Origin of the sequence: Echinicola rosea (assembly GCF_005281475.1) — a bacterium.
Classification (GTDB): Bacteria; Bacteroidota; Bacteroidia; order Cytophagales; family Cyclobacteriaceae; genus Echinicola; species Echinicola rosea.
Genome location: NZ_CP040106.1, coordinates 1,278,603 through 1,393,945 on the forward strand (window position 1 = coordinate 1,278,603; position 115,343 = coordinate 1,393,945).

Below are 115,343 nucleotides of genomic sequence, written 5' to 3' on the forward strand. Positions count from 1 at the left end.
GAAACTTCCAATGCACCAAAATCCAAGGAACTGTGGTACCGTATCCGTCATCAAAACGAAAAATACATCCAGGTAAAGGATATTTGCAGGAAGTTTTCAGATAGTGATAGCGGTGAAGAGGGCTACTTTGGCTGGATAAAATGGGGTGTTACATGGGAGTATCAGGTAGGAGATAAAATAAAGACAAATCGTACCCTCAGGGAGTTAGCGGATTTTATGCCGGCCTTTTTCTATCTGTACCAAAAACAGGATAACCTGATCAGGCCACTTTTTACATCAGATAATGTACAGGATGTGTTGGGAGTGGATGAAGAGTATTTTATGGGGAATTTTAACAATATTCTTCAACAAATCCATTCCAAACCCGAAAGGGAAAGTACGGAACAGCAAAAATTGGGCAGCGATATTTTCCAAATATTACTGCCAAACCATAACTTACAATGGATATTTAAGAGAGATTTTCCTTTGAGCTTAGGTGTTCAGGATATGTACATCGGGCACATGGTGAACTTGACCTGGCTTAGGGAAATAAAATCAGCGGGACAACATCAGGATGAGGAAAGAAAGACCTATTTTGACTATAATCCCTTGGTTATTTTTCAATTCAATACCGAAGGCACGATCATAAATGCAAACAAGACGCTTTTTCTGAAGACCAATATCCGGGATAAAAGCAGTTTTGTAGGGAAAAGCATTCATGATATCTATAAAGATTCACCTATTTATAACACCTTAATTCAAGGAATCGAACAAGGTTTTGCCCAATATGAAGGGCCATTTATTTCCTACCTGAGCAATAGAAAGTATTATGTAGGCCTGACCGTACGCAAACTGGAAATAGGAGAGGTTTACCAAGCGGCCTTTGAGGACATTAGTGAAAAGGACTTTATACAGCGGGTACTAAATAGTGTCGCGGCCATATCAGCTCACTACAATGACATAGAATTCTTTCAGCAACTTGTCCAGCTATTATCCAAAAAGTTGAATTTTTCCTCATGCATGGTGGGAGAATATATCCAGCATTCAGACACTATCCAGAGCATAGCCGTCGCCAAAGACGGAGAGCTGATTCCGAACATAAGCTATTCACTCGAAAACACCCCATGCGAGCATGCGATAAAAGATCTCAATAAAAATGTAATCATTGTCCCGGACCATGTCAGTGAATTGTTTCCCAAAGATGATTTTCTAAAGGAAGAAAAGCTGGTCAGCTATTGCTCGATAGGGATCAAGGATAAGGCTGGCAGAAAAGTTGGGATTCTGGTGTTGGCGGATACCCGGCCGATCCACAACAAAAATGTGCTTGTCAACATCGTATCGATTCTCAGCGACAGAGCAGGGGCTGAACTCCAGCGCATGCGCTACGAAAAGGAACTGATCGCTTCCCAGCAGCTTTATAGAAGTATCGCCGAAAACTTCCCCAAAGGCACCATTGATGTGTTGGATCAAAAACTTAAATACATCTATACCGAGGGAAGCGAATACCAATATTTGGGCATAAACGCCAAAGATCTCATCGGTGTGTCCCATCTGGAGAAATATGATGAACTTACGGCAAAATTCATTGAGGAGAAGCTTCAGCAGGTGTTTGAAGGAAATACGGTCACTTATGAGATCAACTACAATGGTGAAGATTATAAAAAAATCGGTGTGCCGTTAAGAAATGAACACCATGAAGTGACCAGGGTGCTGCTCGTAACCCAGAATATCTCTGCTTATAAAATAGCGGAAGTAGAACGCGAAAAACTCATCCGTGACCTTTCCAGCCACAATGAGGAGTTGCAGCACTTTGCTTATATCGTGTCGCATAATTTACGAGCACCTATTGTCAATATCACCTCTCTTTTGGACCTGATCAATGGAGAGGACCTTTCAGCGGAAGAGAACAAAGAGCTATTTGATAGCCTAAAGGTCTCTACAGCTATTCTGAATACCACCCTGATGGACCTGATCGAAGTAGTCTCCATTAAAAAGAAGAAGATCATCAGGGTAAATCATATCAACTTCGATAACATTCTGAACAACATCGAGAAGAGCCTACACCGTCAGCTGAAGGATGCCAAAGCGAAAATCCACAGGGATTTTCAGGAGCCTGCTATTAATTACGTTTACAGTCACTTGGAAAATTTCCTGCTCAATTTTATGACCAATGCCATCAAGTACAGGCATCCAGAGCGAGTTCCGGAAATCTGGATAAGCACCAGTAAGGAAGGGGACAGGCATAAAATCACCTTCTCTGACAATGGGATCGGGATCGACCTGAACAAGTACGGCGACCGGATTTTTGGACTATACCAACGGTTTCATACGCATGTCGAAGGAAAAGGGCTCGGCCTTTACCTTATCAAAGAGCAAATACGGTCCTTGGATGGGGAGATTAACGTGGAAAGCACAGAAAATGAAGGTACCACATTCACGGTGATGCTCAATAACCTCCCATTGCCACAGGAACCAAATCTGGAATCCAATTAAAAATGGAGCCGATAGAAGGATGTGTAGTGCATTTTTTTAAACTCTTTCACCTCTTTTGCGTGATTATACCTAAATTCGAATATCTCATTCATAAAACGAAAGCGAATGGATCTGATGGAACCTAAAGAAGGGGGTTATCATTAGGCCTGATGCATTCCATTTAAATTCAAACAGTGACGATCAACATTCAATAATAAACACATGAAAAAAGCAATTATTCCAATTTTGATTTTGGTGGTGGTAGGTGTTTTTGTCTATACCAAAGCGGTAGGTACCTATAACCAATTTGTTCAGACCGAAGAAGACATCAATGGTAAATGGGCAGAAGTGGAAACCCAATACCAGCGGAGGGCTGATCTTATCCCGAATTTGGTCAATACAGTGAAGGGCTATGCGGATTTCGAAAAGGAAACCCTCGAAGGCGTGATCAATGCCCGCGCCAAGGCAACCTCCATCAACCTTAACGCAGATGAACTTACACCCGAGAAAGTGGCCCAGTTCCAACAGGCCCAAGACCAACTTAGCGGGAGTCTTAGCAGGTTGCTGGTAGCTGTGGAAAGGTATCCTGATCTGAAGGCCAATCAAAACTTCTTGGACTTGCAAGCCCAGCTGGAAGGGACCGAGAACCGTATTGCGGTAGCGAGAAGGAACTTTAACCAGTCTGTGCAAGCGTATAATTCTAACCTGAGGACATTCCCGAATAATATCTTTGCGGGTTGGTATGGCTTTGAGAAAAAAGGCTACTTCGAAGCTGCCGAGGGAGCTGAAAATGCCCCAACCGTAGAATTTTAAATGGACTTATTTTGCCCGGGAAAAACCGGGCATTCTTATTAAAAAATATTAGGCCATGGCCGAAAAACTATTTTCCAAGGAAGAAAAGCAACAGATTGTTGCTGCTATCAAAGCAGCTGAACTACAGACATCCGGAGAGATCCAAGTGCATCTGGAAAGTCACTGTAAAGGGGACGTACTGGACAGGGCTGCAGATGTCTTTGCGATGCTAAAAATGCACAAGACCAAACTCCGAAACGGAGTGCTCTTTTATTTGGCTGTGGAAGATCACAAATTTGCCGTCTTAGGTGATGGCGGGATCAATGCTGTCGTGCCCAAGGGATTTTGGGACGGCATAAAGGAAGAGATGGTGAAGCACTTTAAGGAGGGTAAGTTTGCCCAAGGGCTGGTCACCGGCATCCAGATGTCAGGGAAGGCCCTGAAGGAGCATTTTCCCTATGATGCTGACACCGACGAAAACGAACTCTCAGATGAAATTTCCTTTGGATAATATGTTGATTAAAAGATACGCACTCTTCCTATTTTTATTTTTGTTGACCGCACAGGTGATCATCGCCCAGGACGATTTTCCTGAGCGTCCCAATCCGCCCAAGTTGGTCAATGATTTTAGCCAGACCCTTTCTTCTTCTGAGCAAGCTGCTCTAGAGCAAAAGCTGGTGGCATTTAATGACAGCACCTCGTCCCAGATTACAGTGGTCCTGATGGGCTCTGTTGGTCAATATGATATCAGCGATTATGCTTTTCAGCTGGGTGAAAAGTGGGGAATTGGTCAAGATGGCAAGGACAATGGACTGTTGATCTTGGCAGCCATGAAAGACCGGAAGGTGTTTATTGCTACTGGCTATGGGCTCGAAGGAGCCGTTCCGGATGCGCTGGCTAGGAGAATTGTGGACAATGTAATCGTACCGGCTTTTAAGCGGGAAGCGTATTACGAAGGCTTGGATCAGGCCACTACCATGATCATCAAATTGGCCAGTGGGGAATTTGATGCTGAAGACATCGAAAAGAAAGGCAATAGCGGTGGTGCGATATTTTTTATTTTGATCTTCATCGTCATCTTTATCATCATACCTTTCATCAAAAATCGAAATGACAATGACAACCACATGGGTGGCCGAGGCGGTGGAGTAGATCTTTTTACCTCTTTGATGCTGATGAACCTGCTGGGCGGAGGCAATCGCGGTGGCGGTGGCTTCGGTAACTTCTCTGGTGGAGGAGGAAGCTTCGGTGGAGGAGGCGGCTTTGGCGGCTTCGGCGGTGGTAGCTTTGGTGGCGGCGGTGCCGGTGGAAGTTGGTAATAAGTGATGAGGACAGGTTAACATGTTTCAAAGTTTAAATATGGTGGTTGTTGAAGTGCTAACCTGATCAAATAACATGTCAGGAGAATAGTTCTTTTGGTTACTTATTCTTCTGCTACAAAGTCTCCACCTCACAAAATAGATTTTGGTGGGGATGGTGCGTTCTCTGGCACCATTATTTAGAAACCACTTAGCGACATGGTGCCTTTACGGCGTTAAAAAGAAACAAAACAAATCGGCTAGATCCATGTTTCATAAAATAGCCCTTTCGCATTATCAGGAACTGATCAAAGTGACGTGCTGTTAGAGTGGGCAAGATTTTAGAAGTAGTAACCCAAACCAATCGTATATGCTGAATTTTGAATTCAAGAATCCAACGAAGATCATTTTTGGCCAAGGCCAAATGGAGAAAATAGCTGCAGAGATTCCTTCAGGAGCAAAAGTGCTCATGACTTATGGTGGAGGGAGTATCAAAAATAACGGTATTTATGAAGCCGTAACTACGGCATTGAAAGATTTTGAGGTCGTGGAGTTTGGCGGCATACCTGCTAATCCCGAATACCATCAGTTGCTGGATGCGCTGAAGGTCATCAAAGAAGAGGAGGTCTCCTTTATGTTGGCCGTAGGAGGAGGGTCTGTCATAGATGCCACAAAGTTTTTGTCTTCAGCCGCGCTGTACGATGGTGAAGAGCCTTGGGATATTTTGGCCAAAAAGATCCGTACGGAAAAAGGCTTGCCCTTCGGTACGGTATTGACCATTCCGGCCACCGGCTCGGAGTCCAATTCCGGAGCGGTGATCTCCAATCATCAAACAGGAGAAAAGTTTTCCATGGGCGGACCGGGCTTGTTCCCGCAGTTTTCGCTTCTGGATCCCACCGTGATCCGCTCGCTTCCAGAGAGACAGCTGGCCAATGGCATCATGGATGCCTTTTCCCATGCCTTGGAGCAGTACATGACCTATCCCGTAAAAGCTGGCTTGCAGGACCGTTTTGCTGAAAGCATCATGCAGACCTTGATAGAAGTGGGACCGCAAGTGATGAAGGATCCTACCGACTACGATGCAGCGGGGGACTTTATGTGGTGCTGCACCATGGCCCTCAATGGTCTTATCCAAAAAGGCGTGCCTACTGACTGGGCCATCCATGCCATGGGCCATGAGCTGACGGCACTCTACGGAATCGACCATGCGCGTACCCTGGCGATAGTTGCTGGCAGCCACTATCGCTACAATTTGGAGAGGAAAAAGGCCAAACTGGCCCAATATGCTGAACGAGTATGGGGAATTATGGAAGGCACAGCAGAGGAAAAAGCACTGGCCGCGATTAAGAAAACAGAAGCCTTTATCCAATCCTTGGGAATTGACACCCATCTATCCGCCTACACCGATAGCTACAAAGATACGGCAAAGGAAATTGCGGATAGATTTACCAGCAGAGGCTGGACAGCCTTAGGTGAGCACAAAGATCTAAGCCCAGCAGACGTGGAAAAAATCGTGGAAATGGCGTATTGATTTTTAATCAAGTTTATAAAATTTAGGGTTTAAGCCGCAGTTTCACGAAGGTATTGATTCGTGAAACCGCGGCTTATTTTTTATTCTCCCATGACATTCATTTTGGCCACATAAAAGTTACGGTCCACCATGAGTGTTGGTGATGCTGGCGCCAGTTTTTTGGTTTGCCATTGGGTGGTTGGTTTGAGCCAAACCGGTTCTCCTTCGATCCAAACCTTCAGGGGCATCTTAAAGCTCTCAATGGTATTTTCCCACCTGTAGGACAGTGTGCCCTCTTTGATGGTATAGCTGAAGATCGGTATTCGGACATCCCGCAGGTATTGATCAAACACTGGCTCCAGGTCGATTCCTGCATGGTCGCTGATGAAGTTTTCGACCTGCTTGGTCGTGACGGTCTGGTGATAAAATTCCCGGTTGAGTCCGCGTAGGATTTTACGCCATTTTTCATCATCATTGATCAGCTGGCGAATGGTGTGGAGCAAATTGGCTCCTTTGTAGTACATGTCTCCGGACCCCTCGTGGTTTACGCCATAAGTGCCGATGACTGGGCGGTTGTTTTCGATGGCCATGCGCGTGCCCAATACATAATCACTGGCCGCTTCTTTGCCATAGAAATAATCTAAAAACAGATTTTCGGAATAGGCCGTAAATCCCTCATGGATCCACATGTCAGCCACATCTTTGTTGGTGATGTTATTGGCAAACCATTCATGGCCGGATTCATGGATGATGATAAAGTCAAACTTCAGTCCCCAGCCTGTGCCGCTGAGGTCCCTTCCCAAGTAGCCATTGCCGAATCCATTGCCATAAGTGACGGAGCTCTGGTGCTCCATGCCTAGGTAAGGGACTTCTACCAACTTGTAGCCATCCTCATAAAATGGATACGGCCCAAACCAATGCTCAAATGCTTCCATCATCCTTCTGGCATCCTTAAATTGTTCTTTGGCTTTATCTAAATTCTCGCGGAGCACATAGTAATCCATATCCAGCTCACCTTTTTCACCTTTGTATGTTTCGGAGAAATGCACATAGTCTCCTATGTTGATGTTGATGCCGTAGTTGTTGATGGGGTTTTTTACTTCCCAGGTGTACGTTTTGGTGTTTTCCTTGGGGTTGTGTTTGGTGTCCATCAGGCGGCCGTTGGAGACGTCCATAAGGTTTTCGGGTACTTCCACTTTCAGGGTTACGCCATTGTCAGGTTCATCGCTGGGATGGTCCTTGTTTGGCCACCAGACACTGGAACCGATACCTTGGTTGGCATTGGCGATAAATGGAAGGCCGTTGCTGTCTTTTTGCCAAGTGAGGCCTCCGTCCCATGGAGGGCGCTGTGCCACTACTGGCTTGCCGGAAAAGTGAAAGGTGATTTCGTAGCTTTTCCCTTGCTCTTGCATGGCTTTCAGGGTGATAAAATGGGCATTCCCCTCGTGCTCGACGGAAAGTTCTTCGCCATTTTGAACGACTTTGGTAAGTTCCATGGGCGTTTGGAGGTCGATCTGCATCCGCTTTGCTTGCCCCGTGACTTTATAGGTCATGGTGTTGGTGCCGGAGAGGAACTGCCTTTCGGGCATTACCTTTACCTCCAAGGTGTAATGTTCTACATCCCACCACGCCCTTTCCGGGCCAATGGTGCCGCGTAAGGTGTCTTGGCGCGTAAATCCCTCCCCATGGGGGAAGAGCTGGGCCTTAGCACTAAAACTCAAACAACATGTGGCCACTATCAAAAGTGTTTTCATCCAATTCATATCAAGAAAGGTTGGGTTTCTATTCTATTTTGATACCCTAATGTAAGTGTTATTCATAAAAAGTGGGAATGGAATGGGATAAATGGATGTCGCAAAACCGCAAAAAGATGAATCAAGTCATATTTCTGTGGGGATTGCTTCACTCAAAAGAGGCATTTTAAATGCCTTTCCCAGCAGTACACATTTTACGGACCTAGAGGAGATGCCCACCGTAGGAGGTTAGGCATCTCTCCAACCCGTCAGGAGCCTCTATTTTTTTTAATGTAAAAAATAAGCCACTAAGACACCAAGCCGCAAAGTATTTTGGAATGTAATAAACCAGGAACACGCCAAGCCCATGTTCATCCTCTTGGTGACTTCGAGCCTTTGTGGCAAAAAAAATAAGCCACTAAGACACCAAGCCGCAAAGTATTTTGGAATGTAATGAACCAAGAACACGCCAAGCCCATGTTCATCCTCTTGGTGACTTCGAGCCTTCGTGGCAGAAAAAAATAAGCCGCTAAGACACCAAGCCGCAAAGTATTTTGGAATGTAATGAACCAAGAACACGCCAAGCCTATGTTCATCCTCTTGGTGACTTCGAGCCTTCGTGGCAGAAAAAAGAAGCCACTAAGACACCAAGTCGGTAAGTATTTTGGAATATAAAGAACCCATAACACCAAGTCTATATTCATTCCCTCTTAGCGACTTCGAGCCTTCGTGGCAAAAAAAATAAGCCACTAAGACACCAAGCCGCAAAGTATTTTGGAATGTAATAAACCAGGAACACGCCAAGCCCATGTTCATCCTCTTGGTGACTTCGAGTCTTCGTGGCAGAAAAAATAAGCCACTAAGACACCAAGTCGCAAAGTATTCGGGAATGTAATGAACCAAAAACATGCCAAGCCCATGTTCATCCTCTTAGTGACTTCGAGCCTTTGTGGCAAAAAAAATAAGCCACTAAGACACCAAGCCGCAAAGTATTTTGGAATGTAATGAACCAAGAACACGCCAAGCCTATGTTCATCCTCTTGGTGACTTCGAGCCTTCGTGGCAGAAAAAAATAAGCCGCTAAGACACCAAGCCGCAAAGTATTTTGGAATGTAATGAACCAAGAACATGCCAAGCCCATGTTCATCCTCTTAGCGACTTCGAGTCTTCGTGGCAGAAAAAATAAGCCACTAAGACACCAAGCCGCAAAGTATTTGGGAATGTAATGAACCAAGAACATGCCAAGCCCATGTTCATCCTCTTAGCGACTTCGAGTCTTCGTGGCAGAAAAAAATAAGCCACTAAGGCATCAATCCGCAAAGTATTTTGGAATGTAATGAACCAGGAACACGCCAAGCCCATGTTCATCCTCTTGGTGACTTCGAGCCTTCGTGGCAAAAAAAAGAAGCCACAAAAGCACCCAGTACGAGGTAAGAGGGATAATAAAAAAAAGGAGAAATCCTCCACAGCCATTTAAAAAACTAAGCAGCAGGGATTTCTCCTTTCATCAGAATAAGAAGGTATTACCTCACTTCAGGTCATATCGGTCGAGGTTCATCACCTTGTTCCAAGTGGCAACAAAGTCCTTGACAAACTTGTCCAGCGAATCTGCGCTGCCATAGACTTCCGCCTGTGCCCTCAGTTCGGCGTTGGAGCCGAAGATGAGGTCTGCACGGGTAGCGGTCCACTTTTTGGTACCGGATTTTCGGTCTTTACCTTCAAAGATCTCTTGGTTCTCAGAGGTGGGATTCCAAGCTGTTCTCATGTCCAATAAGTTGACAAAGAAATCATTGGTCAGCGTTCCGGGCTTGTCAGTGAAGACACCGTGTTTTGACCCGTCCCAATTGGTGTCCAGAACGCGCATGCCCCCTATCAGTACTGTTAATTCAGGTGGCGTAAGATCGAGCAAGTTGGCTTTATCCACCAACAGGTCCTCGGTAGATACATTGAATTTTGTCCGTCTGTAATTCCGGAATCCATCCGCATAAGGTTCCAGGTAGCTAAACGCTTCTTCATCAGTCTGCTCAGGTGAAGCATCCATTCTGCCCGGAGAAAATGGCACCGTAACAGTATGTCCAGCATCCTTGGCGGCTTTTTCTACACCGGCACATCCTGCCAGGACAATCATATCAGCCAAAGAGATTTTCTTGTTGCCAGATTGGGCACCATTAAATTCCTTTTGTAATCCTGCCAAAGTATCCAGTACTTTGGTGAGTTGCTTGGGATTATTGACTTCCCAGTCTTTTTGTGGAGCAAGACGGATTCTAGAACCATTGGCACCGCCACGTTTGTCAGAAATCCTAAATGTCGAGGCCGATGCCCAAGCGGTGGATACCAGCTGCGATACCGATAGTCCTGATGCCAGGATCTTGTCTTTTAGGCCAGCAATGTCTTTTTCATCGACAAGTTCATGATCCACCGCAGGAATGGGATCTTGCCAAAGCAGTTCTTCCTCAGGTACCTCTGGTCCCAAATAACGATCTTTAGGTCCCATGTCCCGGTGCGTAAGCTTGTACCAAGCCCTTGCAAAGGCATCGGCAAAATCATCGGGGTTTTCATAAAACCTTCTGGATATCTTTTCATATTCGGGATCAAAACGTAAGGCCAGGTCAGTCGTGAGCATCGTAGGCCTATGTTTTTTGGATGTATCAAAGGCATCCGGAATATCTTCTGCTGCATCCCTCGCAATCCATTGTTTTGCACCTGCGGGACTTCGGTGTGGATCCCATTCATATTTAAACAGGTTGTCAAAGAAATGGTTGCTCCATTGGGTAGGGGTTTGGGTCCAAGTGACTTCCGGCCCACCCGTAATGGCGTCTGGGCCGGCACCGGTACCATAGGAGTTTTTCCAGCCAAAGCCCTGCTCTTCAATAGGAGCAGCTTCTGGCTCTGGTCCTACATGCTTACCGGGATCCGCAGCACCGTGGGTTTTCCCAAAGGAATGGCCTCCGGCAATGAGTGCGACGGTCTCCTCGTCATTCATGGCCATGCGCTTGAAGGTTTCCCTGATGTCAACAGCAGCAGAAACAGGATCCCAATTACCCTCGGGGCCCTCTGGATCCACATAGATCAATCCCATGACCACGGCGGCTAAAGGATCCTCAAGGTCGCGCTTTCCTGAATATCGTTTGTCCGCCAGCCATTCATCCTCAGAGCCCCAATATACATCCTCCTCCGGCTCCCAAGTATCCTCCCGTCCTCCTGCAAAGCCGAAGGTCTTAAATCCCATGGACTCCAAAGCCACATTGCCGGCAAGTACCATCAAGTCTGCCCAAGAGATTTTGTTTCCATATTTTTGCTTTAAAGGCCACAGTAGCCTCCGTGCCTTGTCCAAACTGGCATTGTCAGGCCAGCTGTTTAGCGGGGCAAAGCGCTGCTGTCCTCCTCCTGCTCCTCCACGACCATCGCCAATACGGTAGGTGCCTGCACTGTGCCAAGCCATTCGGATAAACAAGCCCCCATAATGGCCAAAATCTGCTGGCCACCAGTCCTGGGAATCGGTCATCAGGGCATGAAGATCCTTTTTCAATCCTTCAAAATCCAAGGTCTTGAATGCTTCTGCATAATTAAAATTTTCTCCAAGGGGATTGGACTTGGGAGAATGCTGGCGAAGGATATTTACCTTTAGCCGGTTTGGCCACCAGTCCAGGTTACTGGTTCCTCCACCGGCACTCTTTTTGGGGGGAGCACCTGAAAAAGGACATTTTCCACCCGCATTACTTTCATTTACATCAAAACTTCGAGATCCATTATTATTTTCCATCTTCGTTATTTATATGGTTTGTAATATTTTTTCTGACTTTATTTATTGAAATAGTGATTCTACAAAAAAAATAGATGACTATTAATTTAAAAATTTATTCGTATTTCAGCAAGCTAACGTGTGGTAGATTCCATAATATTATACGGGCAAATACTTGTTTTCTTGGTACTATCAAGCTACCAATTCTTTCTTCGAATTGCCCTGATATAAATCAGCCATGAGCATGATCTCCATTCTCATGTAAAATGTTTGGGCCAATACTCCCGCTTCATTTTTGGGATCAAGCTGTATTTCTATGTAGCTGGCTTTACTGTCAGTGTGGCATTACAGTTGCCTTTCTCAGCAGGTTGCATTTCTAATGCGGAACTAAAGAACATAGGGCACAGCCGGAGGTTAGTTATCTGTCAAGAACCTCCACTTTTTTTCTGAAAGAAAGAAGCCACTAAGACACCAAGCCGCAAAGTATTTGGGAATATAATGAACCAAGAATACGCCAAGCCCATATCTATCCCCTCTTAGAGACTTCGAGCCTAAGTGGCAGAAAAAAAGGAGCCACTAAGTCACCAAGCCACAAAGTATTTGGGAATATAATGAACCAAGAACACGCCAAGCCCATATTCATCCCCTCTTAGAGACTTCGAGCCTAAGTGGCAGAAAAAAAGGAGCCACTAAGACACCAAGCCGCAAAGTATTTGGGAATTTAATGAACCAATAACACGCCAAGGCCATATCCATCCCCTCTTAGAGACTTCGAGCCTAAGTGGCAGAAAAAAAGGAGCCACTAAGACACCAAGCCGCAAAGTATTTGGGAATTTAATGAACCAATAACACGCCAAGGCCATATCCATCCCCTCTTAGAGACTTCGAGCCTAAGTGGCAGAAAAAAAGGAGCCACTAAGTCACCAAGCCGCAAAGTATTTGGGAAGGTAATGAACCAATAACACGCCAAGCCCATATCCATCCCCTCTTAGAGACTTCGAGCCTTAGTGGCAGAAAAAAAGGAGCCACTAAGACACCAAGCCGCAAAGTATTTGGGAAGGTAATGAACCAATAACACGCCAAGCCCATATCTATCCCCTCTTAGAGACTTCGAGCCTTAGTGGCAGAAAAAAAGAAGCCACTAAGGCACCAGGCCACAAAGTATTTGGGAAGGTAATGAACCAATAAAACGCCAAGCCCATATCCATCCCCTCTTAGAGACTTCGAGCCTAAGTGGCAGAAAAAAAGGAGCCACTAAGACACCAAGCCGCAAAGTATTTGGGAATTTAATGAACCAATAACACGCCAAGCCCATATTCATCCCCTCTTAGAGACTTCGAGCCTAAGTGGCAGAAAAAAAGAAGCCACTAAGTCAGCAGGCCGCAAAGTATTTGGGAATATAATGAACCAATAATACGCCAAGCCCATATCTATCCCCTCTTAGAGACTTCGAGTCTTAGTGGCATAAAAAAGGAGCCACTAAGTCACCAAGCCGCAAAGTATTTGGGAAGGCAATGAACCAATAACACGCCAAGGCCATATCCATCCCTCTTTGCTTTCTTAATCTTGGATAACAAAAAAAGCTGCTTCAGTGAGAGGCAGCCTTATACAATTAGGGGTTATTAATAAATGTTAGGTAATAGATTTTCGATCAGGTTGGGATATGCCTGATGCCCGTTTTTTCTGTTAAAAAGCCCAAAGCCATGATTCCCTGTGTGGCCATTGTCCCAATAGAAAGGGACTAGCGACTGATCCAGCATAGTTTGGGTGATCTTTTCCAAATAGTACGCCCTATAGATCGAGTGATCTTCCAAGTTGGTTTTAGAGATGGCGCCGTATTCACCCACGATGACCGGAATGCCTTTATCCACAAAATGGGTTTTCATTTTTTGAAATTGGCCGACAGCGTGCGCTTCACCTCCCCATCCGGCTGTTTTGGTGGGGTCATCGGCGATGTTTCCCCATTGGCTTACCGGGCTATCAGCATCCAATGCAAACTCGAAGGGGTCGTAGTAGTGGACTTCCATCATTAATCGATCAGCTATCATGTCCTCCGGCATTTCCATAAATTCCACTGCGTGGTCGATATTGGTGTTGAAGCTTTGGACGATCAAGTGGCGATGGGCATTTCGGCCTCCAGTACTTCGAATAGCATCCACAAACGTTTGGTTATAGCCATTTTGTACTTCAGTATATTCCGGCTTTGGAGTACCGTAATCTCCTTCCACCATTACTTCATTCGTGCCGGCGAAGAGCAAATGGTCATCGTAATCCCTGAAATGCAAGGCTATTTGTATCCACATCGCCTCCAATCGGGCATTTACCGCAGCTTCTGCTGCATAAGTGGGCTGCATCCAACCTCCATCCCAATGGATATTGATAATGGCATACATGTCACTGTCCAGCACATAATTGACCACTTCCTCGACACGTTCTTTCCATAATGGGTCAATGGTGAAGTTGCTTTCATCTGTAAATTTGCTCCAGGCCACGGGAATCCTTACCGCTGTAAAACCCGCGGTTTTGACTGCATCGATAAGTTGCTTGGTGACCACAGGGTTTCCCCAGGCCGTCTCGCCACCTATGGCCTCCAGTGAATTTCCAAGATTCCAGCCAACGCCCATTTCGCCTGCCAGCTCCAAGCTGCTGATCTGCCGCATATCCGTTTGATCTGCGGGGATATAATAGGCCGGAAATGATTCCCCGGCCAACTGTTTGGCCTTAATTGTTCGGTGTAAACTACCTGCTCGAAGCGTAATCGCGGCCTCGCGACCTTCGCTGGAAGTATTGGCTAAGACCGTAATGGAAAGGCATTGACTGCCTTGGCCTGATAGGGGGGTAACACTGAGCCAATCATCCGACACCGCAATTGTCCAGGGACCGTTTGAAGTGATGGAAACTTCCCGTTCTCCCCCTTCCTCATCCCAAACGATCTCCATAGAGGAGATGTGCAATTTGGCAGGTTCTTCCTCCGCTGATTTACATGCCCAGCCCATTGTCCACAAGACAATTAGGGATAGCAACATGGAAAATCGGTTAGTTTTGTGCACGGGTTTAACCTATTGGAAACAGTTCAAAGCTATGGAAAAACGCTCCATCTTGGGGTGGTCAAATGTTAAGGGAAGGGGTGATGTTTGTTTAATCAGGCATAAAATGCCAATGAATGTCAAGTATATAACCTTCAGACCTCCCCAATCTCATCTAACTGATCCGGCTCCAGTTGACAGCATGTTTCTTTTGGTTTTGGATTTGGCGGAGGATCATGGCATGCTGTGGAAGAGTGATTTCGGGGTCTTCAGCGATCAGTTGCTGGGCAGCATCACGTGCCATCGTCAGGATTGGGGCATCTTTGCTGAGATCAGCGATGATCAGGTCAGCGACGCCGCTTTGTTGGGTGCCCATCAGGTCACCGGGGCCGCGGAGTTTGAGGTCCACATCGGCGATCTCAAAGCCGTTATTGGTGCGTACCATGGTATCCAATCGTACACGGCTGTCTTTGGAAAGCTCGTATTTGCTCATCAGGATGCAGTAGGATTGCTCTGCACCTCTACCTACTCGTCCACGCAGCTGATGGAGCTGGGAGAGTCCAAATCGCTCGGCATTTTCGATCACCATCACAGAGGCGTTGGGGACATTTACGCCCACTTCGATTACCGTGGTGGCTACCATGATTTTGGTTTCGCCTTTGACAAAGCGCTGCATTTCGAAATCTTTATCGGCAGGTTTCATATTGCCATGGACGATGCTGGTGGGATACTGTGGAAAGGCACGCTGGATGCTTTCATAGCCGTCTATAAGGCTCTTAAGGTCCATTTTTTCGGATTCTTCGATCAGCGGATAGACCACGTAGATCTGCCTGCCCAGTTCGATTTCCTTTTTCATAAAGCCAAAGACTTTCAGCCGGTCCCTGTCATAGCGGTGTACCGTCTGGATGGGTTTTCTCCCGGCAGGGAGCTCGTCAATGACCGAGATGTCCAGGTCACCGTACAGTGTCATGGCCAATGTCCTGGGAATTGGGGTGGCCGTCATGACCAGTACATGGGGATAATAATCTGGGTTTTTTGCCCATAATTTTGCCCGCTGGGCGACGCCAAATCGGTGCTGCTCATCCACGATGGCCAAGCCGAGGTTTTGGAACTGAACCACATCTTCCAACAAAGCATGCGTACCGATGAGGATATGTAGTTGGCCATTGAGCAATTCTCCGTGGATACGGGTTCGGGCCGATTTTTTGGTGGAGCCAGTGAGCAGGTCGATGCGCAGCCCCATCATATCGGCAAACTCCAATAATCCTTCATAATGCTGTGTCGCCAAGATCTCGGTGGGAGCCATCAGGCAAGCTTGCGTGCCGGAACTTATGGCGATCAGGGCACAAATAAAGGCCACAATGGTCTTACCACTGCCCACATCCCCTTGGATGAGTCGGTTCATTTGCTTACCGGACCGCATGTCCGCAAAGGCCTCTTTGATTACGCGCTTTTGGGCATTGGTCAGGTCGAAGGGCAAGTGATCGGTGTAGAATTTGCCGACAAGTTCCGTTTGGCCAAGTAATTGACCCCGGTATTTCTCTGTCCGGGTGAGCTTTAGTTTTAGCAGCCGCAGCTGGACGAAGAAAAATTCTTCAAACTTGAGCCTGAACCTTGCCCGCTTGAGCTTTTCAGGATCATCGGGAAAGTGTATCTGTCGGATCGCATCCTTTTTGGCCATGAGGTTAAACTGCCCAATGACAGCCTCTGGGAGGGTTTCCTGAATGTGGGGATACGCATTCTGAACCAGCAGGTCCATGATGCGGGAAATCCCTTTACTGTCCAGGTATTTTGCCCGCAGTTTTTCAGTGGTGGGATAGACAGGTTGAAAAAAGCTCTTTTCCTCCTGTGCGGCTGTCAGCGGCTCCATCTCCGGATGGGCGATACTGAATTTCCTGCCATAGCGGTTGGGTTTACCAAAAAAAACATACGTGGCACCTGGTACCAATTTTTTGGCTACCCACTGGATGCCCTTAAACCAAGTGAGCTCCATTTCACCCGTTTCATCTTCGATATAGGCCACCAACCGCTTTTTGCGAGCCATTCCGATGGTTTCCAGCCGACGGATTTTGCCGATGACCTGTACATGCTCCAAATGGTCGGCGAGCTGGTTGATCTTGTAAAACTTGGTGCGGTCTTCGTAGCGGAAAGGGTAATGCTGTAGCAGCTCACCAAAAGTGAAAATGTCCAACTCCTTATTAAGCAAAGCTGCTTTTTGGGGGCCGACGCCTTTAAGAAACTCAATTTTTGTATCAAAGAATCCTGGCAATTTCCTATTTTATTGGTGATCAGATGTCCTACTTCATCCTTTAATGATGAACTGCTACATTGGGTTAATTTAACGGATTTATTTACGTTCCAATCGGGCAATGTAAAACCCATCAAACCCACTCTCATGGGCGAGTACCTTCTGATCCTCAAGAAGTTTGAAATGCTGTCCTTTTTCAGACTGCAGGAATTTCTCTACTTGTTGCTGGTTTTCAGTGGGTAAGATACTGCAGGTAGCGTAAACCATGATGCCCCCCGGCTTGACCATGGAGCAGTAATTTTGGAGGATATCCTGCTGAATGGCTTGTACATTGGAGATGGATTCAGGGCTAAGCTTCCATTTGGTGTCCGGGTTTCTTCTGAGCACGCCCAGACCCGAGCAAGGCACATCCAGCAATAGCCGGTCGGCAGATTCCTTAAGGCGCTTGATGGTTTTATTATCTTCGATCGTGCGGGTTTCGATGATGCTAATGCCATTTCTTCTGGCCCGTAACTTGGTATTTTTAAGCTTCCAGCTTTCGATATCCATGGAGAGGACACGGCCTTTGTCCCCCATCAAGGTGGCGAGGTGAAGGGATTTGCCACCGGCTCCTGCACAGGCGTCGATTACACGCATACCTGGCTCCACCCCGAGCGCATTGGCGACCAATTGGGAAGAGGCGTCTTGGATTTCGTACAAGCCCTCCTTGAATGCAGGGTTGCGGAAGATGTTCTGGCGTTTGGCCAATATCAGCGCATCCGGATAGCCTTTTGGCGCGTAGGTCTCCACGCCATCTTCTTGGAGTTGGTTCATTAGGGCTTCACGGGTAGTTTTGAGGGTGTTTACTCGGAGGACTACTTGCGCTTGTTCGTTGAGGGCATTGATCTCATCGTCCCATTTTTCACCGAGGAGTTCAGCTCCCATTTCATCGAGCCAATCTGGAATGGATTGGAGGGCAGCACGCGAAGTAAGGGCTTCGTATTTCCTTTTGACCGCATTGACGCTCACACCTTCAAATTCCTCCCATGGCGGTAAGTGATGCCCTTGCAGCAACCAGTAAGTGCCAAATAGGTGATAAAGGTCCTCCGAAGGGCTTACTTCATTGATCAACCGCCACCATCGAACCATTTCATAAACTGACTCGGCAATAAACCCGCGGTCTCTGGCACCCCATTTTTTGTTGGATTTCAAGGTCTTTTCGATCACCTTGTCCGCATATTGCTGGTCATAAAAGATTTGTTCAATGGCACTGACCACGCCTCTGACCGTATTGGAATAAAGCCTCATGAGTTTTTGATTGTGTTAAACCACAAAGATAGGGAATTTAGAGGACGAAGTAGCAACATAAAAGTAGGTAGATGAAAGTAGCTAGTAGTAAGACGTGAGTCAATCTGTCTTGGGGTTTACTAGTGCTGGGTTGTGCCGGGCTCCGGGTTGTGCAGGGGCTCTTCCCCAGCACTGGCAAGTTTTGAGTCTTTGACTCAATTAAGCAATTCCGGATTTGTAACCCTCACAGTTATTACAATATTTAATAATCAAAACTAATATTAATCTGGACAATACTAATAGGGGAAGTAAAACACGTTTGTCACCCTGAGCGGAGTCGAAGGGTAGTGTAGGATCCGCTCTACCTGTGGAGGAAAGACAGGTCCGCCCGGCCTTACCTCATTTAATTTCATTGTAGGCGAGCTTAGGAGTAGCCTGGTGGCAAGAGTAAAAAACAAATCGAGTTATTCGCTGCCTATGTGGGGAGCTAGGTTGCCTTTACATTAAGCTCCATCGACGTAACCCAATACGGAGAGGTTTTCTGATACCATTTTAGCATGTTTTTGCCTGAAATTTTCATTGTCTGGTAAAATTTGTGATCCATCCTGTACAATTGGTTATATTAAAGATTGAACCTTTATAAAACCCACGATGAAGAAGTATTTAGTATTATTGCTGGTAGCCTTTTCCTGCCAGCAAAAGGAAGTGGCGCCTCCTGCACCTGTGGAGCCCGTGCCATCCGAAAGGCAGCTGGCTTGGCAAGACTTGGAATTTTACGCTTTTGTACATTTCAACATGAACACCTTTTCCAATATGGAATGGGGGATGGGCGATGAAGATCCGGACACTTTTAACCCCACCGCCTTGGACTGTCGCCAATGGGCCAAAGTGGCCAAAGATGCCGGGATGAAAGGCATCATCATCACGGCCAAGCACCATGATGGATTTTGCCTTTGGCCCACCGAAACGACCGAGCACTCCGTAAAAAACTCCTCATGGAAAGACGGAAAGGGCGATGTGATCAAAGAACTATCAGCAGCCTGCAAGGAATATGGGCTTAAATTTGGGGTTTACCTGTCGCCTTGGGACAGAAACAACACCAATTACGGCACACCCGAATATATTGACATCTTCCGTACGCAGCTACGGGAGCTACTGACCAATTATGGGGAAGTATTCGAAGTGTGGTTTGACGGAGCCAATGGTGGAACCGGCTACTACGGCGGTGCCAATGAAGAGCGCCGCGTGGACAAAAAGAATTATTATGATTGGGAAAATACCTATAGCATCATCCGTGAGCTCCAGCCCAATGCGGTGATCTTTTCGGACGGAGGACCTGACATTCGCTGGGTAGGAAACGAAGAGGGACATGCCTATAAAACCACTTGGTCCAACCTCAAGCGGGACGAAGTGTACGGTGGCATGCCGGAATACGCTTCTGAATACGCGGCAGGCCAGGAAGATGGTACACACTGGGTGCCTGCGGAAGTAGATGTGTCCATTCGTCCAGGCTGGTATTATCATCCTTATGAAGACCATAAGGTAAAGTCACTCCCCAAGCTCTTGGACATTTATTATGAAAGTTTAGGTCGAAACGGATCACTTTTGCTCAACTTTCCAGTGGATCGCAGAGGCTTGATCCACGAGAGGGATGCAGAACAAGTCCAGAAATTGGCCAATAAGATCAAAGAGGATTTTGCGCATAATTTGGCCAGAGAGGAAGGTGAAATAGCAGCCTCAGAGACACGAGGAAACGGATACGAAGCAGCTATGGCCTTGGATGGTGATGAAGCCACCTATTGGGCCACTTCAGATGGTACTGTCTCTGGATCGCTGACAGTGACCTTCGGTGAAGCTATCACCTTTAATCGGTTTTTGGCACAGGAGTATATTGCCCTGGGGCAACGTGTGAAGGCCTTCACCGTGGAGGTGGAGACAGCAGCTGGATGGGAAGAAATCGCCAGTGAGACCACGATTGGCTATAAGCGAATATTGAGGTTTCCGGATGTGACGGCTACTGCATTGCGGTTTACGGTGACCGATGCCAAGGCCTGCCCGACGATCAGCGAAATAGGAGTTTTTAATGCGCCAAAGGTAGTTTTGGCTCCTAACATTTCGAGGTCTGTTTCGGGAATGGTAAGCCTGGAAGTGCCGGATCAGGGAGTGGACATTTATTATACCACGGATGGCAGTGCACCAAGTAAAGAAAGCCAGGAATATACCGCGCCTTTTGAGGTGAAGACGCCCAAGACCGTTCAGGCTATCGTCATTGACCAAAACTCCGGCAAAACCAGTGAAGTGAGTCGTGTGGATTTTGATATGGTCAAGGCAAGCTGGAAAGTGCTAAATGGAGGTGATAAGGCGGATCACGTAATGGATGAAAATGTCCATACCAACTACACCAGTAAAAGTGATGAAGTTGTGATAGACTTGGGAGGTGCCATAGAGCTGAAAGGCTTTACTTACATGCCCATGCAAAACAGGTACATGTCCGGTGTGATCCAGCAATATGAGTTTGCTGTAAGTACCAATGGGCGTAATTGGAAAACGGTCAGCAAAGGGGAATTTGGCAATATTGCCGCTAGCCCGATAGAACAAAAGATTACTTTCGAAGCTGAAAATGCAAGATTTATCCGGCTTAAGGCTATCAAAACGTTGGATGGCAAGGATGCTTCCTTTGCAGAGATTGGAGTGATTTCCAAATAACTTCATTTTATAAGCCCATCTTCAGTATAGGAGGTGGGCTTTTCCTTTTTGGGCCAAGGACAGGTTAATTGAGAAAGTTATGGAGGATGTTGTTTTGGTCCGCATAGGCGACCAGGTCAGAAAGGGATACCTTTTGGTTATCTCCTCATTACTGATTTACCCATTTTTTAAACTTACTTACCTTTTCGCGGCTCACGATGATATCATCGTTGTAAGCGACTTTTGGAAGAATTTTAAGCCGGCTATTCACGTATTTTTTTATCGCCCCGATAGCTTTTACATTTAAGATGATGCTACGATTGATCCTGAAAAACTGGTTGGGATCAAGCTGCTCTTCCAGTTCCATCAGTTTATTGCTCATTAGGTATTGTGCTCCGCTGACCATCTCCACTAGATAGGTTTGTCCCCCTTCTGCAAGGAAAAATGCAACATCCTCCTGGTTTTTTTGGAAGAGTTGTTCACCTGATTTTACCAAGAAACGCGTTTTTTGGGGGGAGCCGGTTTCCGTTGGTTTGGCTTTATTTTTTGCATCGTCAACATTCCTCTTGGGATAGAGTAATTTGAATTTATCGAATGTTTTGGTCAAGCGCTCATCCGAGCAATTTTCGTTGATAAAATCAAGGCAATTGAGGGCAAAGGCTTTTTCTGTTACAAATGGTTTGGGAGACGTAAATACCACAGGAATAAACTTGTCCATTTTATCAAAGACAGAAGGATGAAGGTCAGTAAGTTCATAGCTTCCCAAAATCACATCTGCTTTGTTTCCATTCCTGAGGTACTGGATAGCATCGTCCCATGAAGGCAATACCGCGACGGTCTTGGCTTCTTCACATGCTTGGTGGATTTGATGGCTAAGCCGGTAACCTTCATCAGGCTTATGTATGACTAGACACTGAATAAATTGCTTTTCCACTTTCATGGTGTTTTAGTAGTTTCCAGAAAAATATCAATCTGCTTTTAGGCTGATATCCATGCTTTTTACATGGTGGGTCAGGGCACCTACAGAAATATAGTCCACGCCACATTCTGCGACATTCTTGAGCGTTTCTTCCGTGATCCCGCCGGAAGCTTCTGTTAGCATTTGGCCATCGATAAGAGCGACGGCCTCCCGCATCATGTCATAACCCATATTGTCCAGCATGATGACATCTACACCTCCTACTCTCAAAACCTCTTTTACTTCCTCAAGGTTTCTTGTTTCCACTTCGATCTTAAGGTCCAGCAGGTTTTCTTTGAGATAGGCATTGGTCGCTTCGATGGCGGCTTCGATGCCACCAGCAAAATCAATGTGATTGTCCTTGAGCATGACCATATCATAGAGGGCAAAACGGTGGTTTTCTCCGCCTCCAATGGCTACTGCCCATTTTTCTAGCATTCGGAAGTTTGGTGTCGTCTTCCGAGTGTCCAAGAGCTTGGCGCTGGTATGGGAAATGAGCTGGGTCAGTCGGTGTGTTTTGGTGGCGATACCGCTCATCCGCTGCATGCAGTTCAGCACCAGTCGTTCTGTGGTGAGAATAGAAGCCGCCTTGCCCGTTACTTTGAGGCCGATGTCCCCTTTTTTTACCGCTTGCCCATCTTCCAGCAGCAGCTGCACTTCCAATTCCTTATCGTAAGAATGAAAAATCATTTCTGCCAGTTTAAGGCCGGCAATGATTCCGTTTTCCTTGATTAATAGTTGAGCACTGCCTTCCTTGTCTTTGGGAATAGCGGCTAGGGTGGAATGATCCCCCTCCCCAACATCTTCCTTAAAAGCAGACTGGATAAATGCTTCCAGATTTTCCTGTGTTAAGTAGTTTTCTTTCACTCCGTAAAAATAAGAAAAATCGAGAAAGGGAGACCCTTTAAGGGAACAACTTCCCTGCTATTTTGTAGAAATGTGGTGTTGTGGTGAGTTTATTCTTTGGTAATGTCCAGAGAGTAGATCGAGCAGCCTTTGTCATCCTTTTTGCATTTGATCAGGATACGGAATATAGTGCCTGAACTATCATAAGTACCGATAAAATATTCTATTTGATTTCCGGAAGTTCCCCGATGCACTATATCAAAGTCGCTTGGTGAGAACTTTTTGAAGAAATCCCGCATGACCATTTCCGCTTGATTCTTGGAGTAATCTCCCTCGTTTCCATTGATACTTAATTCCACATTTCTATCAAAAAAAGCCGCCAAGTCTTTACTCGAGCCTGCTTTTATGGACATGGCAATCTCTTCGGGATCGTCCTGCTGTGCCCATACGGATGAACCCATAAAGATCATCCCAACTACAAGTAGAAAGAAGGTTTTTGATATTAGTTGTTTCATTACTTGAGTGAAAGGCTCAAATTCTAAGCCAAAGTGTGTGATTGTAGGTGAACATGTTTATAAGTAAACAAAAAAAGGTAATTTTTGCTTAAAATAGAAAGAATAAGCCATTAATTGAGGTACTCAAAACCCGTTTGCGTCACGGGATTTTTCCTTCACGGGCATATGCTGTTACTTTATTTTGGATCGTAAATACTTGTAATTCAATAGGATTTAGTCATCCAGAAACCATTGTAATGGTCAAAAGCCTTGGGTACTTTTATACAAATAGATTTGCCGTAATAAAATTCTTACCAGCTTAGCCTTCACACTCCTGAAAAGAAATACTTTCAATAAGCACGCTTCTCCTTACATTTGTACTGTTAAGCAAAATTTAAAAGTCTCCTATGCACTTAAAAAGCCTCCAGTTGATCCAATTCAAAAATTACGAAAAGGCCCTGGTCGGTTTTAGCGCTGAGATAAATTGTTTTTTGGGCATCAATGGAAGTGGAAAGACCAATATGTTGGACGCCATTCATTATCTATCTCTGACCAAAAGTGCTTTTAACCCTGTGGATCTCCAAAATGTGCGGCACGGCCAAGGGTTCTTTTCGATGAAAGGGAACTTTGACAAGGCGGGAAAGTCTGTGGAAATCCAGTGTATTTTAGAAGCCAAAAAGAAAAAGCAGCTGATCAACAACGGGAAGGCTTACGATAAATTAAGTGAGCACATTGGGCTGTTGCCGGTGGTGCTGATTGCTCCGGATGATACCTCACTCATCAAGGAAGGCAGCGAGGAGCGGCGGAAATTCTTTGACAGCCTATTGTCACAACTTGACAAAAATTACCTTGGCAAGTTGGTTCGCTATCAGCATTTTCTTAAACAGCGAAATGCCCTTATCAAGCAGTTTGTGGAGCAGGACAAGCTGGACAAAAGTCTTCTGGAGCCTTATGACTTGGAGCTGATCCAGCTTTCCAAATGGCTCTACCGGGAGCGAGAAGCTTTTATTGATCGCTTTAAGCCCTACCTTCTCCAGCATTATGCGGAGATTTCAGGAAGTCGGGAGGTCGTAGAAATCCGCTACGAAAGCCAATGCCAGAAACCGGATTTTGAGGCTTACTATCATAGCTGTCTCCAGCGGGACCTTATCCTGAAGCGCACCAACGCAGGAATTCACAAAGATGACTTTGTCTTTGAGATCAATGGTTATCCCCTAAAAAAATTTGGATCCCAAGGTCAACAGAAATCCTTTCTGATCGCGTTAAAGCTTGCCCAGTTTCAGGTCTTTAAGGAAGATACCGGCACAAAGCCCCTGCTGCTGTTGGACGACATCTTTGATAAGCTGGATGATTTTCGAATAGGGAAAATGATGGAATTGGTGGCCCATCATGAATTTGGGCAGTTATTTATCACAGACGCCCGACCAGAGCGCACCAAAAAAATCATGCAGGATATCGACGCCGATATCGCCTACTTCCATATTGAGGATGGGGATATCAGGAAAGAGGGAGATTCTCTTACCTGAATCAATCAAAAGTTACTACCAACTTCTTGCTCCCCCTCTTGGTGGACGGAATCCCCTTGGACGATCACCTTCTTCTGGCTTTTTAAATTTGCCGATTATATAGGTAAATGTGATCAACCCGTACCGGGTGAGAACATTGGTGTGGACGTCGGATACTGTCACATCAGAAACGGTCCGGCTTATGCTGTTGTTTTGACCCAGAAGATCGAAGATGCTGAGTTTAAGTTCGCCTTTATTTTCTTTAAGAAAACGATAGCCAGCTTCGACATTCCAGAGCCAAAAGGACTGGTCAAAGCCTTCCGAAAGTCCCGTGTACCAGGTATTGGTCAAGTTTGAATTGACGAATAGTTTTCCATCATTGGGAGAGTAATAAAACTGGAACGAGGAATTCTGGGTGTAGTAGTTGTTTTCGTTGGCTGTTTGCAGACTGCTGTTGACGATATTGTAGGTGCCGGATGCGGACAGTGTAAAATCAACGTTTTTGCTGATATTACTCGTCAGGGAAAGCCTCTGGGTCAGGCCAATATTATCGTTATGGTTTAGTTGGTTATTGATCATCCCAGGCGTTCGGCTAAAGCTGACACTGGTGTTGGTGTTGAAGTTGGACTTTAGTTTTTCCCAAGGGCTTCCATAATTCAGAAAGACCCGGGCATTCCATCTGCCGTGGAGGTTGACGGGCTGAGTGATCTGGCCCCCTTTGCGGAGAAGTACTTCCCCATTGATCAAGGTGTCTTGACTGGTCACATAAGTGTGTGTTCCAATGTAATTATTGGTAAGTGACCCAGTGGCAAAGACAAAAAGGGTCTTGGAGTTTTCCATATCGAATTTGCCAAAGTTGGCAAAGAGGTTATGATTATAGCTCTGGCCCAAAGAAGGATTACCGATGCTGAGCTGTAGGGGGTTACTATTGTCGATGACATTCTGAAGCTGGTTTACACTGGGTTCATCCGTGCTGGTGCGGTAGCGGAAGCGCAAGTTTTTGCCCGTTTCTCGGGAGCGAAAACTGATGCTGGCATTGGGAAGCAGGTTGTTGAAGCTACGGGAATAATTTGCCATAACCGGAAAGACAGCCTCATTGTTCAGTTTGGCATGCTGATAGTCCAGGTTCATGTTGACACTCCATCCGTTGTCACTAAAGCGGTACCCAAGGCCCACTTTCTGGGTAGTGAACTTGTTGTCAAACTCATTGCTGAGCGCAGTGTCCAGCACCATGATATTTTGCTCTCGTGCCAATACATAGGTTTTTTGGTCCGCACTGCTTTTATTATTGCCAATGGAATAATCCAATGACACAATTGATTTTTCGCTCAGGGGCTCGGTATAGGTGATGTTTGCCCGGTAATTAAACCCGTCGGAAAGTGCCGTGGTCTCCTGTAATGTCGTATCGATAGCGCTGTTTACAAAATCTGTATTGGCCGTCAACAGCTCTGTGAGCTGGTCCCTGTCATTTATGCTGGTGAAGATATTGGTGGACAAGGTTCGCCCTTGTTTGTCAAATTTGAAGCGGTAAGTGAAGTTGTTGGAGAAATTGAATCCATTGACATCCCGGTCATTCAACGTTCTGGCGGCACTAAGGGAATCCAAGTTATTGTCCAAGTTGAGCCCGTCCTGGTTGCTTATGCTCAAATTGTCTTGAAAGCTAAAGCTGGGCGCAAGGACAATACTGTTTTTGTCATCTATATCGTATTCCATTCGGGCCCTAAACCGATGATTTTGGTTTTTGGTGTTTTGGAGCAGCTGCTCTTGGTAATATTGGTCAGTATCTTCCGAAACGACAGTTTGGGTATTGGTAAGTTGGTTGAGGTTTGTATTGGCGTTATTGAAAAAATAGCTCCCTGTAAAATTGATCTTTTTCCCCCAGCGGTCACTGTAGTTCAGCCCAATGGAGTTGGTTTTGGCGATGCCGTTATTATTGCCTGTCATGAAGTTTGAATCTTCGCCGCCTCCAGGCCCCCTTCTGCGTCCACGGCCCACTCCTCCGGACACCCCTAAGAGGTCTTCCGAGGAGAAGTTTTGTTGATTGATATTATTGGACAGCCCGATGATCGAGATCCGTTTGTCTCCTTTAAAAAGGTTGATATTGCCGCCACCTGTATATCGGTCGTCGGTACCATAGCCTCCATATACCCTACCAAAATATCCATTGCGCATATCCCCTTTGGTGATGATATTGATGGTTTTGGCATAATTGCCATCGTCTAATCCCGTCAGCCTTGCCTGGTCGGACTTTTGATCGAGGATTTCTACTTGATCGATCATGTTTGCCGGGAGGTTTTTTAGGGCAATATTGGGATCACTGCCAAAAAACTCCCTGCCATCCACCAGCACTTTCTGCACCTCTTCCCCTTGTGCTTGGATGGTGCCATTTTCGATGACGACACCAGGGATTTTCTTTACCAAATCTTCCGCATAGCCATTTTCTTTGGTCTTGAATGCTCCAGCATTGAATACGGCGGTATCTCCTTTCATCTCGCCCACAGGGATCTGCCCCTTTACCAGGACCTCATTGAGTTCATTTTGGTCCTCCATCAGGCGAAGTGTCCCCAGCGAGATGGGGCCGCGCTGGTCAAGGGTTTGGGTAAGTTTGGTATAGCCGATGTACGTAATCTCCAAGACCAATGGAAATACCCTTGGCCTGTTGAGTGAAAAAGCACCCTTTTGGTCCGTCACCGCTGACGACAGTAGGGAGTCTGCTTGGCTCTTTAGGAGAATATTCGCACCGATAAGTGGCTCTTCTGTACCGGCGTCGATGACTGTCCCTGTGATGGTAAGCGACCTTCTACCTGCGGGACCTTGTCCTGCTGGTCTTTCCGTAGGTCGTTGTGCAAATGATGGATAAATCCACGTGGCCAATAAGAGGCTAAAAATGATTTTGGTAACGGTGTCCTTCATGCGTTTAGTTTTTAACGCTTGTTAGACCGCAGAAATGGGAAGATGTTTAAGGGGCTTAAAAAATAAATGGCCATTTATTGCATAAGGCAAATAATGGCCATAAATGGTATATATCGAGGTTGGATCCCAAGCTCTTGGGGTTTTACCTAGAATCAATGCCGTTTAGTTAGTGTGTATCTGGAAAATACGGATCCTATATTTTTTCCTTGGGCTGCATTTCGTCAAACCTGTCTAGCAACGAGATAGACAAGCCTGCCTTTTTGCCCACCCGCTTTTTAACCCGATTTATGCATTAGGAACCGTAGTGAGGACTGAAAGTGCAAGAAAAGCAGTTGGTTTGGCGGTGTGAGCGTAGCACCGCTACGGTTACACCGAAAACTAAAGCAAAGCGGTTGATTTTAAAGCAATTTCAGGTCGCAATAGATTGGCTAATGCATATTTCGGGTTTAATTTCTTAATGCCCAATACCTGCAAGGCGGATCCAATTAATAAGTTTCTTTGGATAAATTAATACCATTATTCCATGCAGTGGCATAAAAGGTTGAGCCAGAATTATGGGCTCTGTTGAGTCCACAAAAGGTGTCGCTTCCTTTTGACGGCCCTTGGTATGCCTGTTTTTCAGTAGGTGGTGGAGGCCGTTAGGAAAGGGAGTTGGCTCGCGTCGTGGAACAGCGAGACCCACTCTCTTTTAGGCCGTAGCCACCGTATGAAAATTAAAATGGGCGACGGATCCCCGTCACAGGGTAAATCCATGTCCTATTTTAAAAGGCATACCACAGGCCTAGATTTTTTTCTTTCTTTTTTCATCAATAGCCTGCCCCGAAGGCTTTCGGGGGAAAAAAGGAAAAGGATAAAATCCACCAAGATGATCAGGTTTCCCCAGCCAAAATCAATCAAAAAAAGGACTTTTAGGTATATGAAAAGGAGGATATATCCTTAACTAAACGGCATTGATTCCGGGTTTAATTACACCTTGTCAATAATGTCCTGATAATTGATGCCCATGTGGCTGGTATCATAAAAAGCCATGCCGTCTTTGAGAAGGATCACTTGGGGGGACTCATGGTCCACAGCAAACTCCTGGGCGATGGCATTGGAAATCTCACGATAGCTCAGCAGGTCCAGTACGTATGGACTGACTTTTTCGAAGTCTCCTTCCTGCCAGTTACGCTGTAGCCGATTCCAAGCCATGCCGCTGATGCTGCAACTGGTGGAGTGCTTGAAGATCAGTACCGGTTGGATTTTGCTTTCTGCTTTGATTTTTTGGATTTGCTCTAGGTGATCAATTGCTTTCCAAGCCATAGTTTCTTTTCGTTTGGTGTGTAACAACCCAAAAGCTGGTTTTGGTTCGAAGATAAGTAAAAAATGGTTATGATGGGGAAGTCTTGAGTAGTGAGTCTTGAGATTTGAGATTGGACAAAATGTACATTGTATTGAGACAATCTTCCCCGCTGCGGCGGGGAGGTTAGGTGGGGTTATTTTGGAGCAAAGAGAAACACAATAGGATTTTAGTAAATGACTAGCGATTACAATAATTGATAATGAAAACTAATATTAATCCGGTCAACACCAATCAGGGAAGTACATTGAGTCTTGGACCTAGGACTGGTAAGCATGGAGTTGCTCACTCCAATAAGCAGTTCCTAATTCCTGTGCTGAGCGTGCTCCCATTTTACCGCCCCAATTTCATGCTCCCAATATCCCTTTCCAAGTAGATAATATCCCTATTCAGGTGCAATGTAAGCTTTTCAGCAGGATAGTTCAGGAAGGTTTGGTTACCTTATTAAGTAACTTTACATCAGCAAATTGGGGAAAACCGAGGCTTTGAATAGGTTTTTTCCTTCTTGTTAGATTAACCGTGGTGGAGTGCTTATGGCAAATACCAAAAACCTAAAATTAACTGAAAATGATATCGATAAAAAAGAAGTCTTTTTGGCAGAAGAGCATATTTATGATGGGCGCTGCTGCCCTAATGAGTGCAGAGGCCTTTGCCCAATATCCGGAAATCCCTCCGGCCTTGCAGGCCAAAACAGATTCTATCATGGCTTTGGAAGAGGCGAGATTGGACAAGGTATGGGATGAAATTTATCCGACCATCCAGCAGGAAGCCACAGAAGGTAGGCCTTATATGCGCTGGGCTTCTTATCCCAAAGATTTTGTCAAGGCCGATATTCCTGCGTTTCCAGGGGCAGAAGGTGGTGGAGCTTTCACGCCGGGAGGACGAGGAGGAAAAGTCTTTGTCGTGACGAGTTTGGCCGATAGCGGCCCCGGCACCCTACGGGAAGCTTGCGAAGCAGGCGGTGCCAGGACCATCGTCTTCAATGTGGCCGGCATTATCCAATTGGAAAAGCCCATCAGCCTACGGGCACCTTATGTCACCATTGCAGGTCAGACTGCCCCGGGAGATGGGATTTGTGTGGCAGGTGAAACCTTTGCTGTGGATACGCACGACGTGATCATCCGGCACATGCGATTCCGAAGAGGCGCTACGGATGTCACGCGCAGGGACGACGCCCTGAGCGGTGATCCTATGGGTAATGTCATCATCGACCATTGCTCGGTGAGCTGGGGATTGGACGAAAATATCTCCCTGTACCGTAACATGTTCAAGGCAAATGAAAATTCCGATCGTGAAAAGTTGCCAGCTGCCAATATTACCATTCAGAATACCATTTCGTCCGAAGGATTGGATACCTATAACCACGCTTTTGGCAGCACCATTGGCGGGCTGAACAGCACTTTTATCAGAAACCTCTGGGCCAATAACATCTCCCGAAACCCTTCCGTGGGCATGTACGGAGACTTTACCTTCGTCAATAATGTACTGTTCAACTGGTGGAACCGGTCCGTGGATGGCGGCGATTACCGTTCCCTGTTCAATATCATCAACAATTATTACAAACCGGGGCCGATGACACCTGAAGGCAAACCCATCAGCTACCGGATCATCAAACCGGAATCCGGTTACTTGGATCCCAAGACTTTTGGTAGAGCATATGTGGAGGGAAATTTCGTAGAAGGCAATCCACAGGTGACCGCAGACAACTGGGACGGTGGTGTGCAGCCCGGTGATCTCAGCCCTTCAGAGAGGGAAGAGCACTTTGCCTATATGCGCCAATCCAAGCCATTCGAAATGGCACCGCTCCACATCATGGCCGCCAAGGAAGCCTATGGCTTTGTGTTGGAAAATGCAGGAGCCATTTTGCCCAAAAGGGATGCGGTGGACCAGCGGATCGTCAAAACCGTGAAAACGGGTAAAATCAATGCGCCGGAAGGAATGGAAATGGAAATCGGTGCTGAATTTATCAATAGGAGACTACCCATAGATTCCTATAAAAAAGGCATCATTGTTCATCCCGACCAAGTTGGAGGTTATCCAGAATACAAGGGGACTCCTTATCAGGAATCCGATGGTGATGGTATCCCAGATGCTTGGGAGGAGAAATACGGCCTCGATCCCAATGATCCTTCTGACGCCAATGCCGACCTCAATGGTGATGGCTATACCAACCTCGAAAAATACCTGAACGGCATCGATCCTACCAAAACGGTAGATTGGACCATCTGGGAGAACAATCATGACACATTATTGGAAAAGGCCAAGAACGGTGGACTTTTACAATAGTAGTTTAGATGAAAGAGGAAAGAACCAAGAAGAAAGAGTTGGGTTGTGCTGGGTCTCTGCCCCAGCACGGGCAAGTTTTGAGTCTCTGACTCAATTAAGCTGTTCCAGATTTGTAACCTTACCAGTTATTACCATATTTAATAATGAAAACTAATTCATCCGGTCAACACTAATCAGAGAAGTACAGAAAGAGATTCCTCTCCTTTTAGGGGAGGTTAGGAGGGGTTTTATCTTACACTGTTCGGGATTTGTAATCCCGAACAAACACTACTGAGGATTTAAAATCCCCTTCAAACAAAAAATCAAATTAACATGAAAACGAACATAACATCATTTCTTTTTGCCGCCATGATGATCATGGCAATGTCATCGGCAGTACAGGCCCAGGACTTTGATCCTGAATACGTAAAAGTAACCAATGAAAGGGCCCGTAAGATCGTGGACAATATGGATATTACCGATGCCGGAAAAGCCGATAGGGTGACCGATTATATTGCGAAGCAGTACCGAAATCTCAGCCTGATCCATGATGAGCGCGACACGCAGATCGATGCGGCCAAGGAAATGTATGAAGGCAAGAAGCAGGAAAAGAAAATCAAAAAAGCCGAAAAGAAGGCCAATAAGGCCATGGGCAAATTGCACAAAAAATACTTGGGGCAGCTTTCCTCTGAACTGACCGATAAGCAGGTGGAACAGGTAAAGGATGGCATGACCTATAATGTGGCTCCCAACACGTTCAAGGTCTATCAGGAGATGATCCCCGACCTTAACGAAGCACAGCAGGACAAAATCTGGGATTGGCTGGTGGAGGCCCGGGAGCATGCCATGGACGCAGGATCTTCCCACGCCAAGCATGCTTGGTTTGGAAAGTACAAAGGTAAAATCAACAATTACCTGTCTGACTTAGGCTATGATTTGAAACAAGCCGAAAAGGAGATGTTTGAGCGCAAAAAAGCAGCCAGCAATCAATAGGTGAAAATTACAGTGAAGCAGTTTAATAGTAAAAATAAAAGGTTGATAGGAATTCAAAATTCTGGAAGAAGGTTCTTCCAGAATTTTGTGGTACTTGGCCTGTTGGTCCTTTGGCCGTGTTTGGTCATGGCACGGCAGGATCAGAACCCCATTAGCCGCCAAGATGACCGTCTTCATTATAAAAAAGATGAAAGAGGAAACAGGATAGTTGATTTTTCTTACTGTGGCTTTCGGGCCAGTGAGGAAGGTATTCCCAGTATTCCTGCAAAGGTGGTGTTAAGCCCATCAGAGGGGGACATGACGCAACGTATCCAATCCGCACTGGACTATACTGGGCAGTTGCCTGCTGATAAGAATGGCTTTCGGGGAGCCGTGTTGCTGGAGCCGGGGACATATCAGGTGGGCGGGCAGTTGGTGTTTCGCCATTCAGGCGTGATCCTAAGGGGAAGCGGACAGGGAAAGACCACAGTGGTCGGCGCGGGCAAGACCCGAGAAACACTCATCAGGGTACTGGGAAAGGATGATCGCAGATTTGGTGATACCCTAAACATCACCAATGACTATGTTCCTGTCAATGCACAGGAAGTTAGGTTAGATGGTGAGATCGCCACTGGCCAAACGGTCTTGGTGGTGCGCCCATCGACCCAAGCGTGGATCGATACGCTTCAAATGGTGGATTTTGGCGGTGAAACCGGCTGGATCGGCTGGAAACCCGGCGGACATAACCAATATTGGGACAGGACAATAGCGAAAACCTCAGAAGGAATATTGTCCTTCGAAGTTCCTTTGACAACTGCCATTGACCAAAAATATGGTGGAGGATATGTGGTGACCTATCAGTGGCCAGGGAGAATAGAAAATGTGGGGATAGAAAACCTGACCATGCGATCTACCTATGATCAGGCAAACCCAAAGGATGAGGATCACCGGTGGTCGGCAATCTCGATGGAGAATGTTCAGGATGCTTGGGTGCGTCAAGTAGATTTCCGCCATTTTGCGGGATCTGCCGTGGCCATAAACCAAACCGGAAGGAGGATCACCGTGGAGGATTGCCGCTCGTTGGCTCCTGTGTCAGAAATAGGCGGTGAGCGCCGCAACACCTTTTTTACCGAAGGACAGCAGACCCTTTTCCAACGCTGCTATTCCGAATTTGGCTACCATGATTTCAGCACCGGTCTGGCTACTGCAGGCCCCAATGCATTTGTGCAATGCAAAGCGTACTTGCCCCACAGTTTCAGCGGTGCCCAGCAGGGATGGGCCTCTGGAGTGCTGTTTGACATCGTGCGAATCGATGGTCATGCATTGGTTTTTGCGAACCGTATGCAAGAAGGCCGTGGTGCTGGATGGACTGCGGCCAACAGTGTCTTCTGGCAATGTGATGCGGCGGAAATCAGAAACTACAGTCCTCCTACCGCCCAAAACTGGGCCTTTGGTGCTTGGGCGCAATTTGAGGGTAATGGGCAGTGGGTCGAGACCAATAATCATGTCAATCCCCGCAGCCTTTACTATGCCCAGTTGGAAGACCGCTTGGGGGATTTGCCCATGGATCCTTTTCTTATGCCAGTGGGCTCCGAACCAAGCAGCAGTCCAACGGTGGAACAAGCTGAAGAAATGACCATTTTGGCTAGGGAACCTTTATTGACCATGGAGGAGTGGATTCGACAAGCAGCGGAGAGAAACCCCATAGATACCAAGGCTTCGCAGGCTAAGGCCTTTTCCGATTTAAAAATTGATATAGAAAAAGCCGAAAAAACTACCGCTCCCCCTGTGGTGATCGAGAGTGGGAGGCTCACCTGGAATGGTCAGCTCCTCACCGGCCAGACCCAAACTGTCCAATGGTGGAGGGGAAGCCTGCGTCCACGGGATGTAGAGCGGGCACGCCCGCATGTAACACGGTTTGTACCGGGAAGGTACGGAACGGGTTATACAGACTTGATCCCTGAAGTAGTGGCCACCATGAAAGCGGAAGGCAGTGTAGCCCTGGATCACAATTATGGGCTGTGGTATGAGCGAAGAAGAGATGACCATGAGCGGGTCAGGAGACTTGATCCCGATGTATGGCCGCCGTTTTATGAGCAACCTTTTGCCCGTAGTGGACAAGGAGAAGCTTGGGACAGGCTAAGCAAATACGATCTGACCAAATTCAACCATTTCTACTGGAGCAGGCTGGATCAATTTGCCGATCTGGCGGAACAGGAAGGTATCCTGCTGATGCACCAAAATTACTTCCAGCACAACATCCTAGAAGCAGGGGCCCATTGGGCGGATTCTCCTTGGCGAGCTGCCAACAACATCAATGATACTGGCTTCCCGGAGCCACCACCTTATGCAGGTGACAAACGGATCTTTATGGATGAATATTTCTATGATGTCGATCATCCGCAACGAAGGAATCTGCATCGGAAATTTATCCGGCAGTGTTTAGGGAATTTTGCAGATAATAGCAATGTGTTGCAGTTTACCAGTGCCGAATACACGGGGCCACTGCACTTTACGCAATTCTGGTTTGATGTGATCGGGGAATGGGAAGCGGAGACCGCAAACGATGCCCTGATCGCACTGAGTGCCACGAAAGATGTGCAGGATTCCATTTTGGCCGATCCGGTAAGGAGCAAGTTGGTGGATGTAATCGACATTCGCTATTGGCATCCTGCCGAGGAGGGCGATTATACACCGCAGGGAGGAAAACACATGGCACCTCGCCAGCACGCAAGAAAAATGAAGCAAGGCAAAGAGTCTCCAGAGGCCATTTACGAAGGTATCAGAAGGTACCGTAAAAAATTCCCCGAGAAAGCCGTCATTTATTCTACGCCAGCCGGTAGCCGGATGGGCTGGGCAGTGCTATTTGCGGGAGGTTCCTTGCCCAATTTACCCGAAGTGGATGAGCCGGCTTGGAAAGAAAGTTTGGCCACCATGAAACCAGTGGAAGAGGGCAGTGGGAATTGGTCGATGAAGAATGAAAAAGGAGATGTGTTGATCTATTGGTCATTAATGGATAAGGCCGGAAATACGGATTTTTCTGATCAAATTCCGGAAGATGGAGAATTGCTGGTCATCCACTCCGGAAGTGGGGAAATAATCAAAAGAGGGGTAAGCCCTAAAGAAATGAATACTGGTCTGTCGTTAGAAGTCGAAGGTCCCGTTGTCCTGTGGATTAAGGGGAAATAAAGGAGGCATTTGTTGTCCCGTCGGCTGTGCGAGGGGACTAGCTAAAGTGGAGTCTAAAATTCAATTTTCATGGTGTAGGGGCAAAGACCCTGCACAACTGACATCATAACCTTAACGCATTGAAATATAAAAAACCTTTCAACAATTATACAATGAAACGCAACATCACACTAGGCATAGCAGCCCTTGTGCTAGGCACGCTACTAAGCTGTCAAAGCAACAAAACCGAAACCCAGACGGCCGCAAAGCCGGCTGAAGGGCCGAAGGGCTTACCTTTTTTAAAAGTGTCAGAAAACGACCGCTATTTTGTAACGACGAGCGGAGAACCGTTTTTTTGGCTGGGCGATACCGGATGGCTGTTGTTTAACAAACTAAAGCGGGAAGAAGCTGTACAATATTTTGAGGACCGCAAAGAAAAAGGCTACAATGTCATTCAAGTGATGGTACTACATACCCTCGGTGCGGTCAATGCGTATGGAGACAGTGCCTTGGTCAACCAAAATGTGGCTACGCCACTGACCCATCCGGGAAGTGATTTCTCGGATTCCGTGGCCTATGATTTTTGGGATCACATAGATTATTTGGTGCGAGAGGCGGAGAAAAAAGGCATCTATATGGCCATGGTACCCGTTTGGGGCTCCAATGTCAAAGATGGCGCTGTGACCGTGGAGGAGGCAAGCAAATATGCCAAATTCCTGACCCTACGCTATAAAGATCGTCCCAATGTGATCTGGCTTAATGGTGGTGATACCTTTGGCAACGAACATACAGATGTTTGGAATGCCATTGGTGAGACCTTGGACAAGAATGACAAAAACCACTTGATTACTTTTCACCCGAGAGGGAGAATGCAGTCTTCAGACTGGTTTGCCGATGCGCCTTGGATGGACTTTCACATGTTCCAGTCAGGCCACCGCCGGTATGATCAAGATGATACTGAAAGGGCCTATGGCGAGGACAATTGGAAATATGTCCAAGCGGATTACAAACTGGAACGTAAGATGCCGACGGTGGATGGAGAGCCTTCCTACGAAGGGATTCCAGAGGGGCTCCATGATCCTGAAGAAGGGTTTTGGGATGCGGATGCGGTAAGAAGATATGCCTACTGGGCGGTTTTCTCGGGAGCAGCAGGCCACACTTACGGCCATAGTGCAGTGATGCAAATGCACCGTCCCCAAGATGGCGAAGTGGGTGCCTATGGCAATACCAAGCTCTGGACCGATGCCCTCAATGACCCAGGAGCCAAGCAGATGCACTACCTGAAAGACCTTATCCTCCAATTTCCCTACCTGGAACGCGTTCCAGATCAATCTTTGATCGCCAACCAAGGTGAACGCCACGATCACCTGGCCGCCACACGGGGAGAAAATTATGCCCTTATCTACACCTATACCGGCAGACCTATCCAAGTAAACATGGAAGTAGTCAAAGGTGAAAAAGCCACGGCAAGCTGGTTTAACCCAAGAAATGGTGAAATGACCAAAATTGGAGAAGTGGATGCCAAGGGCGTTCAGGAGTTTAAGCCGGACGGGAAAGTGCAGGATGGCAACGACTGGGTCTTGGTGTTAAATTACAAGTGAGAGTAGTGAGTCATGAGTACTGAGATGTGAGTCTTGAGATTTGAGACTCTTAAGCTGTACGGGATTTGGATATCCGAGCCAATTCATGAGGCTCACCTGTTCTGGATTTGTAATCCCGATGTTTGGGATTTGTAATCCCGAACCAACAATAATGGGGATTTGAAATCCCCAACTACCTATCAAAATAACCTATGAAAAGAATAACAAAATTACTGTTTGTAATAGGCCTTTTTGCCTTCAGTCAATCGTTGACTGCGGCGAATTCGGGCTGGACGAATATTTTGGATGTTGGTGGCAACAACGAAGGACAGCTTTGTACGGAAGCCATCCAAAGTGCCATTGACAAAGCCGCTGAGAAAGGAGGGGGTACACTTTATTTTCCTGCTGGCGATTACCTTAGCGGTGCCATTCACATGAAAAGCAATACCACCCTTCACTTGGATGCAGGAGCGGTGTTGCGGTTCTCTACCAATTTTGATCACTATTTGCCGTTTGTGCAGATGCGTTGGGAAGGAACGGTGATGAACAATTTCTCCCCATTGATCTATGCCTATGAGGCAGAAAACATCACCATTACTGGGCGCGGAAAAATAGACGGCCAAGGCAAGGACTGGTGGATGGAAATGTACCGTATCCATGAAGCAGATCCCGAAACCCTCCAAGAGAGTAAGTACCAAAAAATGTGGACAGCAGCCAATGAAGGGCTGGAGACTTCTCCCAATTACCAAAAAACCATGCGGCTGAAGTTTTTCAGGCCACCATTGATCCAACCTTTCCGCTGCAAAAATGTACGCATCGAGGGTGTGACCATTGTCAATTCCCCTTTTTGGACGGTAAATCCGGCTTTTTGTGACAATGTCACCATAACCGGGGTGACCATCGAAAACCCACCTTCACCCAATACAGACGGCATTAACCCCACTTCATGCCGAAATGTGCACATCTCTGACAGCCATATTAGTGTGGGTGATGACTGTATCACCATCAAATCCGGTCGGGACATTGATGGCCGCAAGTGGGATACTCCGACCGAAAATGTCACCATCACCAACTGCACCATGCTGAGTGGACATGGTGGTGTGGTCATCGGAAGTGAGGTTTCGGGAAGCATCCGTAAAGTAACGATCTCCAATTGTGTCTTTGATGGCACCGACAGGGGAATCCGGTTGAAAGCTGCCCGAGGCCGCGGTGGGGTGGTCGAAGAAATCCGGGTGGACAATGTGGTCATGAAAGACATCCAATTGGAAGCGATCGTGATGAACCTCTTTTATGATAAAAACACCAAAGAAGGCCCCGTAACGGAAGAGACACCCACTTTCCGCAATATCCATATTTCCAATGTCACGGGAAGTGAAATCAATGTGGCCGGAAAAATCCTTGGTATTCCTGAAATGCCCATCGACCAGATCAGCTTCTCCAATGTCAACATGGAAGCCAAAGAGGGAATTTCGATCCATACCGCTACCAATGTGGAACTGCATGATGTGCAAATCACCACAGGGATGGGACCATCTATAAGTGTGGAGGACACCGAAGGGGTCATCTTGGACAATATCAAAAGCCGCCGACCCCATGCCGATCGACCAGTAATCGAAATGACCAATGTCAGCAATGCATTGGTCACCAATAATTTTCCAATGGTCAGCACCCCGAATTTCCTGAAAATTACGGGTGAAAAGAGCATGGATATTTTCATTCAAAACAATGAGTGGCACAATGTGACAGAGCCGGTGGTAAAGGGCGATGAGGTAGGAGAGATAAATTAGTGTACAGGAGGCGAGACTGCTTCGCTCCACTATTGTACCGCTACCGATGACGTCCTTTATTTCATCTCGGTAGGAAGTATGACGAAGCAATCCCTTCTTCGGAACACAAGATTGCTTCTTCCCTTCGGTCATCGCAATGAAATATGGATTTCTTGAACAACTTATAGTGATGAATAGAACAGTAAAAAATAGCCTGACCAATTTAGCCATTTTACTTTTTGGTATCTTGGCACTCGGATGCCAATCAGAAAAGGAATATTACATTTTTACTTCTTTTCGAGAGCCAGCTGACGAGGGACTTTACTTGGCGTACAGCGAGGATGGCTATCACTGGGAAAGCCTAGGCGGCCCCTTCCTTCCTCCAGAAGCGGGCAAAAGCAAGATCATGCGCGATCCCTCTGTGGTAAAAGGGCCAGACGGGACTTATCACATGGTCTGGACCACCGACTGGAAGGGCGGCAATGGTTTCGGATATGCCAGCACCAAGGATTTTATAGAGTGGTCCGACCAGCAGTTTATCCCGGCCATGTCCCATGAACCCGAGGTGGTGAATGTTTGGGCACCGGAGATTTTTTACGATGATGAAGAAGAACGCTACATCATCATTTGGGCTTCCACCATTCCTTTCCGGTATGAAAAAGGAGAGGAAGAAGAGCGTAATAATCACCGGATGTATTATACCACCACTAAGGATTTTGAGAAATTTACACCGACCAAGCTATTTTTGGAACCCGGATTTAGTGTGATTGATGCGGTGATCGTAAAGCGCAAAAAAGACGATTACGTGCTGGTATTGAAAGACAATACCCGGCCAAACAGACATATCCAAGTGGCTTTTGGCGAATCTCCATTAGGTCCCTGGAAAAATTATTCGGAGCCGTTTTCGGATTTCCTTACCGAGGGGCCCACCGTCCTGAAAGATGGAGACAAATGGTTGATTTATTTTGATAGCTATGGTGCCAAAACCTACCAAGCGGTCAGCACTACAGATTTCAAAACCTTTACCAATATCGATGACCAAATCAGCTTACCCGAGGGCCATAAACACGGTACTATCAGCACGGTTTCAAGGGCTGTGCTGGACAAGCTAAAAGCCAACGCGAAAACAAAATGAAAATGCTTTATAGAGATAAGAATAAAGAGGAAAGAGTAATGTGCGGGACAGTGGACAGCGGTTCCAAGTTTGAGCTGTTCCGGATTTTTGAGCTGTTCCGGTTTTGCAATCCGGAATTTGCCATAAGGGGGATTTGTAATCCCCAATACAGGAGTTGTTTTTTGATGCTGTGTATGATGGTCATTACCTCATCCCCGCTATTGGCCCAGGACACCTTGCACTATAGCGGCAGTACCTTGTCCAGAGTAGATTATCACCATGGGCAGCTGAAACCGGCCATTGGGGTGCATGCTGTACAGACCATGCGGGCGAATAGGGAACAACCGGAAAAGGGAGATGGCTTTGGCTGGACCTATAATCATGCGCCGATGATCGCTTATTGGAATGATAAATTTTATGTGGAATATCTCAGCGATCCCGTTGGAGAGCACATTGCTCCTAGCCAGACGCTTCTTCAAGTATCGGATGATGGCTATGGCTGGACCAAGCCCGAAGTCCTCTTTCCTCCATATCGCATTCCTGATGGCACGAGCAAGGAAAACCACGATGGGGCAGCCAAAGACCTGGACGCTGTCATGCACCAACGAATGGGCTTTTATGTAGCGGAAAACGGTAAGTTTTTGGCGCTGGCCTATTATGGGATTGCCTTGGATGCGCACGATGGCCCAAATGATGGCAACGGCATCGGCCGAGTGGTAAGGGAAATCAAAGCTGACGGCAGTTTTGGCCCTATCCATTTTATCCGGTATAACCACGGTTGGAATGAAGAGAATACCGATTATCCATTTTATAAATCCAGCAAGGACAAGGGTTTTGTGGAGGCTTGTGACGAATTGCTCGGTAAACCATTGATGATGCAGCAGTGGGTCGAAGAGGCCGATCGCGATGACCCTTTGATTCCCTTGAAGAAACAATATAAAGCATTTAGTTATTACCACCTTCCTGATGGCCGCGTGGTCGGCTTGTGGAAACATGCCCTTACCAGTGTCAGCCATGATGGGGGCAAGTCTTGGGAATATAATCCCCTGCGTGCTCCTGGCATCGTCAATGGCAATGCCAAAATCTGGGGACAGCGCACTGCTGACGGAGCCTATGCCACCGTGTATAATCCTTCGGAATACCGCTGGCCACTTGCAGTTTCTACCAGCCAGGATGGAATTGACTATACTGATTTGCTTTTGGTACATGGCGAAATTACCTCCATGCGCTATGGTGGAAACTACAAATCATACGGGCCACAGTATGTTCGAGGAATTTTGGAGGGTAATGGGACTCCGCCGGATGGAAAGATGTGGTTGACCTATAGTGTCAATAAAGAGGATATTTGGGTGGCTTCAGTGCCTACGCCCATTACGGCCGAAGCTGCCGGCCACGCCCATGAGATCTTTGACCAATTGCCCGAAGGACGGGAGCTGGAATTATGGAACACCTATAGTCCTCAATGGGCCAAAACCCAAATCACTGAAAAAGATGGTAAAAAGTACCTGACATTCCATGACAAAGATCCTTTTGACTATGGAAAGGCCCAACGTATCGTACCCAGCAGCAAGCAGCTGCATGTGGAGTTTACGGTCACGCCAGGGCAAAGCGACCATGGAAAATTCCAGATCGAAATCCAAGATGGCAAAGGCCGTCCTGGCGTACAACTGATATTTGACGAGGATGGCTTGTTCAAGACCCGGGCAGGTTACCGCATGAATACCCTTACCGAATTTGAAGAAGGAGAAAGCTATCATGTGGAATTGGATTTAAATGCTGAAACTCGCTTTTACCAGATCAAGGTAAATGGCAAAGAGAAAGGGCCAAAGCTCTTCTTTGCGCCTTTGGATGCGATGGAGCGTGTGGTCTTCAGGACGGGTACCCAGCGGTATTTTCCAAATGCGGAAACACCGACCGACCAAGACTATGACTTGGACAATGCCGGCGAGGAAGACCCGGAAGCCGTGTTTTATTTGGAGTCGCTGGTGACGTATTAACCTGAGCTCAACTTAATTTTAGTATTAAAAGCGTCATTGCGAACCCTTTCAAGGAGGATGTGGGTTGGAAAAGGGTGTGGCAACTCGCCGCGGCGAGCTGCCACGGCTTCCACCCCTCATATCTCCCTCTAAGCCTCGCAGTGACGATTTTATAATCGAACTGAGGTTATTAGTGGGTTGGATAGAACGTAGAGGACGCTGATATAATGGATTGGCGCAGATTGAATAAGATAATAGGTTGTGGTGGTGCCAAGTCCGTGACTTGGTACTTCTTAGCAATGAGTTCCTGACTCAAAAGCACGATGTCGGTGGTAAAGAAAAGCTGAGTCGGGAGACTCAACTTTCACCGTCCCGCATCAGAGACAGCGCGACAGCCGATCATAGACACGATTATTGTTTAAACAATTGAAAATTTGAAAAAAAACATACAACATAAAAAAGAAATGTGGGGCCTAAGAAAGGGACTGCTGCTTTTTCAAATTGCAGCAGTATTGCTTTTTGCATGTGACCCTGGGCCTAAGGGCACGGTTCTCCAGGTGGTCAAAACCACCACAGAATTGGCCAATAATCCCTTGAACATCGAAAAGACATCGCCGCGATTTGGTTGGCAGCTTTTGGGAAGTGAAAATGGTGCACAACAATCCGCCTATCAAGTGGTGGTGTCCCATTCTTCCAGTAATGAAGAAGCGGCGATCGTCTGGGACAGCGGCAAAGTAAGCAGCAGCCAAAGCCAACTTATCCCCTATCAAGGTGGCTCCTTGATCAATGGGGAGCGGTACTATTGGAAGGTTAAGGTTTGGAACGAAGAGGGAATTTCCTCGGATTGGAGCGACTTGGCCTTCTTTGAGATGGCACCTTATGAGCTGGAAAAGGAAGCCCAGTGGATCGGGGCCATCACCCGTGCGGAAAGTGGCTTGCCGACTGGGAGAAATTACCATCAGCCGGATATGCGCCGTAAGGAAAATAAAGCAAAATGGGCAAAGGTAAAGCCATTGGCCAAGCAAAGTATCCAACTACGCAAGGCGTTCGAAACGGGAAAAGAAATTACCAAAGCCACCGTATTTATCAGTGGACTTGGCCATTATGAACTGACACTTAATGGTGAAAAAGTAGGTAACAGTGAATTTGCGCCGTTATGGTCAGATTATGACAAAACGGTTTATTATAATACTTATGATGTCACTGAGCGGGTTGAAAATGGTGAAAATGCCATTGGCGTATTGTTGGGCAATGGCATGTACAATGTGTCAGGGGACCGTTACGCCAAATTTTTGATCAGCTTTGGGCCGCCGACACTATTTTTCCACATGAAAGTAACTTATGCTGATGGTCAGGAGCAAGTGATTTCATCTGACGATTCCTGGAAGTGGTCAGCAAGTCCCATTACGTTTAATTGTGTTTTTGGCGGGGAGGATTATGATGCCAATTTAGAACAGACAGGCTGGGACAAGGCAGGCTTTGACGACCAACACTGGAAGTCCGTCGTGTTGCAACAAGCGCCTCAAGGCAAACTCCGACCCCAGCAGGCAGCTCCCGTGCTCATCCAACAGCAATACGACATCAAGGAAATCACTGAACCTGAAGCAAACACCTATGTTCTGGACATGGGTCAAAATTTGGCCGGATTTCCTTCCATCAAAGTGGAGGGTGAAAGAGGCCAAAAAGTTAAATTGATCGTCGGTGAGCATATCAAAGACAACGGCCTTGTGGGCCAAGGAAGAACTGGGGGGCCACATTACTATGAATATACGCTCAAAGGCGATGGTGAAGAATCTTGGCAGCCAAGGTTCAGCTTTTACGGCTACCAGTACATCCAGGTGAGCGATGCCAACGTGCCGGGCAAAGAACAGCAAGAAGGCCGGCCCACCATTACGGAGATCAAATCCAATTTTATCTATAACGATGCCCAGGAAAAAGGCACCTTTGAGAGCTCCAATGAGATTTTTAACCAGACCCATTGGCTGATCAATAACGCCGTCAAAAGTAATATGCAGAGTGTGTTTACCGATTGTCCACATCGGGAAAAGCTCGGCTGGCTGGAAGAGACACACTTGAACGGCCCCGGACTGTTCTTTAACTATGACCTCACACAATTGGTGCCTAAGATCATGCAGGACATGGCCGATGCCCAGCGTGAAAATGGGCTGGTGCCGAATATCGCGCCGGAATATGTGGTCTTTGGCGGTGACTTTACGGATTCTCCCGAATGGGGCGTGGCGGCGGTGGTGCTGCCTTGGATGTATTACGATTATTATGGCGACAGTACCCTGATACGGGAGTACTATCCCATGATGAAAAAATACATCGATTACCTGGGCACCACGGCCGAAAACCACATTGTATCCCATGGATTGGGAGACTGGTACGACTACGGAGAGCATGCGGCAGGATACTCCAAAAACAGTCCGATTGCCCTTTCGGCCACTAGCCATTACTATTTTGGCGTGAAATTATTGAAAAAGGCAGCGCTGATGCTTCAGCGAGGGGAAGATTACCGTGAATATGGTAGGTTGGAAGAGGAAGTGAAAAGGGCTTTCAATGATAAATTCTTTGATCCGGTTACGAGCCAATATGGTACGGGCAGCCAGTTTTCCAATGCCGTACCGCTGTTTTTGGACATGGTGGACTCGACCGATCGTGAGGCGGTATTGGATAATCTGGTGCAGGATATTCAAAATCACGGCTATCGGCTGACCACTGGCGATGTGGGCAATCGGTACCTGTACCAGACCTTGGCCAGAAACGGACTGAATGAGGTGATGTACAAAATGCACAATCACTACGACACACCAGGTTATGGTTTTCAGATCAAATTTGGCCTGACGACCCTGACCGAGCAGTGGGATCCCCGCAAGGGCAATAGCTGGAATCACTTTATGATGGGACAAATCGAAGAGTGGTTTTACCGTGATTTGGCAGGCATTCAGCCTGATCCAGCCCAGCCAGGCTTTAAGCATTTCTTTCTGAAGCCACAGCTGGTGGGCGAAATGACCTTTGTGAAGGCTACTTATGAAAGTATTTACGGAACCATTGGTTCGGAATGGAAAAAGAAAGAGGGCAGCGTTCAATTCCTTTTTGACATTCCCGCCAATACAAGTGCTACCGTGGTACTTCCCATGGCCAAAACGGCGCAGGTTTTTATTAATGGAAGCAAGGCTGAACATACCAATACAGTTACCAAATCGGAACATCCCTCTCACCCTGCATATACCTTGGGTTCGGGAAGATATAGTATCGAGGTGAAATAATGGTATTGAGACATGAGAGGTGAGTTCATTATTCTTCCTTGTAATGACGGATGAAAAGTTGGTCTTTGGTCTGAAATCTAAATACAGCAATCTAAAGAAAATGAAAAAACAATATCAAGGCGTGGTGGTACCGATGGTGACACCGCTGACGACAAAAGGAGCCATAGACCGAGAGGGGGTGGCCAGGATCATGGGCCAATTTGCCCAAAACAACATCTCCCCTTTGGTCTTGGGAACCACAGGTGAATCAGCGTCATTTTCCGACCAAGAAAGTTTTGAAATGATCGAGGCCACCGTGGCCGCCAAGGAGGCTAATCAGCAGGTGTACGCAGGAGTTGTCAGTAATCTGGTAGAAGAGCAGTACCGTCGTGGCAGCCAATATTTGGATCACGGCGTAGATGCTATTGTGGCGACCTTACCCGCATATTATATCCTTTCGGATGATCAAATGAAACGTCATTTTGAAGGCCTTGCCGATCACTTGAAGGGGCCGCTTCTGATGTACAATATCAAAGCCACGACCCAAATGTCCATTCCTCTTTCGGTAGTAGAGGAAATGAGCCATCATCCGCATATTTGGGGCTTGAAGGATTCGGAAAGGGACATTTCCAGGATGCATGCTGCCATTGACCAATACCGGGGAAGACCTGATTTTTCCTTTTTCTGCGGTTGGGGAGCCCAGTCTGCCAACAGTCTCAGGACAGGGGCGGATGGTATTGTGCCAAGTACGGGCAATATTGTACCGGAGCTTTACAAAGCCCTCTATGCTGCGGCTCTGGAAGGGGACGAAGAAAAAGCGGTGCATTATCAGGAATTGACCGATGAAGTGGCCAAAGTTTACCAAGGAGGAAGAAGCCTTGGTGCTTCCTTAGCAGCTTTGAAGACCCTGATGCATCAAAAAGGATGGTGTCAGCCTTATATGAAGCCGCCTTTGACCGAACTGAGCAAAGGTGAGATGAAAAAGGTGGTAAGTGAGTGGAATCAGCTGATGGAGTGAGGGGATTGCAAGTCCCCATTATCCGTAGTTCCAGATTTCAAATCTGGAACAGCAAAGTTGTTCGGATGAAGTGAGGAATGTGAAATTAATAATGAGGAATGAACGGACCGTAATACCAAAAGTTATCTTGTAGTTCTGTCAGCTGTTCTGCGGATGATGGTAAATGAGTCAGGAGACTCAAATTTTCACAGTCCCGCGTCAGAGAAGGCGGGACAACAGGGGAACGAAAGAACAACAGCTAAATTTACCTTGGCGACCTAGTGCCTTAGTGGTAACCGTTCAACTTTATAACATCAAAACGTAACAACCTTGACAACCAAGAAACAATTTAACCCAATAACCACATGAATGCATCATTACACTGGATAGATTACTTGTTGATTGTTGCCTCGATTTTTGGGACGATATATATGGGAATCTATTTTTCCAAGCGTCAAAAAAGCAGTGAGGATTACTTTGCCGGAGGTGGTGGGATTCCCTCTTGGGCCATCGGGATGTCCATTTTTGCCACGCTGATCAGCAGCGTAACGTTTTTGGCCTATCCCAGTGCGGCCTATAAGTCCAATTGGATCCTGCTGGTGCAAGGGCTAATGGTGCCCATTGTCCTGGTGTGTATGATCTGGGTGATCGTACCGCTTTTCAGAAGGGTGATTGGGCTGAGTACCTATGAATATTTCGAAAAGCGCTTTGGTTTCTTTGCCAGGCTATACAGTTCGCTGGCCTTTGTGCTGACCCATTTTTCCAAAATGGGAACGGTGCTATACCTGGTGAGCTTGGCCTTAAGCAGCATGATGGACGTCAATATCTTTATGGTCATCGGTGTGCTGACCTTTGTCATTATTGTATTGACCTTGCTGGGGGGCATTGAAGCGGTGATCTGGATGGATGTGATCCAAGGGTTTTTGCTCATTGGCGGGGGCTTGTTCTGTTTGGGATTGCTGCTTTTTGTGCCCGAAGGAGGCCCCGAGCGGGTGATGGAAGAAGCCATCAATATGGATAAGATAGGCTTTGGCCCATATGACATCGACTTTACCCAGCTCACCTTTATCGTCATGGTGGTCAATGGAATTTTCTATGCCGTTCAAAAATACGGTACCGACCAGACAATCGTCCAGCGGTATTTGACGGCCAGAAACGACCGCGAGGCCAAAAAGGCAGCTTATATGGGAGTGTTCCTAAGTGTGCCAGTGTGGGCCCTGTTTATGCTGATCGGTTCCCTGCTGTTTGTGTTTTACCAGATTTCCGGTTCCGTGCTGCCGGAAGGTACCAGTGTGGATGCCGTATTTCCATACTTTATCATGACCGAACTTCCACCGGGCGTAACGGGCTTGGTCTTGGCAGCTTTGGCTGCTGCGGCGATTTCCAGCTTGGATTCTGACATGAATTGCCTGGCGGCCGTGGGCGTGGAGGACTACTATAAGCGCTTTAATCCCAACTGCAATACCCACCAAAAACTTAAGGTTGGTCGTATCCTGGTGTTGATATCGGGCCTGGCAGCAGCAGGGGTGGCAGTCCTATATGTGCTTTGGCAGGGAGAAGGGGTCTTGGGAGCGGTATTTGGCCTGTATGCGATTTTCTCTGCCGGTATTGTGGGGATATTCTTACTTGGGCTTTTTAGCCGTAGGGCTAATAAGGAAGGGCTTTATGTCGGAATTGTAGCCTGTATCCTCTTTACCGCTTATGCCCTGTTGACCTCCACGCCGATGAGCTTTGGCGGCGGAGAAAAAACCTTGCTACTGGACTTAGGCAAATTCAACTTTAACCAACACAAATATATGTTAGGGGTGTACAGCCATTTGATCGTGCTTATTGTGGGCTATATAGCCAGTTTGTTCTTCAAACGCCCACCAGCCGATGAAAACCTGACCATTTACGGCTATTTCAAGCAAAAGCAGAAGATGGAAAGGGCAAAGGAGGTAGTCTGATATTCTTGGTTGAATAGGCGCAGCTGTGAGGTAAATCATCGGGTATTGCTCCATCCGCGCTACTCCCTGGCCACAGTGGTTTTGCTCCGCTGGCTGAGCGGAGTCGAAGCAATAGCCTTGTTTGTCACCGAACATGCCGAAAATGACAGTAAAGACTACTTCCTACGAGTGATCCTAAACGAAAACCAATTAACGAATAACAAATAACGAAATAAGATGAGGGCGATAACATTATTACAACCCCAAAAACTGGTATTTGGGGCGGGGGCCTTTTCCCGCTTTGTGGAGGACACCATAGCCGCCAGCCACAAGCGGATTTGGATATTGGTGGCGCAGCCGCTAGTGGATACATTGGACGGTGGCTTGCAAGAAATGAGAGGAGCCGGAATAGTCGTAGAAGTGGCCGTTTATGATGTCGGAGAGCCTACTTTTAGTCATTATGAGGACTTTTTAAAGCAAGTGAAGGATTTTGGAGCCGATACGATCGTGGGTATCGGTGGGGGCAGTGTATTGGACTTGGCCAAACTTTTGGCGGCCATGCAGGACAGTACTGGGCAGTTATCCGATTTTGTTGGTATAAATTTGTTAAGAAGCAGGAACACACAGATGGTGTGTATACCGACGACCGCCGGTACGGGCAGTGAGGTTTCTCCAAATGCCATCTTGCTGGATGAAGCGACATTGGAGAAAAAAGGTATCATCAGTCCATTTCTGGTGCCTGATGCCACCTATATCGACCCGGCACTGACCATTGGGCTACCGCCAAAGATCACAGCGGAGACGGGAATTGACGCCTTGTCGCATTGCATTGAGGCTTATACGAACAAGTTTAGCCATCCGCTCGTGGATGATTATGCGTTGAGGGGGATAGCCCTCATCGGGCAAAATTTACTCCGCGCATATGAAGCTCCCGATGACATGGATGCCCGATCTGCAGTGGCACTGGGAAGCATGTACGGAGGATTATGCCTCGGGCCGGTGAATACCGCAGCGGTACATGCCCTTTCTTATCCGTTAGGAGGAAAGTACCATGTGCCTCACGGATTGGCCAATGCCGTGCTACTTCCAGAAGTGATGGCCTATAACCTTTCTTCCAATGTGCAGAAGCATGAGCAAATCGCGTTGGCCTTGGGAGCAGAAAGAGGTAGCACACCAGAGGAAACGGCCAAGAATGGCGTGGAGAAAGTAAAGGAGTTGGTGAAGCTTTGTGAAATTCCCCAGACCCTCACCACGCTGGGTGTTCAGCGCGAGGATGTGGCCGAATTGACAGGCTTGGCCATGAAAGTTACCCGGCTGCTTAAAAATAACCCGAGAGAGGTGACTTTCTCAGATGCCGAGGAGATTTATGGCCGCTTGTTTTAAAGGGTAGTGAGACGTGAGTATTGAGATATGAGAAATAGGAATGCTGGGGCTGAGCCCTCCGCATAGCCGATAAAAAGAGGAAAGTACTTAGGAAAAAGAAAGTTAGGTCAAGATGGAGATTGAGACCAAAAATCTCATGTCTCCTATCTCACATCTTATGTCTAGATAATTAGAAAAATATGGAAAGACCAATTATAGCCATCACCATGGGCGATCCTGCAGGGATCGGTCCCGAGATCATCGTAAAGAGCTTTCGGAATGGAGGATTACATGCCAAATGTCAGCCATTGGTGGTGGGCGATGCGGCGACCATTGCGCGTATGGCCAAACAGTTAAATGCTCCATTGACCGTGAGGGCGATCCAGGAGGTTCGGGAGGCCAGCTTTGACCCGCAAGTAATCGAGGTGGTGGACTTGGACAATGTGGATGTCGATCAGCTGGAGATGGGCAAGGTCAGTGCCATGTCTGGAGCAGCGGCTTTTCAATCGGTAAAAAAAACCATTGAACTGGCGTTAAGTGAAGAAGTTGATGCGACTGTCACCAGCCCCATTAACAAAGAATCGATTAATTTGGCTGGTCATCACTATGCCGGCCATACAGAGATATACGCAGAATTTACCGGTACGGAGAAATTTGCGATGTTGCTCGTGGAGCAAAACCTTCGGGTAATCCATGTGACTACGCATGTGCCCTTGCGAGCGGCCTGTGATCTGGTAAAAAAAGACCGGGTGCTGGACGTCATCCGTTTGCTGCACCAAGCCTGTGTGCAGTTTGGCATCGAAAAACCACGCATTGGCGTGGCGGGGCTAAACCCCCATGCCGGTGATGGCGGGCTCTTTGGCACCGAGGATGATAAGGAGATTTTGCCTGCTGTACAGACTGCCCAAGCAGAAGGATATGAAGCCGAAGGTCCTGTTCCACCGGACACCCTTTTTGCCAAAGCCGTGCAGGGATATTACGATGGCTGTGTGGCCATGTACCACGACCAAGGGCATATTCCTTTTAAAATGGTCGGGTTCAAATGGAACAATGAATCCAAGACCATGGAGAGTGTAAAGGGCGTTAACATTACCCTTGGTTTACCGATCATTCGTACTTCTGTGGACCATGGTACTGCCTTCGAGATTGCAGGGCAGGGAATCGCCTCAGAAGATGCGTTGAACTTAGCGATTGATTATGCCATTCCAATGGCAAAAAACAGAAAGAAACATGATAGCAGTTATAGCCGATGATATTACCGGGGCTGCCGAAATAGCCGGTGTATGCCTGAGATGGGGAATTCCCGTATCCTTTTCCTTGGATGCCAGTCCCGCAAGTGGTGCTGACGTGATGGTGATCGCCACGGACACCCGATCCATGACCGAGGCGGCCGCCCTAAAAGAAACGGACAGGATCGCCTCCGAGCTGATGAACATGGGCATCACCTGGATCTTCAAAAAATCCGATTCCGTGATGCGTGGCCATGTGGCCAAAGAGCTAAAGGTACTGGCCAAAAATCTCCACAAGGAAAAAATGCTCTTGGTACCGGCCAATCCCTACACCGGCCGAAGCATCAGTGAGGGAATTTATTATGTGAAAGGAAGACCGTTGAACGAAACTAGTTTTAAGGACGATCCTACATTTCCGGCTTTTTCTGCCAATGTAAAGGACCTTTTGCGAGAGGATGAACTGCCTGTAGCTTATGGAAAGTTTTCTGAAGAAGAGGACCTTCAAGCCGGGTTTAACATCCCTGACTCCCAGACTATGCAGGACTTGTACACCTGGGCCAGCTTAATGGATGATTCAGTGCTGCCTGCAGGAAGTGCCGCATTTTTTGAGATGTGCCTGAAGCGTAATTTCCCGGAATGGATGCTTGGGCAAGAACCGGATCCGCTTTCCTTTTTGGGCAATAGCCTGATGATCGCCGGCAGTAGCCATCAAAACAGCAAGGACTTTGTCGAAAAAGCAGTGGAAAAAGGCGTTCACCTTAGCGAAATGCCAGATTTGCTAACCGAAGAAACGTATAATCCCGCCGGTACCGAAGCTTGGGTGCAGGATGTAAGCCAAGGACTAAAAGATAGTGACCGGGTCATCATGGGGTACGGTAAAAAGAAAGTGAGCTTTGACAATTACCCGGCAATCCTTAAAAAGCGCACTGCCCAGGCGGTCTCAAGGGTGATCGAAGAAGTGCCCGTGCGGGAATTATTACTGGAAGGTGGAGCGACCACCTGTGCGGTGATCGAAGAACTTTCCCTCGGTGCGTTGATTCCCATGCAGGAGCTTAGCCCTGGTGTCGTACGGTTAAAAGCTGTGGACCTTGATATGGTGTTGACCATCAAGCCAGGAAGCTACGCTTGGCCCGAGGCTGTGTACAAGTACTTTGAACTCGAAAAGCCAATGGTGTGATGGGTAGAAGGAGATGGGGTTCAGTTGATTTGGCTATGAAAGGCCGTCCACTGTCCACTGTCCACTGTCGACAGTGGGTTGGTGTGCTGGCCTCCCCTATAGGGAACCGAGGGGTCCGCTATGGGAAGCATCAATGGACTGCTTTCCTTTTGATCATGACTACCCTGTTTTTGCTGTCCAAAGTTACAGATCTATCTGCTCAAGATGCTGACAATCATTATAACGCTACATTAAAAGAGACCCTTGAAAGGATTGAAACGACTTTTCACGTTACACTCCACTATGATGGGAAATTAGTGGACGGCAAGGAACTGGATTATGCCTTTTGGCGAATCCGGCAAGGTGACCTGGATAATTCCCTTACGGCCGTGCTGGCTCCTTTTGACCTTACCTATTATCAGGAAGATGAAGATACTTATTCCATTAAGCCATTTCAGTACCACAAAAAATCCATCTCAATTGCCAAGGAAGAACTGGCCTTTTTTGAAACGCTATATGCTACCAAAATGGCTTGGGAAGACAGAAAATCCCAGTTGCGTCAGTGCATGATCGAGGCCTTGGGGTTGTTGGCACTTCCCGAAAAGCCTTCTTCTGCTCCCATCATTACCAAAAAAAGAAAATACAAAGGCTATACAGTAGAAAATGTGGCCTTGGAAGTGTTGTCGGGGGTTTACACCACCGGTTCAGTATATAAGCCTCGTCCGCTGAAGGACAACCATCCCATTATCATCATGCCAAACGGGCACTTTGGCCAGGGACGTTATCGCGAAAGCGAACAAATCAGAGCAGCCACCTTGGCCAAAATGGGAGCGGTGGTCGTCACCTATGATTTGTTTGCTTGGGGAGAATCCCAATTGCAGTTTGCCTCTGAAGACCATCGGCTTAGCGCTGCCCACACCATCCAAACCTGGAATGGGCTGCAATGGATCGATTACCTTTCAGCGCTCAAGGAAACGGATCCTCAGCGTGTGGGCATTACGGGTGGGTCAGGCGGTGGGTCACAAACCATGCTGCTGACAGCCATTGATGATCGCATCAAAGTAGCCGTGCCCACCGTGATGGTTTCTTCCCATTTTTCGGGAGGTTGTCCATGCGAAAGTGGGAAGCCGATCCATCTTTGTGCTGGAGGCACTAATAATGCGGAGATTGCTGCGATGGCAGCACCTCGGCCCATGCTGGTCATCTCTGATGGCGGCGACTGGACGCACACTGTTCCTGAATTAGAGTTTCCATTTATCCAACGGACCTATGGGTTCTATGGAGAAAAAGATAAAGTAACTAATGCTCATTTTCCCTCCGAAGGGCATGATTATAAGTATTCAAAACGGCAAGCGATGTATCCGTTTATGGCCAAGTATTTGGATTTGGATATCGACAAGTTAAAAGATGATGAGGGTTATATAGATGAAAGTGGCGTGACCATCGAAGATGAGAATGCCCTGAAAGTGTTCGGGGAGAATGGGGATGGACTTCCGGAAAATGCTATTAAAGGGAAGGATGCCTTATTTAATGTCATGGAGTAGTTGGCATTGCAAATGCCGAGCTCGTTGGGCCACTCGTTACAAACGAGGGCCAGCGTCGGAAATGCGATTAAGGGTAGAGCAGCCTTATTCAATGTTTTGAAATAGGCAGTATTTCAAATTATAGCTGTTTGGGATTTTAAATCCCAAACCCAAATAATCCGGGCAGGGGATTTTAAATCCCCAATTATTCGGAGTCCAGATTGCAAATCTGGATTAGTGCGGTTAGCACATTATTACTCAATAACCTAATAACCATAAAATCAAATGCGTAGGACAACAAGCTTAATTTTCGTTTTTTTAGTAACGATACTTACCCTTCACGCGCAGGATACTTCCTGGAAATTGTGGTATGATAAACCCGCCTCAAACTGGAACGAAGCGTTGCCACTGGGCAATGGCCGCTTGGGCGCGATGGTCTTCGGGGCACCGGCAATGGAGCGATTGCAATTGAATGAAGAGACCATCTGGGCAGGATCACCCAACAGCAATGCTCATACCAAGGCCAAAGAGGCCATTCCTTATGTGCAGCAATTGATTTTTGAAGGAGACTATCAGGCCGCACAGGAATTGGCCGATGAAAGGATCATGTCACAAACCAATGACGGGATGCCTTATGAAACGTTTGGGAATGTTTACATTTCTTTTCCGGGACATCAAGGTTATGAAGATTATTACCGTGACCTGAACTTGGAGGAGGCCACCAGTACCGTAAGTTATTCTGTGGACGGTGTCCAGTACAAAAGAGAAGTCCTCAGCGCTTTTGAGGATGATGTCATTATGGTGAGGTTGACAGCAGACCGACCCGGCAGCATTACGTGTAATGTCCAAATGACCAGTCCACATGACAATGCCGATGTACGGATCAGGGAAGACCAACTTACCCTTTCGGGAGTTTCCCAAACACACGACCACCAACGTGGAGGAGTGAAGTTCCAAGGAAGAATCAAAGCTAAAAACAAAGGTGGCGAAATGGTGACCAAAGATGGACTCATCAGTGTCGCAGGTGCCGATGAGGTGACCTTGTATATTTCCATTGCCACCAACTTTAAGAATTATAAAGACCTATCAGTTGAATATGAAAAGAAGGCGGCCGAGATTCTAAATGCTTCCTTCCAAAAGGATTTTGATGCCATTAAAAGTGCACATATTGCCTATTATCAGCAGTTTTATGACCGTGTGGCCATTGACCTTGGCAGCACCGAGGCTGCAGAAAAACCAACCGACCAGCGGATCCAGCAGTTTGCTGAAGTCAATGATCCCCAACTGGCAGCGCTTTATTTTCAGTTTGCACGCTACCTGCTGATATCCTGCTCCCAGCCGGGCGGCCAGCCGTCTAACCTGCAGGGTATTTGGAATGATATGCTATTTCCACCTTGGGAAAGTAAATATACCGTGAACATCAATGCGGAGATGAACTATTGGCCAGCAGAGCTCACCAATCTGAGTGAGATGCACGAGCCGTTTTTGCAGATGGTACGGGAAGTGAGCGAAACAGGCCGAGAAACGGCCAAAATGATGTACGGTGCCCGCGGCTGGGTGCTTCATCATAATACGGACATTTGGCGTATCACTGGCCCGATCGATTATGCCGCATCAGGCATGTGGCCAAGTGGAGGAGCTTGGCTGACCCAGCACCTTTGGGAGCGGTACCTTTACAGCGGTGACGAGGATTTTCTGAAAGAAGCATATCCGATCATGAAGGGAGCCGCTCAGTTTTTTCTGGATGTGCTGATCGAGGAGCCAGAGCATGGCTGGTTGGTCGTGTCTCCTTCGAGTTCTCCAGAAAATAGCCATGTGCATGGCGCGACCATTGCGGCAGGGGTAACGATGGATAATCAGTTGATGTTTGATTTATTTTCCAACCTGATCCGTTCCAGTGAAATTCTGGGACAAGATGAGGCGTTTGCAGATACGTTAAAAGCCACCCGTAAGCGATTGGCACCGATGCAGGTGGGACAATACGGACAGCTGCAAGAGTGGATGCACGACTGGGACGATCCAGCAGACAAGCACCGCCATGTGTCACACCTTTATGGTGTATTCCCAAGCAACCAAATTTCCCCATTTCGGACACCGGAGTTATTTGATGCTGCCAGAACTTCCCTGATGTTTAGGGGCGATCCATCCACTGGCTGGTCTATGGGGTGGAAAGTGAATCTCTGGGCACGTTTTTTGGATGGCGACCATGCCTACAAACTCCTTCAAAATCAACTGAGCCTTGTTACTCCTTCCACACGCGGTGGTGGGACTTATGCCAATATGTTTGACGCTCACCCACCGTTTCAGATAGATGGGAATTTTGGCTGTGCAGCAGGGATTGCAGAGATGCTCATGCAAAGCCAGGAAGGCGCCATTCATCTCCTGCCAGCACTTCCCAACGTCTGGGATAAGGGTAGCATCGAAGGATTGCGGGCCAGGGGAGGGTTCGAAATTGTGGGGCTGACCTGGAAAGACAATAAAGTGGATAAAGTCGTGATCAAATCCACCCTCGGCGGGAATTTACGATTGCGCGCTGGCAATAAACTTAAAGCAAAAGGGCTGGAAGAAGCTTCTGGAAATAATCCTAATCATTTCTTTGATCTGCCGGAAGTGAAGCAGCCGTTGGTTTCCGAACAAGCGACATTGAATCCGGTAACATTGCAGGAGTACTATGAATATGACTTGGATACAGAGGCGGGCGAAGTATATGAGATTTCAGGTAGGTAAGGCTTAAGTTTTGAATGTTGGAAGGTTTGAAAATTTCATATTGCAAAAGGCATTTCAAATGCCGGTGTTCGTGAGGCGGCTCGTTGCAAACGAGCGCCATTTAGGGCCATTTTGGGTTTGAATCCGGACTGCTTAGGATGGCTTAGGCTTCAAAAAATGCTAAAGAGCATTTCAAATGCTCAGGCTCGTTGGCCACTCGTTACAAACGAGAGCCATTAGCGGCCGGGTCTCTTCCCCAGCACCTTGAAACTTGAGTCTCGGACTCAATAAAATAAAAATGAGATGAAAAAGAACATTATCAATTATACGTTGATCTGGGGAGCAGTCATCATGCTGATTTCCTGTGGTGGCAAAAAAGAAACCAACCAGGCGCAAGAAGAAACCGCGCCACCTTCAGAGGAAAAATGGTCTGTGCGGTTGGCAGATTCTGATATTTCTCGTTTGGAGGACTGGATCGTGGGCGATCCCTATTGGGGTTACCATGAAGGCTTGGTATGCAAGGCCATGTTGGACATGTGGCAGTACACGGGCGATGACAAGTATTTTGAATTTGTGAAAGGTTTTGGTGATAACATCATCGAGGAAGATGGCACCATCAAAACCTACAAGATGGAAATCTATAATATCGATAACATCAATTCCGGAAAAGTACTGATTCCGCTCTATCAGGAAACTGGGGAAGAAAAATTTCGCAAGGCTTTGGATACCTTGATGCAACAATTGGAGAAGCATCCACGGGTTTCGGATGGTGGATTCTGGCATAAGAAAAAATATCCCCATCAGGTGTGGCTGGATGGCCTGTATATGGCAGGGCCTTTTTTGGCAGCTTATGGAGCTACTTTTGATCAGTCCGCACAGGTGGATGACGCCGCGGCGCAATTGATTGCTGCCTATGAGGTGCTTTTTGATCCTGAGAAGCACTTGCTCTATCACGGTTGGGATGAAAGCAGGGAGCAAGACTGGGCAGATAAGGAGACCGGACTATCGTCCAATTTCTGGAGCCGTGGCATGGGCTGGTTTGTGATGGCGATCGTGGATGTCCTGGATTATATGCCTCAGGATCATCCAGACAGGGCCAAGCTGATAGAGATGGCCAATAGCATTGCCGTCGGCATAAAGGACCATCAGGACCCAAAGACCGGTGCTTGGTACCAAGTGACCGATCAGGGAGATCGTGAGGGAAATTACCTCGAAGCTTCCGGAACAGGGATGTTTGTGTATTTTCTGTATAAGGGCGTTCGTAAAGGATATTTGCCCGAAACCTATTTAGCTACGGCCAACAAAGGCTATGAAGGCCTGGTCAATCAGTTTTTTAAAGTGGAAGCAGATGGTACCGTTACCGTGACCGATGTCTGCTCTGTAGCGGGACTGGGCGGTGATGGTAATCGTGATGGGAGTTTTGAATATTACATTTCCGAACCGATCAAAGAGAATGACCCCAAAGGCACCGCTCCAGCTGTGATGGCCAGCATAGAACATGAAAGATCTTTGGCCGAAAATCAATAATATAGGACATGCATTACTCAAAAAAACTTAGCGCTTTTGCGCCTTTGCGAATACTTTTTCTCGGTCTTCTGATTGCGGTTTTGTTGGGCAGCTGTGCCACGACGGCCGATGCTCAGGGGCCAGCTATTCTAAATAAGCAAGACTTTAAACACTATGCGGAATACTTTAACCGCATGGAAGACGAAAATATTGCCCAAGCCATTCCAAATTCAGAATCTTGGGAATGGATGGAGGAAAATATCCCACTATTTGAAGCTCCTCAGGAGAATTTCGAAGAGATGTTTTACTACCGATGGTGGTCACTGCGAAAGCATATCAAGGAAACTCCCGTGGGCTATGCCATGACCGAATTTTTGGTGGAACGGTCTTATTCTGATAAGTACAATTTGATCAGCTGTGCGCTGGGGCATCACATTTATGAGTCCCGATGGCTGCACGATCCCAAATACCTGGACCAGATCGTCCACACGTGGTACCGCGGCAATGAGGGTGAGCCCATGGAAAAGCTGCATAGTTTTAGCAGCTGGACAGCGGATGCCTTGTACCAACGCTATTTGGTGACCGGGGACAAACAATACCTGCTGGATATGCTTCCAGACCTTCTGAAAGAATACCAATGGTGGGTGGACAATCGGCAGCGGGAGGATGGTCTGTTTTGGCAAATCGACGTAAAAGATGGCATGGAAGAATCCATCAGTGGCGGACGACATGTCAAAAATGTGCGTCCTACCATCAACAGCTACATGTACGGCAATGCGAAGGCCATAGCCAAAATCGCAGCACTCAAAGGGGATGATGCCATGGCAAAAGAGTACGAGGAAAGGGCCGCCCGTATCAAGGAATTGGTGCAGGAGCACCTGTGGAACCAAGAGGATTTGTTCTTTGAGACAGTGAAAGAAGAGGGCGGCTTTGCGCAAGTTCGGGAGGCCATCGGTTTTATCCCTTGGTATTTTAACCTTCCGGAGGACAAAAATCCCTACCATGCCGCTTGGGACCAAGTGACAGACGAAGGTGGCTTTATGGCTCCTTTTGGCTTGACCACTGCCGAGTGTCGCCATCCTGATTTTAGGACCCATGGGTGCTGTAATTGCGAATGGGACGGAGCCATTTGGCCATTTGCTACTAGTCAGACCATGACGGGCATGGCGAATTTATTGAACAACTACCATCAGGACATGGTGGATAAATCCGATTATTTTACCCAAATGGAAAAATATGTGGAGTCTCAATATTACCGCGGGCGCCCGTATATCGGAGAATACCTGGATGAAAAAACCGGCTTTTGGCTGAAAGGCGACCAAGAGCGAAGCCGCTACTATAACCATTCTACTTTTAATGACATGATCATCACTGGACTCGTGGGATTCCGGCCAGGTCCGGGAGGTCGGTTTGAGGTAAACCCATTGGTGCCAGCAGCAAAATGGGATTGGTTCTGTCTGGATAATGTTGCCTATCAGGGAAATATCGTAACCATATTCTGGGATAAAACTGGTGAAAAATACAATAAGGGAAAAGGGTTGCATGTGCTGGTAAATGGAGTGGAAGTGGGGCACGCAGAAGGATTGGAGCGAATGGCATTGCAAATGCATCACTAAACTAAGGCTCGTTACAAACGAGCCTTAGTTTAGTGATGCTTAGTCTAGTGAATGGGCTAGTGCTGGGTCATTCGCATTATAATTGCCATGTTCGTTTGTCGCTTGTTACAAACTTGTTCCTCGTTCCTGTTCCTCGTTTCAAACGAGGAACAGGAAGTTTAAATAATATTACATGATGAAACGATTAACTGCTTCGGGACTTTTAATTTTTATGTTGATATCCATGGTCATGGGCCATCCTGAAGGTGATGTGGCTGTGGAAGGGCTTAAGGTGGAGATGCTCACCAATCCGTCAGGCATTGATGTGCGATTTCCGAAATTAAGCTGGCAAATTTCGACAGATCAAAAGGCCACCTACCAAGAGGCATATCAAGTGTTAGTAGCATCATCACCGGAGCTGTTGAATACTGAGGAGGCGGATTTGTGGAATTCCGGGAAGGTCGCTTCGGATGAGTGCTTAAACGTGCGATATGCAGGTGAGGAGCTGGAAAAGGATACCAAAGTCTATTGGAGGGTAAAAGTCTGGACGAATCATGGGTCGAGTGCTTGGAGTGCTACGGCACATTGGAGTTTTGGATTGCCGTACTACAAGGATTGGCGGGGGCGCTGGATAGGTTTCGACAGGGCTTTTCCTTGGGAAGATATTTCGACTTTTCCGACTTTGGGAGCGCGGTATTTCCGGAATGAATTTGAAGTAAAAAAGCAGATCAAGCGAGCCACTGTTTACCTCATGGGTTTGGGGCTTTATGAGCTGCACCTAAATGGCCAAAAAGTGGGTGATGCGGTGCTGGCACCCTCTCCGACAGACTATACCCAAAATGTAAAATACAATACCTATGATGTCACTGAAATGCTCCGTGGAGAGGCCGAAAATGCCGTGGGGATTATGTTAGGGAATGGCCGGTATTTTACCATGCGCCAAAATTATAAACCCTATAAAATCAAGAATTTCGGTTTTCCAAAGGTGCTTTTTAACCTTATCATCCACTATGCAGATGGCAGTAAAGAGGTGGTTTCGACCAGTGACGAATGGAAGGGTACCGCCGATGGCCCGATCAGGAATAACAATGAATACGATGGAGAATACTACGATGCCAACAAGGAATTTCCCGGATGGGACAGCGTAGGTTTTGATGATTCATCCTGGCTTCAAGCCGAATATGTGCAGGAACCACGAGGGGATTACGAGGCGCAGATGAACGAAAATATGAAAGTGATGAGGGAAGTTGTGCCTATATCGCTGGAAGCGATTGGCGGAGACCGATACATCCTGGACATGGGCCAAAATATGGTGGGATGGCTGCAGATGACGGCGCAAGGAGAAAAAGGAGATACCGTAAAGTTAAAATTCGCCGAGTCCCTGCAAGAAGATGGTGAGCTTTTTATGACCAACCTCCGTGACGCTAAAGTCACCGATACCTACATTCTTAAGGATGACCAAGAAGTCACTTGGGAGCCGCGTTTTACCTATCATGGATTTCGATTTGTGGAGATTTCAGGTTACCCAAGAGAGCCGAAGATAGAAGACTTTTTAGGCAAAATGGTGTACGATGATATCAGGACTTTGGGGCAATTCGAAACTTCAGATCCTGTGCTAAACCAAATCTATCAAAACGCCTGGTGGGGCATTGCCGGTAATTACAAAGGTATGCCGGTGGACTGTCCGCAGCGGAATGAACGGCAGCCTTGGCTGGGAGACCGCGCGGTAGGAGCGCATGGTGAGTTTTACATGTTTGATAATGTACGGTTGTATAAGAAGTGGCTGGAGGATATACGACTGGCTCAGAAAGCAGATGGAGCCTTGCCTGATGTAGCCCCTGCTTACTGGCGCTATTACAGTGACAATATGACTTGGCCGGGTACTTACCTAATGATCGCTGATATGCTGTATCAGCAGACAGGAGATACCAGCGTGATCCGTGAAAATTATGCTGCCATGAAAAAGTGGCTTGTCTATATGGCTGACCGTTATATGAACGATGAATTTATCGTCACCAAGGACAGCTATGGCGACTGGGTGGTGCCACCTCCCAGTATCGAAGCGGGAACAGGCCAAAATGCAGATGTAAAGCGGCCAAGTGCACTGATCTCCACCGCTTACTATTACCATTTTATGGAAATGATGAGCGATTTTGCGCGTGTTCTCGGTAAGCAAAGAGATATCCCGGAATATCAAGCCCTAAAGGAAAGAGTGCATGAAGGTTTTCAGCAGGCGTTTTATCAGGACGGTTTTTATGGCGAAAATAAAATGACCGATAATTTGCTGCCATTGGCATTTGGAATGGTACCCGAAGATGATCGACAGCAGGTTTTTGATCAAGTGGTAGAGACCATCCAAGTCAAAAACAACGGTCACCTGAGCACTGGCCTTATCGGCACACAGTGGTTGATGCGGACGCTTTCTGATTTTGGCAGGGCTGATCTGGCATTGAAAATAGCCACCAATACGACTTTTCCCAGTTGGGGCTATATGATCGAAAACGGTGCTACTACCATCTGGGAGCTTTGGCACGGCAATGTGGCCAAGCCCACTATGAACTCCCAAAACCACACCATGCTCTTAGGGGATTTGACAGTTTGGTTTTACGAGTATTTGGCGGGGATCAAAGCGGGTGCAGACAGCCCTGGCTTTAAAGTTTTTGAATTGCAGCCCGTGTTTGTAGAAGGCTTGGACAGCGTAAAAGCAAGTTTCGATTCCCCATATGGGACAATTGGAAGTCATTGGGAACGGATGGGCGAACAGATCACTTGGAAAATTAAAGTGCCTGTAAATACTACGGCGATTGTAAAAATGCCCATTGCTGCAACGGGAGAGATTTTACTGAACGGGGAAGTACTCCGTTCAGGAGAAATGGAGGTAAGGTTGAGTTCCGGAGAATATGAATTGGTGTTTTGATAGGTAGGAGCCAAGTACTTTTCCCTAAAATTGTAAGAGGCTTTGCCTTTTAGGAGGGAAATTAATTAAATTTATAGCACATTTGTTCGCTACTCCATCTACTGTTATAACATTAAGAAAACAATATGTTGTTATGGGTAGGATGAATGTAGTGTGTGTTATCATGATTCTTTTAGGGGCCTGTCAGCCGGCGAGCCCTGATTATCCCGAATCCAACTGTGCTGAAGCCACTGAGTTTGTCCAAGAAGTGGAAAATAGAAAGGGACTTTTGTCCCGCATGGAAGATTCGGATAAATATGCGATCAGCTATCATTTTCCCGGGACATATGATGTGATAGAGGTTGGTGTGGTATGCTCTATACTGGCTGATTTTTCCCTACCAGAAGGTGGGGAGGAGCCTATGGAGGTGATTTTTAGCGGATATTACTGGAAATATACCAATGTTCCACCAAGTCTGCCAGCTGGAAGCGCTGCTTATTATTTGGAGGTGACTGCCATAAGTCAGGAATGATACCGAATAATTATTCCCCAAAAATCCCGCTGTGCATCTATTGGCCTAAAATTAAAACCTTCCCTAAAGCAGGCAAACTCCTTCTTTTCTAGCAGCCAATATTCTTTTTGGCTAGTATTTCGTCAAACAAGCCTGCCTTTTTGCCTACCCGCTTTTTAATTTCTTAACGCCCAATACCTGCAAGGGGGATCCGATTAATAAGTTTCTTATGAATACATTATCATCATTATTCCATGTAGTGGTATATTTTCTTAAGTAACCAAGTTGAGCCGGAACTATAAGCCCCCCTGAGCCAAAAAAGGTATCGCTTCCTTATGACGACCCTTGGTATGCCTGTTTTCCAGCCGATGGTGGAGGCCGTTAAGAAAGGGAGTTGGCTCGCGTCGTGGAACAGCGAGACCCACTCGCTTTTAGGCCGTAGCCATCGGGTGGAAATTAAAATGGGTGACGGATCCACGTCGCAGGGGAAATCCATGTTCCATTTTAAAGGGCAGACCACCGGCCTAGATTTTTTTCTTTCTTTTTTCATCAATGGAAAAAAGGAAAAGGATAAAGTCCACCAGGATGATCAGGTTTCCCCAGCCAAAGTCAATCAAAAAAAGGACTTTTAGGTATTTGAAAAGAAGGAAATCCCCTTAACTAAACGGCATTGAACCCGCATTATGCATTAGTCTATCTATTAACCTGAGCTCGACTTAATTTTAGTATAAAAAGCGTCATAGCGAACCCTTTTAAGGAGGATGTGGGTTGGAAAAGGGTGTGGCAACTCGCCGCGGCGAGCTGCCACGGCTTCCACCCGCTCAGGCCTCCCTCTAAGCCTCGCAGTGACGATTTTATAATCGAACTGAGGTTATTACGATTCCTAATGCATAAAACGGGTTGAATTTTTTTTAGGGATAAAATCCATTGCTAGTTTTTGATATATTGGTGCCTGTTAACGTGTTATGTTTTTGGTTTTAACAGGTGTCTGATGGATGATTTCGCATTTGATTTTATTTTAGGTCTCCATATCGTTGGTGGAGGAGTCGGTTTACTTTTTGGGACGATCACCATGATTCGCCCCAAAGGTGATGGCCCACATCGAAAGTTTGGAAAAGGGTTTTATGGGGGGATGCTATTGGCCAGTTTATCAGGATTGGTGTTGTCGGTGATGCATCCCAATACGTTTTTGTTTGTTATTGGAGCGTTTACCTTGTATATGGTCGGATCGGGTTATCGGTACTTGAAGTTAAAAGGGTTACCACACCGTAACAAGGCAAAATGGATTGATTGGGGGTTAACGGTAATGATGATACTTTTTGCATTGGTTTTTTTTGTGCAAGGAGCCAGAAGCCTTTCCCAAGGGAATTTCTTTGGGGTGGTCATGCTGGTGTTTGGAGCAATCGGAACATTAATGGTTTATGGTGACATTAAGTTTTACCAAGGGGTCATAAAGAGCCAGACATTTTGGTTGCGGGGACATATTGCCCGGATGTGTGGGGCATATATTGCCAGTTTGACGGCTTTTTTGGTGGTGAATATCTATTTTCTTCCTCCATTGCTTATTTGGTTACTGCCTACAGTGACCATTACTCCTTTGATCGTGAAGTGGAGCAGAAAGTACAAAAAGCGACCTTTTGGTAGAATATAATGGATTTTGGTTTATGTGGATTACTTTTTACCCACCTGCAGATAGGCTTCTAGAGCTTGGACATACTCTTCGAAGGCCTGGATTCCCTTTTTGGTAATTTTGCAGGTGGTAAGGGGGAAATTATCACGGAAGGATTTTTCCACCTCGATATACCCGGCAGTTTTTAGCTTTCCGATCTGGATGGATAAATTACCTGAGGTAGCACCTGTCTTTTCCTTGATAAACGTAAACTCCGCATTTTCCACAGACATCAGTAAGGAAACAATGGCCAATCGGAGTTGGCTGTGCAGTATGGGGTTTAGTGCTTTGAACATCAGTTGTTGGGAATTTTTGCTTTCATTAAATGGGCGGGGATGATATAACTGGTCAAAACAGCCACCATTAGCAGGATAAGTTGGTATTGGAAGGGTTGGCTAAAAGCGATAAAGCCGCAGATAGAACTGGCAATCCCGCCAATCATTAGTATCCGGTACTTCAAGGCCATGGCCGTGGCATAAGAAGCTGTTCCGTATAAAATCATAAAGATAGGATACGCAATCTCCCATCCAATGGTAAAGGCCTTGAAAAGTACCAAGATAATTGCAATTCCCATACCTCCCCAGATTCCTGCCATCACGCGGCCCATATAGCTTTTTACCTTGCTGTGCTTTTTTCGTCTTCCTAAGTAAACGAAATGTGCTACACCACCAAGTGCCATCAACATCCACACGCGATATGGATGAGCATAGGACAAGACATAGCCAGAAACATAATGTGCCACCGCACATCCAAGCGTCAGGTAGCCCCATAGAAAATAGAGAAATCGGTCTTGGTAGATTTGATATTTGGTGGATTCTACCATTGATCGGATGAGGTGAAGGCTTTCCTTTTCATTCCATTGTTTTGTGCTTTCCATGATTGTTTGGTTAAAGTTTCAAATATATCACTAATATAAATAAGTTTATTTTATAAACCAAATAAGAATCAATTACTTATAAATTTCACTTTGATTATAAAACCGTCACTGCGAGGCTTAATATTTATAAAGACATGGGGAGATCTTTATTATCTACTGCTACCAGCATCAAGGAGCAGTTTCCAATTTTTGTTTTGTCCAGAATTACCCACAGTAAATCAAGTTTGACTAAAAAACAACCCGGTTTTTTTCCGGGTCTTTTGGATTATAGTGGGTAAAGATAAAATGCCAGCTATTGCATCGTTGATTCATAATCTTTTGTTCTGCCTGAGGTATTTGACGTTAAGAAATCAAAGAAGTGGGCTGGAAAAGGCGCAGGATTGATTGACGTGAGTCGGCACACAAAGCTGGTCTGCTGCTCACATGTAGGAGTTCACCTGCGCGAGTGCTGGCTTTGATTTTAGCCGAAATCGCTCACCGCAGCGGGTTTTCCACCACGGGCGGATAGGTTTGGGTTACTTTTTTGACCTAACGTAAAAAAGTAACAAGGTAACAAAGTGATCGTCACGCTATTACTTGGCAAACAAAATAAAAGTTACCCACAGTAAATCATATAGAACCTTATTTTTCTTCTATAAATTGACGTTGTATTTCGTCTTCTTCCTCTTCCTGGTGAGGTTTGGTATCTTCTGTAAAGAATTTCTTTTGGAATAATAGGATAAATACTACCCCCATAAAGATCGAAGCGTCGGCAACATTAAATATGGGCCATAACGCCGTATAACTTCCTCCCCACAAGGGTACCCAGTCGGGGATAAAACCCTCCCAAATATCGATATAAAACATATCTACTACCTGACCGTGAAACCAAGGCGTGCTGGCATCAAAAGGGGCATTTCCCATCAATACGCCGTAGAAGACGCTGTCCACCAAATTACCGATGGCTCCGCCCAAAATCATGGCGATACACACGATATAGCCTGGGTGGACCTTTTTCTTGATCAGGTAATAGAGGTAATAACCGATGCCCACCATGGCGACAAGCCTGAAAGTGGTCAAGATCAGCTTCCCATATTCCGAACCGAGCTGCATGCCGAAGGCCATTCCCGGATTGGTAGTATAATGGAGCTTAAACCAGTCACCGAAAATCTTGATCTGGCCGGCAGTTCCCATAGCCATATTTGTATCCACGGCCAATTTTACGATTTGGTCGATCAAGATGACCAGTAAGGTAATGCCAAAGTATTTTAAATATTTCATTTGCTATAAGTTCAGCGAATCATAATACAATGACCGCACTTGTTTAGTTTATACTTTATCTACCTTTACTTTCAGTTCGAAGTCATCCATGTCCAGCACCGTTCCTTCTTCCACATCTCCATTTACGGAAAGTGATAGGGCTTGTGTTTCGGCCTGGATGTAGGCCGAGAAGTTTTCCAGTGCACTGTCCACTTGCTCGCTTAGCTGGGCCACTTTGATGGTGATTTTGTCCTGCACTTCCAGTCCCATGTCCTTTCTCAGGTTTTGGATTCTATTGACCAAATCCCTGGCGATTCCTTCTTGTTTGAGTTTCTCGGTCAGCGTGACGTCCAGCGCAACGGTGATGCCATTGGCGCTGGCTACAGACCAGCCGGGAATATCCTGAGAGGTAATGAGCACCTCATCCAGGGCCAAGCTGGCTTTTTCGCCATCTATGTCGATCTCGATGGAGCCATTCCGTTCCAGTGTGTTGATCTCCTCCTGGCCCCATTTCCCGATCGCAGCGGCCACCAGCTTCATTTTGGGACCAAAGCGCTTGCCGAGCAGCGGGAAGTTAGGTTTGGCATTTTTCACCAATATCCCTGAAGCATCATCGATGTACTCGACACCTTTGATATTAACTTCAGATTTGATCAGTTCTTCCACGTGCTGGATTTGCTGCCTGGTCTTTTCGTTCAGGATAGGAATTAGGATCTTTTGTAGAGGTTGACGCACCTTCAGTTTGTCCTTTTTCCTCAGGCTGTGCACCAAAGATGAAATGTCCTGCGCCAATTGCATGCTGGCTTCCAGGTCTTCATTGATCAGCGCATCGTCCGCTGTCTTCCAGTCGGTCAGGTGTATCGATTCCGGTAAATCCTGTCCTGCTTCTTTTGCACCTTCAGTAAGGTTGGTAAACATCCAGTCCGCATAAAATGGCGCAAAGGAAGACATCAATTGGCTCAGTGCCATCAGACATTCGTACAATGTCTCATAAGCAGCCTTTTTATCTTGGTTCATTTCGCCTCTCCAGAAGCGTTTCCTGGCCAGCCTCACATACCAGTTGGACAATTGGTCCACTGTAAAGTTCATAATGGCACGGGTTGCTCTGGTGGCGTCATAATTGTCCATGGAGCTTTCCACTTCCTTGATCAGTGACTGGAGCTTCGAAACGATCCATCTATCCAGTTCCGGCCTTTCACTTACGGCCTCGGTTTTGGTAGGATCATAGGTAAATGCATCCAGATTAGCATATAACGCAAAGAAGTTATAGGTATTTTGCAATGTCCCGAAGAACCTGCGCTGCACTTCAGCCACCCCTTCCAAGTTAAACTTCAAGTTGTCCCATGGATTGGCATTGGCGAGCATGTACCAGCGGAGAGCATCCGGGCCATATTCTTTGAGGGTTTTGAACGGATCGACGGCATTGCCAAGGCGTTTGGACATTTTATTGCCATTTTTGTCCAGCACCAAGCCATTGGCAATCACATTTTTGAAGGCCACACTGTCAAAAAGCATCACCGCAATGGCATGAAGGGTAAAGAACCACCCTCTGGTCTGGTCCACGCCTTCTGCAATATAGTCTGCCGGATAATTGGCTTTGAAGATGTCTTCATTTTCGAAAGGGTAATGCCACTGGGCATAGGGCATCGCCCCTGAGTCAAACCAAACATCGATCAGGTCCGGTTCACGGAACATTTTATTGCCTTGGCTGTCCACCAAGATCACGTCATCCACGTATGGTCGGTGGAGGTCGATCTCTTCTCCTTTAAATGGAGACGCTTTCATAATGCCCTTGGCAATGGATTTTTCGATCTCTTCGTTCAGTTCAGCGATGGAGCCGATACATTTGGTTTCGGTAGCATCTTCGTTTCTCCAAACCGGCAACGGCGTGCCCCAGAATCGGGAACGGCTCAGGTTCCAGTCCACCAGATTTTCCAGCCAGTTGCCAAAGCGGCCGGTTCCAGTGGCTTCCGGTTTCCAGTTGATGGTCTTGTTTAGCTCCACCAAGCGATCCTTGCAAGCGGTGGTTTTTACAAACCAGCTTTCGAGTGGATAATATAGCACGGGCATGTCTGTCCTCCAGCAGTGGGGATAACTGTGCTCGTATTTTTCTACTTTGAACGCTCTATTTTCATTTTTGAGGATAATGGAAATGATCACATCGGTGTTTTTGTATTCCGCGGCATTTTCATCCTCCTTCAGGTAATTCTTCACATAGAAATCATCCACCGTATATTCCTTGTGGGCAGTGATTTCGTGCTCCTTCATCTTGGCCAAAAGGTATTCGCCTACAACGGGCAAGAACTTACCTTTTTTGTCCACTACAGGGATTTCATTGTCCTGTTCGTCCTTGACAAATACACCGGGAACACCTGCTTGTACCAAGGTCCTAAAGTCATCCGCACCGAAAGCTTTGGCGAGGTGCACGATTCCCGTACCGTCTTCGGTGGTCACATAGTCCGCTGGAATAACAGTATAAGCGGGATGTGGAAGCTTGATGCCCTCAATGGGGAAAAGCGGTTCGTACTCCATGCCCAGCATGTCGCTCCCCTTGAATTCTTCCACCACTTCGTACGGGATCAATTTGTCCCCGGGCTTGTACTCCTCTAATTTCAGCTCAGCAGCTTTTTTGTTGAAGAAAGCGCTCATCCTGGCTTTTGCCAAAATTACCGTTTGTGGCTGGAAGGTGTAAGGGTTAAAGGTATTGACTTTGACATAGTCCAGCTTCTCGCCGACTGCCAATGCAGAATTTGAAGGAAGTGTCCATGGGGTGGTGGTCCAAGCGATGATGTATTCATTTTCGCGGCCTTTTACCTTAAACTGCGCTGTGATGGAGGTGTCCTTCACATCACGGTAGCAGCCCGGTTGGTTGAGCTCGTGAGAACTCAGACCTGTACCTGCCGCTGGGGAATAGGGCTGGATGGTGTAACCTTTATAAAGGAGGTCTTTATCGTATAACCGCTTCAGCAGGCTCCAAAGCGTCTCGATATATTTTGGGTCAAAGGTGATATAGGGATCATCAAGATCAACCCAATAGCCGATCTTTTCGGTCAGGTCATCCCATTCGTCCTTAAACCGCATGACCGTTTCACGGCATTTTTTATTGTATTCTTCTACAGAAATTTTCTTTCCAATATCCTCTTTGGTGATGCCAAGCTCTTTCTCTACTTGCAGCTCCACCGGCAGACCATGGGTATCCCAGCCGCCCTTACGCTTCACTTGGTATCCCTTCAGGGTCTTGTACCGACAAAAAATATCCTTCAGTGTTCTGGCCATCACGTGGTGAATGCCCGGGGTACCGTTTGCTGACGGGGGGCCTTCAAAAAAGGTAAATGTCTCGGCTCCCTCGCGGTTTTGCACGGACTTTTCAAATACCTTGTTCTCTTGCCAGTACTGCAGGACACTTTCTCCTATTCCGGGATAATCTACTTGTTTGAACTCCTGATATTTTTTCACGATATCTTCCTTATTTCTTCTTGATCAAATGCTTGCCAGCCGGGTATGCCCTTTCGGAAGGAAAAGCAGTACCTGGCTAATTGTTTCAAAAGCAGGCACAAAGTTAATAGAAAAGTAGGGTTTATGTATGGAGAAAGCTGAAAAACTCACTTTCCCCTACCTATTCGCAAAAAACACCCTTTCCTTCCTGAAAGTATTTATGCAGAAGATCTCCATTTCAGCCCATTTGATTCTCTTTTATTTAATGGGTTGGGCTTGGGAAAGGGCACAAAATTCCAGTTATTAGTAAAATTGTTTTACCCCCATTACTACTGCGATTAACATGAAAAAAATAACCATCTACTGCGGCTCCAATACCGGTAATAATCCTGCCTATAAAAAAGGTGCGATTGCCTTGGCAGAAGAAATGATATTGAGGAAGATGGATTTGGTGTATGGAGCAGGGAAAGTAGGTTTGATGGGGATTATCGCGGATCACATGCTGAGTGTGGGAAGAAATGTCTATGGCTTCATTCCCCAGAAATTAGTAGATGTGGAAGTCGCCCATCATGGCTGTACAGAGCTGACGGTGGTGGAGACCATGCGGGACCGCAAGTGGCTGATGGCTGAGACCGGTGATGGCTTTATCGCCATGCCTGGGGGGATAGGAACACTTGAGGAGCTTTTTGAGATCATGACCCTCAATCAACTTGCCTATATCCAAAAGCCTTTGGCGCTCTATAACGTGGAGGGGTATTACGATAAATTGATCGAGTTTCTGAATTTTTCCGCACAAGAGGGGTTCCTCAAACAAGCCCAAATGGACCTGTTGATCATCAGTGATAATCCTGCCGAGATGTTGGACAAAATGGCTGCCTATCAGCCCAAATTGGTGCCCAAATGGGGTAAATAGAAATCACGGATCCATGCTCCCTAACCTGGCGGCTATGGGTCACCAGAAGGTTCACCATAGCAAGACTATGCCTCAACCTCCAAACAGCCTGATTTTCTTGTAGTTTCAGCTCTCATAACGATTCCTAATGCATAAAGCGGGCAATGCCATTTAGTTAGTGTGTATCTGGAAAATACAGGTTCTATTTTTTTTCCTTGGGCAGTTATTTTTCTAGCTAAATTCCTAGGTGGTTTTCATCCCTTTACCTTTGTTACTTTTTTGCTTCAGATCAAAAAAGTAACCCAAAAACCCCGCCGCTACGCCACGGCGCACAGGTGTGCAGCTATTGGGCTAAAATTAAAGCCTACCCCCATGCAGGCAAACTCCTCCTTTTCTAGCGGCCAACATTCTTTTTGGTCAGCCTTTCGTCAAACAAGCCTGCCTTTTTGCCCGCCCGCTTTTTAATTTCTTAACGTCCAATACCTGCAAGGCGAATTCAGCTAATAAGTCCCAAAAATGTACCGCTTTTAGGCCGCAGCCATCGGGTGGAAATTAAAATGGGTGACGGATCCACGTCGCAGGGGAAATCTATGTTCCATTTTAAAGGGCAGACCACCGGCCTAGATTTTTTTCTTTCTTTTTTCATCAATGGCCTGCCCCGAAGGCGTTCGGGGGAAAAAAGGAAAAGGATAAAATCCACCAAAATGGCCAAAGCCATACAGTTAAAGTCAAATAGAAAAGAAACTCCTAGCAGGTGAAAACAGGGAAATGGCCTTAACTAAACGGCATTGAAAGCGGGTTTAAAAGCGATTTCCCTGGCCTCCTGCAACCGTTTGATTGGGTTTTAGCAGGGAAATGCGGCTAAAACCGAAAACGTTGGATGGGCAATTTACCACTGGCTTCACCCATGGCTATGAACATGTCGCTCCTCTGGGGCTAGCTTTCGAGTGTAATCTTTCAATGCAGGCCCAACATGCATTTGGTGCCTTTAGGACGTTGCGGCATTTTTATGTATCGGTGGTTTTTCCATATAAGTAAACTGGCAGCCCCCAACTTTTCCGCTTGATCCGTTAAAAAAAGCCAGGGAGCTAAACGTGTAGCAGCCCTGGCTGTTGCGGTTGATTTGATTTTGAATAATATAGTGCATGATGTGTGCCAATCTTTTATAGCTATTTAAAGCAGTAGCCTTGGCGATTTTTTGGGTATTTTCATGGAATGTTTCCTAAGGTTGAACAGCCCGCCCAAAAGGACAGGCTGTTACAAACACACTTACAATTAACCATAACAACCCAAAAAGGGTTCTCTTTAACTCAGTTTATGCATAGGGAACCATTACAGATTGGTAATGCATATTCCGGTTTTTATTAACCTGAGCTCGACTTAATTTTAGTATAAAAAGCGTCATACGAATCCTTTTTAGGAAGATGTGGGTTGGAAAAGGGTGTGGCAATCCCGAAATACTGAGACTGCCACAGCTTCCACCCGCTCAGGCCTACCTCTAAGCCTCGCAGTGACGGTTTTATAATCTAACTGAGGTTATTAGCTTTTGTATCATTCAGTATATAATATTTCGCTTTTCTTCGAAATACCATTTTCATCAAATGCCTCTACTTGGTAATAGTAGCTTTGATCGGTATTGAGCGCGCGCAGTTCGTATTCACTTTGGTCGTACATCAGTGCGGAGAGGTTGAGTTTTTCCTTACTGATTCCCCAATAGATCACATAGCCCGTGGCTCCGTCCACCGGATCCCAGCTGAGGAGGGTATTCCGTCGGTCGCTTTGCCGCTTCACGGCAAAATTTGAAGGAGTTTCAGGAAGGGCTTCTTGTCCGTTGCCAAATACCCTCAGCTCAGAAATGGCCAAAAACTTATTGGTGCAATAAACGTGCTCATAGCGAACATATCGTGCTTCCACCGCTTTGTCCAATTCGATATAGCCATGAGGCATGTCGCGTTGGTTATTGGAGTAGTCCGCGACGATTTCCCAATTGGCACCGTCCAGGGAGGTTTTGATCACAAACTGTTGCCGAAGGGTGTCAGGACGTCCGAAAATCTCACTGTTAAAATCCTGGAAGTTGATCTGCACTGCTTTTACATCCATTGGTTTTTCCAAATCCACCTCCACATAGATGGAATCGTTATTGGCCTCAGATACCCAGTAGGACCGTATTTCTTCGTCATTGATCTGGCTAATGTCAAATTCCCTGATCTGTTCTTGCATATAGCCTCCTTCACTTTCGTCCACCACATTGATATCCATATTGACTTCAGCGGAATTGGTTTTTACGGGTTTGTTAAAAGATAGCAGCATCCAGCCTGTAAAGCGGTGCTTGTGCTCCTCCACATCGGTGTCCGGGAGATAATGTGGATAATCCCCGTATGCCGTGTTCACAAACATCTGTCCATCTTCCTCAAATCCTGCTGGATACATCCCGATCCTGCGTTCAAATTTAAAGTTCACCGAAATGGCCATCGTTGCAAAATGCCAATGGTTACCGTTATTATCTTCCACCGTGCTGCCATGGCCGGAGCCTTTAAGAAATCCGCCAGGTTTATAGGAAATAGGATTGTAGGGTGCATACGTGAAAGGTCCAAGGGGACTATCACTGGTATAAACCCCATCTGCATAGACATTCCATTGTGTACCGGGAGCACCGTACTCCAGGTAGTAGGTGTTATTGTGCTTCACCATCCAAGGCCCTTCGATAAAGGGCTTTAGGTCACTTTTATGATCTTGGCCGAATCGCTCCCAGCCGTGTTTGTCTGGTTCAAGATTAAAGAGGTCCACCTGCTCGCCCATTGGGATGAAATAATTCTCAGCATCCAGTTCTATGCCATGAATGGGCCATTTATTGGAGGATTCTTCGTAGAGATAGACTTTGCCGTCATCATCTACAAAGAGATTGGGATCCTGCACACCACCAGGTACATTGATCACTGCAAAATTCGTTTTCCAATCACCTAAATCAGGATTATCCGTTTCGATCACCGCTCCGCGTCCGGATGGATCTCCCAACAGGATGATCTTTCCGTCTTTCACCGCCGCTGCGGGAGCATTTGAACCATTGAAGTACCAGCTTTGGGGGCGGATAAATTCCCAGTTGCTCATGTCGTCCGATACCCAATAGCCATGCGAACGGGTGACAAAGAGGTAGTATTTGCCCTTAAAATTCACAATGGCCGGATCGGCACCGGAGCGATAGGATACATTGTTCCTTGCCCGGTAATGGGACATATAGGTGTAGTCGATATCTATGGGGTTGCAGTACGTCTTAAACCTACGCTCGGAGACTGCTGGGGCAGAAGGTCTGTTATCCTCCTTTTTGGTCTCAGGAGAACAGGCGGCCAACATCCCAATCGATAATAAAGAAAGTACTATTCTTTTCATTTGGTAAGGGTTGGTTTTACTTTTTGGGCTTACAATGTGAATAAATCAGGCTCAGGGAACCATCCATTGAAATTCATGATCAAGGTAGGGCAATCACCTGACTGTAGGTGGATTTTCAATAGTTTATTGAGAATATCATCGGTTTATTTTAGAAGGTTTTAAGCTTAAAAATCCCGTTTTAATTACATGAGAAAATTAACGCACATCGCTATTTTACGAGCTTTAGACCTTGAGGGTCACCATTGAATACTAATGCTGTGGATAATATATAAGGAGCTCTATGTATAATCTGGACTAAAGGTGGTTTGGTTAAAAGGAGAGTCTCCTTATGTGTTAATAAAATAGGGACCACTCTATCGTCAAGGCACTGATATTTGTAAAAAACTAGTCCATTTGTGGATAGCACAGACACCAATAAGAATATAAATTTTCAGGAACTTGCGGAAGTTAGCCTTTCGGCTATGCACTGATTCAGCTTGTAGTTTCCATTTGATGGTTATGGCCTAGAATGCATTGGCTCTGGCTAATGAAGCTATAAGTGGACGCCCTTCTTATAAGGTTTAACGGCCATTTATCATCCAAAGCTAAGATTTCGCAAAAATCAGAACGATTTCTAGGCATTTTCCGTTAATTTTGCAGCAATTTAGATTCAATCTAATTCAATTAATGACAAATATCGATTTGATATCCAAGGATTCGGCTTTTGTAAGCGATGCTGAACGTGAGGGTTTCGTGCCTTTAGCTTTCAGGAGGTTTAAGGAATGCGTTTTCTTGGAATTCATCTCGTTGAAGGATACACCTAATGCTATAACGCACCAGATATGAGGACGGCAGATACCATACAACAAGGAGAAGTGGCTATTATTGATAAAATTTTGCCCAGCGAATTGACCCTAAACCTAATGGAGATGGGGTTTTTGCCCGGTAAACGGATATCCTTGTTGCAGCGGGCACCGCTGAAAGACCCGATGGCCTTTAGGCTGGGGAATACCGTCATTGCGCTCCGTAAAACTGAAGCCCAACTCATTGAAGTGATCCTAGAAAACTAATTGCTGTATGCCAGAAGTACTCACCCCTGAGAAGTTATCGACCTTTACTGTTGCCCTCATTGGAAATCCGAATGTGGGAAAAACAACGATATTTAACCGTCTGACCGGATTACGCCAAAAGGTAGGGAATTATCCTGGTGTGACGGTGGATAAGCGCTATGCCTCCCTGAAAATAGGCAACCAAAGTGCTACCATCATTGATCTACCTGGTACGTACAGCATTTACCCCAACTCCGAAGACGAAGTGATCGTCCACCGCGTGCTCAATGGACTGGACAAGACCTCCAAGCCCGATTTTGTGTTGGCAGTAGTGGACATGTCCAGCATGGAGCGAGGCCTGTTTTTGGTCACGCAGATCATGGACTTGGGGCTACCCATGGCGGTAGTGCTCAACATGTCCGATACAGCAGAAGAGCAAGGGATCAAAGTCAAGACCCACCAACTATACAAGGCACTCGGCGTACCGGTCATCCAAACCAATGCCCGCAGCAACAAAGGCATCAGCGGCATTACTGACCTGATCGGCGACCAGATGTTTGAACAGCCAGCATCGTTTTTGGAAAGCGACCGACTTTTGCCTGAGCAACTGTCCACTGCTATCCAAGAGCGTTTTTCACTGACCAATTCTTACCAAGCCTATCAGCTGATCCGTTTTCATGACAAAGAACCTATTCTAAGCCACGAAGAAAGTGAATGGCTAAGACAAGAAATAAAGGGGGCAGATTTTGACATCAAGTCCAAGCAGCTCCAAGAGACCCAAGACCGCTACGCTGCCATTCAGCAGGTGTTGGAAACAGTGGTCGAGAAGACGGATATGAAGAAAAAGCGGTTAACCGACAAGCTGGATCGGATTTTTTTACATAAGGTAGGCGGCTATGCCATATTCTTGGGCATTTTATTAATGATTTTCCAAGCAGTTTTTGCTTGGTCAGCAATGCCTATGGACCTGATTGATGGTTTTTTTGCCAGCTTGAGTGCATCCGTGGCAGGACTATTACCGGAAGGAGTCCTTACTGACCTGATTACAGAGGGGATTATTCCGGGGATCGGTGGTGTGGTGATTTTCATTCCGCAGATTGCACTGTTGTTTGCTTTTTTAGGGATTTTGGAAGATACCGGATACATGTCACGCGTGGTCTTCTTGATGGACAGGGTCATGCGTCCTTTTGGATTGAATGGCAAGAGTGTAGTGCCGTTGATTTCAGGAATTGCCTGTGCCATTCCGGGGATAATGGCCACTCGTAATATTGGTAATTGGAAGGATCGTTTGATCACTATTATGGTTACGCCTTTGATGAGCTGCTCGGCCAGGCTTCCCGTTTATGTGATCCTTATTGGCATTGCTGTTCCGGCTACGAATATTGGTCCGTTTAACCTGCAGGCGCTGGTCATGCTGGGCATGTACCTCTTGGGCGTAATAGCTGTATTGGTGACCGCCTGGGTATTGAAGCTTGTCCTGAATTTTAAAGAAAGAAGTTACCTGATGGTAGAGATGCCATTGTTTAGAGTGCCGCGATGGAAAGACGTCCTGATCACGATGTATTCCAAGTCAAAAACCTTTGTGTTTGAAGCTGGAAAAGTGATCTTGGCCATTTCGATCGTGCTTTGGGTGCTGGCGAGCTACGGGCCCTCCGGTGCGAGGGAAGAAGCTATTGCTGCGGTAGAAGTTCCGGCTGACGGTGCTTCTGAAGAAGTGATGCTAGATTATCAGCATAACCTTGAATCAGCAGAACTGGAATCTTCGTATATAGGAATAGCCGGACAGTTTATAGAGCCGGCCATTAGGCCTTTGGGTTATGATTGGAAAATCGGCATTGCGCTGATTACTTCTTTTGCAGCCCGTGAGGTTTTTGTCTCCACAATGGCCACGCTCTACAGCGTGGGCAGTGAAGTGGAGGATGAGCTGACCATTCAGGAAAAACTGAAAAGCGAGGTGAATCCTAATACTGGTGAAGCGGTATTTAACCTGGCCACTGCGATTTCACTGATGGTCTTCTATGCTTTTGCGATGCAGTGCATGAGCACTTTAGCGGTAGTTTACCGTGAGACCAAAGGATGGAAGTGGCCCCTGATTCAAACCATCTATATGACGGTCTTGGCTTATGTATCAGCCTTCATCGCCTATCAGCTGTTTTCGTAATTAATACAAAAACGCAAGAACTTAGAATTTATGTGGCAAGAACTAATTGTATGGACGTTGTTTGTGGGGATTATTGGCTGGAAAGTGTACCAATATTTCAAGCCCAAGAAATCAAGTGGGCTGGACTGTGGCTGTGGTAAGTGTGATATGGCCAAGAAAGGGGATTTGAATTGATTGGAAAATTAGAAGATTGAAATATTGTAATAATTAATCCAACGCTTTTTCATTACTTATTGCCGGCAGGTACTTCGGCTTCCCCCATCTTCACCGTAGCACCAGCCAGGGAAACCACCGCAGTGATCAAAAAGAAAAGTAGGCTAAAGGCTACAGCAATATTCTTATCGATGCCCATGTATTCATGGCTAAAGATAAACACCAATTCACGCGCGCCCACACCGCCGATGGTAAGTGGCAATACCGCCACGATCGAAGACAATAGAAAAACGAATTGGTAGGCGAGGAGTTGTTCATGTATTCCCAGGGCAAGAAGGATAAAATAGGCACAAATAAGCTGGGCAGACTGTACCAAAAGTGAATAGCCACTGGTAATAGCCGTAGCACGCCGAAAGGTAGGAAACCACCACCTCACCACGCCGACAAAAACCAAAGGTACGATGGCCAGACCAATTGCCGCTACGATATCCAAGTTAATCCCCCATGGAGCTTTCCACTCGACCTCTACAGAAAACCAAATGACCAGCAGTAGCCATACCAAGGCGACAAGCCCGCTCACACGGTCAAGCAATACAGCTGCGAGGAGTTTTTTCACCTTGGTGTCAAAGCGTTTACGAAGCCAATAGACCTTGTAACCGTCGCCGCCTATTCCTCCGGGAAGGAAGAGATTATAGAACATCCCAATCCAGTACAGCTTAAGGTTTTGGCGCTCACTGAGGCGTGCTGCCAGGATACGGAAAAGGCAATTGAGCCGGAGGGAAGAGAGGGCTTTGGAGAGCACAAAACACAGTGCTGCGATGACGAGGTATCCGAAATTGGCCTTCTTGATTACCTGCCAGGTCGCTTCCAGGTCAATTTTTCGAAACACCAAGTAAATGGCCACTCCTGTGAGCAGCAGCTTCAGGAGCAGCTTTAGCGTTTTCTTACTCACCTTCGAAAACTTCTTTGATGGTATAGGTCTTCTTATCTTGTGACTCAAAGTACGTCCTGACGATGATCTCCGCCACGATACCTGTCGTGATCAGCTGCAGTCCCCCCAAAATCAAGATCAGTCCAACCAGCAGAATAGGCCTGCCCCATATGTCTTCACCAAGGATTTTGAGTACTAAAAGGTAAAAATTGATCAGGGCACCTGAAATCAACGCCAAAAGCCCCAGTCCACCGAAAATATGGATGGGCCGCTGGAGGTACTTTTGGAAAAAAAGCATCAGGATAAGGTCAGCCAAAACCTTAAAGGTCCTGTTCAAGCCATACTTGGAAGTACCATGGATCCGTGGGTGATGCTTGACATTCACTTCTGTCATCCGGGCACCTTCCTGCTTGGCAAGTACTGGGATAAATCGGTGCAATTCCCCATAAAGCCCCATGTTCTGGGCGATATTTGCCTTATATACCCGCAAACTACAGCCATAATCCTTTAGATAGACTTTAGTGGTATTTCGAATCATCCAATTGGCAAACTTGCTGGGTAATTTTCTCAAGACAAAACCATCCTGTCGATTGGCGCGCACACCGGCCACGACATCCCAATCCTCATCGATGGCTTTCTGGAGCATCATCGGAATGTCGGAAGGGTCATTTTGCAAGTCCCCGTCCATCGTGACGATGTACTCTCCGGTGGCCTTGTCAATACCAGCTGCCAAGGCAGTGGTCTGTCCATAGTTTTTGTTAAAAATAAGCACTTTGGTATTTCCGTTGGCGTGTTGTTTGGCCATGGCCACCGTCTTGTCGGTAGAGCCATCATCGACCAAAATGAGTTCGTAGGAAATCCCTTCTAAGGCTTCAAAAACAGCAGCTAGGAGTGGTTTAATATTTTCTTCCTCATTATAAACCGTGACAACGAGAGAAAGCTGTAACTTGGACATACCGTATAAAATTTGGTCAAAATTACAGCTTTTTTGAACGGGCACCAAGTCCGATTATCAAAACCTAACTTTTTGATAATGCTTTCTTGACATCAGGGAGAACGAAAGCACGTAATTTTGACCTATGGAAAATATCCTGGATAAAAAGGGAGTCGTAGGAGGAGTGTTGCTACTCATTGCGTTTTTTCTGCATTTTTCTAATATCAATGGGCTAAGTGTCTATGCCTTGGATGAGGCCAAAAATGCAACTGCCGCAATCGAAATGCTCCAGCGGGGAGAATGGATCGTGCCGACCTTTAACGGTGAATACCGCTTTGACAAACCCCCTTTGCACTATTATTTTTTTATGCTTTCCTACCAGCTTTTTGGAATCAATGAATTTGCTGCAAGGTTCTTTCCTGCTTTGTTTGGCTTTTTGACCGTGTATTTTACCTATCGGTTTGCCAGAAAGAACCTTGGATACCGGGCTGGAATCCTGACGCTGTTGGTGCTTGCCTCCAGTCTTCATTGGTACATCCAGTTTCACATGGCCGTGCCGGATCCATTCTTGATATTTTTTATGAGTATGGGGCTGATGGCATTTTATGAATGGTCGCTTTCTGGTTTTCGATCTACCATGCTGATGCTGGTCACTTATGGATCATTAGGGCTGGCGGTATTATCCAAAGGTCCGGTAGGTGTGGTGTTGCCTGTCATTGCGCTGTTGGTGTATGGGCTGGCGATGCAGCTGCTGAACGGCAAGAGACTGCGCCGGATTTTCCATCCCATGGGCTTGGCTGTATTTTTTCTGATCGCCCTGCCTTGGTATGTTCTGGTAGCCACCAAAACAGACGGGGTGTGGATAGAAGAGTTTATCTTTAAGCATAACCTCAACCGGTTTTCGGCTCCTATGGAAGGACATGGCGGAGGGTTTTGGATGACTTGGATTTTTATACTCGCGGGCATGCTCCCCTTTACTTTTTTCTTGTTTCAGGGGGTGTTTCACACCCTGAAATATCGAACCAATCGCGTCACAACTTTCGCTTTGATCTGCGCAGCGGTGATCATCTTCTTTTTCATGCTATCAGGCACAAAGCTTCCTAACTATACTGTGCCAGCTTATCCATTTTTGGCCATCATCATTGGGAATTATTTGGCTGCGCTGACCAAAGGCAGGAAAAGGAAAAGCCTGCTGCTTCCCGGAATCGGGTACGGGGTGGTGCTGGTATTATTGCCATTTGGGGTGTACTATGGGTTGTCAGCAGACCCGACATTGCAGGTGCCCAAAAGTCTCCTTTGGTGGTTTATGGTGCCTGTTTTAGCCCTTTTTCCAATGGTAAGGACATTTTTTAAAAGACAAACTGAGCAGTTTCTTGTTTGGTTTGGGGGGGGATTCATGTTGGTGGCACTGGTTTTCTTTTGGTTTGCATTTCCGCTCATTGATCAGCAAAACCCTGTTTTACAAGCCAAGACTTCACAGCTTGCTTCAGCGGATTTATATTACTTTAAAATCTACAATCCAGCATTTTCATTTTACCTGCAACAACCCTTGAAAGATATCCAGAAAGTGGCGGTTCCCCATCAGGTAAGGGGCTATCTGATTACCAGAAAGCAACACCTGGAGGAATTGGACGAAATGGGGCTGCATTATCAAAAGGTTTATGAAGGAAAAGATCTTTTTGAATCACCTTTTACGGTGGTTCTTCGGCTTCTTCCCCATGAGCAAGCGATGAAGTAAGTTTTTATGCCATTTATCCACATAAGTATTTTTTATTTTATACAGATGCCCTAAATTTTGGGATGGATGCACAAAAATATGCCCTTGTTCTGATTTTATCCTTCTTCAGTTTACTCTTACATAGCTGTGAAAATGCTGCCACCAGCGTAGAAGGTCCCAATATAATTTTAATTTACGCTGACGATCTGGGCAAGGGGATGCTCAGCCATGAAGGTCAAAAGCACCTCACCACGCCAAACATCGATCGCTTGGCTGCAGAAGGAATGCGGTTTACCCATGCGACAGGGAGCATGTTGTGTGCCCCAGCCCGGGCGTCCTTGATCACGGGCCTGCACGATTGCCATGCACCTGGATTTCCGATTACCAATGGACAAATGTACAAGCATATCGGGGATAGTGCCCATACCCTCCAGCAAGTAGAAGAGATGATCAATACCGTGCTAGATCCTATTCCGGATGCTCAGGTGTTTTTGGGACAAGTGGCACAGGAAGCAGGATACGTCACAGGGCAATTTGGTAAATTGGAGTGGGGATTTTCAGCATCTGACTATCAAATGAAGCGTCATGGATGGAACCAGTATTTTGGTTATCTCGACCATAATCGGGCGCACGGTTTTTATCCACCATATCTTTTCGAGAATGGCCAGCTAGTGAACATTCCGGGAAATACGCGTGAAGATTGCGGGAAGACCATCGAGCGTGAGACGCAAAAAGCCTTTGAAGACCGATGGGATATGACGGGCAAAGCCGTTTATTCACAGGATTTGTTTATGGATATGGTGCTCACGTTTATCCGGGACCATAAAAATCAGCCTTTCTTTCTCTATTTTCCTACCCAGCTACCCCATGGACCAGTGGCCGTTCCGTCCGTTCATCCTGAAGTAGCCGCATCCACAGCACTCACCCAAATAGAAAAAGAATATGCTTCTATGGTGAAAATGCTGGACGATAATATTGGCCAAATTTTGGAGGAACTGGACCGGCTGCAGATCGCCGAAAACACGTTGGTCATCTTCACTGCGGATAATGGCCATGAAATTTATTATACCCAAGAGGGCAGGGTCCTGAAACCTTACACCAATATGCAAACGGGTGAGCGATTTGACAATTTGGAAGACAAATATTACAGTGATCTTGCAGGAGATATCTTTAATGGAAATAATGGCCGTGCGGGCATGAAGCGGAGTAATCTACAAGGTGGCCTCGAAGTACCCCTTGTGGTGAGATGGCCCGGCAAAATTACAGCGGGCAGCACTTCTGACCTTTTGGTGACCAATTACGACTGGCTGCCAACTGTAGCGGAGATCGTAGGCTTTCAGGGGGATTTGGCTACTGACGGGGTCAGCTTCTTACCTGAAATGATTGATAAAGGACAAACCCAAGAGCACGATTTTATTGTTCATTCCTCATTTGAAGGGCCTACTTTGATTGCCAAAGATGGCTGGAAATTGCGGTATTTTATCCAAAAAGATGTCTTCGAGCTGTATTACCTTCCTGATGACTATAGAGAAGCAGAAGATCTTTCGGCCAAGTATCCGCAAAAACGTAAAGAGATGAAGGCATTGTTACTTGAATCCTGCGATGGAAATTTTGAAAATGGATGGTACAGGCCTGCTGTCAATCAGTTGGACGTGGCCTCTAAGTGGAGGAGTATGCATTAGCCAGGGACTGATAACAGCTATCCTGTACCAAGAATGTTCATGCTTCGAAATTGTAAATATGATTCTCCTGAGCGAACGAACGATTGCAAACATTTTTTCTTTCTTCGATAATCCTTCTACCTTTGCAGCAAGAATAGATCGAGTTAGGGGTGCCCAAAATTTACGGGCTGAGATCATACCCATATTACCTGATCCGGGTAGTGCCGGCGAAGGGAAATGCGATTTCCATAACACATGGAACTTTGGGTAAACAATGAATGGAGCTGTCACCCCTGGATTGCTCCGATGTTTAACCAGCTTAATTAATTTTCAATATGAAACGTTTATTGCTGACTGCAGCATTGCTGCTGACAGGGATGTGTGCCATGGCACAACATCACATCACCGGTACTGTAAAGGATGCCGAAACCGGTGAAGCACTTATCGGTGCCAATGTAATCTTAGAGGGCACTGGTCGGGGAAGTACCGCGGACATGGATGGTGCTTTCATGATCAAAAATGTCCCTAGCGGGCAATACCAGCTTAAGGTGTCTTTTGTTGGATATGAGGCAAGTATTCAGCCTGTAGATGCTCCAAGCACAAAATTAGAGGTCCTGTTGGAGCGTAATTCTCTGCTGACAGAAGAATTTATCGTTTCTGCTACCAGGGCTTCTGAAACCACGCCCACGACCTTCTCTACCGTAAGCAAGGAGGACCTTGCCAAAAACAACCTCGGTCAGGACATGCCCATGTTGCTGAATTACACGCCATCTGTGGTGACCAATTCAGATGCCGGAGCAGGTATCGGCTACACAGGCCTGCGGATCAGGGGATCCGACCAGACAAGGATCAATGTTACGGTAAATGGAATCCCGATGAATGATGCCGAATCCCATGGCGTTTTCTGGGTAAATATGCCTGATTTTGCCAGCTCAGTGGACAATATCCAGATCCAACGTGGTGTGGGCACGTCCACCAATGGTGCGGCTACTTTTGGCGCCAGCATGAACATCCAGACGGATACCAAAAAGGAAGAAGCGTATGGTGAGGTGGCTTCCTCGTTTGGGTCTTTTAATTCCCAAAAATATACCGTCCAAGTTGGTTCAGGACTTCTGAATGATCGCTGGGCTGTGGATGCCCGCCTTTCCCAGATCAAATCTGACGGCTATGTGGACAGGGCTACATCTGACCTGAAATCCTATTTCCTATCTGGCGGCTATTACGGTGATGACCACGTCTTCAAAGTCAATGTCTTCTCTGGCAAAGAAAAAACCTATCAGGCATGGTATGGACTTCCAGAAGATAAATTGGAGACCGACAGGACATTTAATTATTACACCTATGACAATGAGACCGATAATTACCAGCAAGACCATTACCAATTTATCTATACTGGGAAATACGGCCAAAACTGGAAGACTCATGCAGCCTTGCATTATACGTATGGCCGAGGATATTATGAACAATACCGCGCGGAGGACGACTTTGCAAGTTATGGCCTGGATCCAGTGGTGATCGGTGATGAAACGATCGAGCGTACGGACATTATCCGAAGGAGATGGCTGGACAATGACTTCTTTGGAGGGGTATTTTCCGTAAATTATGTCTCCGATGACGGTCGCTGGGACCTTATCCTTGGTGGTGGTGCCAACCGCTATGATGGTGATCACTTTGGCGAGATCATCTGGGCACGGGTCGCTGGGGATACCGATATCCGAGATCGTTATTATGATAATAATGCTGTAAAAGATGATCGTAATATCTATGCAAAGGGCACTTACGAAGTCGCAGACCGGTTATACTTATTTGGTGACCTGCAGTTTAGGCAGATTGATTACCGCTTTGAGGGCGTCAATGACGACCAGCGAGTGGTAGACGGAGCGCAGCATTACAATTTCTTCAATCCAAAATTCGGCATCAGCTATGAAAGTGGAAAAGGTGAAACCTGGTATGCCTCCTATGCAGTGGCCAATCGGGAACCTGTCAGAAGTGATTTTACAGACAATCCGATTACTGAAATCCCACGCCCTGAGCGGCTTCATAACGTAGAAGCAGGAATCCGCGCACAAAAAGGCAACTTTAGCTACAATGCCAATTTCTACTACATGGGCTATAAGGACCAACTGATCCTGACCGGACAGATCAATGATGTCGGTGCTTACATTCGGGAAAATGTGGATAATTCCTACCGCGCAGGGATCGAACTGGATGGAGCCGTGAAGCTATCCCCCAAGTGGACCCTTGGCGGAAACATTGCCTTTAGCAGCAATAAGATCGATGCCTTTACAGAATATGTGGATGACTATTCCAGCGAGGTATTCCAACAGGAGGAATTTACCTATGAAAATACAGATATCGCCTTTTCACCCAATATCGTAGGGTCAGCCATGGTGGATTTTCAGCCGATCAAGGACATGGAGGTTAGCTGGATGGCCAAATTCGTGGATGACCAGTACTTGGACAACACCCAGAATGATGGACGGAAGTTGGATGCCTTCTTTACCAATGACATCCGTTTTGCCTATACACTTCGTCCAAGGTTTTTAAAGGCCCTGGAGTTTAATGTGAAAGTGAACAATGTATTTGATGTCATGTACGAGCCAAATGGATATACCTTTAGCTATTTTGTTCAGGGAGAAGCAAATAGGGAGGTGGTGACCGAAAATTATTATTACCCTATGGCCGGAACCAATTTTATGGCAGGGGTAAATGTAAAATTTTAACCCGTTTTATCAATGTCGTTTAGTTAAGGGGATTTCCCAATACGAATCGTTCATTAAGAAAATTATGGTTTTAATTCTTGGCCTATTTAAACCTGTATAAAATGGATCCGCCTTGCAGCTATTGGGCGTTAAGAAATTAAAAAGCGGGCGGGCAAGAAGGCAGGCTTGTTTGACGAAATACTCGCCAAAAAGAATGTTGGCTGCTAGAAAAGGTTTACCTGGCTTTAGACAGGAGGAGTTTGCCTGCATGAGGGAAGGTTTTAATTTTAGGCCAATAGCTGCACACCTGTGCGCCGTGGCGTAGCGGCGGTTTTTTTTGGTTACTTTGTGTGTCCTGAAGTTCGGGAAACCGGACATGCTATCCAACTGATGTCGAATAGGGCGTTACAACCCTTGGCACGACGGCTGGGACTGGATCAGGCAGACCAGTCAAATTCCCCTGATGGTGCTGCGCTTTCAAGGCTGTGGTACTGAGCGATCAGAAGGAATACGTTTCGAAAAGCTGAACGAAAGTGAACCGTTCGATGAAGTGTCGTGAAAAATACTTCCTGTCAAAACCGGGGGCTAGAGTAACTTCCGGGACAAAATAGGCAGCGCAGACTGAGAGTTGGCCTATTGGCAGGCGGCATTAAGGCTGCAGGAGTTCGAAACAGGCGGTTGGATGGAACAGGAGAACCATCCCCTTTGATAGGGATGGGGCGGATCAGTCCGTAGTAGTGTTGAAAGCTCTGGAAACGGAGAAAGAGCGAAGGGACTGAGGCAATCGGTTTTGAATGGTTCCACAACCTAAAAATTAGGGAAGATGGAGTTGTTTGAAACAAAATCTGGAACATCAGATTTGATTGCCAAGAGCCGTATGACGGGAGACTGTCACGTACGGTTCTGAGAGAGGCTTGGGCATAGTGCCCAGGCCTACTCGACTTTGACCTGAAGCAAAAAAGTGACAAAGGTAAAGAGGTGAAGACCATCTTGGAATTTAGCAGAAAAACAATAGAACCAATATTTCCAAATTCACACTAACTAAACGACATTGCCCATTTTATGCATGAGGAATCGCCATACCTGTGCTCTAAGGCTTCGCTGGTCTAATTGTATATTCTGGGGCATAGCCCATATCGATGGCACGTAGGTGAATGTTGATTAGAAGAGATAAACACTAATAATATCTGTGAATGTCATCTAATCTTAGTTCTCTGCGTGCCATTGGTTTATCGGAAAATGAGTGCATTTTTATACTCACTTCCAAGATGAACTGTTGATCCTCGAAAAGGCAACGTGCAGTGCATTGTGATGGATACAGGCAACATGCTGATTGTTGTGCGATGTCGTTTCTCTTTTGCTAAGTACACTTTACGCTCCGGCACAATGGCTGGCAAGCAAGATCACCATTCCAAAAAATCCCTTACCATTTGCATTGTAGTCGCCTCTTGTTCAAACATCCCCATATGACCAGCATCGGGAAGTTCATGGTAGATATCCACATACACCTGATGTTTTCTGCTGTCGTCTATTTTTACTGCGCCGTCAAGAACTCCGGCAATCATTAGCTTTTTGCCACTAAAATCACGGAGCACATCCATCCTGTCTTTCCTGTCCCGCATAGCTTTGGTAAAGGACACCAATCCTTCATAGGTGGTTTTGCGGGCGATTTGAACGACTTTCTGGATGGTAGCTTTCATGGATTCACGGTGCGCTTGTGTAAACAGTGGAGGGACAAAGGAGTCCACGAAAACGTTGACACCATGTTTTTTTACGAAAGTAAGGGTGCGGTTTCGGACACCGATTTTTTCCTCATCATCTGCAAAGGCCGTGGAGTGAAAAAGCCCCAATCCTCCAAGTTCATCGCCCATTAATTCCGCCAAGGCCAAGGCTGCATAGCCGCCAAGGGAATGTCCTATAACCACTGGTTTTTCCAATGCCAGGTCATGGATCCAGTCTTGCAGCATTTCTGCCGCTTGCTCCAAGGAGATCGTTTCATCATACCAGCGGGAATCACCAAAACCGGGTAGATCAGGACATAATACCCGGTATTCACCGGAAAATGCCTCAATGAATTTTCCCCACATCTCCTTCGTCTCACAAAACCCATGGACAAAAATCACGGGCTTTCCATGTCCTTGGTCGGTATATTCGATAGTAGCGGTCATAAAAATGAAGTTAAGAATAAAGTGGGTAATTGCCAATGGAAAGGTGCAGTGCTACAGGCCCGGCGTAGATAACATGTCATAGGGCTGCTGATATCTGCTAAGCCCCCACCATTTTAGTCACATGAAAATGCTATCAATAATTCGCAGAAACGGCTGCCGCCATTTTTTTTACAGCTGCTACGATGCCATCTGGATCCATACCACATTCCTTGTGCAGTTCCAGCTGGGTGCCATGTTCGATTACCTCATCAGGGATTCCCAGTCGCTTGATTTGTGCTTGGTAATCATGGTCCATCATCCATTCCAGTATAGCACTTCCAAAGCCTCCCATCAGACAGCCGTCTTCGATGGTAACCACTTTCTTGAATTTGCCAAATACTTCATGAAGCAGTTCTTCATCCAAAGGCTTGACAAACCTCATGTCATAGTGAGCAGGATTGAGCCCTTCCTTGGTCAGTTTATCACATGCTTCCACTGCGTAATTTCCAATATGGCCTATAGAAAGGATGGCCACATCTTCACCTTCTTTGACGATTCGTCCCTGCCCGGTAGCCACCTCTCTCATCGGCTTCCTCCAGTCAGGCATGACCCCTTGGCCACGTGGGTAACGGATCGAATAGGGCCCTTCATAAACAGAGGCCGAATACATCATGTTTCTGAGTTCCTCTTCGTTCATAGGAGCTGCAACGACCAAGTTCGGAATACACCTGAAATAGGCCAAATCATAGGCGCCATGATGCGTAGGACCATCAGCACCGGCAAAACCTGCCCTGTCCAGGCAAAAAACAACTGGTAAGTTCTGCAAGCAGACATCATGCACCACTTGGTCATAGGCGCGCTGCATAAAGGTGCTGTAGATATTGCAGAAAGGTTTCATGCCCTGCGTCGCGAGACCTGCCGAGAAAGTCACGGCGTGTTGCTCGGCGATGCCCACATCAAAAGCCCTGTCTGGCATGGCTTTCATCATGATGTTCATGGATGACCCTGAAGGCATAGCAGGCGTGACACCCATGATGTTTTCGTTTTCTTCTGCCAGTTCTACGATGGTATGTCCAAAGACATCTTGGTATTTGGGTGGCTGTGGGGTATCATATACTTTCTTGGCAATCTCTCCGGTGATTTTATCGAATTTCCCTGGAGCATGCCATTTGGTTTGATCTTTTTCAGCCAAGTCATAGCCTTTACCTTTTACGGTGAGGCAATGCAAAATCTTGGGACCAGGAATTTTCTTGAGGTCATGCATCACTTCTACCAAGTGATTGACATCATGGCCATCCACTGGGCCAAAATAGCGCAGGTTAAGGGATTCGAACAAGTTACTTTGGTTCAAAAGGGCAGATTTAACAGCTCCCTCTACTTTGGATATGACCTCTTGGGCACTGGATCCGAATTTGCTGAACTTGCCCAATATCCGCCAGAGATCATCTTTGAACCTATTATAAGTTTGGGAGGTAGTGATGTCTGTCAGGTAATCCCGGAGGGCACCCACATTGGGGTCGATGGACATGCAATTGTCATTGAGAACAATGATCATATTGGTATCCGAGACGCCGGCATGGTTCATGGCTTCAAAAGCCATTCCACCGGTCATGGATCCATCGCCGATGACTGCTACATGCTGCTTGAGCCCATCGCCTTTGTATTTTGAGGCCATGGCCATTCCCAAGGCTGCAGAGATGGAGGTGCTTGAATGGCCCACTCCGAAAGCATCGTATTCGCTTTCCTTTCTCTTTGGAAAACCTGAAATTCCTTTGTAAAGCCTATTGGTATAGAATTTTTCCCTTCTTCCAGTCAGGATTTTGTGGCCATAGGCTTGGTGGCCCACATCCCATATGAGCTGATCTGAAGGGGTATTGAGCACGTAGTGCAAAGCTACCGTCAATTCCACGACGCCAAGACTTGCCCCAAAGTGACCTCCATACACAGAGACACTGTCAATGATGTATTGACGCAACTCTTCACAAATCTGGACAAGCTGATCTTTTCTAAACTGCTTGAGGTCAGCAGGAGAGTTGATCTGGGCAAGTAATTTTCCTGGTTCTATTAACATCGTGGCGTATATCGCTTCTATACAAATAACTATGACGGCAAATGAATGTTTCAATATAGCTAAAATTTAGCCAAACTTTTTATCTGCAAGTTTTCTTGCTGATTTTGAACCGTCTCATATTGAATTTTGTATTTATGTAATATCTTTGATATTCAATCTGATCGCAAAATTAAGAGAAATTTAATAGTATCCAGTGAGTTTCGAGATCAAATTACCGCTTTTTGAGGGGCCGTTCGATTTGCTTCTGTTCTTTATTGAGCGGGATGAGCTGGATATATATGATATTCCTATTTCCAAAATCACCCATGATTTCCTTGATTACCTCAAGCATCTGGAACAAATGGAAATCGAAGTGGCCAGTGAATTCATCCTTGTGGCGGCCACATTGATGAAGATCAAGTCCAAGCTGCTGATCCCCAGGCCAGAGCTGGATGAAAATGGAGAGGAGATTGACCCCAGAGAGGAGCTCATCAGACACCTGCTGGAGTACAAGAAGTACAAATCCGTCATCGGTGAGCTCACCGAGATGGAGGCTGCCCGAATGACCAAAGAAAAAAGGGGAAATATTGCTTCAGAACTCAAAGAGCTCAGCAAAGCAGAAGATGTCGAAAGTGAAATCCAGGATCTGGATCTGTACAAAATCCTCAAGGTTTTCCAGCGCGTAATGGCCCGGTATGCTGCCCGAACTGATGAAACCAAACACACTGTGGTGCAATATCCCTACACCATTGATCAGCAAAAAAACTTTGTGCTGGACAAGATCAGTTTTAAAAAGCGGATACCTTTCACGGAGTTTATTGAATATAAGCCCGACAAGATCTTTGTGATTTATACATTTTTGGCCATTTTGGAGCTTCTTCAACTTTCCTTGGTCACCATTAAGCTGGGAGAAGGCTTCAATAACTTTTGGGTAGAAAAATTAGAGGAAATCCCAGCAGCGTAAATTTTATGAAGTTAGACAACAAAGAGATTTTCAAGACGCTTAATCCGAACAAAGTCTGGATTCCTGTGCTGTTGGGACTGGGGATTGTCTTTGTGATGTTCTACTCTGATCCCTCCATCACACGAGAAAACCTTCGGGGTGTATTCGATGCTTCCTGGCCCTCTATTTTATTGGCCTTATTGGTGATCTTTATGCGTGATGCGGGGTATGTCTATCGGATCAGGGAGATTACCGATAAGCACCTCAGCTGGACAAGAGCCATTTATGTGATCATCCTTTGGGAGTTTGCTTCAGCAGTGACGCCTTCGATCGTGGGAGGGACCGCAGTGGCCGTGTTTATCCTTCATAAAGAAGGTATCAAGTTGGGAAAGGCCATTGCATTTGTAATGGTGACTGCGATATTAGACAATTTGTTTTTCGTCATCGGTGCCCCTCTAGTATTGTTTTTTGCCCAAGGAAGCATTTTCCCGGATAGTCACGTCTTGGAACTTAGATTGGGAAAAAGCCTGAATTATATCTTTTGGGTGAGCTATTCCTTATATGCGCTTTATTCGCTGATCATGGCGGCAGCGTTATTTTATCGACCGAGGGTCTTTAAATGGGTTTTATTGAAGATCTTTAGTATCCGTTGGATCCGTAAGTGGAAGTACAATGCCAGTGAGTATGGGGATCAAATCATCGAATCCAGTAAGGAACTGCAAGGAAAAAAAGCCAAATATTGGATTACCATAGCCATAGCGACGATTTTTATCTGGTCATCCCGATACCTGATGCTAAATGCCCTGATGACGGCTTATGTGGATCTTAGTTTTACAGAACATATTTTGGTCTTTGCGAGACAGATCATCATGTGGATCGTCATGATGATTTCTCCTACTCCGGGTAGTAGTGGTACGGCAGAGTTTTTCTTTGCCCAGTTCTTTTACGAATTCCTGACCAACTACACCTTCGTGGGAAGTATCCTGTGGAGAATGTTCTCTTATTATCCCTATTTGCTCTTGGGTGCGATCTTCCTTCCAAGGTGGATCCGACAGGTCTTTTTCAAGAAGAAAGAAGCGTAAGCTCCGGAAGGATATCAGGATTTTACCTGTGGGATAGAGGTGACTTGTGTTGTCGGTCCGCTGTCGATTGTCCACAGGAGTCAAGGAGCATCTGACTTTCCAGGATCATCACCCCTAACTCAACTTACACCGGAAAGGTTTGTCCGTAAGTTTATTGTAAAAAACATGCGTAGCAAGTAATTTAGTCATATGAACAGTGAGACAGGAAAATGGATTATAGGCATCGGCTTGGCCATAGTAGCAATTGGCCTGATCGTATATTCCGTAGGGGATAAATTGCACTGGCTTGGAAGATTGCCTGGTGATATTCACGTGGAAAGGGAAAATTTCAGCTTTTACTTTCCCATTACCACCATGATCTTGGCCAGCATTATCATCTCACTGATTCTTCGTCTCGTGCATTACTTGGGAAGATAATTTTAACCTGCATTCCAAGACATCGGCAAAAAGTGACGTAAAGCAGCTACCCTTGACTAAACGGCACCGATTTCGGGTTTAATTTCGGCTCTATATGGACTATAGTGGGTAAAGATATTAGTCCGGTCAAATTAATGTTGATTCATGTTCCTATTCAGTGGGCAATTTTCTATTCTGCCTTGAGGTATTTGACGTTAAGAAATCAAAGAAGTGGGCTGGAAAAGGGTGTGGCAATCCCGAAATACTGAGACTGCCACGGATTCCACCCCTCATATCTCCCTCTAAGCCTCGCAGTGACGATTTTATAATCGAACTGAGGTCCATAGTAAATCATATAGAACCTTAATTTCTAATTCCCTCTGAGAAAAAATTCTTCTTCCACATTTCTCTACAGACAAAATTGACACAATCTAAAATTTGGTAGATGTTTTTGGGCAGGAAGGGGCTCAGACTGATTTGGTAGTTGCCATGTCGATCCTTTTGGATGTCCATTTCATATTGGGTTTTTAGTTGTAGCAATTCTCTTGGAAAAAAAATCTGCACATGGGTGGAGGTGATTTCAGAATGAATGCCAAATCGCTTCTTCTTGTGGTGAAACCGATGCTGAACAGATTTTTCCTGAAACAATTTTTCGGATATGTGAAGGGCTGATTCTTGCCACAGCTTCGGGTTCAACTGATGGGTGACTTGGATATTTCCCTTTAGAAACTTATAACTTACATGATGGTCCAGCTCCAATTTTACGGGCAAGTTGTTTTTAATGGATAAAAACCTCCAAAGGTTATCGATTTTTTTTACGTCCATTTTCATGGTGTTTTGGGTTTATTCTACCAGCTGAAAGTAATCTTCAGCAGTTGTTGAAAAGGCCGCTTGTTCTTCTTCAGTTTCCAGAATAGGATGCCATTCATTGGCAATCTTTACTTGAAACTTGGTTTGTCCGTCTATCAATGGCCAGATTTTCTTGACAAAATGATGATGACTCCTTCGATCTCCTTGCTGAAAACCAAGGGTGTCTTGAACCTGCTTATCCTTAAGCCACCTCACGTACACTTGTGCTTCATTTTGAAGCCTTTGCGAAGGCTCAATAAAGATATAGGCTTTATTTCTTATACGGCTTATGATAAGAGAAAGGTTGAAAAATATCAAATTTTTGTCCTTGAAACGGCTCTTTAAACGATATATTTCCAGTTTTGCCTCCCTGTTTTTATCAATATCGTAATAGGCCTGTCTTACATTTTTAAAATACAGTAGGTTGGAATCTGTGACATGATCAGGGCCTTTGGAAGAGGAATTATCGGCTCGGTAGTCGTTAAAAAATGACAGGATCAACACAATTCCCACCGATACAAGACCGAAGATCTTCATGATCTTGATCAGTTCGGGTGTCAATATCGAATCGTTGGATGGCATAAGGTTTTTACGCATTAAATGTAACTAAGGTAAGCACGACTGCTTTGAAATCGTAATGTAAACCATAACTTTACAGACATGTTTGACCTGAAAAAAAATATTCGTTTTCGCATCGGATCAGAAGATTGGGAAATGCCTATGGGCGTGCTTTTACTCTTGTTGGGGATTACCCTTGTGATGGTAATAGGAGGGGCTTATTTGGGATATTATTTTGGGAAAGCCCATTGATAGAGACTGGTGCGTGACCATGGCAAGCAGGGGCTGGTCAATTTGTTTTTTCGAAGCTGCAAAACACAAAATCTTGAATTCCGCCTGCTGGTGTGGGGTGCTGTTCATAAAAACATTTCCCCTTTTGGAAACCTTTGTCAAAAATACCAGATAATTTTTCAACAGAATATTGCTTGATGGGGATACCGCTACACCTTTTGGGTCCTCGTTCAGAAAAAGTGCCAATGATCATTTTTCCATTTTTTGCCATGTGATTGTTTACTGATGCATGATAAGCGGCAATGTCCTCATCGCTGGTGAGGAAATGAAAGGTGGCCCTGTCGTGCCAAAGGTCATAGGTGTCATTGGCATGAAAGTCTGTGATATCCGTCACTACCCATTTTATTTTATCGGCCTTATGGCCTAGTCTTTTTTGGGCTCTTTTGATCGCACGGGATGAAATATCCAGCACGGTGATGTTCTGGAAGTCCCGCTGCAGTAGATGGTCCGCCAAGAGGCTATCCCCTCCACCGATATCGATTATCTTCGCCGATAATGGCAGCTGCATGTCATCGATAAATGCTAGGGAAGTCTTGGGCACGGGCTGGTACCAGCTTACGGTGTTCAGCGGTTTTGTTTCGTAAATATTTTCCCAATGGTTTTTTCGGTTTTTACTGTCCATGCCTGCTAAGATTGATTAGGACGGAGAAACCCGTCAAAATAGCCCCCATCCATCATCATATTTACAGGAAGGGTCAAAACCTTTTACCCAATCCACAAATAGTGATTTGAAATCGTTGATCGCATCCCTGAGCAGCTGTAGGTGTTCTTCAGCATGATTGTCCACCATGGCCACGGAGTAGGTCATCGAGTTGAGGTGTCTGGCGTGTACTTTCATAAAAACGGCATTTTCCATTTTCAGGATATAGTCGTCCACGCCCTCTGCGCCACCAAATTTGCCGCAGATCACCGTGGCATCTTCCAGCATGAAGGTACCGTACATCTCTTTGGCACTTTCGTCCAAAACCCCTACCAAGGCTTCAGTAAGGTGCAGAATGTCATTGGCTTTCTGCATTAACGGATGTTTGTTGATGCGGTCTTGTTCTTTTCTGAAATCCTCTTCATCTCCATCATCCCACTGATTGTCATCGTCATCAAAATCATTCCACATACACTTCAGATTTACTTTTTAAGCTAACAATAAAAAAGGACTGTACCAACAGGTGTGATACAGTCCCTAAATATAGTCTTTTTGCTAAACCTGCCTCAATTAGAACGGTAAAATATCTTCACCACTTTCATCATTGAAGGTGCTTACTTCTGGGCTGCCAGATGCTGCTTGGCCACCAGCGGGAGCACCGCCTTCCTTGTCCACTCGCCAAACCTTCACATCGGTGTACCATCTGCTGTTATACTCACGGCTTTCAATTTCTATTCCCGCTTTGATGGTGTCTCCTTGCTGCATGCCAAATTGGTCGATTTTGTCCCCCCAGACGGTCAGACAAACTTTTTTGGGGTATTGGCCTTGGGTCTCAAGAATGTAATCTTGCTTTCTCCATGTCCCGTTTCTACCATTGCCGGATTGCTCCGGCATAATTTGAATGATTTTACCGTTTATTTCCATATTGTTATTTGTTTTTATTGCTTTCCCAAACCACGAAGGTACTCATTCACCCCTTTTATTAAAAAAGACCCTCTCTAATTTCTCAAAGTTTTTTGGACGCCTTGGCTGAATGCCCTTGGGGATAAATGAATTAACCCGGTTTATGCATGCCAATAGTATCAAGGATGACTGCTCCTAGTACAAAAGGTCAGTTGTGTTTAAAATGACAAAATTCCAGGGACAAAAGCATTTAAACCCGCATTATGCATTAGCCTATCTATTACGATTCCTAATGCTTAAAACGGGCAATGCCGTTTAGTTAGTGCGTATCTGGAAAATACGGGTTCTATATTTTTTCCTTGGGCAGTTATTTTTCTAGCTAAATCCCTAGGTGGTTTTCATCCCTTTACCTTTGTCACTTTTTTGCTGCAGGTCAAAAAAGTAACCAAAAAACCCCGCCGCTACGCCACGGCGCACAGGTGTGCAGCTATTGGCCTAAAATTAAAACCTCCCCTCATGCATGCAAACTCCTCCTTTTCTAGCTGCCAACATTCTTTTTGGGAAGTATTTCGTCAAACAAGCCTGCCTTTTTGCCCACCCGCTATTTAATTTCTTAACGCCCAATACCTGCAAGGCGGATTCAGTTAATAAGTCCCGTAAAGGTATCGCTTCCTTTTGACGGCCCTTGGTATGCCTGTTTTCCAGCCATTCGGTAAGATAGGCTACTGCGCTTTCCCATGTACAAATCGGCGCAAAGTGCCAGCGGCAAGATAAATTTTGTAACCTACGGATTCATCCGCAGAACCTTAAGCGCTCCTCAAGCTCCCGAAGGAGTGCCAGCGGCAATGATGATAGCTATGCCTACACGAAAATTGTTTCCTTTCAAAACACTAAAGGCTTTTGCCCTGACAAAACTCCCCTTTCCAGATGCTATTTCTTTATGATTAATTATCTTTGACCAACTGTTTTTATGCAAGCACCGAAAGAGAAAAAATATACAGAAGGAAAGTTAATTTCTGCCCTTGTCAGCCTTGCCTTTCCGATCATATTAGCCAATGTCCTTCAAACTGCCTATCAGCTGATTGATACTTTTTGGCTCGGTAGATTGGGGGCCAATGCGGTGGCAGCGGTGAGTGTGAGTTTTCCTATTCTCTTTCTGATCTTGTCGGTTGGAGCTGGGCTTACGCTTGCCGGTACGGTGCTCGTCTCTCAGCATAAGGGAGCCAATAATCAGCCAATGGTTGATTCGGCCTCTTCTCAGACGGTATTTGTGGTGTTTTCTGTTTCGGTCTTACTCGCTATTGTGGGGTATTTTTCTGCTGGTCCCTTGATGAGGCTGATCGGTGCAGGCCCAGAAATCTATTCCGATTCGGTGGACTATTTTAAAGTATCCTCACTGGGATTTGTCTTTCTCTTCATGTTCTTCGTGTTCCAGTCCCTTATGCGTGGTATCGGCAATGTCAAGCTACCGGTGTATGTGGTATTGGTTACCGTATTGCTCAATTTGGTGCTTGACCCGCTTTTTATATACGGCTTTGGTCCCATCCCAGGCTTCGGTGTAGCGGGTGCGGCCGTGGCCAGTGTCATTACGCAAGGACTGTCGGCCATCGCAGGCATCTATATCATGTGGAGAGGAAGGCATGGCATTCAAATCCATTTTTCTGAAATGAAATGGGATCCTTCTTGGGCCAAAAAGCTCTTCCAGCTTGGGTTCCCTTCGAGTATGGAGCAATCGGCCAGGGCTTTGGGAATGATCATGATGGTCATGCTGGTAACAAGCTTTGGTAGTGAGACGGTCGCTGCCTATGGTGTAGGAGCCAGAATGCTGAGCTTTGTCATCGTTCCGGCATTGGGATTGGCCATCGCGACGACTACCCTAGTAGGACAGAATGTAGGGGCGCAAAAACTCAAAAGAGCAGAAGAAACAGGCTTGCTCAGTGTGAAAGTTGCCTTTTTTGGGCTGACAGGCATCGGTGTGTTGTTGTTTCTGTTTGCAGAGAACCTGGTGAGGTTTTTCGTTCCCAATGAGCCGAATGTCATTGCAGATGGGGCACTTTTCATAAAGATCATGGGGCCTAGTTTTGGCTTTCTTGGCGTGCAGCAGGTGGTCAATGGTACTTTTAATGGAGCAGGATTTACCAAAGCTTCCATGTTTGTTTCTTTCCTGAACCTTTGGATTATCCGATTTCCCGTGGGCTATTATTTGGCTTACCATACCTCATTGGGTCACGAGGGGATTTATTGGGCTTTCCCCATCTCCAACTGGGTTTCGGCCATCGTAGCTTTCATCTATTTCAAGACAGGTTACTGGCGAAAGCGGATAGAGGCTGGAGATTAGAAGGTTTAAAAAAATGTATAACCTCCCCGCTCAGCGGGGAGGTTATACATTGATCTTTTCTCTTTCTTCTTGGCTCTTTTGTCTAACTACCACTCACTTCTCGGCCCATAAAAGGATCCGAAATACTGTCCTTGCCGGTTTCCAGTCTGCCCGCATAGCGCACCTCAAATGTGCTAATACCGGGAGATTGGAGTTTGAAATCATACCAGCCCTTGGAAGATGATGTATCCAATGTAAAGCTTGCTTCGTCCTCAGCATTTACCTTGAATGCCTTCTCAAGATTTTGGTAGGTCTCGTCCGCTAGTTTTAAGTTGAGGGCCTGTAAGGAGCTAACGTTTTTGACGGTAATTTTCAGCTTATCCGTATAGTTTCTCCGTTTTTTGATAGGCTTGCAGTAAAGCTCCACACGTGGTCCTTGCGCATCACCCAAAAACTCCCTGAAGTACCCATTTGGTCCATAGACCCTGAGGTGGTAGCGGCCATTTTCAAAGGCCTCCAAAGGCCACTGGTACTGTACAGTATCGCCGGATTTTACGGCAAAAGCCCAGGTCTTGACAGGCTCATATGTTTCGGAAGATTGGTTCCAGTAGTTACCGGGAGCATATACATTAAATGGTGCTCCAAGGGACTCGTCTCCGAAGATATCCGTGGCCGCTTCAAACGTCACCATGAAGTGTTTTCCATCTTCGCTGACTTTGCCATCTACATAAAGTTCGTAAGGAAGGCTATTGGAGGGTTTGGTACCGGGCTCCTGCTGGGGTAAAGCATCATTTTGGGGATCAGCTGCTACTTTACGGGCTTCGTCCTCTGTTAGTGTCTTGAAGTTTTTGGGTAGGTCCTTGAATTTTGCATTGTAAATCTGCTGGACGTGCTTGGTTCTGTCCACCCATGCTGGCAAATCTATATCTTCACCTTTATACGGTCGGAAAGCTGATGTCAAGTCACCGCTGACCGCTCTTCGCCATTCACTGATATTGGTTTCCTTGATGGTTTTTCCGGTTTTTTTGGAAAGCCACTTCTCCATTAACTGAATGGTGGAGGTGATGTCACAGACTTGCGAATTGACCCAGCCACCACGGGTCCATGGAGAGGCGATCACGAGTGGCACCCGGTAGCCCAGGCCTACAGGGCTGGTCCTGGAATCTTCTGCACTAAATCCAGCAGCCTGCTCTTCTTCTTTGGTCACAAATTCCCCTGTGGTATCCAGTCCATCCGAGGCTTTTCCATTGTCGGGATCATTTGGATTTGGGGCTACAAAAGGTGGAACATGATCAAAATAACCATCATTCTCGTCATAGTTTAGGATAAAGATGGTCTTTTTCCAAACCTCAGGATTTTGGGTGAGGATATCCATTACCTCAGATACATACCAGGCTCCGTACCAAGGGGCACTTGGATGATCGGAAAATTTCTGTGGGGCTACCACCCACGAAACAGCCGGCAACTTCCCTTCCTTGACATCCTTGCGAAATTGATACAGCACGTCGCCCTTAGGAATGTTTGTTTCGCGCTGCTCAGGACCGTCAGCGTAAGTTAAGGTCTCCACTTTATGGTAATTTTTGTCGCCACTGTTGGTGGCAAAAGCCTTTTTATGAAGACGCTGCTCTCTTTGGGACAGTTGGTTGAATTTCTCGGGGTTCCAAGTGGCAAGGTATTCCTTCAGTTTGGCCTGTTCGGCTTTCTTTTCTGCGATTTGCTCGGAGAGCGCATCTTTATCCACATCAGGCTTGGGCAGATTTGCTTCCAAGGCCTCTAGCTCAGCCGGTAATTCTTGCTGTCTTTTTTTCAGGTACTGGTAATGGCCTTGACTGTACCTTACCCCAAACTGCTTGAACCACTCGAGGTTATTATCGGTAAAATTGGCCAGCAATGAACTGTCTTCTACGCCGGTAGGAAGACTGATTTCGTTTTGATAGACCTTCCAGGAAATTCCCTCGTCTTCTAATCTGTCCGGGAAAGTAGCCCAATCCACCTCATGGCTGTAGTTTAGTTCTCCATTGCGGACCCTGGCTTTTTCGCCCTCACCGTGGGTCATTCCTGCCCAGAAATAATTTCTGTTCGTCGTGGTTCCTGTCAGGGAGGCACAGAAGTGCTGGTCACAGACGGTAAATGCATCGGCCAGCGCATAGTAAAAAGGAATATCCTCACGGCTGTAATAGCCCATGGTCATCGGCACATCGCGAAATTCCGCACGGCCAGATCTTTTGGCCTCTATCCAGCCATTGTATTTGCCTTCATTGCGGGCATCCACTTGGTTTTCCCAACTATGGGGAATATCACGCATCCAAGTGGCTTTGGTGTCTTTGATGTCAAACCGAAATGGGGCAAAACGATTGCCGTTCTTGTCCGGCTGTAACCAAACGGGATTCTTGTCCGGCAGGCTGATCGCCCGTGGATCATTAAAGCCCCGGACACCCTTTAGCGTGCCAAAGCAATGGTCAAAGGAGCGGTTTTCTTGCATGAGCATGACGACATGCTCCGCATCGTAAAAAGTGGTCCCTGGATCTGGCGAAATGGCCAGTGCTTTCTCGATGGAAGTGGGCAATACACTCCACATCCCGGCACTGCCAGAAAGTAAGGCGGCCTTCTTTAAAAAATCTCTTCTAGAATCGTTCATGTCTCTTATGCAAATCAGGTTGATACTTTAAAACTAATCATTTAAAGTAAAAAGAAGCTACCAAGGCTGGAAGTCACTCAGGAATTTAATGGGCTTTTTTTAATTCCTTAGCGGAGAAACCTTTAAGTTCTTTCTGCCTCGATGTCCTATATTTATTTTGCTATAAAGCCTCAAAGTCACCAAGAAGAAGGTCGGGATATTCTGTTTTAGAGTATTTACCTGATAATACCTTCATGTCTTAGCGCCTTTGAGGCATAATTATTCTATTCCAACCACCAAGGCATTTGGTTAATCTGATCGTTGCCTTCCCCAAACTGGCGGGTAATGGCTTCGGTTACATTGGTGGCGTTATAATTGTACTCTGACTGCGGATAGATCCATCGATAGGGGATCGCCACACCTGCAGGTCTCCTGAAAGAAGGATATCCTCCTACTCTGTGGTATTCATAAAACGAAGTCCATCCCAGCTGGAAAAAGGACTGCAGGTATTTTTGCATGATAATAAGCTGGATTTCCTCTTCCTCAGAAGTGGCTGCGGAGAAATTATTGATGGACTTGGTCAAGTAAATATTGGCGGCTTCTTCGGTCACGTAAGTGGCATATTCTTCGGAATACAGCTCATAGAATCTAAAAGATGCTTTTACCGCGGATTCATACAGTGCGCCAGCATCAGCAGTGATCCAGCCCCTAACGGCAGCCTCGGCCAGGATTAGCTGCTGTTCTGCAAATCCAAGCAGCATATAAGGTTCGTTAACGGGGTCTTGGTGATAGCGTTCGTTTACTTTGGAGACATTTCCTTGCGTAGCTTTTTCGTTCACTTCAGCATAGGGAGCGGCTGGATCACCACCCTCATAAGCAGTAAAATCATCAATGGCCTTTCCAGCTTCCTTGGCTGATTTGGTCTGGGTGCAATAGATGAACAACCTGGGATCTTCCCGCTCTTGAAGCCGCTGGATAAATGTGGAGTCCATATACATACCGGAGCTAAAGCTACTGCTGTTAAATGTAGGATACCGGTTGTTTTGCTGGTCAAGGAATACCACTTGACCGTTTTCTTCCACATTTTCCATCAGGGGTTGATTTTGATAGATTGTGGCGAATTCACTCACATCGATACTGCCACTTTTTTCGGAAAGGGTCAATATCACCTTAAGTCTAAAGGCGTTGATCAATTTTCTCCAGCTGGTCAGGTCACCGTCATAGATGATATCACCGGCGATGATGTTATTGGACTCGGCCAAGATGTCATTGGCTTCCTTTAGCTCGGCAAGGATGCCTTCAAATACCGCTTCTTGGCTGTCATATGCTGGAGCATAGTTTTCTTCGTTTTCTCCTTTTAAGGATGCAGTATAAGGTACGTCTCCGAAGGTCATTGTCAGGTTATAGAAGTGGTAGGCCCGGAAAAACTTGCCCAATGCCACATAAGTCATGTCGTTGATCCGTTCACCTTCTTCGATCATCTTGGTCACGTCGCGCAAATCGCTGTAGGCTCCGTAGCTTCCCCTGGCCCATTTGTAATATTGGTTGGTGTTTTCACCATCAGTTTGCACGAGCATTTTGAGGGCGTAAAGTGGGGAAGTTCCTTGATAGGACCTAAACGCTTCCCATTCGATATTGGTCAGCAAAAGCTGCGGATGGGTCTCTGTAGGCAGGTTAGGATTGACATTCATCTCCTGAAGGTTGTCACAGGATGCCAAACCAATCAATGCCGCAAATAGGATAAGTATATTTTTCATTTTCTTATAATTTCGTAATTGCAAAATCCCTTAAAATGTAGCCTTCAAGGTAAACCCTACATACCTGGATGAAGGATCTTGGAGGTTATTGTCATCACCATAGTCCGGATCCAAAAGCGGCATTTTTTTCCACATGGCAAGGTTATAGCCGTAAAGCGAAAGGTCCAGCTTTTTGATCTTTTCGGACTGCATGATGTTCATCAGGTCATAGGTTACCGCCAGCCTTCTCAACTTGAAATAAGAGCGGTCAAAGACATTGGCAAAGGTCTCGCTTTCTTCTTCGGTTACCTGCGCTTGGTACGGGTAAATTTGTGACCAGGTCTGCCAGCTTACGGCTGTGGTGTTTTGCGCGTACTCACGGGTATCAGAGATGACATTGCCATCTACGTCCCTGGTAAGCTCGCCACCAGTGACTACTACGCCTTCCGGTACGTAAACAGGTTCTCCTGCTGCATATTCTTGGTCTCTGTAGAGCACGGAGTTTGGATGCTTGCCGCCCCACCACATTTTTTCGATGGTCAAAGATCGGATCAAACCACCCCATGCACCGTCCACGTCCATATCGACTCTGAAGTCCCCGATGCGGAAGCGGTTCTGAATGCCTAATCTCCAACTTGGATCCAAGTGGCCGATTTTGGTCGGGTAGGGGTCCTTGGTCGGTAGGCCAGTGTTGGCGTCCAGGATAACCTGTCCATCGGCACTTTTCTGCCAAACAGTGGCATAATATGCATCTGCGCGGTCATTCTTTCTTAGGTTTCCATAACGATCTTCACCACCGTAGATGTCCGTGATTCGCCTCACAAAGCGCGTCCAGTTCAGTCCAATATTCCAGTCAAATTTGTCGTGGTCAATGGCCAAATAATTCATCATGATCTCCACGCCGTTGGTTGTATATTCATTGCCATTTACCTTTCTGGAAGTGAATCCGGAAGCTTCGGAAATGCTGAGGTTGATGATCTGGTTTTCGTCCAAGATGCGGTAATAAGTACCTTCCAGTGTCAATCTTTTCTGAGCAAACGAAGTACTCAAGCCTGCTTCAAAAGTAGTGGATTTTTCTGGCTGGATAGCCGGATTGACCAATCCTGATGGATAATACACCGATGGGGTGGAGCCGTAGGTGACGCCTTTGTTATAGGTGGCCTGCAAGCTATATGGATCCAGGTCACTGGATACTTCTGACCAAGAAGTATATACTTTCAGGTAATCCATGGCCTTCGGCAAAGTGATGAATTCGGACACCATCGCACTTAAGGATGCTGAAGGATAGAAGTAGGAGTTAGTCGAAGCAGGAAGGGTAGAGGACCAGTCGTTTCTTCCGGTAAGGTTTAGGAATACCGAATTCCACATTTCCAAGTTTACAGTACCATACACACTCCGAATGGCTTTTTCGCGGAAAACGTTGGATGCTTGTACCGGTCCTTGTGTATTGCTAAGGCTATAAACGCCCGGAACGATCAATCCATCAGAAGAGGCATATTCCTGCTGGTAGGTCCTCCGGAAACTTGACGCACCGGCATTTACACCGAAGGAAAAGTTATCCGTAAGGGTCTTGTAATAGCTTGCCAAGAAATCGGTGTCCAAGTTGAGCTGGTCATCATTCCACATTTTATAATCGCCGTTTCTGGAATCACCGTAGTTCATGTAAGATTTAGGACTTTGCATATCGCTGAAGTCCGCCCTTTGTCTGGCCGATATCCTACCCTGAATATACAGGTCTGGTGTGATCTGATATTTCAGTTTAAGCTTTCCATCCAGTGTGTTTTGGTCAAATTGCTGGTTCAATTCATGGGCTGCAAAATACACATTGTTATACCATGCGTAATTGTAGTTGGCCTGGCGGTATCCTTCCAGTCCTGGCACGTACATGTGGTCTTTCAGGTCTTGGCCGTTCACGTCATCACCCATCCAGATCAGGATGGTGTACATGTGATTTTTGGGGCCATAACCGTATCGCGGGTAATTGGGAGAATAAACTTTGTTATAACTTGCCGTCGCATCAAGCTGCAAGTTCTCCAGTAACTTAAAGGAAGAATTAAAGGTTAACCCGCCTGTGGTAAGGGAGGTGTTTGGCACCTGTCCCTTCTGGTTGGAGAAGTTGCCCGAGAAGTAAAACTGTGCCCGATCACCTTGGTAGGCTACAGAAAAATCATTCTTGGTAACGATGCCAGTGCGCAAAAAGTCCTTCAAGTTATCATGTCTCACCCACGGGGTAGGTACACGCTCATAACGGGATTTGTCATCATATACGGTTCCGGCTACATTTCCATACCATTCGATGGTTTCGCCAGTTTCCTTATCTCTGATGGGACTGTTCCATTGCGGCACCATCACGCCGGGTTCAAACTTCGGCCCCCAGATCATATCACCATCTGAGATCCCGCCATCAGCACCATCCCAGAATTCGTATTTTCCATTAGAGCCGTTACCATACTCCGTTTGGGTTTCGGGAAATACCGTAAATCCTGCTGTTACCATATTGCTGGTAGATGCCGTGATCGTAAGGCCTTCTTTGGAGGCATTTTTTCTGGTGATCAGGATGGCACCATTTTTTCCTCGGGCGCCATACAGTGCTGATGCAGCTCCCCCCTTCAGGACGTTGATACTTTCGATGTCGTCAGGAGAAATGTCATAAAAATCCGTCTCCACAGGTACCCCATCCAATACGATCAGGGGAGTTTTACCCCTTAAGGTGAAATTAGGAGATTGGAACATCCCGGTGGGGTTGGTGACCGTCAGGCCGGCCACTTGACCTGAAAGCGCATTGCCGACATTCATGGTATTGGCCTGTTCCAGCCCGTCAGTATTTACTTCTTGGGTAGCATAGCCGAGCTTTTTCTTTTGCTGCTTGATACCGATGGCCGTTACGACCACTTCATCGAGGCTCTTTTCATCCTCAGTAAGGGTGATATCAATGTTGGATTGGCCGTTTACAGGGATTTCCTGAGTGGTAAAGCCAATAAAACTAAATTGCAAAACTGCATCAGTGGCCGCTTCAATGGTATAATTACCTTCAAAATCGGCAACGGTACCCTTGGTGGTACCTTTGATCATAACCGTAACTCCCGGCAGCCCCATTCCAGAGGCGTCGGTTACCTGTCCAGTGACCTGATCTTGGCCGATAGCCAAAAAAGGAAACAAAAACAGCAATAGTAAAATAGTAAAAGCCTGTTTCATAAAGAAATGTAAGTTATAGGTGGTAGATGATTGAAATTCAATGAATTGCATAGCTGTAAGGTCTGTTATTGCCTTAATTCGTCGCAAAACTATCGCTTCAATCCGTACCAATTCAAAAGTTTCGATTATCTATGTTTTAATTCAGGATAGGCAGTCTTAAGTAAAAATTAACATTCATTAATGGCCCAAATCAACTATAGCAGCATAAGTCTATCGGGTATCAAAAAAGTATAACCCTGTTAGGATTAAAATGACGAATAGCCAATTTTAATAGAAATAGGACTATTAATAAAAAGTTAATGAAAGTAAGTATGTAAAAGAGAAATGATTCGTAAATAAAAAAACAGATAGAAACTATCTGTTCTTTATAAAATTAAATCAACCGCATATATGTTTTTTGTCGAACAGTTGAGATTGGCAAACCATCAAACTGTTCTTTTTAGCCTTTTCCAGTGGTAAAGTGGGCAGGAATATTTTACTTCACTAGGAGTTCTTTCGTCAGTTTGTTTAGGGCCTCTACTTTATATTCGAAGTCGCCTTTTAGCGTATCCCGATATTGATGGATGTTTTCGACCATTTCGTTGATGTCATCAGGGATGACTTCTTCCAGAAACTGGCGCAGTCGTTTGGCAGTAGTCGGTGATTTGCCATTGGTACTAATGGCGATCTTCACATTCCCTTTGGTGACAATGCCGCCCAGATAAAAATCGCACAGCTCTGGCGTATCGGCAATATTTACCAATAGATGCTTGGCTTTTGCGTCCTGTTGGATCTGCTTGTTTACTTCCTTATCGTCAGTGGCACCAATAACGATGTGACGGTTTTCGAGATAGGTTTTATCATAGGCAGCTTCGATGAGCTGTAGATTTTCCGTTTTGGCTGCAATCGCCTTGATCTCATCTGAGATTTCCTTGGCAAGAACGGTTACGTTGGCTTTTGGACTGGATTTGAGTAAAAAGCTTAATTTTTCCAGCCCCACGTTTCCTCCTCCTACGATCAAAGTGTCCAGTTGTGCTACTTTTAGAAACACGGGGTAAAGTTCATTCATGGTGGTTATGGTTTATGTGTTAAAGTAGCATCGGGAATGGGTGATTTTCCCGATGCTGTTGATGTTTATGACGCTATGCACTGATAGCTTCTCGATATACTTCCATTAATTTAGGACTCTCTCGTACCACCTCGCCGATGACAATAACAGCGGGTGCTCCAATGCCAGATGCCTGTACTTTATGTTCGATGTCATGTATGTGACCGGCAACCACTTTTTCATCCGATGTAGTACCGCTTTGAATCAGGGCAATGGGTGTGTTTTCCCTCCCTGCCTGAGTAAAGGCCGCTACGATCTCCGGAAGTTTTCTGGTGCCCATCAAGATGACTACCGTTGCTGTGGATTGGGTCGCCAGCTGTATATCACGGGACAGCTGGCCTGATGAGGTAGTGCCTGTAATTACCCAAAAGCTCTCTGAGATACCACGCTTTGTCACAGGAATACCCTGGTAAGCGGGTACAGAAATGCTAGAGGTAATCCCTGGAACCACTTCAGTCTCTATACCAAATTGCTGAACATAGTCTATTTCTTCAGCTCCCCGGCCAAACACAAAAGGATCTCCACCCTTTAGCCGTACCACATGGCCGTGCTTGAGGGCATATTCCACGATCAACTTGTTGGTGTCCTGCTGGGGATTCCATTTGCACCCATGCCGCTTTCCTACAAATACCTTAAGGGCATTTTTGGTGGCATGTTTTAGGAGCGCTTTATCCACTAATGCATCATAAAGTATCACATCCGCCTTTCCCAGTGCCAAAATGCCTTTGAGGGTGATCAATTCCGGATCACCAGGGCCGGCACCGACCAAAGTCAATTTCGGTGTGATGGCTGATATCATGCTTCTACCTCCTTCGCTCTGTAATCGCTAATGGTATGATAAACTTTCTCGGCTTTTTCGTAATATGCTTTCGCAAAGGCTTCCGTAGGAGCGTTTTGCTGAATTTCATACACGATATCTGCAAAGCTGCCATCCAACTTGATTTTTCCTGAATCTACGAATGTTTCGTCAAATTGCTTCACGATATCTGCATAAGAATTGGTTTTCTTACCTTCAGAAACCAAGATGGCTTTAGCCGTATTTACCAAGGTGGCATAAGTATGGTACACGCTGTCTGACCATTTCTTGTCATTGAAGCTGTCCTCGGCGTTGGCCAGCTTTTCCCTGGCTTCCAAGAGCAGGGTGGCTACCAAGTCGATGACCACACCGGCACATTCCCCTACACCGACAGCTTTGACATATTCCTGCTCATTGCCCCAGTCGATATAATCGCTGTCCACGATATCGTCCGTGCTGGTCAGTGGCTTTAAGAATTCATAGAAATACATTTGCCCTTGACGGTCATAATATTCTACGAATACCTCATCTTTTTCAGCATTTTTTTCATAATCGTCAAGGATCAAACGGAGCGCTTGAGGAGCTCGTTTACTTGGGATTTTGATGACTTTATCTGCAAATCGCCCTTGCCCATGACCCAAAGTGGCCCCACCAAGCAAGACTTGCAGGGCAGGAATGACGGATTTGCCCACTTTGATGGACATGCCCTGAAACCCGATAGAGGCCATGTTGTGTTGGCCACAGGCATTCATGCAGCCCGAAATTTTAATACTCAGGTTTCTATTGGACAGGTACTGGGGATATTCTTTGAAGATTACTTCTTCCAGTACATGTGCGGCACCTGTGCTGCTCGCAATACCCAGGTTACAGGTATCTGTACCGGGACATGCCGTCAGGTCCCCAAGTGTATCATAGCCATAGGCCACAAAATCCAGTTTTTCCAATTCCCGATAAAAGAATGGTATTGCTTCTTTCTTTACATCCCTTATCAGGATATTTTGTCGTAAGCTGAGGCGGATTTCGTCATTGGCGTATTTGCTTACCAAGTCCGCTAGCTGACGAGCCTTGTCGGTGTAGAAGTCGCCCAAGTGCACCTTGATGCCTATGGAAACGTATCCTTCTTGCTTTTGAGGCAGAACATTGGTGTTTAGCCACCTTTCATATGCTTCGCCTGTGGGTGTTTCCACTGCTGGAATTTCAGGATTTGGAAGCTTCTGAGCGGCTTCATATGATTTATAATCGATGGGATATGACTGGAATTGAAGGGCTTTCTGCTCTTCCGCTACCAGTTTCATAAACTCCTCTACTCCTATGTCCTTGATCAAGAACTTCATCCTGGCCTTCATCCTTTTGGCACGCTCGCCGTGGCGGTCAAAAATTCTGACCACCCCTTCAATGAAAGGAATCAACTTATCGGTCGCTAAAAACTCCTCGATCACATCAGCATGTCTGGGCTGCGAACCCAAGCCTCCGCCAAGGAGCACCTTAAAGCCACGGACTTCTTCACCATTTACCGTTTTTACCTGAGGGATAAAGCCCAAGTCATGCAGGTAAGTGAGGGCAGTGTCATCTTCAGTGGCCGAAAAAGCCATTTTGAACTTCCTCCCCATTTCTTGGCAGATCGGATTTCTCAGCATGTATTTAAAGGTCGCATCCGCGTAAGGAGTCACATCAAATGGCTCCTTGGGATCTACCCCGGCAGTTTCTGAAGCAGTGACATTTCTGACGGTATTTCCGCAGGCTTCACGCAGTGTCACATCATCTTTTTCCAGTTCTGCCCATAGCTCAGGTGTCCTGTCCAAGCTTACATAGTGGATCTGGATATCTTGTCGAGTGGTAATATGTAACCTTCCCGTAGAATATTCATCAGAAACCTTACAGATTCTGTGCAGCTGTTTGCCGGTCACCTTGCCATAGGGCAATTTGATCCTGATCATCTGCACACCCGGCTGACGCTGGCCGTAAACGCCTCTGGCCAACCGAAGGCTTCTGAATTTCTCTTCGTCTATCTTACCGTCCTTGAAAAGCGAAATTTTCTTTTCAAGTTCGATAATGTCTTTTTCCACGATGGGATTCTCTATCTCTGTTCTAAAGCTTTGCATAGTGGTTGTTTTGATTTTTGGGTGAAAAGCCCAGTCCGCCAAAGCGGAAAGGGTGCTATTGGATGAACCCTACGCTGGTCGTATCAAAGGAACCCTCATCGATAAGGATAAAGCTTCCGTTGGACTTGCTCTCTTGGTAGGGGTCAAAGTGAATAGGCTTGCTGAGCCTGAAGTTCACTTTACCGATATCATTTAACTTCAACTGGTCCGTTCCCTCTGTACCGGAGAAATCAGTATGTACCAAGCCCTCTATGCTATCTACTTTGGCCAACACTTGGTTTACGCCATGTTGAAGGATGTATTTGGCCCCAGTCCTTAGCGGTTTGCTGTTTACCTGACAAATGGTGGCTGACAATTGCTTTTCGGATTTTGGCAGTTCATTGGACTTTACCAACATATCACCACGGCTAACGTTCACTTCATCCTCTAGGGTGATGGTCACCGAGCTGCCTGGGATCGCCTCGTCAAATTCCTGATCGAAGAAATTAATGGATTCTACCTTGCTGCTAGTGAAAGATGGCAGTACCGTCACTTCATCGCCCACGGCTAGTTTGCCTCCGTAAAGTTTGCCCGCAAAACCACGGAAGTCATGGTGTGCATCTGTTTTTGGTCTGACCACATATTGCACGGGAAACCTCGCTGCACTGTTGTCTTCTGATTCGTCAATCTCAAGTCCTTCCAAGTAATCCAAAAGGGATGGTCCTTGATACCAGTCCATATTCTCGGATCCACCGGCTATGTTGTCACCGTGCAGGGCACTAACTGGAATGAACCTTACCTGGTCTTCTGAGTAGTTGCTTTTCTCGATCAGCCCTTCAAAATCCTTCTTGATATCTTCGTACACCTGCTGGTCATAGTCCACCAGGTCCATCTTGTTTACTGCCACAATCACATGGCCTACGCGCAGCAGGTCATTGATGAAGAAGTGGCGGTAAGTCTGCTCGATCACTCCTTTTCTGGCATCGATCAGGATGATGGCTGCTGCTGATGTGGAAGCGCCAGTCACCATGTTTCGGGTGTATTCCACGTGTCCAGGAGTGTCCGCGATGATGTAATTGGTTTTTTCGGTATTGAAATAGATGTGAGCTACATCAATGGTAATCCCTTGCTCCCTTTCTGCTACCAAACCATCCGTGGCCAATGAGAAGTCAAGGTAATCAAAGCCTTTTTGCTTGCTATTGCGCTCAATGGCTTCCAGCTTGTCGGTGGTCAGGGACTTTGTGTCGTAAAGCAGTCGTCCGATTAGCGTGCTTTTTCCGTCATCTACACTACCTGCCGTCGCTATATTGATCAGTTTTCTATTTTCAGTGCTCATAAAATCTTGTCTCTTTGTTCTATTCTCTCTCGATACTTTCTATGGCTTACTTACTGCTAAAAGTAGCCTACTTTTTTACGGTTTTCCATGGCGGCCTCGGAGCGTTTGTCATCGATTCTGGCACCACGCTCGGAAATCGTACTTGCCCGGATTTCATCCACTACTTCTTCGAGTGTTTCTGCTTCAGAAAGTACAGCTGCCGTACAGGTCATGTCACCAACTGTCCTGAATCGGACCATTCGCTCTTCAACTTGCTCGTGCTCTTCCCTGTAAACATGCTCTGATGCGGTCCAGATCATACCGTCCCGCACAAAAGTTTCCCGCTTATGGGCAAAATAGATAGATGGTATCTTGATGTTTTCGGTTTTGATGTATTCCCATACGTCCAGCTCTGTCCAGTTGGAAATCGGGAAAGCCCTCACGTTCTGTCCGTGGTGGATCTTTCCGTTCAGCATATCAAAGAGCTCTGGGCGTTGGTTCTTTTCATCCCATTGGCCGAAGTCGTCCCGGACGGAAAAGACCCGTTCTTTTGCCCTGGCTTTTTCTTCGTCTCTACGGGCTCCACCAATACACGCGTCAAACTTATGCTCTTCGATGGCGTCCAGCAGCGTAGTGGTCTGCAGGGAGTTTCTACTTGAATAACGGCCCCTTTCTTCCTGTACTTTTCCTTGGTCGATGGAGTCTTGGACATTGGCCACGATCAGTTCCAGTCCGAGCTCTTCCACCAACTTGTCGCGGAATTCGATCGTTTCGGGAAAATTATGCCCCGTGTCCACGTGCAATAGAGGAAATGGGATCTTTGCAGGATAAAAGGCCTTTTGAGCTAATCTTACCAGGGTGATGGAGTCTTTTCCACCGGAAAACATCAACACCGGTTTTTCGAATTGGGCAGCCACTTCACGGATGATGTGAATGGATTCGGCTTCTTTCGGATTAGGAACAAACGTGTTTTTCATGTGCTATTATTGTTTTTATCGGAAGCTCTGGGCAATGGTTTTTCCATACAAAGCTCCAAGCGAAACTTCTATTTTATGTGTAATCCACATTCTTTATGCGAAACTTCCCACCACCATCTGCCGGCGCGTGGGTCTTCACCAGGTTCGATCGCACGCGTACATGGAGCACAGCCAATGCTGACGAATCCTTTGTCGTGAAGTGGGTTATATGGGATTTTGTGTTCACTGATGTATTGGAGCATGTCTTCAGAGGTCCAATCCAGCAGGGGGTTGAATTTCATGATCTGGTTGCCTTCGTCCCATTCAAGCTTTTGCATGGAACTCCGGTTGTTGTTTTGTTCGGAACGTAATCCGGTAATCCAGATACTGTTCCCCGCAAGTGCCCGCTTGAGGGGCTCTACCTTACGGACGTAGCAACAGCTTTTTCTGTTTTCTGGGGATTCATAGAATCCATTGATCCCTATATCGCCGACCAGTTTTTCCACCGAGTTGGTAGTGGGATAATAGGGCTTTATTTTTACTTTATATCTGCTTTCGGTTCTGGCCAAAAGGTCATAAGTCTCATAAAATAACCTTCCAGTATCCAAGGTAAAAATTTTTACCGGAAGATTATGCTTGGCGATGATTTCTGTAATCACCTGGTCTTCCTGGCCCAAGGAGGTGGAAAACACAACCTTTCCAGGAAACAACTCACACAGCTGGGCCATTGCCTCTGCGATGGAGAGGTTGTCTAGCCGGGTGGACAAATCTTTCAAAAGGTTCTTTTTCATGGCAATTATTTGTTATCGGATACTCTCGCCCAAGCCCGCTCGTGAAAATAGTAAAGCACCATTTTGCTTACCACTTCGATGGAGCCGATGGACAATGCTGTCTTTATCTCTCCTGTGATCAGGTAGGAGATCACCATGGTATCTATAGTGCCCACCATCCTCCAGGAAATGGATTTTAAGACACTCTTTATATTGGTGTCTTTCCCCTCCTCATCTACAAACCATTTTTTGATAGACTGATCAAAAATCATAGGTTTTATAATTTGTTGAAAGACAAAAGTATATAAAACCTATAAAAAAAGTAGGGTTTATAGGAAAATTTTTTCACTCTTTGTCTAAGATGTCAGATAAGGTTTTGTTTTCCAGTATGTTAAGTGTCTCATCTCTCACTTGGATCATGACTTGGTTTAATCCACATTTCTCTTGGTCCCTGCACTCTTCACAGGCTTCATAATAGTTTAAACTCACACACGGTAAGAGGGCTATCGGGCCATCCAAAAGTCGGATTATCCTGGACAAGGGGATGTCCTTTGGTTCTTTTATCAGGTAATAGCCACCGCCTTTTCCTTTTTTACTTCCCAAAAAACCTGCCTTCTTCAATTCCAGCAAGATATTTTCCAGAAATTTGTGTGAGATACCGTGCTCTGCGGCAATGTCTTGTATCAATACTGAGCCTTCTTCCTTATGCTTTCCCAGGTAGGTCAACGCATGAAAGGCATATTTGGTTTTCTTGGATAACATCTTACAAAAATAAAATAATTCCTGAAATCACTCAGGTTGTAGGGTTTTTTTCCTAGAGGTAACGGCCGATAGGGCTAAGGTTTTCCTTAAATAGGGCATGAATGGGCGCAATAGAAGGGTTTTTGACAGAAATGAGAAAAAAAAATCCCCGAAATAATCGAGGATTTTTAAGCATCATAGGATTTGTCAGGATGCCAGGCTACTATGGTAAGTGATGTGATTTCCGTTGGCTTTCCTGATTTAGGTGGTGGTTTTAATAAGCAGGATCTTGGGTAAGGGTAGGAGTACCATTCAAATAGGATCTTTCGATTGCTTCCAATGGAATCGGATAGTACTCATTTTTACCTTTGGTGAAAGAGGCATCTTTCAGATAGGAACGTTTCGTTTTTTCCACTTCCAAGTATTCGTTCAGTACCTCAGCGGCAATTCCCCAACGCTGCAGGTCAAAGAAGCGGTGCCCTTCCATCGCAAATTCAAGGCGGGTTTCCATCCTTACAGCTTTTCTCGCCATTTCTTTGTCCACCCAAGGTTCATTATAAGTAGCGATGACATAATTGGCTGCTGCTTCCCCTTCTACAATGGAAAAGTCATTCCTTTCTGCACCTTGGATGGCTTTTGGGACGAAGCCATTTGGGTTTGCAGCCCTTTCACGGATCATATTGACCAGCTCTCTGGCCCTTTCCAAGCTGCCAATTTCCACTTCACATTCTGCCAGCCAGAGCAAAACCATGCTGTACCGCATGATCCTGTAATTATTGGCCGATAATCTAGGATTGGCCCCTATCCCAAAAAACTGCGGTTCGGCCAAATGCTTCTTGGGCGAATAGGGACCTGCGTAGTTTTGATCTCGTATAAAGTCGCTGCCGTGGATTTTGAAGCCTTTGTGTAGAATTCCTCTCCTGCCGACCGTATGGTCGAGTCGCGGATCCAATGGACCCTGATAAGGTGTAAAGTCAGCATTCCACGCAATTCCTTGGTCGTTGGTTACGTCTTCTTCATTAAAGGTCTCCAAAAGCGGAAGGCCATTTTCATCCGTTTTGTAGGCATTCACTAAATTCTGCGAAGGTTGGTAAAAGCCACAACATCCCCAAGGGTCTGTATAGGGATAATTCAGCGTGGTGGTTTCATTAGAGGCCTGTTGGTTAGCACCGGAGATATTATATTGGATTTCAAAAATTGATTCCACGTTATTTCTGGTCCCTACCAAAAAATTCTCCTCAAATTTCTCGGTGAGCTCAAACTTTCCAGAAGCCACGATTTCTTCCAATAGTGCCTTGGCTTGTTGTAGTTTAGCGGTATTGGCTGTCCCGGTAGCTTCATCCCAGCCTTGGTACATACAGGCTTTTGCTAAGAATGCCATGGCCGCCCACTTAGTGGGTCTTCCTACTTGTGTTTGTTGGTCAGGAAGCATATCCATGGCTGCTTTTAGATCTCCTTCGATATCAGGCCAGATCTCCTTGTCATTAGGAACCTTGGAGCTTTCGAGGTCATTGATGTCAAATACCTCATCGGAGATATAGGGTACTTTTCGCCACATCTTCCTAGCTTCAAAATGAAAGAAACCACGCAGAAACCTAGCCTCAGCCACAATTTGTTGGCGACGGGCATCGGAGATGCCTGCTTCCACATTTTTCAGGGTATTCAGCACGTCATTGGTCCGGGCGATACCTTTATAAAGGGCTCGCCATTTATTTTTCAAGTGATTATTGGTGGGTTGAAAGTCATACCTTTCCAGGAAGGACTGTTCCGGTTGATCACCAGCATCTGTACCTTTGTAGGCGTCATCAGAAGTAACTCCACCATAGACCCAGTTGTCCACCGCCCCGTTCCAGGAGCTTTGGCCTTCCAGTCCGTAGCCTGTCGTCATCTTGTAGGCGCCGATCAAAAGACCTTCTACACCGTCAGGTGAAGCCAACTCCTCCTCGCTTATACTCCCCTGAGGTGGCCGCTCCAAAAATTCATCGCTGCAGGACAGACAGATAATGCCTGCTGCCAATATCATCAGTGTTTGCTTTATATTTATTATTGTTCTTTTCATGGTGCTTCAATTAAAATGATATGTTCAAACCTAAAATCAGGCTTTTGGAAACCGGCATATATCCGCCATCAAAACCCAAGGTGGCGTCATTTTCAGTTCCCACTTGGATCTCGGGATTTAAGCCGGAATAATTGGTGAAGGTCAGGAGGTTTTGTCCCTGTAAGTACACCGAAGCACTGCCCAGCCCAAGGGCTTTTAGTCCTTGGGCTGGCAAGTGGTAAGTCAACTGTATATTCCTGAGCCTGAAATAGGAACCATCCTCAATAAAGTAACTGGAAGGCCGGCTACTTACTTGGTCATTGGCGTCCATGATGGGTGTTTGGGCACTTGGATCGGCGGCGATCCATTGGCTGCGTGGTGCTTGAGGATTGCTTGGCTGCCAAGCCTCGTATAATGCCCTTTTTGAACGGTTTCCTTGGAAAGTGTTAAAGTCCGTAAAGTACCGGACGTAATTGTAAATATCATTTCCAACAGATCCATTTCCGAAGATATCCAAGTCCCAGTTTTTATATCCCAGGCTGATATTGATGCCAAAATTGAAGTCGGGATGGGGATTGCCGATAATGGTACGGTCAGCATCTGTGATGACGCCATCTTCATTTATATCTTGGACTTTAAACTTACCAGGAGCATTGTATTCTCCATAAGCAGGCCAAGAGTCTGCCTCTTCCTGTGTTTGGAAAATGCCTACTACCTTATACCCAAAAAATGAAGAAAGTGGAATGCC

The 115,343-nt window shown here is 46.3% G+C and carries 79 protein-coding genes and 1 riboswitch (2 of these 80 cut by a window edge); of the genes, 42 read left to right on the plus strand and 37 right to left on the minus strand.

What is annotated here, in order from left to right; all coding sequences use genetic code 11:
• The 5 genes from FDP09_RS05400 to FDP09_RS05420 all read left to right on the plus strand — a co-directional run.
• A protein-coding gene (locus FDP09_RS05400) for a PAS domain-containing sensor histidine kinase (RefSeq protein WP_137401677.1) crosses the window boundary here: on the plus strand, positions 1-2,472 show its 3' portion. 822 nt of this gene lie to the left of the window's left edge; the window shows 2,472 of its 3,294 coding nt (coding positions 823-3,294); its start codon lies beyond the left edge, outside the window; its stop codon occupies positions 2,470-2,472.
• A gap of 201 nt (positions 2,473-2,673) precedes the next feature.
• Complete coding sequence (locus FDP09_RS05405) at positions 2,674-3,264, plus strand: LemA family protein (RefSeq protein WP_137401678.1); 591 nt, start codon at positions 2,674-2,676, stop codon at positions 3,262-3,264.
• Between the two features lie 55 nt (positions 3,265-3,319).
• Positions 3,320-3,754, plus strand: a complete 435-nt coding sequence (locus FDP09_RS05410; RefSeq protein WP_137401679.1) for a TPM domain-containing protein — start codon at positions 3,320-3,322, stop codon at positions 3,752-3,754.
• Positions 3,735-4,562: a TPM domain-containing protein gene (locus FDP09_RS05415; RefSeq protein WP_137401680.1), complete on the plus strand. Its 828-nt coding sequence runs from the start codon at positions 3,735-3,737 to the stop codon at positions 4,560-4,562. Before FDP09_RS05410 ends, FDP09_RS05415 begins: the two co-directional genes overlap by 20 nt.
• Before the next feature lie 349 nt (positions 4,563-4,911).
• The gene (locus FDP09_RS05420) at positions 4,912-6,072 is read left to right on the plus strand and encodes an iron-containing alcohol dehydrogenase (RefSeq protein WP_137401681.1); all 1,161 of its coding nucleotides are present in this window, start codon (positions 4,912-4,914) and stop codon (positions 6,070-6,072) included.
• 80 nt (positions 6,073-6,152) lie between these two features.
• On the opposite strand, the gene FDP09_RS05425 is transcribed toward FDP09_RS05420, so the two are convergent.
• The 5 genes from FDP09_RS05425 to FDP09_RS05445 form a co-directional block, all read right to left on the minus strand.
• Complete coding sequence (locus FDP09_RS05425; RefSeq protein ID WP_137401682.1) at positions 6,153-7,814, minus strand: M1 family metallopeptidase; 1,662 nt, start codon at positions 7,812-7,814, stop codon at positions 6,153-6,155.
• Positions 7,815-9,312: 1,498 nt separating this feature from the next.
• Positions 9,313-11,547: a catalase/peroxidase HPI gene (gene katG / locus FDP09_RS05430; RefSeq protein ID WP_137401683.1), complete on the minus strand. Its 2,235-nt coding sequence runs from the start codon at positions 11,545-11,547 to the stop codon at positions 9,313-9,315.
• Between the two features lie 1,601 nt (positions 11,548-13,148).
• Positions 13,149-14,552, minus strand: a complete 1,404-nt coding sequence (locus FDP09_RS05435; protein ID WP_187328802.1) for a cellulase family glycosylhydrolase — start codon at positions 14,550-14,552, stop codon at positions 13,149-13,151.
• Between the two features lie 175 nt (positions 14,553-14,727).
• Complete coding sequence (recG, locus tag FDP09_RS05440; RefSeq protein ID WP_137401685.1) at positions 14,728-16,821, minus strand: ATP-dependent DNA helicase RecG; 2,094 nt, start codon at positions 16,819-16,821, stop codon at positions 14,728-14,730.
• A 78-nt stretch (positions 16,822-16,899) separates the two neighbouring features.
• Positions 16,900-18,087 (minus strand): RsmB/NOP family class I SAM-dependent RNA methyltransferase, encoded by a 1,188-nt coding sequence (locus FDP09_RS05445; protein ID WP_137401686.1) that lies wholly within the window; start codon positions 18,085-18,087, stop codon positions 16,900-16,902.
• Positions 18,088-18,717: 630 nt separating this feature from the next.
• Between FDP09_RS05445 and FDP09_RS05450 the strand changes: the two genes are divergently transcribed.
• A complete protein-coding gene (locus FDP09_RS05450; RefSeq protein WP_137401687.1) occupies positions 18,718-20,772 on the plus strand; it encodes an alpha-L-fucosidase in 2,055 nt (684 codons plus the stop codon).
• A 148-nt stretch (positions 20,773-20,920) separates the two neighbouring features.
• Here the strand turns inward: FDP09_RS05450 and FDP09_RS05455 are convergent, their stop codons facing one another.
• From FDP09_RS05455 to FDP09_RS05465, 3 genes are all read right to left on the minus strand, one after another.
• Positions 20,921-21,691 carry a LytR/AlgR family response regulator transcription factor gene (locus tag FDP09_RS05455; protein ID WP_137401688.1) on the minus strand — a complete coding sequence of 257 codons (771 nt, stop codon included), beginning with the start codon at positions 21,689-21,691 and terminating at the stop codon, positions 20,921-20,923.
• A gap of 27 nt (positions 21,692-21,718) precedes the next feature.
• Complete coding sequence (gene nadC / locus FDP09_RS05460) at positions 21,719-22,576, minus strand: carboxylating nicotinate-nucleotide diphosphorylase (RefSeq protein WP_137401689.1); 858 nt, start codon at positions 22,574-22,576, stop codon at positions 21,719-21,721.
• Between the two features lie 89 nt (positions 22,577-22,665).
• A complete protein-coding gene (locus tag FDP09_RS05465; protein WP_229683359.1) occupies positions 22,666-23,070 on the minus strand; it encodes a DUF4783 domain-containing protein in 405 nt (134 codons plus the stop codon).
• A gap of 386 nt (positions 23,071-23,456) precedes the next feature.
• Here FDP09_RS05465 and recF point away from each other — a divergent pair, with 386 nt between their 5' ends.
• A complete protein-coding gene (recF, locus tag FDP09_RS05470; protein ID WP_137401690.1) occupies positions 23,457-24,575 on the plus strand; it encodes a DNA replication/repair protein RecF in 1,119 nt (372 codons plus the stop codon).
• Positions 24,576-24,590: 15 nt separating this feature from the next.
• Here recF and FDP09_RS05475 read toward each other — a convergent pair whose 3' ends face one another.
• Together FDP09_RS05475 and ytxJ are read right to left on the minus strand one after the other, a co-directional pair.
• Positions 24,591-27,467 carry an outer membrane beta-barrel protein gene (locus FDP09_RS05475; RefSeq protein WP_137401691.1) on the minus strand — a complete coding sequence of 959 codons (2,877 nt, stop codon included), beginning with the start codon at positions 27,465-27,467 and terminating at the stop codon, positions 24,591-24,593.
• Between the two features lie 966 nt (positions 27,468-28,433).
• Positions 28,434-28,769: a bacillithiol system redox-active protein YtxJ gene (ytxJ, locus tag FDP09_RS05480; RefSeq protein ID WP_137401692.1), complete on the minus strand. Its 336-nt coding sequence runs from the start codon at positions 28,767-28,769 to the stop codon at positions 28,434-28,436.
• 604 nt (positions 28,770-29,373) lie between these two features.
• Here ytxJ and FDP09_RS05485 point away from each other — a divergent pair.
• From FDP09_RS05485 to FDP09_RS05590, 22 genes are all read left to right on the plus strand, one after another.
• Positions 29,374-31,092: a polysaccharide lyase gene (locus tag FDP09_RS05485; protein ID WP_137401693.1), complete on the plus strand. Its 1,719-nt coding sequence runs from the start codon at positions 29,374-29,376 to the stop codon at positions 31,090-31,092.
• A 312-nt stretch (positions 31,093-31,404) separates the two neighbouring features.
• On the plus strand, positions 31,405-32,064 hold the full coding sequence (locus FDP09_RS05490; protein ID WP_137401694.1) for a DUF3826 domain-containing protein: 660 nt from the start codon (positions 31,405-31,407) through the stop codon (positions 32,062-32,064).
• A gap of 42 nt (positions 32,065-32,106) precedes the next feature.
• Complete coding sequence (locus FDP09_RS05495; protein ID WP_229683360.1) at positions 32,107-35,232, plus strand: DUF6298 domain-containing protein; 3,126 nt, start codon at positions 32,107-32,109, stop codon at positions 35,230-35,232.
• A gap of 152 nt (positions 35,233-35,384) precedes the next feature.
• Complete coding sequence (locus FDP09_RS05500) at positions 35,385-36,812, plus strand: glycoside hydrolase family 140 protein (protein ID WP_137401695.1); 1,428 nt, start codon at positions 35,385-35,387, stop codon at positions 36,810-36,812.
• 191 nt (positions 36,813-37,003) lie between these two features.
• Positions 37,004-38,578 carry a glycoside hydrolase family 28 protein gene (locus tag FDP09_RS05505; RefSeq protein WP_137401696.1) on the plus strand — a complete coding sequence of 525 codons (1,575 nt, stop codon included), beginning with the start codon at positions 37,004-37,006 and terminating at the stop codon, positions 38,576-38,578.
• Between the two features lie 169 nt (positions 38,579-38,747).
• On the plus strand, positions 38,748-39,692 hold the full coding sequence (locus FDP09_RS05510) for a glycoside hydrolase family 43 protein (protein WP_137401697.1): 945 nt from the start codon (positions 38,748-38,750) through the stop codon (positions 39,690-39,692).
• Between the two features lie 2 nt (positions 39,693-39,694).
• Complete coding sequence (locus FDP09_RS05515; protein ID WP_137401698.1) at positions 39,695-41,668, plus strand: sialidase family protein; 1,974 nt, start codon at positions 39,695-39,697, stop codon at positions 41,666-41,668.
• Positions 41,669-42,081: 413 nt separating this feature from the next.
• On the plus strand, positions 42,082-44,916 hold the full coding sequence (locus tag FDP09_RS05520; RefSeq protein WP_229683361.1) for a glycoside hydrolase family 78 protein: 2,835 nt from the start codon (positions 42,082-42,084) through the stop codon (positions 44,914-44,916).
• Between the two features lie 100 nt (positions 44,917-45,016).
• A complete protein-coding gene (locus FDP09_RS05525; RefSeq protein ID WP_137401699.1) occupies positions 45,017-45,913 on the plus strand; it encodes a dihydrodipicolinate synthase family protein in 897 nt (298 codons plus the stop codon).
• Positions 45,914-46,257: 344 nt separating this feature from the next.
• Positions 46,258-47,838 carry a sodium:solute symporter gene (locus FDP09_RS05530; RefSeq protein ID WP_137401700.1) on the plus strand — a complete coding sequence of 527 codons (1,581 nt, stop codon included), beginning with the start codon at positions 46,258-46,260 and terminating at the stop codon, positions 47,836-47,838.
• A gap of 45 nt (positions 47,839-47,883) precedes the next feature.
• Positions 47,884-48,045: a hypothetical protein gene (locus FDP09_RS05535; protein WP_187328803.1), complete on the plus strand. Its 162-nt coding sequence runs from the start codon at positions 47,884-47,886 to the stop codon at positions 48,043-48,045.
• 9 nt (positions 48,046-48,054) lie between these two features.
• Positions 48,055-49,200 (plus strand): iron-containing alcohol dehydrogenase, encoded by a 1,146-nt coding sequence (locus FDP09_RS05540; RefSeq protein WP_137401702.1) that lies wholly within the window; start codon positions 48,055-48,057, stop codon positions 49,198-49,200.
• Between the two features lie 179 nt (positions 49,201-49,379).
• Positions 49,380-50,432 (plus strand): 4-hydroxythreonine-4-phosphate dehydrogenase PdxA, encoded by a 1,053-nt coding sequence (gene pdxA / locus FDP09_RS05545; protein WP_137401703.1) that lies wholly within the window; start codon positions 49,380-49,382, stop codon positions 50,430-50,432.
• The gene (locus FDP09_RS05550) at positions 50,410-51,585 is read left to right on the plus strand and encodes a four-carbon acid sugar kinase family protein (RefSeq protein ID WP_137401704.1); all 1,176 of its coding nucleotides are present in this window, start codon (positions 50,410-50,412) and stop codon (positions 51,583-51,585) included. Before pdxA ends, FDP09_RS05550 begins: the two co-directional genes overlap by 23 nt.
• A complete protein-coding gene (locus FDP09_RS05555; protein ID WP_187328804.1) occupies positions 51,585-53,108 on the plus strand; it encodes a CocE/NonD family hydrolase in 1,524 nt (507 codons plus the stop codon). Before FDP09_RS05550 ends, FDP09_RS05555 begins: the two co-directional genes overlap by 1 nt.
• A 264-nt stretch (positions 53,109-53,372) precedes the next feature.
• Complete coding sequence (locus tag FDP09_RS05560; RefSeq protein WP_137401705.1) at positions 53,373-55,814, plus strand: glycoside hydrolase family 95 protein; 2,442 nt, start codon at positions 53,373-53,375, stop codon at positions 55,812-55,814.
• A 282-nt stretch (positions 55,815-56,096) separates the two neighbouring features.
• A complete protein-coding gene (locus FDP09_RS05565) occupies positions 56,097-57,320 on the plus strand; it encodes a glycoside hydrolase family 88/105 protein (protein WP_137401706.1) in 1,224 nt (407 codons plus the stop codon).
• A gap of 8 nt (positions 57,321-57,328) precedes the next feature.
• Positions 57,329-58,915, plus strand: coding sequence for an MGH1-like glycoside hydrolase domain-containing protein (locus tag FDP09_RS05570; RefSeq protein ID WP_137401707.1), 1,587 nt, complete (start codon positions 57,329-57,331; stop codon positions 58,913-58,915).
• Between the two features lie 172 nt (positions 58,916-59,087).
• Positions 59,088-61,811 (plus strand): alpha-L-rhamnosidase, encoded by a 2,724-nt coding sequence (locus FDP09_RS05575; protein ID WP_229683362.1) that lies wholly within the window; start codon positions 59,088-59,090, stop codon positions 61,809-61,811.
• 133 nt (positions 61,812-61,944) lie between these two features.
• The gene (locus tag FDP09_RS05580; RefSeq protein WP_137401708.1) at positions 61,945-62,322 is read left to right on the plus strand and encodes a hypothetical protein; all 378 of its coding nucleotides are present in this window, start codon (positions 61,945-61,947) and stop codon (positions 62,320-62,322) included.
• A gap of 329 nt (positions 62,323-62,651) precedes the next feature.
• On the plus strand, positions 62,652-62,933 hold the full coding sequence (locus FDP09_RS05585; RefSeq protein WP_137401709.1) for a hypothetical protein: 282 nt from the start codon (positions 62,652-62,654) through the stop codon (positions 62,931-62,933).
• 359 nt (positions 62,934-63,292) lie between these two features.
• On the plus strand, positions 63,293-63,952 hold the full coding sequence (locus FDP09_RS05590; RefSeq protein WP_137401710.1) for a hypothetical protein: 660 nt from the start codon (positions 63,293-63,295) through the stop codon (positions 63,950-63,952).
• A 20-nt stretch (positions 63,953-63,972) separates the two neighbouring features.
• Here the strand turns inward: FDP09_RS05590 and FDP09_RS05595 are convergent, their stop codons facing one another.
• The 4 genes from FDP09_RS05595 to ileS all read right to left on the minus strand — a co-directional run bounded on the left by FDP09_RS05595 (position 63,973) and on the right by ileS (position 69,542).
• The gene (locus FDP09_RS05595) at positions 63,973-64,266 is read right to left on the minus strand and encodes a winged helix-turn-helix domain-containing protein (RefSeq protein ID WP_137401711.1); all 294 of its coding nucleotides are present in this window, start codon (positions 64,264-64,266) and stop codon (positions 63,973-63,975) included.
• Positions 64,266-64,847 carry a hypothetical protein gene (locus FDP09_RS05600; protein WP_137401712.1) on the minus strand — a complete coding sequence of 194 codons (582 nt, stop codon included), beginning with the start codon at positions 64,845-64,847 and terminating at the stop codon, positions 64,266-64,268. The genes FDP09_RS05595 and FDP09_RS05600 overlap by 1 nt, the downstream gene beginning before the upstream one ends.
• Positions 64,848-65,468: 621 nt before the next feature.
• Positions 65,469-66,107, minus strand: a complete 639-nt coding sequence (locus FDP09_RS05605) for a lipoprotein signal peptidase (RefSeq protein WP_137401713.1) — start codon at positions 66,105-66,107, stop codon at positions 65,469-65,471.
• A gap of 48 nt (positions 66,108-66,155) precedes the next feature.
• The gene (gene ileS, locus FDP09_RS05610; protein ID WP_137401714.1) at positions 66,156-69,542 is read right to left on the minus strand and encodes an isoleucine--tRNA ligase; all 3,387 of its coding nucleotides are present in this window, start codon (positions 69,540-69,542) and stop codon (positions 66,156-66,158) included.
• 322 nt (positions 69,543-69,864) lie between these two features.
• Between ileS and FDP09_RS05615 the strand changes: the two genes are divergently transcribed.
• Positions 69,865-70,434 carry an LOG family protein gene (locus FDP09_RS05615; RefSeq protein WP_137401715.1) on the plus strand — a complete coding sequence of 190 codons (570 nt, stop codon included), beginning with the start codon at positions 69,865-69,867 and terminating at the stop codon, positions 70,432-70,434.
• A 1,530-nt stretch (positions 70,435-71,964) separates the two neighbouring features.
• On the opposite strand, the gene FDP09_RS05620 is transcribed toward FDP09_RS05615, so the two are convergent.
• Positions 71,965-73,800: a family 43 glycosylhydrolase gene (locus FDP09_RS05620; RefSeq protein WP_137401716.1), complete on the minus strand. Its 1,836-nt coding sequence runs from the start codon at positions 73,798-73,800 to the stop codon at positions 71,965-71,967.
• A gap of 821 nt (positions 73,801-74,621) precedes the next feature.
• Here FDP09_RS05620 and FDP09_RS05625 point away from each other — a divergent pair.
• From FDP09_RS05625 to FDP09_RS23710, 3 genes are read left to right on the plus strand one after another with little or no spacing between them, the layout of a single operon-like run.
• Positions 74,622-74,849 carry a FeoA family protein gene (locus FDP09_RS05625; protein WP_137401717.1) on the plus strand — a complete coding sequence of 76 codons (228 nt, stop codon included), beginning with the start codon at positions 74,622-74,624 and terminating at the stop codon, positions 74,847-74,849.
• A gap of 7 nt (positions 74,850-74,856) precedes the next feature.
• Positions 74,857-76,989 carry a ferrous iron transport protein B gene (feoB, locus tag FDP09_RS05630; protein WP_137401718.1) on the plus strand — a complete coding sequence of 711 codons (2,133 nt, stop codon included), beginning with the start codon at positions 74,857-74,859 and terminating at the stop codon, positions 76,987-76,989.
• A gap of 30 nt (positions 76,990-77,019) precedes the next feature.
• Complete coding sequence (locus FDP09_RS23710) at positions 77,020-77,163, plus strand: FeoB-associated Cys-rich membrane protein (protein ID WP_187328805.1); 144 nt, start codon at positions 77,020-77,022, stop codon at positions 77,161-77,163.
• Positions 77,164-77,215: 52 nt separating this feature from the next.
• Here FDP09_RS23710 and FDP09_RS05635 read toward each other — a convergent pair whose 3' ends face one another.
• Together FDP09_RS05635 and FDP09_RS05640 are read right to left on the minus strand one after the other, a co-directional pair.
• Positions 77,216-78,094, minus strand: coding sequence for a lysylphosphatidylglycerol synthase transmembrane domain-containing protein (locus FDP09_RS05635; protein WP_137401719.1), 879 nt, complete (start codon positions 78,092-78,094; stop codon positions 77,216-77,218).
• Positions 78,087-79,028: a glycosyltransferase family 2 protein gene (locus FDP09_RS05640; protein ID WP_137401720.1), complete on the minus strand. Its 942-nt coding sequence runs from the start codon at positions 79,026-79,028 to the stop codon at positions 78,087-78,089. Before FDP09_RS05640 ends, FDP09_RS05635 begins: the two co-directional genes overlap by 8 nt.
• Before the next feature lie 124 nt (positions 79,029-79,152).
• Here FDP09_RS05640 and FDP09_RS05645 point away from each other — a divergent pair, with 124 nt between their 5' ends.
• From FDP09_RS05645 to FDP09_RS05660, 4 genes are all read left to right on the plus strand, one after another.
• Positions 79,153-80,745, plus strand: a complete 1,593-nt coding sequence (locus tag FDP09_RS05645) for an ArnT family glycosyltransferase (protein WP_137401721.1) — start codon at positions 79,153-79,155, stop codon at positions 80,743-80,745.
• A 62-nt stretch (positions 80,746-80,807) separates the two neighbouring features.
• Entirely contained in the window at positions 80,808-82,406 is a 1,599-nt protein-coding gene (locus FDP09_RS05650; protein ID WP_137401722.1) for an arylsulfatase, read from the plus strand.
• 135 nt (positions 82,407-82,541) lie between these two features.
• A riboswitch (TPP riboswitch) is annotated at positions 82,542-82,638 on the plus strand.
• An 82-nt stretch (positions 82,639-82,720) separates the two neighbouring features.
• Positions 82,721-85,108, plus strand: coding sequence for a TonB-dependent receptor (locus FDP09_RS05655; RefSeq protein ID WP_137401723.1), 2,388 nt, complete (start codon positions 82,721-82,723; stop codon positions 85,106-85,108).
• A 288-nt stretch (positions 85,109-85,396) separates the two neighbouring features.
• On the plus strand, positions 85,397-85,582 hold the full coding sequence (locus FDP09_RS05660; RefSeq protein WP_137401724.1) for a hypothetical protein: 186 nt from the start codon (positions 85,397-85,399) through the stop codon (positions 85,580-85,582).
• Positions 85,583-86,490: 908 nt separating this feature from the next.
• On the opposite strand, the gene FDP09_RS05665 is transcribed toward FDP09_RS05660, so the two are convergent.
• Both FDP09_RS05665 and dxs read right to left on the minus strand, forming a co-directional pair.
• Complete coding sequence (locus FDP09_RS05665) at positions 86,491-87,255, minus strand: alpha/beta fold hydrolase (RefSeq protein WP_137401725.1); 765 nt, start codon at positions 87,253-87,255, stop codon at positions 86,491-86,493.
• A gap of 133 nt (positions 87,256-87,388) precedes the next feature.
• On the minus strand, positions 87,389-89,305 hold the full coding sequence (gene dxs / locus FDP09_RS05670) for a 1-deoxy-D-xylulose-5-phosphate synthase (RefSeq protein WP_137401726.1): 1,917 nt from the start codon (positions 89,303-89,305) through the stop codon (positions 87,389-87,391).
• A gap of 193 nt (positions 89,306-89,498) precedes the next feature.
• Here dxs and FDP09_RS05675 point away from each other — a divergent pair, with 193 nt between their 5' ends.
• The 3 genes from FDP09_RS05675 (at position 89,499) to FDP09_RS05685 (ending at position 91,726) form a co-directional block, all read left to right on the plus strand.
• Positions 89,499-90,248, plus strand: coding sequence for a segregation and condensation protein A (locus tag FDP09_RS05675; RefSeq protein ID WP_137401727.1), 750 nt, complete (start codon positions 89,499-89,501; stop codon positions 90,246-90,248).
• A gap of 5 nt (positions 90,249-90,253) precedes the next feature.
• Positions 90,254-91,309, plus strand: coding sequence for a lysylphosphatidylglycerol synthase transmembrane domain-containing protein (locus FDP09_RS05680; RefSeq protein WP_137401728.1), 1,056 nt, complete (start codon positions 90,254-90,256; stop codon positions 91,307-91,309).
• Between the two features lie 189 nt (positions 91,310-91,498).
• Positions 91,499-91,726: a DUF2905 domain-containing protein gene (locus tag FDP09_RS05685; protein WP_137401729.1), complete on the plus strand. Its 228-nt coding sequence runs from the start codon at positions 91,499-91,501 to the stop codon at positions 91,724-91,726.
• Between the two features lie 342 nt (positions 91,727-92,068).
• Here FDP09_RS05685 and FDP09_RS05690 read toward each other — a convergent pair whose 3' ends face one another.
• Positions 92,069-92,536: a hypothetical protein gene (locus FDP09_RS05690; RefSeq protein ID WP_229683535.1), complete on the minus strand. Its 468-nt coding sequence runs from the start codon at positions 92,534-92,536 to the stop codon at positions 92,069-92,071.
• Positions 92,537-92,548: 12 nt separating this feature from the next.
• Complete coding sequence (locus tag FDP09_RS05695) at positions 92,549-93,136, minus strand: hypothetical protein (protein ID WP_137401730.1); 588 nt, start codon at positions 93,134-93,136, stop codon at positions 92,549-92,551.
• 78 nt (positions 93,137-93,214) lie between these two features.
• On the opposite strand from FDP09_RS05695, the gene FDP09_RS23715 reads away from it, so the two are divergent.
• Positions 93,215-93,364, plus strand: a complete 150-nt coding sequence (locus FDP09_RS23715) for a hypothetical protein (protein ID WP_187328806.1) — start codon at positions 93,215-93,217, stop codon at positions 93,362-93,364.
• Positions 93,365-93,401: 37 nt separating this feature from the next.
• Here FDP09_RS23715 and FDP09_RS05700 read toward each other — a convergent pair whose 3' ends face one another.
• The 3 genes from FDP09_RS05700 to FDP09_RS05710 form a co-directional block, all read right to left on the minus strand.
• Positions 93,402-94,025, minus strand: coding sequence for a class I SAM-dependent methyltransferase (locus FDP09_RS05700; RefSeq protein WP_137401731.1), 624 nt, complete (start codon positions 94,023-94,025; stop codon positions 93,402-93,404).
• A 33-nt stretch (positions 94,026-94,058) separates the two neighbouring features.
• Positions 94,059-94,514, minus strand: a complete 456-nt coding sequence (locus FDP09_RS05705) for a hypothetical protein (RefSeq protein WP_137401732.1) — start codon at positions 94,512-94,514, stop codon at positions 94,059-94,061.
• 99 nt (positions 94,515-94,613) lie between these two features.
• Positions 94,614-94,967, minus strand: coding sequence for a DUF3127 domain-containing protein (locus FDP09_RS05710; protein WP_137401733.1), 354 nt, complete (start codon positions 94,965-94,967; stop codon positions 94,614-94,616).
• Between the two features lie 949 nt (positions 94,968-95,916).
• Between FDP09_RS05710 and FDP09_RS05715 the strand changes: the two genes are divergently transcribed.
• Positions 95,917-97,284, plus strand: a complete 1,368-nt coding sequence (locus tag FDP09_RS05715) for an MATE family efflux transporter (protein WP_137401734.1) — start codon at positions 95,917-95,919, stop codon at positions 97,282-97,284.
• Positions 97,285-97,366: 82 nt separating this feature from the next.
• On the opposite strand, the gene FDP09_RS05720 is transcribed toward FDP09_RS05715, so the two are convergent.
• The 13 genes from FDP09_RS05720 to FDP09_RS05780 all read right to left on the minus strand — a co-directional run.
• Positions 97,367-99,901, minus strand: a complete 2,535-nt coding sequence (locus FDP09_RS05720) for a phosphocholine-specific phospholipase C (protein ID WP_137401735.1) — start codon at positions 99,899-99,901, stop codon at positions 97,367-97,369.
• 263 nt (positions 99,902-100,164) lie between these two features.
• A complete protein-coding gene (locus FDP09_RS05725) occupies positions 100,165-101,637 on the minus strand; it encodes a SusD/RagB family nutrient-binding outer membrane lipoprotein (protein ID WP_137401736.1) in 1,473 nt (490 codons plus the stop codon).
• 30 nt (positions 101,638-101,667) lie between these two features.
• Complete coding sequence (locus FDP09_RS05730; protein WP_137401737.1) at positions 101,668-104,811, minus strand: SusC/RagA family TonB-linked outer membrane protein; 3,144 nt, start codon at positions 104,809-104,811, stop codon at positions 101,668-101,670.
• Between the two features lie 475 nt (positions 104,812-105,286).
• Complete coding sequence (locus FDP09_RS05735) at positions 105,287-105,859, minus strand: precorrin-2 dehydrogenase/sirohydrochlorin ferrochelatase family protein (protein WP_137401738.1); 573 nt, start codon at positions 105,857-105,859, stop codon at positions 105,287-105,289.
• Positions 105,860-105,932: 73 nt separating this feature from the next.
• Positions 105,933-106,697 carry a uroporphyrinogen-III C-methyltransferase gene (gene cobA / locus FDP09_RS05740; protein WP_137401739.1) on the minus strand — a complete coding sequence of 255 codons (765 nt, stop codon included), beginning with the start codon at positions 106,695-106,697 and terminating at the stop codon, positions 105,933-105,935.
• Complete coding sequence (locus FDP09_RS05745; RefSeq protein WP_137401740.1) at positions 106,694-108,796, minus strand: HEPN domain-containing protein; 2,103 nt, start codon at positions 108,794-108,796, stop codon at positions 106,694-106,696. Before FDP09_RS05745 ends, cobA begins: the two co-directional genes overlap by 4 nt.
• A gap of 55 nt (positions 108,797-108,851) precedes the next feature.
• The gene (locus FDP09_RS05750) at positions 108,852-110,111 is read right to left on the minus strand and encodes a sulfate adenylyltransferase subunit 1 (protein WP_137401741.1); all 1,260 of its coding nucleotides are present in this window, start codon (positions 110,109-110,111) and stop codon (positions 108,852-108,854) included.
• 56 nt (positions 110,112-110,167) lie between these two features.
• Positions 110,168-111,067, minus strand: a complete 900-nt coding sequence (cysD, locus tag FDP09_RS05755) for a sulfate adenylyltransferase subunit CysD (RefSeq protein ID WP_137401742.1) — start codon at positions 111,065-111,067, stop codon at positions 110,168-110,170.
• 68 nt (positions 111,068-111,135) lie between these two features.
• Complete coding sequence (locus FDP09_RS05760; RefSeq protein ID WP_187328807.1) at positions 111,136-111,837, minus strand: phosphoadenylyl-sulfate reductase; 702 nt, start codon at positions 111,835-111,837, stop codon at positions 111,136-111,138.
• 5 nt (positions 111,838-111,842) lie between these two features.
• Complete coding sequence (locus tag FDP09_RS05765) at positions 111,843-112,088, minus strand: DUF2061 domain-containing protein (RefSeq protein WP_137401744.1); 246 nt, start codon at positions 112,086-112,088, stop codon at positions 111,843-111,845.
• 73 nt (positions 112,089-112,161) lie between these two features.
• The gene (locus tag FDP09_RS05770) at positions 112,162-112,578 is read right to left on the minus strand and encodes an RrF2 family transcriptional regulator (protein WP_137401745.1); all 417 of its coding nucleotides are present in this window, start codon (positions 112,576-112,578) and stop codon (positions 112,162-112,164) included.
• A 253-nt stretch (positions 112,579-112,831) separates the two neighbouring features.
• On the minus strand, positions 112,832-114,616 hold the full coding sequence (locus FDP09_RS05775) for a RagB/SusD family nutrient uptake outer membrane protein (protein ID WP_137401746.1): 1,785 nt from the start codon (positions 114,614-114,616) through the stop codon (positions 112,832-112,834).
• Between the two features lie 10 nt (positions 114,617-114,626).
• On the minus strand, positions 114,627-115,343 hold the end of the coding sequence (locus FDP09_RS05780) for a SusC/RagA family TonB-linked outer membrane protein (RefSeq protein WP_137401747.1). 2,499 nt of this gene lie beyond the right edge of the window; 717 of the gene's 3,216 nt are visible here — the last part of the coding sequence; its start codon lies beyond the right edge, outside the window; it ends in the stop codon at positions 114,627-114,629.

Coding starts and splice junctions, on each gene's coding strand:
- FDP09_RS05405 (WP_137401678.1), top strand. CDS start 2,674: ATGAAAAAAGCAATTATTCCAATTTTGATTTTGGTGGTGGTAGGTGTT.
- FDP09_RS05410 (WP_137401679.1), top strand. CDS start 3,320: ATGGCCGAAAAACTATTTTCCAAGGAAGAAAAGCAACAGATTGTTGCT.
- FDP09_RS05415 (WP_137401680.1), top strand. CDS start 3,735: ATGAAATTTCCTTTGGATAATATGTTGATTAAAAGATACGCACTCTTC.
- FDP09_RS05420 (WP_137401681.1), top strand. CDS start 4,912: ATGCTGAATTTTGAATTCAAGAATCCAACGAAGATCATTTTTGGCCAA.
- FDP09_RS05425 (WP_137401682.1), bottom strand. CDS start 7,814: ATGAATTGGATGAAAACACTTTTGATAGTGGCCACATGTTGTTTGAGT.
- katG (WP_137401683.1), bottom strand. CDS start 11,547: ATGGAAAATAATAATGGATCTCGAAGTTTTGATGTAAATGAAAGTAAT.
- FDP09_RS05435 (WP_187328802.1), bottom strand. CDS start 14,552: ATGTTGCTATCCCTAATTGTCTTGTGGACAATGGGCTGGGCATGTAAA.
- FDP09_RS05445 (WP_137401686.1), bottom strand. CDS start 18,087: ATGAGGCTTTATTCCAATACGGTCAGAGGCGTGGTCAGTGCCATTGAA.
- FDP09_RS05450 (WP_137401687.1), top strand. CDS start 18,718: ATGAAGAAGTATTTAGTATTATTGCTGGTAGCCTTTTCCTGCCAGCAA.
- FDP09_RS05455 (WP_137401688.1), bottom strand. CDS start 21,691: ATGAAAGTGGAAAAGCAATTTATTCAGTGTCTAGTCATACATAAGCCT.
- FDP09_RS05465 (WP_229683359.1), bottom strand. CDS start 23,070: ATGAAACAACTAATATCAAAAACCTTCTTTCTACTTGTAGTTGGGATG.
- recF (WP_137401690.1), top strand. CDS start 23,457: ATGCACTTAAAAAGCCTCCAGTTGATCCAATTCAAAAATTACGAAAAG.
- FDP09_RS05475 (WP_137401691.1), bottom strand. CDS start 27,467: ATGAAGGACACCGTTACCAAAATCATTTTTAGCCTCTTATTGGCCACG.
- ytxJ (WP_137401692.1), bottom strand. CDS start 28,769: ATGGCTTGGAAAGCAATTGATCACCTAGAGCAAATCCAAAAAATCAAA.
- FDP09_RS05485 (WP_137401693.1), top strand. CDS start 29,374: ATGATATCGATAAAAAAGAAGTCTTTTTGGCAGAAGAGCATATTTATG.
- FDP09_RS05490 (WP_137401694.1), top strand. CDS start 31,405: ATGAAAACGAACATAACATCATTTCTTTTTGCCGCCATGATGATCATG.
- FDP09_RS05500 (WP_137401695.1), top strand. CDS start 35,385: ATGAAACGCAACATCACACTAGGCATAGCAGCCCTTGTGCTAGGCACG.
- FDP09_RS05505 (WP_137401696.1), top strand. CDS start 37,004: ATGAAAAGAATAACAAAATTACTGTTTGTAATAGGCCTTTTTGCCTTC.
- FDP09_RS05510 (WP_137401697.1), top strand. CDS start 38,748: ATGAATAGAACAGTAAAAAATAGCCTGACCAATTTAGCCATTTTACTT.
- FDP09_RS05515 (WP_137401698.1), top strand. CDS start 39,695: ATGCTTTATAGAGATAAGAATAAAGAGGAAAGAGTAATGTGCGGGACA.
- FDP09_RS05525 (WP_137401699.1), top strand. CDS start 45,017: ATGAAAAAACAATATCAAGGCGTGGTGGTACCGATGGTGACACCGCTG.
- FDP09_RS05530 (WP_137401700.1), top strand. CDS start 46,258: ATGAATGCATCATTACACTGGATAGATTACTTGTTGATTGTTGCCTCG.
- FDP09_RS05540 (WP_137401702.1), top strand. CDS start 48,055: ATGAGGGCGATAACATTATTACAACCCCAAAAACTGGTATTTGGGGCG.
- pdxA (WP_137401703.1), top strand. CDS start 49,380: ATGGAAAGACCAATTATAGCCATCACCATGGGCGATCCTGCAGGGATC.
- FDP09_RS05550 (WP_137401704.1), top strand. CDS start 50,410: ATGATAGCAGTTATAGCCGATGATATTACCGGGGCTGCCGAAATAGCC.
- FDP09_RS05555 (WP_187328804.1), top strand. CDS start 51,585: ATGGGTAGAAGGAGATGGGGTTCAGTTGATTTGGCTATGAAAGGCCGT.
- FDP09_RS05560 (WP_137401705.1), top strand. CDS start 53,373: ATGCGTAGGACAACAAGCTTAATTTTCGTTTTTTTAGTAACGATACTT.
- FDP09_RS05565 (WP_137401706.1), top strand. CDS start 56,097: ATGAAAAAGAACATTATCAATTATACGTTGATCTGGGGAGCAGTCATC.
- FDP09_RS05570 (WP_137401707.1), top strand. CDS start 57,329: ATGCATTACTCAAAAAAACTTAGCGCTTTTGCGCCTTTGCGAATACTT.
- FDP09_RS05575 (WP_229683362.1), top strand. CDS start 59,088: ATGATGAAACGATTAACTGCTTCGGGACTTTTAATTTTTATGTTGATA.
- FDP09_RS05580 (WP_137401708.1), top strand. CDS start 61,945: ATGGGTAGGATGAATGTAGTGTGTGTTATCATGATTCTTTTAGGGGCC.
- FDP09_RS05585 (WP_137401709.1), top strand. CDS start 62,652: ATGCCTGTTTTCCAGCCGATGGTGGAGGCCGTTAAGAAAGGGAGTTGG.
- FDP09_RS05590 (WP_137401710.1), top strand. CDS start 63,293: ATGGATGATTTCGCATTTGATTTTATTTTAGGTCTCCATATCGTTGGT.
- FDP09_RS05595 (WP_137401711.1), bottom strand. CDS start 64,266: ATGTTCAAAGCACTAAACCCCATACTGCACAGCCAACTCCGATTGGCC.
- FDP09_RS05600 (WP_137401712.1), bottom strand. CDS start 64,847: ATGGAAAGCACAAAACAATGGAATGAAAAGGAAAGCCTTCACCTCATC.
- FDP09_RS05605 (WP_137401713.1), bottom strand. CDS start 66,107: ATGAAATATTTAAAATACTTTGGCATTACCTTACTGGTCATCTTGATC.
- FDP09_RS05615 (WP_137401715.1), top strand. CDS start 69,865: ATGAAAAAAATAACCATCTACTGCGGCTCCAATACCGGTAATAATCCT.
- FDP09_RS05620 (WP_137401716.1), bottom strand. CDS start 73,800: ATGAAAAGAATAGTACTTTCTTTATTATCGATTGGGATGTTGGCCGCC.
- FDP09_RS05625 (WP_137401717.1), top strand. CDS start 74,622: ATGAGGACGGCAGATACCATACAACAAGGAGAAGTGGCTATTATTGAT.
- feoB (WP_137401718.1), top strand. CDS start 74,857: ATGCCAGAAGTACTCACCCCTGAGAAGTTATCGACCTTTACTGTTGCC.
- FDP09_RS23710 (WP_187328805.1), top strand. CDS start 77,020: ATGTGGCAAGAACTAATTGTATGGACGTTGTTTGTGGGGATTATTGGC.
- FDP09_RS05640 (WP_137401720.1), bottom strand. CDS start 79,028: ATGTCCAAGTTACAGCTTTCTCTCGTTGTCACGGTTTATAATGAGGAA.
- FDP09_RS05645 (WP_137401721.1), top strand. CDS start 79,153: ATGGAAAATATCCTGGATAAAAAGGGAGTCGTAGGAGGAGTGTTGCTA.
- FDP09_RS05650 (WP_137401722.1), top strand. CDS start 80,808: ATGGATGCACAAAAATATGCCCTTGTTCTGATTTTATCCTTCTTCAGT.
- FDP09_RS05655 (WP_137401723.1), top strand. CDS start 82,721: ATGAAACGTTTATTGCTGACTGCAGCATTGCTGCTGACAGGGATGTGT.
- FDP09_RS05665 (WP_137401725.1), bottom strand. CDS start 87,255: ATGACCGCTACTATCGAATATACCGACCAAGGACATGGAAAGCCCGTG.
- dxs (WP_137401726.1), bottom strand. CDS start 89,305: ATGTTAATAGAACCAGGAAAATTACTTGCCCAGATCAACTCTCCTGCT.
- FDP09_RS05680 (WP_137401728.1), top strand. CDS start 90,254: ATGAAGTTAGACAACAAAGAGATTTTCAAGACGCTTAATCCGAACAAA.
- FDP09_RS05685 (WP_137401729.1), top strand. CDS start 91,499: ATGAACAGTGAGACAGGAAAATGGATTATAGGCATCGGCTTGGCCATA.
- FDP09_RS05690 (WP_229683535.1), bottom strand. CDS start 92,536: ATGAAAATGGACGTAAAAAAAATCGATAACCTTTGGAGGTTTTTATCC.
- FDP09_RS05695 (WP_137401730.1), bottom strand. CDS start 93,136: ATGCCATCCAACGATTCGATATTGACACCCGAACTGATCAAGATCATG.
- FDP09_RS23715 (WP_187328806.1), top strand. CDS start 93,215: ATGTTTGACCTGAAAAAAAATATTCGTTTTCGCATCGGATCAGAAGAT.
- FDP09_RS05700 (WP_137401731.1), bottom strand. CDS start 94,025: ATGGACAGTAAAAACCGAAAAAACCATTGGGAAAATATTTACGAAACA.
- FDP09_RS05705 (WP_137401732.1), bottom strand. CDS start 94,514: ATGTGGAATGATTTTGATGACGATGACAATCAGTGGGATGATGGAGAT.
- FDP09_RS05710 (WP_137401733.1), bottom strand. CDS start 94,967: ATGGAAATAAACGGTAAAATCATTCAAATTATGCCGGAGCAATCCGGC.
- FDP09_RS05715 (WP_137401734.1), top strand. CDS start 95,917: ATGCAAGCACCGAAAGAGAAAAAATATACAGAAGGAAAGTTAATTTCT.
- FDP09_RS05720 (WP_137401735.1), bottom strand. CDS start 99,901: ATGAACGATTCTAGAAGAGATTTTTTAAAGAAGGCCGCCTTACTTTCT.
- FDP09_RS05725 (WP_137401736.1), bottom strand. CDS start 101,637: ATGAAAAATATACTTATCCTATTTGCGGCATTGATTGGTTTGGCATCC.
- FDP09_RS05730 (WP_137401737.1), bottom strand. CDS start 104,811: ATGAAACAGGCTTTTACTATTTTACTATTGCTGTTTTTGTTTCCTTTT.
- FDP09_RS05735 (WP_137401738.1), bottom strand. CDS start 105,859: ATGAATGAACTTTACCCCGTGTTTCTAAAAGTAGCACAACTGGACACT.
- cobA (WP_137401739.1), bottom strand. CDS start 106,697: ATGATATCAGCCATCACACCGAAATTGACTTTGGTCGGTGCCGGCCCT.
- FDP09_RS05745 (WP_137401740.1), bottom strand. CDS start 108,796: ATGCAAAGCTTTAGAACAGAGATAGAGAATCCCATCGTGGAAAAAGAC.
- FDP09_RS05750 (WP_137401741.1), bottom strand. CDS start 110,111: ATGAGCACTGAAAATAGAAAACTGATCAATATAGCGACGGCAGGTAGT.
- cysD (WP_137401742.1), bottom strand. CDS start 111,067: ATGAAAAACACGTTTGTTCCTAATCCGAAAGAAGCCGAATCCATTCAC.
- FDP09_RS05760 (WP_187328807.1), bottom strand. CDS start 111,837: ATGAAAAAGAACCTTTTGAAAGATTTGTCCACCCGGCTAGACAACCTC.
- FDP09_RS05765 (WP_137401744.1), bottom strand. CDS start 112,088: ATGATTTTTGATCAGTCTATCAAAAAATGGTTTGTAGATGAGGAGGGG.
- FDP09_RS05770 (WP_137401745.1), bottom strand. CDS start 112,578: ATGTTATCCAAGAAAACCAAATATGCCTTTCATGCGTTGACCTACCTG.
- FDP09_RS05775 (WP_137401746.1), bottom strand. CDS start 114,616: ATGAAAAGAACAATAATAAATATAAAGCAAACACTGATGATATTGGCA.